The sequence below is a fragment of the Microbispora oryzae genome, from assembly GCF_017896165.1.
In the GTDB taxonomy this organism is placed as follows: domain Bacteria; phylum Actinomycetota; class Actinomycetes; order Streptosporangiales; family Streptosporangiaceae; genus Microbispora; species Microbispora oryzae.
The window spans coordinates 1-115,343 of the sequence record NZ_JAFCNB010000017.1; the positions used below are offsets into that span (position 1 = coordinate 1).

Below are 115,343 nucleotides of genomic sequence, written 5' to 3' on the forward strand. Positions count from 1 at the left end.
CGCCCACAGCATGACCGACCTACTCCGCTGGTCGTGGTGGCGGCGACGCCATCAAGCCCGCGCCCGAGTCAGCCATTACCGGCGGCAAGCTGTTTACGAGCCCTGATCAGGAACTACGGCTGGAGTACTAGGTCATCGCGCGCGTCGAGCCGTTGGATGGACGCGGACGCTCACCGGAAGCCCCGCCGCCCGTGTTCGTCTACCTGGCTCTGTCCTGCGAGCCGGTCGCGTGCCATAGCCCAGCCTTCAGATCCGTTACGAAGGCGCACCAAGAGGGCACCTTGGCGATGGGGCCATCGGGATCTATGCGCTCCAGGAGGAGCCGTCGGTTCTGCGGGAACCTCTGATTGAATTTCTGCAGCTTCCTACCGGTGAGGCCGGAAGCGAGCGCGAGCTTCTCTTTCAGCAGTGATTTGGGGTCGGGGATGGACTCGACCCTGGATACAGCGGGAAGGTCGATCTTGACTTTCCCGTTCGGGTTGCCGGCCACGACTCGAATTTCTGCTTCGTCGACGAGCAACCAGGCTTCTGTCATACGAACCGGGATGATGGCGGTGTGCGGTGTGCCTGGTGCGTTCCTGTCTACCGCGTCGAAGATCTCAGCGATACGCGCGTCCCGGCCGTCGCGATCGGCGTCTCGGTGGATAAGAAGGAGGTCATAGGAGCCGTCTATCTCAAGGACGGCCCGCAGTTTGGCCGCCACGCCGGGGCCTGGAGGTTTTGGAAGCCGGGCCAGGTCCGGATGCGTGACCGCTATATCCACGTGTGCCTCGACGGCGATCCTTTCGATCTGCCGAATGAGTCCGCTGTCGCTTGTTCCCTCTGCCAGGAAGAGCACACGCAGGGTCATGCGGTCTCCAGGCGTAGCTGCGCTCCCGGTGGCGTGGTGAGGTATGGGAGGATGTCCGCCCTGCTAACCGGCGTCGTGGGCCCTCGGCGGGCCCGCCATGTCTCTGCCAGCGGGCGGAGGCGCAGGGCGTGAGCCATGGTCCCGTCGGGCGACAGCGTCATCGCAGTATCGGCGAACAGCAGATCTTCCGGATCGACCAGCTGGACTATCGCCGGTGAATGAGTGTTGACGATCACCTGGCGAAGGGGGTTTTCGTCCCCCGGAGTATCCATGGGGTCGACGGCGAGATCTTCGACAAGGCTGACCATCGCGTCGAGGTTGCCGGGGTGAATTCCGTTCTCGGGTTCCTCCATGCAGATCAAGCCCGTCACGGAGGGGTCTTCGAGCAGTACGCACAGGGCGAGGAACCGCAGAGTCCCCTCCGACAGACTGCGCGCCGGCAAAGTCAGGCCGCTTGCCTCGTGAAGCCGTACCGACAGTTGTTCGCGAACGTCGTCCTGATCTACGGAAAGGCCCCGAACTCTCAGGCCACTCAGGTCGGCGAGCCTGTTGGCGACCCGCGTGTAGACCCGCTCGGGATCGAGATCACCGTCACGATGCGCGATTCGGAACAACGTGCCGGGGAGGTGTCGGCCCTTCGCGTCCATGGTTCTCGGGTCGACGTAACTGTCGGATGTCCTGAGCGCGGAGGGTTCCAGTGCCAGCCTGCGCCAGGACTGCATCTCACGCCGGGCCGCGAGAATTGTGGGCTCATCGTTACTGGTTACGGTGCTCACCGCTGTGGCCGGCGCCCTGAACGCGGCGGCCGGCTTCGGCTGACCACGGCCACCGCCATCCTGGTGTATGCGGATTATCTGCTGCCCGTCCTCGACGGAGGTGGAGATGAAGGCCGCACCACCGCGCCGTCCCCTCAATACCGCGGCGCGAAACTTGGTAGCACTGTGCGGAAAGCCCAGGCGTTTCGGCGCTTCGCCCAGACTGATGTGCCGTAGATTTTCCGCGAGCAAGGTCAGGCGGCCGATTTTCTCGATTCCCGTGGGGGGCGCGTAGCCAAGGACCAGTTCGTATCGCAGGTACGAGATCGTCGGCCGTGCCTCGCGACCGAAGTCGTCCTCGACCCGCAACGGAACGATCATTTCGGCGGCGAAGCGGATCCGGCGCTTATCGGAGTTGTATCCGTTCCAGAACAGGTCCCGTGGATCACCGAGGCGCTCACCATGGACTCCACGGACCTCCTGCGCGGCGTCCAGCAGGGATTTGTCCGCCAGCAGACTAAGGAATTGGATCGCGTCAAAGACGTTGGACTTGCCCGTGCCATTTTCGCCCGCGATACAGGTAAACGCCCCGAAATCAACCTCCAAGCCCATGAGGTTCTTGAAGCCGTCGACCTCCAGCCGCGTAAGCATGGTCCCTCCCTGCAGACAGCATCCCATATCCGGAGCCGCAATCCATCGTCCGCCGGTCTCCTTCAGGCCGTCGCTGATCGGGCTCTTGTTCTCGTCGTCTTGAGACATCGCAGCCCGGCTGGATTGATCGTTTGCAATCCGCATCGCGCCCGCTAGGGGACATGGCACGCGGCGGAGGCTTCTGGCGGCCGGCTGTCGGGGCGGCCCTTCTTGGCGGGGCCGTCCCTGGCAGGATGAGGGTCCATGACGGACAGCTTCCCTCGGTTGCAGGCACGGACCAGGCGTTTCACCCTCGGAGTGCCGCGCGGCTTCACCATCTCCCCCGACGGCGCCCGGGTGATCTTCCTCCGGGCCAGATCAGGGACGGATCCCGTCACCTGCCTCTGGGAGCTCGACGTGGCGACGGGCCGCGAGCGGCTGGTCGTCGACCCGATGGCGCTCGGCGCCGCCGACGAGGACCTGCCGCCGGAGGAGCGGGCCCGCCGCGAGCGGTCCAGGGAGTCCGCGGGCGGCGTGGTGTCCTACGCCACGGACAACGCGGTCCGGCGGGCCGTCTTCGCACTGTCCGGCGGGCTCTACCTGGCCGACCTGGCCTCCGGCGACGTCCGGGCGCTCGGGGCCGCGGGCCCGGCGATCGATCCCCGGCTCGCCCCCTCGGGCGAGACGGTGGCGTACGTGACGGGGGGCGCGCTGCACGTCCTCGACGTGGCGAGCGGCGCGGACCGCGTTCTCGCCGCCCCCGAGGACGAGCGGGTCACGTACGGCCTCGCCGAGTTCATCGCGGCGGAGGAGATGGAACGGATGCGCGGCTACTGGTGGTCTCCCTCGGGCGACCGCCTGCTGGCGGCCCGCGTCGACGAGTCTCCGGTGCCGCTGTGGCACATCGCCGATCCCGCCAACCCCGACCGGCCCGCGGTGCCGCAGCGCTACCCCGCCGCCGGCACGGCCAACGCCGTCGTCACGCTCTCGGTGTTCGGGCTCGACGGCTCGCGCGTGGCGGTGCCGTTCGAGCAGGAATATCTGGTGACGGCCTCGTGGGGCGCCCACGGGCCGATGATCGTCACGCTCTCGCGCGACCAGCGGACCATGCGCCTGCTCACGGTAGACCCGGAGTCGGGCGCGACCTCCCTCGTCCGCGAGGACAGCGACGCCGCCTGGGTCGACATCGTCACCGGCGTGCCGGCCCGCCTGTCCGACGGCACGCTCGTCTGGGCGGCCGACGCAGACGGGGGGCATCGCCTGGTCGTCGGCGCCGAGCCGGTGACGCCGCCGTCGTTGCAGGTCCGCGCCGTCCTCGACGTGGACGGCGACACCGTGCTGTTCCAGGCGTCGGGCGAGCCCGACGAGATTCACCTGTGGACCTACGCGGGAGGCGCCGTCACCCCTGTGACGACCGAGCCCGGCGTGCACGCGGGACGACGCACGGCGGGGCTGACCCTGATCACCCGCCAGAGCCTCGACACCGAGGGCACGTCGGTGACCGTGGTCCGCCCCGACGGCACGAGCGTGCCGATCGGCTCGCTGGCCGAACGCCCGGGCCTGGAGCCGCGGGTGTCCCTGCTGCGGGCCGGGGCGAGGGAGCTGCGGACCGCCCTGCTACTGCCGTCGTGGCACGTGCCCGGCTCGGCCCGGCTGCCCGTCCTGATGGACCCGTACGGCGGCCCGCACGCGCAGCGGGTGCTGTCGGCCCGGCGCGCCTTCCTGGAGCCGCAGTGGTGGGCCGAGCAGGGCTTCGCCGTGGTGGTGGCCGACGGCCGGGGCACGCCCGGACGGGGGCCGGCGTTCGAGCGGGAGATGTGGCACGACTTCACGCTCTCGCTGGAGGACCAGGTGGACGCCCTCCAGGCGGTGGCGGCGCTGCACCCGGACGACCTGGACCTCTCCCGGGTGGCCATCAGGGGCTGGTCGTTCGGCGGCTACCTGGCGGCGCTGGCGGTGCTGCGGCGGCCGGACGTGTTTCACGCGGCGGTCGCGGGCGCTCCGGTCACCGAGTGGCGGCTCTACGACACGTGCTACACGGAGCGCTACCTCGGCCACCCGGACGAGGGACACTACGAGGCGTCGTCGCTGCTCGCCGACGCGGCCAAGCTGGAGCGTCCGCTGCTGCTCGTGCACGGACTCGCGGACGACAACGTGGTGGCCGCCCACACGCTGCGGCTGTCGTCGGCGCTGCTCGCGGCCGGCCGGCCGCACACCGTGCTGCCGCTGTCGGGGGTCACGCACATGACCCCGCAGGAGGTCGTCGCGGAGAACCTGCTGCTGCTCCAGCTCCAGTTCCTCACGTCGGCTCTGGGCGCCGAGGGCTTCCGGCGCTGAACAGCCGGAAGCCACGGGCGTCCGGATGCGCCGGTCGTGGTGAAGAGGGGGTGGGCGTGGACCCGCCCACCCCCTCGCTCAGGTGGCGCCGCCGTGCCAGCTGCCCCACAGGGCCGCGTACGCACCTCCGGCGGCGACCAGTTCGTCGTGCGATCCCAGCTCGGTGACGCGGCCGTCCTCGACGACGGCGACGCGGTCGGCGTCGTGCGCGGTGTGCAGCCGGTGCGCGATCGCGATCACGGTACGGCCCGCCAGCACGGCGGCGAGCGACCGCTCCAGGTTCCGGGCGGCCCGGGGATCGATGAGCGAGGTCGCCTCGTCGAGGACCAGCGTGTGCGGGTCGGCCAGGACGAGCCGGGCGAGCGCGACCTGCTGCGCCTGGGCGGGCGAGAGGGTCGTCCCGCCTGAGCCGACGGCCGCGTCGAGCCCGCCGTCGAGGGCCGCGGCCCACTCCCACGCGTCGACGGCCTCCATGGCGTGGCGCACGTCGGCGTCGGAGGCGTCCGGCCGGGCGATGAGCAGGTTGTCCCGCAGGCTGCCGCGGAACACGTGGTGCTCCTGCGTGACGAGCGCGACATGACCGCGCAGCTCACCGAGGGGCAGCTCCACCAGCGGGACCCCGCCGACGGTGACCGCGCCGGACCGAGGGCCGTGCACCCCGGCCAGCAGCCGGCCGAGCGTCGACTTGCCCGCACCGGACGGCCCGACCATCGCGAGCCGCTCGCCGGGGCGCACGTCGAGGTCGATGCCGTGCAGCACGTCGTGGCCCTCCCGGTAGGCGTACCGCACGTGGGACGCGCGCAGCTCCTCCCCGTCCGGCCGCGCGCTGCCCGCCGCCCGGTCATCGGGCACCTGGGCCACGCCGAGCAGCCGGGCCAGCGACGCCCCGCCGACCTGGAGCTCGTCCACCCACGACAGCAGGCGGTCGAGCGGGTCGACGAGCTGCTGGATGTACAACGTGGCGGTGGTGACCTGCCAGATCTCCACCCAGCCCGCGGCGTGCATGAACCCGCCGGTCAGCAGGGTCGCCACGACGGGCATCACGTAGCCGAACTCGACGAGGGGAAACCAGACCATCCGCAGGCCCAGCGTGTACCGCTCCGCCGCGAACGACCGGGTGATGTCGGCGTCGGTCCGGTCACGGCGGCGGCGCTCAAGGCCCAGCGCCTCCACGGTGCGGGCGCCCTCGACCGTCTCGGCCAGCCCCTCGGTCAGCTCCGCGTACGCCGCGTTCTCCCGCAGGTAGCCGTCCCTGGCCCGGTTCAGATACCACCGGGTGGAGCCCCACAGCACGGGGACGGCCACCAGCGAGGGCACGGCCAGCAGCGGGCCGACGATGACGACCGCCACCAGGATGAACACTCCGGTGACGATCGCGATGAGCGTCTCCGGCACGGCCTGCCGCACGGTCCGCGAGAGCGCGTCGACGTCCCGGGAGGTCCGGGTGATCAGATCGCCCGACCCGGCCCGTTCGACGGTGGACAGCGGCAGGGCGAGGACCCGGTCGACGAAGTCCTCCCGCAGCTCGGCGAGCACCTTCTCGCCCAGCCGCGACGACGCGTAGACGGCGAACCTGACCAGCACGGCCTGCGCGACCACGAACCCCGCGATGGCGAGAGCGACCCCGCCGACGTCCACGTCGTGGGAACGGTGTGCCACGGCCTGCACGAGCCCGCCGAGCAGCCGCGGCGCCACCAGGCCCGACAGCGCGGCGAGCGCGTGCAGCAGCAGCGCGGCGGAGAGCTCGCGCGGATATCTCAGCGTCAGCCGCCGGGCGTAGGCGCGCACCTGGGCCCGGTCGGCGACCGGAAGGATCTGCCGGGACACGCTCAGCCCTCCCCTCGGGTGACGGTCGATCGGTATCCGGGCTCGGTGCGGAGCAGTTCCCGGTGGGTGCCCTCGGCCCTGACCCGGCCGTTCTCGACGTACAGCACCAGGTCGGCGCGGTCGAGAACGAGCGGGCTCGTCGTGCAGACGAGCGTCGCGCGCCCGGCGCGGGCCTTGACCAGCCGCTCGGCGACGCGTGCCTCGGTGTGCGCGTCGACGGCGCTGGTCGGCTCCACGAGGATCAGGACCTCGGGGTCGGCGGCCAGGGCGCGGGCCAGCCGCAGGCGCTGCCGCTGGCCGCCGGAGAACTCCCGGCCCGAGTCGGCCACCTGGGCGTCGAGTCCCTCGGGCAGCGCCTCGACGACGTCCTCCGCGCAGGCGGCGAACAGGGCCTGCCTCACCTCGCCGTCCGTCGCCGTTCCGCGTACGTCGAGCTCGTCGCGGAGCCGGCCGGTGAACAGGCGGGCCGTGTCGCCGGCGACCAGCACGCGGCGCCGCACCTCGGGCACCGGCAGGTCCGCCAGCGGCACGCCGCCGAGCGTCACCTCGCCCGGCGCGTATCGGCCGAGCCGGTCGGCGATGACGGCGGCCTCCTCCGGGACGGCGGCCGCGAGGGCGGTGAGGCGTCCCGGCTGGAGCGTGACCCCGGACTCCGCGTCACGCAGCGCCGCCTCCCCCTCGGAGGGCGCGGCCCGCCGTCCGTCGCCACCGGAGATCTCGGGCTCCAGCGACAGGATCCGGCAGACCCGGCGGGCGGCGACGTGACCCTTGGTGATCTTGTCGGCGGCCTCGGTCACCGTCCTGAGCGGGGCGACCAGGAACACGGCGTAACCGTAGAAGGCGACCAGCTGGCCGGGGCTGATCCGCCCGTCCAGCGCGTACCGCGCGCCCACCCAGACGACGGCGGCGGTGAGCAGGCCCGGCAGCAGGACCTGCGCGCCCTCCAGCGCCGACTCGACGGCGGCGACCCGCACCCCGGCCCGCCGCACGCCCTGCGACTCCTCGCGGTAGCGCTCCGCGAAGACCTCCTCGCCGCCGACGCCGCGCAGCACCCGCAGGCCCGACACGATGTCGGAGGCCCGGGTGGCCAGGTCGCCCTGCAGGTCGCGCTGCCGGTGCTGGCGCCGGTGCAGCGGGCGGAGCAGCGGGCCCACGGCCGCCACCATGAGCGGCACGCCGACGAGCACCATCAGCCCGAGCGACGGCGAGGTGGTGAGCAGGATCACGGTCACCGCGCCGATGGCGACCACCGCGCCGCTCCCGCGCAGCATGATCTCCATCGCGTTGCCGATGTGCGCGATGTCGGAGTTGCCGACGCTGACGACCTCGCCGGTCGACAGCCGTTTGGGCAGCGTCGCGCCCAGGCGGGTCGCCTGGCGCACCGTCACCTGCACCGTCCGGTAGGCCGCGGACAGCCAGAGCAGGACCGCCAGGCGGTGCCTGAGCACCCCGGCGGCGGCCTGCACCGCCCCGAGGCCCAGCACCACGGCCGTCCATCGGACGAGCAGGCCGGTGTCGAGGGCGGTGAACGCGTCGATCGCCTTGCCGATGGCGGCCGGGACGAGGGCCTGGCCCAGCCACCACACGCTCGCCAGCCCGATCCCGCCGAGCAACGGCGTCCTGTGCTCGCGTGCCATCCACCAGAGGTACCGGAAGGCGCCACGGGCGTCGGGTGTGCCGGGATCGGCGGCGGGAATGGAGTGCATGATTACTCCAGGCTCGCAAGATCGCAGCTCAGGGGGCAAACGGTTTTCGGCCGGGCGCCGGCCGCGCACGCGCGGCTCTCGGGGCCGGGCGCGACGGTTCCGCCGCCACGTGGGCCCCGTGATACTCAGGGGTGTAACTTCTCTGTAGATCCTCGGGACGAGGCGGAGATGACCACCAGACTTGCCGTACGGGTCGGCCGGGAGGCGACACACACCGTCGTGGTCCTGACGGGCGAACTCGACGTGATCTCGGCCGACGACCTGCGCGCCTCCCTCGCGAAGGTGCTGCAGGACGGACACACCGACGTGATCGTGGACGCGGGCGGCCTGACCTTCTGCGACTCCATGGGGCTGCGCCTGCTGCTGGAATATCTCGACCTGTTCACCGAGGCGGGCGGCTTCCTCCGGCTCGCCGGCGTCCACGGGGCGGTCCTGCGGATCCTCACCGTCACCGGTCTGCGCTCGGCCTTCCCGATCTACGACACGGTCGCCGACGCGGCCCGCGGCTGAACCGCGCTCCGGGGGCCGGGCTCCCCGGGCCTGACGTCAGCGGTCGCCGGCGGCCTCGAACAGTCCGTCGGCGTCGCCATCCCGTCCACCCGCGCCGCCCGCGGCGCCCGTGTCAGCCGGGCCGCCCGCGGCGGCGGGCCCGCGGACGCTCTCCAGCGCGGCCGCCACCGTCGGATGCCGCTCGAAGACGTTGCGCAGGCCGGTGATCGTGAGCACCCGGCGAAGCACTCCGTGCACGCCGGCCAGCAGGAACGGGACGTCGGACGCCTGGCCGCGCTGCATGGCCGTGATCAGCTCGCTGAGGCCGCGGGAGTCGCAGAACTCCACCCGGGCCGCGTCGACGACGATGACGGCCAGGCCCGGCGTCTCCCAGACCCGGCGCAGCTCCTCGCCCAGCAGATGGACGGTGCCCGCGTCGATCTCCCCGGCGAGGCGGACGACCACGGCGTCCCGGTCGGACGCGGACTCCACGGTCAACCTCGCTCGCGGCCCGGACACGTACATCTCCACTCCTCGCCTGCGGGTTCACGGCAGACGCGACGGCGTGCATCGACCATACCCAGGAGGAGGTTCTGTCATGTCCCCGTCGAGAGGAACGGTCGTCCTTAATCCGGACCGGTGTCGGGGAGACCGGATGTCAACGGGTGGCGCTTCTGAGGTAGTCGGCGTTCATCCGGGCGATGGCGTCCAGCGGGATGCCCTTGGGGCAGACCGCGGTGCACTCGCCGGTGTTGGTGCAGCCGCCGAAGCCCTCGGCGTCCATCTGCTCGACCATCGCCCTGGCCCGGGAGTCGCGCTCCGGCTGACCCTGGGGCAGCAGACCCAGGTGGGTGATCTTGGCGGCGGCGAACAGCGAGGCCGAGCCGTTCGGGCAGGCCGCGACGCACGCCCCGCAGCCGATGCAGGTGGCCGCGTCGAAGGCCGCGTCCGCGTCCTCCTTGGGCACGGGCACGGCGTGGGCGTCCGGAGCCGATCCGGCCGGCACGGAGACGAAGCCGCCGGCCTGGATGATCCGGTCGAACGCCGACCTGTCCACGACCAGGTCCTTCACCACCGGGAACGGCGCGGCCCGCCACGGCTCGATCGTGACCGTGGCGCCGTCCTCGAAGTGGCGCATGTGGAGCTGGCAGGTCGTGGTGGCGCGCTGCTCGCCGTGCGCGACGCCGTTGATGACCATGCCGCACATGCCGCAGATGCCCTCGCGGCAGTCGTGGTCGAAGGCGACCGGGTCGTCGCCCTCCAGGATGAGCCGCTCGTTGAGGACGTCGAGCATCTCCAGGAACGACATGTCCGGCGAGACGTCCTCGACCCGGTAGGTCACCATCCGCCCCTTGTCCGAGGGGCCGTTCTGCCGCCAGACCTTCAGGGTCAGGTTCACTTGTAGCTCCGCTGGCTCATCTTCACGTACTCGTACTCGAGTTCTTCCTTGTGCAGGACGGGGCCCCGCGGGCTCCACTCCCAGGCGGCGACGTAGGCGAAGTTGTCGTCGTCGCGCAGCGCCTCACCGTCCGCGTCCTGCGACTCGGCCCGGAAGTGACCGCCGCACGACTCGTCGCGGTGCAGGGCGTCGACGCACATCAGCTCGGCCAGCTCGAAGAAGTCGGCCACCCGGCCGGCCCGCTCCAGCGCCTGGTTGAGCCCGTCGGGGTCGCCGGGCACCTTCACGTTGTTCCAGAACTCCTCGCGCAGCTCGGGGATCCGCTCCAGCGCCTTGCGCAGCGACTCCTCGGTGCGCTCCATGCCGCACAGGTCCCACATCAGGCGGCCCAGCTCGCGGTGGAACGAGTCCGCGGTGCGGGTGCCGTTCACCGAGAGCAGCTTCTCGATCCTGCCGGTGACGGACGCGCGCGCCTCGGCCACGTCGGCGTCGTCCACCGGCCCGAACGAGCCGGCGCCCGCGAGGTAGTCGCCGATCGTGGTGGGCAGCACGAAGTAGCCGTCGGCGAGGCCCTGCATCAGCGCCGACGCGCCGAGCCGGTTGGCCCCGTGATCGGAGAAGTTGGCCTCTCCGATCACGAACAGACCCGGGATGGTCGACTGGAGGTCGTAGTCGACCCACAGCCCGCCCATCGTGTAGTGAACGGCGGGGTAGATGCGCATCGGCACGTCGTACGGGTTCTCGCCGGTGATGCGCTCGTACATCTCGAAGAGGTTGCCGTACTTCTTCTCGACGGCCTCCCGGCCCAGCCTGGCGATGGCGTCGGCGAAGTCGAGGTACACGCCGAGCCCGCCGGGGCCGACGCCGCGGCCCTCGTCGCAGACGTTCTTCGCGGCCCGGCTGGCGATGTCGCGCGGCACGAGGTTGCCGAACGCCGGATAGATGCGCTCCAGGTAGTAGTCGCGCTCGTCCTCGGGGATGTCACCGGGCGCGCGGTCGTCGCCCTTGCGCAGCGGCACCCAGACGCGGCCGTCGTTGCGCAGCGACTCCGACATCAGCGTCAGCTTCGACTGGTACTCGCCGCTGACCGGGATGCAGGTCGGGTGGATCTGGGTGAAGCACGGGTTACCGAAGTAGGCGCCCCGCTTGTGCGCCCGCCAGATCGCCGTGGTGTTGCAGCCCTTGGCGTTGGTGGACAGGAAGAAGACGTTGCCGTAGCCGCCGGTGGCGAGCACGACCGCGTCGGCGAGGTGGGTCTCGATCTCGCCGGTGACCATGTCGCGGACCACGACGCCGCGGGCCCGCCCGCCGCTGACGATCAGTTCGAGCATCTCGTGGCGGGTGTGCATCTCGACCGTCCCGGCCGCGATCTGCCGCTCCAGGGCCTGGTACGCCCCGAGGAGCAGCTGCTGGCCCGTCTGGCCCCGGGCGTAGAACGTGCGGGACACCTGGGCGCCGCCGAAGGACCGGGTGTCGAGCAGCCCGCCGTACTCACGGGCGAACGGCACGCCCTGGGCCACGGCCTGGTCGATGATGTTCACGCTGACCTGGGCGAGGCGGTAGACGTTCGACTCGCGGGCGCGGAAGTCGCCGCCCTTCACCGTGTCGTAGAAGAGGCGGTAGACGCTGTCGCCGTCGCCGCGGTAGTTCTTGGCCGCGTTGATCCCGCCCTGCGCCGCGATGGAGTGCGCCCGGCGCGGCGAGTCCTGGTAGCAGAACGACTTGACGTTGTAGCCCAGCTCGCCCAGGGTCGCGGCTGCGGAGCCCCCGGCGAGGCCGGTGCCGACGACGATGACCGTCAGCTTGCGCTTGTTGGCCGGGTTGACCAGCTTCGCCTGGAAGCGCCGGGTGTCCCAGCGCTCCTCGATCGGCCCATCGGGAGCCTTGGTGTCGCGGATGGGCTCACCAACGGTGTAACTCACTTGACCACTCCGATCATGATGGCGACGGGCGCGGCGACGAACCCGAGCACGAGCACCGCCGAGACCACGGCGGCGCCCGCCTTGAGCGCCCGGCGGCGGCGCGCCAGGCCGAGGGTCTGGAAGGCGCTCCACAGGCCGTGCCGCAGGTGAAGACCCACCATCACCAGTGCGACCAGGTAGAACAGGGTGATCCACCAGCGTGACGGCTGGAACCCGGCCACCATCCGGGCGTACGGCGTCGCGTCGCCGCCCTCGGGGTTCACCACCCCGAAGGTCATGTCGAGCAGGTGCCAGATCACGAACAGCACGATGATCACACCGCCGTACCGCATGGTGCGGGTGGCGTAGCCGGACGCCTGCGACCTGCGCCGGGCGGCGTACTTGACCGGCCGCGCCCTGACCGCGCGCCGCGCCAGGGAGATCGCCGACCACATGTGCAGCGCGACCGACACGACGAGCACGATCTCCGTGATCGTCAGCAGCGTCCGGCCCGGCACGGCGGGGGCGCCGACGGTGCGCAGCCACTCCGCGTAGTCGTTGAACTCCTCGGCCCCCAGGAAGATCTTCAGGTTGCCCAGCATGTGGCCGACGAGGAAGAGCACGAGAACGGCGCCGGTGACGGCCATGACGGCCTTCTTGCCGTTCGACGAGGCGAACAGGCCGCGCCGCGGGCGGCGTCCCGGCGTGGCGGCGGGACCGGGTGCGGGCCGCGCGGACCGGGTGGGCGCGGGCACCGGCGTGGTGGCCTGCCCACGACCGGCGGAGCCCTGGTCAACGGGGTGGTCAACAGTGGCTGTCACGTCTGCTCACGCTAGGTTCGTCCGATTCAGGCGTCCAAGTCATGGCGGATCTGGTTTCGATAGCCCCCGGCTATGCGCTCTGCCCGGCACGGCCGGCGCTCTCCGGCCGTGCCGCCCGGATGCGAGGAAACTCACAACACCCGGCCCCACGGGAACCGACCTTCGGCCCTGGCCGTACGGTTGGGAGACGTGCAGCTCCAGCAACTCGCGTACTTCGTGGCGGTGGCCGAGACCCGGCACTTCACGCAGGCCGCGGAGGCGGTGCGGGTCGCCCAGCCGTCGCTCAGCAAGCAGATCAGGGCGCTGGAGACGGAGCTCGGCGCGCCGCTGTTCAGCCGTGCCCGGGGCAACGTCACGCTGACCGCCGCGGGTGAGGCGCTGCTCCCGCTCGCCCGCCGGATCCTCGCCGACGCGGAGACCGCCCGCCGGGAGGTGGCGGAGCTGGCCGGGCTGCGACGCGGAAGAGTCCGCCTGGGCGCCACGCCGTCGCTGTGCGCGGGCCTGCTCGCCGACGTGCTGGCCCGCTACCACGGCGACTATCCCGGGGTGGAGCTGCGCGTCGAGGAGGGCGGCTCCCGCGACCTGGTCCGCGACCTCGCCCGCGGCCAGCTCGACCTGGCGCTCATCATCCTGCCGCTGCAGAGCAGCGATCCCGCCCTGGTGACCGAGGAGATCCTGCGGGAGAACCTGGTCGTCGCCTCGGTCTCCGACCGGGCACGCCGCTCCCACATGCGGATCGACGAGCTGCGCGGCCGCCCCATGGTGATGTTCCGCCGGGGCTACGACGTGCGCGAGGCGACGCTCGCCGCGTGCCGCCAGGCGGGGTTCGAGCCGCGCTTCGCGGTGGAGGGCGGCGAGATGGACGCCGTGCTGCGGTTCGTCGAGGCGGGGCTGGGGATCGCCGTGGTCCCGTCGATGGTGCTCGACAACAGGCCCCGGCTCATCGGGACGCCGCTGGTTCCCGGGCTCCGGCGGACCGTGGCGCTCGCCCATCGCAAGGACGTGGAGCCGACCAGGGCCGCCCAGGCGTTCCGGGCCACGCTGCTGACGTTCCTCACGGACGCCGCGCGCGACGGCACGCTCCCCGCAGGCATCGAGGCGCTCGCGACCTCCCGGATTCCGTCGGCGTAGCCCCTGGCGACGGTAAGTTTGTCCCGACCGTGACCCCCTTCCCCCGAGAGGCGTTCGTGACCCTCGCCTCACCCGGCCTGCCGGACCAGCTCGTGCTCCTGTTGATCGAGGACGACGCGGGAGACGCCTTCCTCGTCGAGGAACTGCTCGCAGGCGCCGAGAGGCCACCCAAGATCACTTGGGCCCGATCGCTCTCCGAGGCCCGCGAACGGCTGACGCCCGACGTCCGCTGCGTCCTGGTCGATCTGTCCCTCCCCGACGCCATGGGGCTGGAGGCGCTGGAACAGGTGCTGTCGATGGCGCCGGACACCGCCGTGCTCGTGCTCACCGGCCTGGACGACGCCCACGTCGGGATCGACGCCGTGGCGGCGGGCGCCCAGGACTTCCTGGTCAAGCAGGACGTGGACGCCCGGCTGCTGATCCGCGCGATCCGTTACGCGATCGAGCGCAAACGGGCCGACCTGGCCATGCGGGAGCTGCTCCAGGCGCGGATCCTGAGCAAGGAGAACTCCCGGCTCGAACGCGGTCTGCTCCCCGTCCCGCTGCTCGACGCCGCCGCGCTCGGCCACCAGGCCCGCTATCTGCCCGGCCGGACGGGCGGTCTGCTGGCGGGCGACTTCTGGGACACCGTCCAGACCCCCGACGGCGCGGTCCACGTCGTCATCGGCGACGTCTGCGGCCACGGGCCGGACGAGGCCGCCCTCGGCGCCGCCCTGCGCATCGCCTGGCGCACCCTGGTGCTGTCGGGGCGGACCGGCAACGCCATGCTCCGCACCCTCGACACGGTGCTCAGGCACGAGCGCAAGTCGCCCGAGATCTTCACCACGCTCTGCATCGCGACCATCGCGCCCGACCTCGCCGGCGCCCGGATGCACGTGGTGGGTCATCCCCCGCCGCTTCTGCTCCGGGACGGCGGCATCGACGTGGTCACCGACATGCCGTCCGGGCCCCCGCTCGGCATCTTCCCCGACGTCGAGTGGACGCCCCTCGACCTCGATCTGGGCGAGAGCTGGTCGCTGCTGCTCTACACCGACGGGCTGATCGAGGCGACCGTCGGCGACAGCCGCGACCTGCTCGGCACCGACGGGCTGCTCCAGCTCATCCGCGACCACGCCCGCATCGACCTCGACCGGATCATCTCCAGCCTGGGAGACGCCGTCCACGACGACGTGGCGGCGGTCCTCGTCTCCCGCGGCCCGGCCGGGCCGGACCCGGATCGCCCGGAGACCCGGCGGGACGCGGGATGACAGGGCTCGAACCGCTTCCCCCGCTGGCGGCGGACGCGGGGCGCGGGCGCCTGACCGTCGGCCGCTGGTTCCTGCTCGCCGGGACGGCCGTCGCGCTCGTCTTCACCGTCGCCGTGGCCGCGATCCTGATCGCGCTGGCCCGCACCAGCGACGCGCGGGACACCCTGGTGGACGTCATCGGCCCGGCCGCGCTCAACACCCTGCAGATCACCACCGCTCTGCAGGCGCAGGGCAGCGCCATCCGGGCGTACGGGCTCACCGGCGACGCGCAGTATCTCGGGGCGTACCGGGAGGGGATGGCCGACGAGGCGGCCGCGTTCCGCACCGTCCGGGCGCTGCTCCCCCGGCTGCCGCGAGCCGACCGGGTCCGGGCGAGCCTCGACCGCCTGTCGGCCGCCACCGCCGCCTGGCGTGACGGCTACACCGAGCGGGTGGCCTCGGCCGTGCCCACGGCGGGCAAGGCCACGATAACTCCGGAGCTCGCGGCGGCCAACGTGTCGCTCTTCACGCCCGTACGGGCCGAACTGGCCACCCAGCAGGCCCTGCTCGACGAGCTGCATGCCTACGGGAAGGCCCAGCTCCATGCCGGTTGGGACACCCTCTACCGGGCGGTCCTGCTGCTCATCGGCGCGCTGGTGATCGCGGTGGCGGGCTGCGCGATGATCGTCCGCCGGGCGATCGTCGGCCCGGTGGCCCGGCTCGCCGGGCAGGTGCGTTCGGTCGCCTCCGGCGACTTCGGCCACGAGATCGGCGTCGAGCGCCCGGCCGAGCTCTGGGAGCTGTCCGGCCACATCGACGGGATGCGCCGCCGGATCATGGCCGAGTGGGAGTCCGCCTCGCAGGCCCGCCAGCGGCTGGCCGAGCAGGCCGAGGAGCTCAGCCGGTCGAACGCCGAGCTGGAGCAGTTCGCCTACGTGGCCAGCCACGACCTGCAGGAGCCGCTGCGCAAGGTGGCGAGCTTCACCCAGATGCTTGAGCAGCGTTACGGCGACCGCCTCGACGACCGGGCCAAGCAGTACATCGCGTACGCCGTGGACGGCGCCCGGCGCATGCAGGCCCTCATCAACGATCTCCTCGACCTGTCGCGGGTCGGCCGGGTCGGCGGCGACCGCGTCCCGATGGACTCCGGTGAGGCGCTGACCGGGGCCCTGCGCGTCCTGGACACGCTTGTGGCGGAGACCGGCGCGGAGATCACCCACGACCCGCTGCCCAGGGTCGTGGGCAACGCCGGACTGCTGACGCAGGTGTTCCAGAACCTGATCGGCAACGCCCTGAAGTTCCGTTCGGAGGAACCGCCGCGCGTCCACATCGGCGCACGGCGCGACGGCGACATGTGGGAGTTCAGCTGCGCCGACAACGGGATCGGGGTGGATCCGAGATATGCCGAACGGATCTTTCTGATCTTCCAGCGGCTGCATCCGCGCGACGTCTATCCGGGGACCGGCATCGGCCTGTCGCTCTGCCGGAAGATCATCGATTACCATGGCGGCCGGATCTGGCTCGATGCGGACGCACGGCCAGGCTCGACGTTCCGCTGGACGCTGCCCCCCGCGGGAGATTCCGATGCATGAGTTCGGTCCGATCGACGTCCTTCTGGTGGAGGACGACCCCGCCGACGTGCTTCTCACGCAGGAGGCGTTCTCCCAGAACACCGCCAACATCCTGCGGGTCGTGAACGACGGCGAGGACGCGCTGGCCTACCTGCGCGCGCAGGGCAGGCACGAGGGGGTGGCCCGGCCCGATCTCGTGCTGCTCGACCTCAACCTGCCGCGGATGAACGGCTTCGAGGTGCTCGACGAGATCAAGCAGGACCCGGCGCTGCGGGTCATCCCGGTAGTGATCCTCACCACATCGGAGGCGGAGCAGGATATCCTGCAGGGATACAACCTGCACGCGAACGCGTACATCACCAAGCCCGTGGATTTCGACCGGTTCACTCATGTGGTGCGGCAGATCGATGAGTTCTTCGTCGGCGTGGTGAAACTGCCGGGGAAGTGACGGGAATCACAGTGGGTGGGCGTGACCCTCCTCACAGTTCGTGATGTGCTCGTCGTAATCTTTCCCCCACCAAATACGCGCGGCCAGAGGCGTTCGGCGCGAGCGTCCCGGCGTGCGCGGCGTCAGCGACGGTGGAAGGTCTCCGATGACCCAGACAACGGCCGAGAGCCCGGCCAGGAAACAACGCGCACAGTTGAGGGTGCGGACGCTCCGCACCGACCGATGGTGGCTCGCTCCGGCGCTGACATTCGCCGGACTCTTGGCATTCCTGATTTATGGATTTTGGGCGATCTTCGACAAGAGCTACTTCGCCGATCCGTACATCGCGCCGTTCGCGTCGCCCTGCCTGGCGACATCCTGCCCCGAGGGGGCGCGGTTCCTCGGGCTCGCGCCGTTCGGCGCCTGGTACGCGCTGCCGCCCGGCCTGCTGATCCTCGGCCTGCCCGGCGGGTTCCGGCTCACGTGCTACTACTACCGCAAGGCCTACTACCGGTCGTTCTGGCTGTCGCCGCCCGCGTGCTCCGTGGCCGAGCCGCACGGGAAGTACACCGGTGAGACGCGTCTGCCGCTCATCCTGCAGAACATCCACCGCTACTTCTTCTATCTGGCCATCGTCATCGGCCTGATCCTTTCGTACGACGCGGTGCTCGCGGTGGTGCACAACCCCGCGGGGCTGGGCAGCTGGATCCTCGTCGCGAACGCGGTCCTGATCCTCTGCTACACGTTCGGCTGCCACTCGTGCCGCCACATCACCGCCGGGCGCCTGAACCACTTCTCCAGGCATCCGCTGCGCTACAAGGCCTGGACGCTGGTCTCGAAGCTCAACGCCAGGCACCAGCAGTTCGCCTGGGCCTCGCTGTTCTCGGTCATGATCGCCGACCTTTACGTCCGGCTCGTCGCCAAGGGCGTCATCAACTTCCCGTTCGCTTAAGGATCTTCAAGTGGAGCGTCACGAATACGACGTCGTCGTCATCGGGGCCGGCGGAGCCGGTCTCCGCGCGGCGATCGAGGCGCGGCAGCAGGGCAAGCGGACGGCCATCGTCTGCAAGTCCCTCTTCGGCAAGGCCCACACGGTCATGGCCGAGGGCGGCGCCGCGGCCGCGATGGGCAACGTCAACCCCGACGACAACTGGATGGTGCACTTCCGTGACACCATGCGCGGGGGCAAGTTCCTCAACAACTGGCGGATGGCCGAGTTGCACGCCAAGGAGGCCCCGGACCGCGTCTGGGAGCTGGAGGCGTGGGGTGCGCTGTTCGACCGCACCAAGGACGGCAAGATCAGCCAGCGCAACTTCGGCGGGCACGAGTATCCCCGTCTCGCCCACGTCGGCGACCGGACCGGCCTGGAGCTGATCCGCACGCTGCAGCAGCGGGTGGTCGCGCTGCAGCAGGAGGACGAGAAGCTGCACGGCGACCCCGAGGCGTACATCAAGGTCTTCGCCGAGTGCACGGTCACCCGGCTGCTCAAGGACGGCGACGCGATCTCCGGGGCGTTCGCCTACTGGCGCGAGACGGGCGAGTTCATCGTCTTCGACGCGCCGGCCGTGGTGCTTGCGACCGGCGGCATCGGCAAGTCGTTCGTCGTCACCTCGAACTCCTGGGAGTACACGGGCGACGGCCACGCGCTTGCCCTGCTCGCGGGCGCCAAGCTGATCAACATGGAGTTCATCCAGTTCCACCCGACGGGCATGGTCTGGCCCCCGTCGGTGCGGGGCATCCTGGTGACCGAGTCGGTCCGCGGCGACGGCGGCGTGCTGCGCAACAGCGAGGGCCGCCGGTTCATGTTCGACTACATCCCGGACGTGTTCAAGGACAAGTACGCCACGACGGAGGAGGAGGGCGACCGCTGGTACAACGACCAGGCCAACAACCGCCGCCCGCCGGAGCTGCTGCCGCGTGACGAGGTCGCCCGGGCCATCAACGCCGAGGTGAAGGCGGGACGCGGGTCACCGCAGGGCGGCGTGTTCCTCGACGTGTCCTCCCGGCTGCCCGCCGCGGAGATCATCAGGCGGCTCCCGTCGATGCACCACCAGTTCAAGGAGCTGGCCGACGTCGACATCACCAAGGAGCCGATGCAGGTCGGGCCGACCTGCCACTACATCATGGGCGGCGTCGAGGTCGACGCCGACACCGGCTCGTCGTCGGTGCCCGGCCTGTTCGCGGCCGGTGAGGTCTCCGGCGGCATGCACGGCTCCAACCGCCTGGGCGGCAACTCGCTGTCCGACCTGCTGGTCTTCGGCCGGCGGGCGGGCGCGGGCGCGGCGGCGTACGTGGACGGCCTGGCGAAGCGCCCCGCGGTGACCGGCCTGGAGGAGGCCAGGGCCGAGGCCCTCGCGCCCCTGGAGCGGACCGGCGGCGAGAACCCGTACGAGGTCCACCACGAGCTGCAGCGCACGATGAACGACCTGGTCGGCATCATCCGCAAGGCGGAGGAGGTCTCCGAGGCGCTCCAGGTCATCGAGAAGCTCAAGGAGCGGGCCAAGAACACCGCGTCGGCCGGCAGCCGGATCTACAACCCGGGCTGGCACCTCGCCATCGACCTGCGCAACATGCTGCTGGTGAGCGAGTGCGTGGCGCGGGCCGCGCTGCTGCGCGAGGAGAGCCGCGGCGGCCACACCCGCGACGACCACCCGGGCATGTCCCCCGAGTGGCGGCGCAGGCTCCTGGTCTGCGCGGCCCAGGCGGACGGCTCCGCCGTCACCGTGGAGGAGCAGGTCCAGCCCGGCATGCGGGCCGACCTGATCAGCCTGTTCGAGCGGTCGGAGCTGGAGAAGTACCTCACCGAGGACGAGCTGGCGGACTACGACGCCGCGGTCAAGGAGTCGTGATGGGTTACAAGGCGAAGTTCCGCGTCTGGCGCGGCGAGGGCGGCGAGGGCCGCCTGGAGGACTTCACGGTCGAGGTGAACGAGGGCGAGGTCGTCCTCGACGTCATCCACCGACTGCAGGCCACCCAGGCTCCCGACCTCGCGGTCCGCTGGAACTGCAAGGCCGGCAAGTGCGGGTCGTGCTCGATGGAGATCAACGGCAGGCCGCGGCTCGGCTGCATGACCCGGATGTCGACGTTCGAGGAGAGCGAGACCATCACGGTCACGCCGATGCGGACCTTCCCGGTCATCAAGGACCTCGTCACCGACGTGTCGTTCAACTACAAGAAGGCACGCGAGATCCCCTCGTTCACGCCGCCGAGCGACGTCAAGCCGGGCGAGTACCGGATGCAGCAGATCGACGTCGAGCGGTCGCAGGAGTTCCGCAAGTGCATCGAGTGCTTCATGTGCCAGAACGTCTGTCACGTGATCCGCGATCACGAGGAGAACAAGCAGTCCTTCGCCGGGCCCCGCTTCCTCATGCGGATCGCCGAGCTCGACATGCACCCGTACGACGTGGCGGACCGCAAGGAGAGCGCGCAGGAGGAGCACGGCCTCGGCTACTGCAACATCACCAAGTGCTGCACCGAGGTCTGCCCCGAACACATCAAGATCACTGACAACGCGCTGATCCCGATGAAGGAGCGCGTCGTCGACCGGAAGTACGACCCGCTGGTCTGGCTCGGCTCCAAGATCTTCAAGCGGTCGAGCTGACCGTCGTCCGAGGGCGCCGGCCGGGACCTTCCGGCCGGCGCTTCTTCATGTCGGGATGATTGGCCCGGAACCGCCCCGGACAGCGCGTCCGGGGACGGGTCTCAGGACTGGCCGGTGGCCGGCGGGTCGCCGGGCAGCGGATAGGGAAGCGTGCGGTCGGACGCGGGCGGCTGGGGAGCCGCCGCCTCACTCCAGGCGCCGGGCTGCGGCTCGCCGACCGCGGGGCCCCACACGTCCGGCCCGGCGTCCCCGCCCTGGGGAGCGGCCTCCGCCGGAGGAACGCCCGGCATCTGGGCCTGAGGCATCTGAACGTGCATCTGGCTCGGGTCCATCATCGGGTAGCCGGGCTGGCCGTACGCCACCGGATATCCGTACGGAGCCGCGGGGTACCCGTACGGCTGGGGCGGGTAGCCCACGGCGTACGGCTGGACCGGCATGAGACCGACCATGTGCCCGTAGCCGGGCGCCGGGTAGCCGGCGGGAACCGCCTCAGGAGTCCCGGGAGCACCGGGGACGGCGCCCGGGGCCGCCGGGGCCGAACGCGGTCCGGCCCGCCCGACGGCGGCGGCGTGGGCCATGCGACGCAGCCGGCCTTCGAGGATGAACCAGGCCAGCAGCGCGATCCCGACGAACAGGGCGGCCGGGATCGCGAGCTTCTGGCTCAGCCCCGCCTTGTCGAACTCGGCGGCACTGCGGATCTCGATCGGCGCGGATCCGGGATCCGGCTCCTCGAACGACGGGGTCGGCGACGGCCCCGCCGGAGCCGGGGTCGGGTCGACGGGGGCCAGGGACACGCCGCCGTCCGCGTCCGGCGTCGTGCCGCCGGGCGAGAGGTCGACGTTCGGGACGGTCGCCTGGGTCGTCGGCAGCGTCTGCGTCGGCTGGTTGTTCGTGTTGTTCGCGCCGTTCGTGCCGCTCGTGTCCGCCGGAGGATTCTCGACGGCCTTCGACGGCGTCTTGGAGGCGGACGCGTGCGGCGAGGCGGTCCGGGACGGGGTCGGGGTGACCGTGACGGTCTTCGTCACCACGGGGTCGCTCGTCGGAGTGGGCGTCTGGGTGACCGTCACCGTGACCACGGGATCGCAGTCCTGCCCCAGCGCCGGATCACACGGATCGACGGGATCGGCGTTCGCGCCGATGATCGGGCTCACGACCACCAGGGCCAGCGTCGCTATCGCCACCGAGGCCGCCGCGGAGGACGCGGCTCGTAGATACGCCCGTCGCATCAACGCTGCCTCCACCGTACGCATGCCATCGAGGGTCAGACTAAAGTCTAGTAGTGGTCGATAACTAGCAAAGACCGATATCGCCCCGTCTTAGCCGTTATTCCGTAGGATCTTCTCGATCGCGGCGACCACCGGCAGGTCGGCGGACAGCCAGGGCACGTCGTAGAGCTCGTCCGGGGCCAGCCAGCGCAGCGCGAGGTGCTCGACCGGCTCGGGAATCCCCGCGCGAACGGCCGCCAGCCAGACCCTCATCACGTAGCCGTTGTCGAGCGGCCAGTCTCCGCCGACCCGCTCCCCCGGCGCGATCCGCACACCGAGCTCCTCCACGCACTCGCGGACGAGCGCGTCGCGCTCGGTCTCGCCCGGCTCGACCTTGCCGCCGGGGAACTCCCAGCGGCCCCTCAGCTCCGCGGGCCGCGACCGCTGCGCCGCCAGCAGGCGGCCGTCCTCGACGATCGCCGCCCCAACCACCAACCGCACCGGCTCCATGGTGGTCTACGTTAGGGCGCGCTTGAGCTGGGCGAGCACGGCCTCGTTCTCCAGCGGCCGGGTGAATCCGACGATGTTGGGCCGGTCGCGATACGTCGAGATCTTGATGGGCCCGCACCGGGTGCACCGCGCCTCGATCATCTTGCCCGGCGACACGATCATGCCGACGTGCCCGGGATGGCCGGCCGACGTGCCCGGCCCTGCGTTGAAGAAGACCAGGTCGCCCGGCTGCTCGCTGCCCTGGGCGACCACGACGCCGAAGGGGAACTGGCCGAACGTCGTCCGCGGGATCGACAGCCCCGCGTTCCGGTAGGCCATGTAGATGATGCCCGAGCAGTCGAAGGCGTCGGGGCCGGTCCCACCCCACCGGTACGGCTTGCCGCGCTGCGCCAGCGCGTATTCGAGGATCTTACGGACCACGTCGTCCGGCGCCGACGCCACGTACGCGGAGTCGCAGGCCGGGTCGGCCTCGGCCGGCAGCGCGATCTGGCCGGAGCCCGCGTAGCGGCGGGCGATGTCGAGGACCTGGTCGACGTACCAGGTGGCCCGGTTGTAGACGAAGATCGCCCTGGAGAGGTCGTCCGGGGCGCCGTTGCGCTTGAGCATCTTCGCCGCGCCGAGGATCGCGTCGGCCGGGTCGTAGATGTCGCCGTAGCCGTCGCCGTCGCCGTCGGAGGCGTAGCCGTTGATCCCCGGCTCGATCTTGATCTTGGTGCTGCCGCCCCACGTGCTCACGAGGAACTGCATCGGACCGGCCGCGCCCGCGTAGTTGGTGCCGCTCCGCACGCCCGGCAGCGAGGAACGGCCGTGGTCGGTCTCCCGCTTGCCGATCGCGGCCAGGACGTTCCACTGCACGCCGATCTGCGCGCCGAACTTCTGATAGAGCCGCAGGTAGTCGTCCGGGATGTCGGTGCGCGCCGTCTCCGACGCGCCCGTCACGGTCGCCGCCTCCGCGCAGTCCTGCGCGGAGCCGCCGCCCAGCAGGAGCGACGGCGGCGGGCTCATCAGGATGATCGAACCGAGCAACGTCATCGGCACGAGGACGGCGAGGGCGATGGCCAGGCCCCGCCAGGATCGGCCGCCCGCGGCGGCCCCGCGCGGCGGTGCGGTCACGGCTCGGTGTCCCCGTCCTGCCCGTCGGCGGCGAGTTGCAGGTCGTAGACCCGCCAGTCGGAGCCCATCTTGATCACGGTCACGGCGTACTGCTCGTTCTTGTCCTGCTCGCCGTTCCGGCTGGTGACGTGCCTGACCGAGTCGACGACGAAGATCACCTGACTGGCGCTGACGTCGCGGATCGTCGCCACCTTCGCCGTGGCACGCGAGACCACCTGGTCGGTGCGGTTCTGGTTGACCGTGGCCGGGTCCGTCATCGCTCGGGTGAGCTGCGCGCCGAACTCGTCGGTCGCGAACCCCTTCAGCCGGTTCGCGACCGCCGCGGGATCCTCGCCGTACTGGAAGGTCCCGTACGACGCGGTGAACCGGCGGGCCAGATCGGCCGCCGCGCCGAGCTCCTCCCGTGACAGCGGGAGGTACGCGTAGACGTCGAACGTCGCCGGGGTGGTGGCCACCTGGCTCGGCACCGGGGCGGCCGCCTGCGCCGCCGCGGGCGACGACGTCTCGGCCGGCTGCCCCGCCTGGTCGTCGCCGCTGGACGGGCTCATGGTGAGATACAGGCCCACGACGGCGAGCACCACGACGGCGCCCGCGAAGGCGAGTGCCTTCCCCCGGTCTCCACTGCCGCCGCTCATGATGTGGTCATCCCGCCGTCACTCCAGAAACTCCGGGGAACTCAGAACCGATCAGTCGCCGTCGCGGTCGGACGGCCGGGCCCAGAAGGGCGCGCCGGAGCCGCCGCCGCGTCCGCCGTCCCCGCGGCTGGGCAGCCACAGCGGAGGAGCCTCAGATCGCGGCCGGCTGGACGAGCCGCCGTCCCGCGCCGGAGCCGGCCGGGACCGGCCGGAGCCCTCCTGCCGCCGCGACGAGCCGCCGGACGAGCCCCGTGAGGAGCCGCCTGACGAGCCGCCGGAGGAGCGGGAGCCGCCGCCGAACAGACCGCCGCCGGAGGAACCGGACGAGCCCGAGGAACCCGCTGAGCCGCGCGAGCCGAAGAACCCGCCGGACGAGCCCCCTGACGAACCGCCTGACGAGCCCCCGGACCGGCGCGAGCCGCCGCCGAAGAAGCCGCCGCCCGACCCGGACGAGGACGGCCGGGAGGCCCAGCCGCCGGAACGACCGCTGAACCAGCCACCGCCGGGCGCCGGGGCGGCCCCGCCGGAGGACGGGCGCGGCTGCGGCGGGGCCGCGGCCGGGCCGGACCGGACAGCGGGAGCGGCCTGCGCGGCCGGGGCGCCGGCACCGACGCGCGGAGCGGGCCCGGACGGCACGGCGGGCGTGGCGCCGGAGGCGCGCACGGCACCGGCGGGCGCGGCGGGAACGCGGGCACCGGCAGCCGGACGGGGAGCGGGCACCGGCCGCACCCCGGAGAGCTTCAACGGGGGCGCCGACCCGGGACGCGGGGCGGCCACCCCGGCCTTGCGGCGACCGGCCGACTGTCCGTCGGTCTCCAGCGGCACCGGCTGGGCACCGCCGCGGGCTCCCGCCGCCCCCGCGGCGGCCGGCGAGCCTTCCTCCCCCCTGACCCGGCCCTGGGCGACGGTCGAGGCCGCCGCGGCGGCCGCGCCTCCGGAGGCCGCGAGGGCGGCCGCGCCGAGGACGGGTTCCGCCTTGCGCAGCCCCCAACGGGCGGCCCTCGCCGCCGCGACCGGCGGCAGCGCGTTGGCCGCGCGCGAGAGTGTGGGCGCGGTGGCGGCCTCACCCAGCATCCGGGTGGCGAGCGTGTGACCGTCCATCGAGGCGAACAGGTGCTGGAACGGCCGCCGGTAGAAGAAGACGGCGATCGTGAGCAGGGCCATGAACAGGATCTGCATGCCCCACGGCAGGGCCGTCGAGATGATCAGGGCGTAGCCATACACCAGGATGCCGAGCACGAGGGCGAGCACGGCCTGGCGGAGCAGGGTGCCGACCAGCATCTCCACCCAGCGCAGGGCGATGATGCGGCCGGAGCCGGGATGCACGCCGATCAGCAGGAAGACCGGGCCCAGCATCAGCAGCAGCAGGAAACCGACCTTGAGCACGAGCAGCGACACGGCGACCAGGAAGATCAATAAGCCGGCCACCATGGCGGCGATGAACGCGCCGATCGCGATGCCGAGACGGCTGGTCCAGTCCTTGCCCTGGAGGAGATAGAAGATCGAGGTGTTCTGCAGCGGCTTGACGATCTGGTCCTCGAACTGCGTCTGGTGACTGTTCCCGTTCGGCACCTGCCCGGCGGCCTGCTCGGTCACGTCGATGGCCTGGAGCCCGAGCAGCTTGGCCCCGAAGTCGCGGACGACCGGGGCGTTCGGGTCGGCCGTGGCGAACTCCCCCATCAGCCACGGCTTGCAGACGAGGGTCGACCACAGGGCGTCGGCGTTCTGGTCGACTCCCGGGATGCCGGTCCTGCCGTATCCGCCCGCCTTGACCTTGGGGCTCGCGTCGTCCTTGAGAGGCAGGCACGAGGCGCCGCCGGCGCCGGGCAGGCCGGAGAACGCGGAGTTGACGACCTCGCCCGTCTTGTCGGTGACCAGCTTGCCCAGCCCGGTGAAGTCGCCGGGACGGCTGAAGAACCAGGTGGCCACGGTGACCGCCAGCACCATCCAGATGATGCCCTCGGTCGTGGTCGTGGCCCGCTTGCGGATCAACCCGAACCAGGCCAGCCAGATCGCGCCCAGGATGACGATCGGCCGCAGGTAGGGCCAGTACATCGCGTTGGCCAGGTTGGTCACGACGTCGTCGGCCACGTCCTTGATCGGCTGGATCGGCCCCTCGGTGGCCGCCGCCTGGTACGTGCTGATCGTGAGCCGGTCGACCGCCTTGGCCCAGGAGAAGACCGTGTTGGCCCACGCGTTCCCGAGCACCGCCGTGACGTCCGAGCAGCCCAGGTCGTACGTGTGCCAGAACTGGCCCGCCATGCCATAGCGGTCGTAGTTGGTGAGCGGCTCCGTGCGCGGCGCCGCCGCGCCGTTGCCGGGGGCGGCCACGGCCGTCGCGCCGTCCGCGGGCGGCGGCTGGACCAGGCCGTCGACCCCGCCGCCCACCACCTCGGGGGCGAGATCGGACGACAGATCGCATGGCCCCACCGCGTTGGCGGACCCGGACGGGAAGACCAGGGGCAGCGTCGCGAACGCCGCGAACGCCACGAGCAGCAGGGCGACCCTGCGCCACACCCTCCCAGGCCTCCTCCGGATCTCACTTCCGGCGGGAACGCTCCTGCGCACGCTCACGACCGCACCTCCTGCGCGACCCCCGACCGAGTGGAGCCCCCATCAAGAAGATCATGCACGTTCTCGCCCGGCTTGTCGTGGGTCGGATTCGTGTCGAGCCAACGCAGCAGCTCCTCCGAAATCAGGTCCACCCCGATACGGCCCGCACGGCCGTCCAGATCCCGGAACACGCACTCCCCGTTGCCCAGGGAGCGCAGCACGGCCTTGTGTTCCTCGGACGGATCCACGCCGAGCAGTTCCATGACGTGCTCCACCTCGACCCGCTCGGTGGAGCGGAACGCGAAGACCGACGACAGACAGTTGGTCACCTGCTCGTTCAGCAGGTCGCCGGCGTTCTGGGAGACCAGCACGAGCGCCGTGTTGCGCGACCGGCCCATCCGGGACACCTCGGGCACGAGCTTGGCCCCCTCCGGGGTCGACGTGATCGCCCACGCCTCGTCCAGGAAGATCGCCTTGGGGGTGCGCCGGTCGAGCTCGTTCATCAACCGGCGGGCGAACTGCGAGACCAGATAGAGCAGCGCCACCGACAGCCGCTGCTCGTACGAGTAGTCGTCCCTGGCGGTCATCACGTCCGGCAGGGTGAGCCCGCCCAGCGTGAAGACCGTGGTCCAGCCCGCCGAGTCGATCTGCTCGCCGCCGGAGGGATCGAAGCAGAGCCGCGCCAGGTGCATCTCCGACATCGACCGCAGCACGGCCCCGAGGTTTTTCGACGCCGCGTCGGGCGACTGCTCCAGATGGTCGACGACCTTCCCGAGCGACGGATCGGGCTCGTTCGACACCGCGGCCACCGCCTGGATCATGGCGGACTCGCGCTCCTCCGACATCCGCGGCAGCAGCAGCCGCAGCGTCTCGGTCGCCATGGTCTTCTTCGCCGCGATGTCGTCGCCGAACGAGAAGGGGTCGAGCAGGCCGGGCGCGGCCGACCCGAGCGGGATGACCCGCGCCCTCCGGCCGCGCCGCTCCAGCAGCCGCACCAGCGACTCGGCGTCCCCCTTCGGGTCGATAACAGCGATCGTCACCCCGCGCAGGGCCATCTGGTAGATCAGCAGCAGCGCCAGGGTGGTCTTGCCGCCGCCGGGCTCACCGGTGATCGCGATGGCGGTGGGCCGGTTGCGGGTCGCGGCCACCAGCGGATCGAAGTGCACGATGCTGCGCGCCCGCCCCAGCGTCTCCCCGACGTACGGGCCGATCCAGCCGGCGTTCGACTCGTCGACCCGGTCGCCGAGCTCCACTGTCGCCGTCGCCATGCCCCCCGCGATCGTGCGGAGCGGCTGCCGCTGGGCGTACGCGTCCACCCGGACCCGCTCGCCCGGAAGCGCCTCGCAGAACAGCGAGAACTGGTCGCCGGTGGAGTTAACGACGTCGATGCCGAGGTCGCGGTAGTGCTCCACCACCGCCTCGACCCGCTGGACGCAGATCTCCTCGGTCGGCGCGCTCACGCTCAGCCGATGCCAGCCGTACACGAAGGGGAGCCGTTCCTTGGTGATGCCGTGTTCGAGCATCCGGGCCGCGTCGATCTGCTCGGCCAGCGCGAGCGGCGCCTCCGCGCCCGCCTCGCGGATGTGGATGTCCATGTCGCGGGCGTGCGCCAGCTTGCGGGCCACGTCCTTGCTCGCCCGCACCGGCGAGATCAGCCGCATCCGGCTGGAGACCTCCACCGGGAACGGAAGCTGGTCGGAGAAGTGCAGCCACGGCTCGCCGTCCGGGAACGGCATCAGATCGGGGAAGCGGGCGAACGACAGATGGGCCGTGTACGAGTCTCCCGACGGCTGCTCGATCCGCAGCAGCGACCTGCCGTTGTGGATCTGCCCCTCGACCAGCGCCTCGATCTCACCCCGGCCCCACTTACGCCGCGGGGTGGCGGACGCCGGAGGCTCCCCGAGCGCCCCGGCCGCGGCGTGCTGGAACAGCCAGGCGATCTCGGTGGAGGTGGCGTGGCGGGCGTAGAGGGCGCTCGACGCCAGCGCCCGCCCGAGCCGTTCGGCCGCCTCGGTCCACCGGGCGATCTCCCGCTCGGGCACGTGGTCGTCCTCCAGGCCGAGCGCCTTCTCCCCACGCTGGTAGAACCCGAACAGCTGGGCGAACACGCCGGTGCCGAGCTGGGCCCCCCTCGGCCCGAGCCGCACACCGAGGTAGACCTCCTTGCTCCAGAAGTCCTTCGCCCAGACGTGCCGGTACATCTCCTCCAGATACTCCCGCCAGCCCGGCCCCTCGTCGGAGGTCGCGTTCAGCGCCATCGCCCACTCCGCGGCCGGGTACGCCCGATGCGCGACGCGCAGGTGGACCTCGGCGTCGGGCATCCGGATCGCGGCGAGCGCGATCGTGATGTTGGTGGCGAGCGCCTCGCGCTCCTCCGGGGTGAGGAACTCGTAACTGACGGTCGGCAGCCGGAAGTAGGCCCACGCCGCCGAGTCGGCGAGGAGGATGCGATCGTCGAAGTACCGCACCGCCAGGCGACTGCGCGCCCTGCTCATCTGGCCACCTCCTGCTTCGCCTGGAGCGCGGCCAGGCCACTGACGATCACACCCGCCATGGCGACATACGCCCGGCGGCCTCCGGCCCGCAGATGGGTGACGTCGACCGGTCCCGGGCGCCCCGGTGCCAGCTCGTCCTCCCAGGGCACGCGGACGATCGCGCGGCACCGGCCGCTCGCGACCGCCTCGGCCTGTTCCACGTCCGGCAGGCTGCGACGGCTCACCCCGTTGATCACCATGACGGCCCGCCGCCGCAGGTCGGAGCAGCCGTGCCCGTCGAGCCACTCGTACGTCATGGCGACGGCGTCGGGCGCGTCCTCGCTGGCCGGGGCCACCAGCACCAGCTGGTCGGCGTACGGCAGGAGCCGGGCCGCCAGCGCGGCCGCGGGGTCGATCACGGTCAGCCGGTAGTGCCGGTCGAGGGCGGCCAGCGTCCTGCGCCAGTCGGGCAGGAACGCCCGGTCGGCGAGGCGCAGCGCCGTCTGGTCGTCGCCGTCCGCGCCGACCACCTCCAGGCCCGACTCACACCGCGTGGTGTACGCCCGCATGCCCAGGTAGCCGGTGACCGTCTCCGAGTCCTCCAGCAGCGAGGCGAGGGTCTCCGGCGAGTCGGCCGCGATCCGCGTGGTCAGCGTGCTGTCACCGGTGCTCGCGTCGACCGCCAGCACCCGGTCGTCGCGGTAGCGGGCCAGCGTGTGGCCCAGCATGAGCGCCGTCGTCGTCTGCCCGGCCCCGCCGGTGCAGCCCAGCACCATGATCCGCCTGCTCGTGGTGAGCGGCGTGCGGGTCCGCGCCTCGTCGATCTCCATTCCGTCGGTACGGCTGCCGCCCACGACCACCTGAGCGAGGCGCCGCCAGCCGCCGGAGGGGTCGCGCCCCACCACGGCCTCCACCCGGCGCAACCGGGGGGGCTCCTCCCCGCCGGGCCGTGCGGCCGCGGCCGGAGGCGCCGCCGGGCCCCGGGGAGCCCTCAGCGCCGGGCCGGACGGCACCGCGCGAATCGACACGTTCTGCCCGGATCCCTGGCCCGCCCCCTGCGCTGAGCCGGGCGCCGAGCTGGGCGCAGTGCCGGGCGCAGTGCCGGACGTGGATCCCTGCACTGTGCCCTGGCCGGACGCGCCGGGGCCGCGCAGGCCGGTGAGCCGGGGCGGCTGCCCCTTCTTGTGCTGCTCGTGGGCGGCCTGCCGCCAACGCTCCGCGTCGTCTCCCTGGCGCTCCAGTCCTTGGCGCTCCTGGAGGGGCTCTTCCACCGGCTCTTCCCGGCGCTCCGCGAGGAGCGCCTCACCGAGCGCGAATGCGTCACCACGCGCTTCACCGCGCGCATCCACGCTGTCGCCCGCACCGGCACCGGCGGACGCCGCGACCTCCTGGGCGGACTCCTCGCCAGGCTCCTCGACGGACCTCGCGACGGGCTCCACCACGGGCGTGGGCGGCCGGGGCTCTTCTGCCCTGACCGGCCGGGGCTCGGCCGACGCCGCGAGTCGGCGGAGGCGGCGCAGTGCCTCGGGACCGATGGGCGGGGCCTGTACGGCGCCCGTATCCACGGACTCGGACTCGGACTCGGCGGAACGGGAGCCCGTGGAGCCCGTGGAGCCCGAGTCAGTGGAGCCCGTGTCGCCGGGCTCGGCCGGACCGGAGTCGACGAGGCCCGTGGGCCCGGATTCAGCAGGGCCAGTGGGATTCAAGGGCCTAGTGGGATGGGCGGGGTCGGTGCGGAACTGCGGGGAGGCGTCCCGATGCTCCGTGGTCGGCCGGGCCTCCTCGGGCGCGCCCGGCTCCGCCGCAGGGGACGCTGCGGGGGGCGGCGACGGCACCGGCACGTAGACGACGTGCTCGCCCGTGGCCTGGGGGGCCGCGGGAGTTCGGCCGACGGCGACCGGGGCGTCGGCGACGGGGGCCGCCGCGGCCGCGGCGGCGGCGACCGCGGGCCGGACGACCCCCGGCGAAGCCGCGGACGCCGGGGGCTCGGCCTGGAGCGGTGCCGGCAGGCGTGCGGGCAACAGGCGTTCCGGCTTCGGCCGTCCCACGCCACGGGCGACGCGCGCGGGCCGTCCGCCCGCTCCGGACCGCGTGGCCGACTCAGATCGCGTGGCCGACTCCGACCGCACCGCCGACTCGGACTGCACGGGCGCCTCCGACCGCGCACCCGACGCTGACCGCGTAGCCGACTGCGACCGCACCGCCGCCCTCGCCCGCATGGGTGCCGCGCCTCTCGCCTTGCGCGCGGACCGCGCGGCCTCCCTCGGGGCGGCGGGGGCGGCCCGCCAGACCCGAGCGGTGAAGGTGATCTCGTCGGGCTCGTTCGCCGGCGACATGCGGCACCAGGTGCGCGGCTCGGTCATGTACCGCAGCTGCGACTGCAGGAGCTCGGTGAGCCGCTTGTTCTCGATGACGGGACGCGTCGACAGCCAGGTGAGGACCCCGGGCGGCACCAGATAGACGACATGCCAGGGCGCCTCAAGCGGCAGGCCGATCAGATAGAGGAGGAAGCACCACGGGACGAGGACGCCCACGAACACGCCGATCCAGACGACCGGAAGCGGCATCGGCAGCCGTAGGTCGTACAGCTTGTACAGCCGTTTCTCAATTCGCCATATGGCGGTATATGTGGGCAGATCCACCCCGAACCTCCTCTCCGCCCGTCACTTGATACCGAGCGCGCCCGCGATCGCCTTCGCCGTCACCTCGATGATGTTGGGAACGTAAAAGATCACACCGATCGCGATGGCCAGGATGATGAACTGCACGAACCTGGTGATCTCGCGAGTGAAGAGAAAGAAGATCGCCACGACGGACACCACGGCGAGGAACAAGGGGGCGAAGAACCGGCGGAGGAACTCGGCCAGACCTTCGGTGTTGATGCCCGTGGTCGGCGTCGGCGACGACGGCGTGGCCAGATCAAGTGTGTGGCTCACGATGCTCTGCAGAATCAACTCTCGCCCTCCCGGGGGTATGGATCAGCGATGTCATGATCGGGCATGCGCTACCCCACGGACCGATTCGCACCCTGAACATCTTTGACGAACCATTTGCCGCCCTGCTTCTCCACGGTGAGCTGGTACGCCTGCTCCAGCCCGGCGGGCTGCGCGCCCGGATCGGGTGACGGGGTGGCCACGGCGGCCTCGGCGCCCGACGACACGGCCCACACCACCACGGCGGTGACCTGCCTGCTGTCCGGATCGCCGGGCGGCACGACCACGTCCTTGAGCTCCGCGAGGGTGAACTGGCCGCTGAACCCGGCGACGGTGACCCCGTTGGCGACGTACCGCTGCAGGTCCACCTGGTTGCCCGCGGCGTACGCCTTGAAGAAGCCCTCCAGCTGCGGACGCAGCTCCGCCTCGGCGGCCGAGTCGCGGTCGGGGTCGGGGAGCTGCGGCAGGCCGGCCGGCCCGGGGGCGGGCAGCAGGGCCGGCTGCGCCGCGACCACGAACGTGCCGGCGTTGTAGTAGACGGGGACGGAGAGCAGCCCGCGGGTGCCCCCGGACTGGTAGCTCACGACCACGCGCGCCTGATGCTCGTCGATGACGGTGATGCCGGAGAACTGGAAGGCGCCCGCGGACATCCGGCCGTACCCGTTCCAGCCGAACTGCTCGTCGAGACCCTCCGGGCGGAATGCCTTGAGACGCTCCGCCCGCTGCTGTGGGTTCGAGGCGTCGTAGTTGAGGTAGACCGCGGCGAACTGACTGGCGAAAGCGGCGGCCTGCGTCACAGGGAAGGCCGTGCCGGTCGGCTCCGCCGGGGTCCGCGCGCCCTCGTCGCCCTGTCCCAGCCGTTCGAGCGGCGCCCGGATGCCGTTGACCAGGATCACGATGATCAGTGCCCAAAGAATGATCCTGCCGGTCCAGACGAGCCAGCGCCCACCGCCGCCGCCCCACGCGCCCTTCCGCGGCGCCATACGCCCTGCGGCGCCCACCCGATCAGAGTCCTCCGGAGGGTATGACTCTGGGTCGCCAGCGATCCGCGGATCCTGCTGGACGGTTGACCTGCGAGCCATCACGCCTCCGCTCGCGCCGATCCCCCCGGCTGGCGCGGTTTCGTCTTACTCTCGATCCGGTTAGCCGCATTGAAGTATTCACCCTAGCGGTCACGCCAATTCTTCCAGGTAAGCCACGCCCATGGTGCAAGCATCGCCGTGACCGAGCAAACCGTGTCTGGATCCCCGCTTGGAACGCCCTCCTCCATCCACTCGGCGGAAAAGCACGTTACGCCTGGTCAGCGACGACATCGATTACCTAACCGCCAGGTATTGCTGTCTCCGCAGCTCACAGAGGTATCGGACTTGCCCTCGCGGAACGTGCCCGCGACGCGCACCACGGGCACGACGGGCGCGCGACGGCCCCGCGCCCCCCACGGGGACACGGGGCCGTACGGCGCGGCGCCGTCAGCCCTGGTACGTCCGGGTGTGGATCGAGCGCACCCGCTCCTGGACTCTCGGAACGATCCGCTCGGTGCGGTAGGTGACCCGCTCACGCGGGTAGCTCATCCGCTCACCCCGAGGAATGATCCGCTCACTACTCGGAACGATCCGCTCGGTCCGGTACGTGACCCGCTCACGCGGGTAGCCCATCCGCTCACCCCGAGGGATGATCCGCTCACTACTCGGAACGATCCGCTCGGTCCGGTACGTGACCCGCTCACGCGGAACGATCCGCTCGGTCCGGTACGTGACCCGCTCGCGCGGGTAGGCGATCTCCTCGCTGCGCAGCCTGGGCGAGGTGCGGTACGTCACGATCCTCTCCTCGCTGACGACCGAACCGGGTGCGCGCCCGGCCCGCCGCTCCTCCGTCGCGATGCTCCGGCGGGACTGGGCCTGGCTGAGGCTCAGCTGCTCGTTCGCGAGCCGCTGCTGGCGGTTGAACTCCTCCTGCGCGAACCGCTGCTGCGCCCGGAACTCCTCCTTCTGGTAGCGCTGGGCGAGGGCGAGCTGGGCGGTCTGCTCCCGCATGGCGCGCTCCGACAGCTGCGGCATCGCCTGCGGCGCGAGGGTCGACACGACGACCTGCGACGTGGTCGGGAGGCCGGTGGGAAGGCCGGTCACCACGGTGCCCGGGGTGATGACCCGCGGGACCGTCATCGTGGGCGTGACGACCTGGGTGATGCCCATGCTGGGAGTGATGACCTGGGGCACGAAGGCCGGCGTGCCCATCTGCGGCATCATGACCGTGGTCATGGGCATGCCGGTCATGGGCATTCCGACCGTGGTCATAGTCGGGATCCCCGTGGTCGGGAGCCCCGCCTCGGTGTAGACGGTCTCGGACACGCCCGGTACGCCTGGCTGGACCTGAGCGAAGGCCGCGCCGCTCGTGAGCGCGACACCGCCCGCCGTCAGGGTCGCCGAGAAGAGGGCCGCGAGGGCCAGGCGCCTGGATTTGTCGTGCATGATCCCTCCTGTGGCCGATCAGGCCAGGTAGGTTTCAGGCCGCGATATCCCGAATTGGCAGAGAGTGGAACAGCCGAATAACGGCGAAAGAAATGAGAATTTCGCCGTTCCGCGCGGTCGATTCACCCGCATCACACCGGGACGGCCATATTTCGATCCTGGTTGGTGCTCTTCGAAGGCGTCTAGGGCGCTTGATGTAAGCATTCCCGCGAATCGGCGAGGAACTGAACCAATCCCGGCCGGGACCTGGAGGAGGTCGGCGCGGGTTTCTCACCGCTTGGCCTTGATGCGGGTCTCGGGTTGCCCCGCCGCCCGCGACGGAGCGAGAGCGGGGGCGAGGCGGGCACACAGGCCCGCCCTGGCCGCCGCACGATCGGCCCGGGCCCCCGCCCGGCACGAGCCGCTCGCGGTCCGGCTACACGTTGAACCGGAACTCGACCACGTCGCCGTCGCGCATGACGTAGTCCTTGCCCTCGATCCTCGCCTTGCCCGCCGACCGGGCCGCGGCCACGGATCCGGCGTCCATGAGATCGTCGAAGGAGACGACCTCGGCCTTGATGAATCCGCGCTGGAAGTCGGTGTGGATCACCCCGGCGGCCTCGGGCGCGGTGGCCCCCTTGCGGATGGTCCAGGCGCGGGTCTCCTTCGGCCCGGCCGTCAGGTACGTCTGGAGCCCCAGCGTCTCGAACCCGACCCGGGCCAGTTGCGCCAGGCCGGACTCCTGCTGCCCGACCGACTGCAACAGCTCCAGCGCCTCGTCGTCGGGCAGCTCCACCAGCTCCGACTCGATCTTCGCGTCGAGGAACACGGCCTCCGCCGGGGCCACCAGCGCGGACAACCGGGCACGCAGATCGTCGTCGACCAGTTCGTCCGCGTCGAGATTGAAGACGTACAGGAACGGCTTGGCCGTGAGGAGGTGGAGCTCACGCAGGTCGGCGAGGTCGATCCCGGCCCCCTTGGCCCCCGCGTACAGCGTCGTACCGGTGTCGAGGAGCTTGGCGGCGGCCTCGGCGGCCTCCAGGAGGACCTTGCGGTCCTTGTTGTTCCTGGCCTCCTTCTGCAGGCGGGGCAGCGCCTTCTCGATCGTCTGCAGGTCGGCCAGGATCAGCTCGGTGTTGATCGTCTCGATGTCGCGCTCCGGGACGACGTCGCCGTCGACGTGCGTGACGTCGGGGTCGGTGAAGACGCGGATGACCTGGCAGATGGCGTCGGTCTCACGGATGTTGGCGAGGAACTGGTTGCCCCGTCCCTGCCCCTCGGACGCGCCCTTCACCAGACCGGCGATGTCGACGAACTCGACCTTCGCCGGCAGGATCCGCGCCGAGCCGTAGATCTCGGCGAGCCTGGCCAGCCGGGCGTCCGGAACGCCGACGATGCCCACGTTCGGCTCGATCGTGGCGAACGGATAATTCGCGGCGAGCGCGTTGCCGCTCTTGGTCAGGGCGTTGAAAAGCGTGGACTTGCCGACGTTGGGCAGACCCACGATGCCGATGCTCAGGCTCACGTACGTGGAGTTTACGGGCCTGCGGGGGTGGGCCGGACATCGAAAGGCCGCGAACCGGCCGCCAATCCGCACGATGCGACACGGCGCCGCACGGGCCGGCCTGGGGCGCCATGGGGGGCGGCCTTGGGAACGGTGGTGCGCGCGCCTCCCCCTCCAGGAGGGGAATGCCTGAAATGATCCGGACGTGGATGTCGTCGCTCTCGCCCTGTGGTTCGCCGTGGGTCTCGCGGTCGGCGTCGTCGTCGGTTTCGCCCTTGCCCGGGCACGGGCTGCGGGCGAGAGCGCACAGGCGACGGTCGGGCTCGAGGTCAGGCTCGCCGAGGCCGAGGCGCGGGCGCGCGCCGCCGAGGACAAGGTCGCCTACGTCGAGAACCAGCTGTCCGAGCGCTTCCAGGCGATCTCCGCGCATGCCCTGGACGTCAACAACCTGCGTTTCCTCGAACTGGCCGAGAACCGGCTCAACACCACGAGGGCAGAGGCCGCCGGCGACCTCGACCAGCGCAGGCAGGCCGTGGAGAACCTGGTCGTCCCCCTCAGAGAGACGCTCGCCGAGATCGAGAGCCGCCTGAGGGAGAGCGAGTCCGCCGCCCGGGCCGCCCGGGCCGAGCTGAACACGCAGATGGAGTTCGTCCGGCAGAGCTCGGAACAGCTGAGGGCGCAGACGACGGCCCTGGTCCGGGCGCTGCAGCGACCCGAAGCCCGGGGACGCTGGGGCGAGTTGCAGCTGCGCCGTGTAGCCGAGATCGCCGGCATGGCACACCACTGCGACTTCGACGAGCAGGTCACAGCCCGCGGCCCGGCCGGTGTGATCCGCCCCGACATGATCGTCCGGCTCAGCGGCGGCAAGAGCATCGTCGTCGACTCGAAGGTGTCGCTGGCCGCCTACCTCGACGCGGCCGAGGCCGACGACCCCGATTTCGCGTCCGCCCGGCTCGACGCGCACTCCCGCCATCTGCGTGAGCACGTCGACCGGTTAGCGGCGAAGACCTACTGGCAGGCGTTCAGCTCGGCGCCGGAGTTCGTGGTGCTCTTCATCCCCGGCGAGGCCTTCCTCGCCCCGGCGCTTGAGCGCGATCCGGGGCTGCTGGAGTACGCGATGCGGCGGCGGGTGCACATCGCCACCCCCACCACCCTGATCACGATGCTGCGCACCGCGCAGTACGCCTGGCAGCAGGCCGCCCTCGGTGAGAACGCCAAGGCGGTGTTCGAACTCGGCAAGGAACTGTACGACCGGCTGGGCGGCCTCGGCCGCCACCTGGACGGCCTCGGCAAGGCCCTGACCAGGGCGGTCGGAGCGTACAACCAGACGATCGGATCGCTCGAGAGCAGGGTCCTGGTCAGCGCGCGCCGGATGAACGACCTCGGTCTGGTCGACGGACCGCTTGACAAGCCGGACGCCGTCGAGGAGGTCCCTCGGCTGCTCTCCATGCCCGAACTCGAAGGTGAAGAGCAGGTAAGCCCCCCTCCCTCCCATCGTCAGAACGGTAAATTGACGCGAGACTTGTCGTAAGGGGGCTCGATGACAGGCGCCGATCGAGCACGTATCAGGCTGACCGCCCGAGGAGCGATCGTCCTGCTCTTCGCCGTCGCGCTGCTGGGTCAGCTCATCCACCTGCCCGGCCTGGCCTTCGCCGCCGGGTGCCTGGCCGCGGTGATGCTTGTCAACCCCCGCGACCTCCTGCCGCTCGTGGTGACCCCGCCGCTGGTCTTCTTCGGCGCGACGCTGCTGGCGGAGTTGGTCCGGTCGCTCGGATCCGGCTCGCCGCTCCAGACGCTGGGGCTCGGGTTGTTCACCACGCTTTCGGGCGGGGCGCCGCTGCTGTTCGCAGGGTCGGCGGCGACACTCGCGATCGCATGGTTCCGTGGGCTGCCGGACAACGTCCGCGCGCTACGCGCCGGCCCGGGTGGACCCGCCCTCGCCACGCCCGGAACCCCACCGATGGCCACGTCTGGCGCCGTACCAGTTCCCTCAACCAGTGCCGCGCCAGATGCCTCACCCGGTGCCGTACCGGGCCCCGTGCCAGGCGCCGCACCAGGCCCCGCACCAGGCCCCGCACCAGGCCCCGCACCAGGCGCGAAGGCCACGCCGCGCGGCCGGCGGCGGCGCGGCGGGTTCGATCCTGAGCCGGAGGGCTACTTCGAGCCCCGCGTGTACGGCAAGCCCGCCGACGACTGAGGCCGTGTCCCGGCCGGCTGCATCGGCGGGGGCTTGCCGGGCCGCATCGGCAGATCCCAGCAGCTACGGCGGCGCGCCTCCCCTTTGCGTCCTATTGCTCTTGGCGTCCTCTTGGCAGCACGCCGGTTACGGGCGCAGGCCGTCTCACTGAGCCCCATCTCACTGAGCCCCATCTCACTGAGCCGGTCGAACGCGTCCGGCGGCGTGGCATTTTTGACGCACGTCGCCGACTGGGCTCCTCGTCGCGGCCGATGGATGTGGGCCTCCAGCTTCCTGGGGAACGCTTGGCGGTCTCCCGCTTTTCTGTCAGTCGCGGTCTGTAGTGTTTCGAACACAGGATCGGACTGGTGGTGGGGAGGAGGCGTTCCGGTGTCGGCTGTTCGTGACTCTGGCATTACCGGCTCCACGGATGCGGACGGCGGCGCGCGGGTGTCCGCGCGCCCCCGCGCGGGGTGTGATGGCGCCTCTTCTGGACCGGCTGGCCGTGTTCCGGTGGATGGGGTACCGGCAGATGGAGCGCCCCTGGGCGGGGTGTCGGCGGTTCGTGGAGTGCCGGTGGGTGGGGTGCCGCCGCTGCTTGCGGGGACGTGTCTGGATCCTCGCTTTTCCTCTCGTGGGCGGCCGGCGGGCCAGCCGGGCGACGGGGCGGAGCGGGCGGTGAGCACGTCGGTGCCGGAGCTTGACCCTTCGGGCGGCGCTTTGAGTGGTGCTTCGGGTGGCGGTGCCGATGCCCCTGCGGGCTGCGCGGACGGTGGCGTGGGCGGCTTTGTCGGCGACGCTACCGGTGAGTCGGCCAGCGCTGCGGCCGGTGACACGGGTGGTGACGCGGCCGGTGATACGGCTGGTGATACGGCTGGTGATACGGCTGGTGATACGGCTGGTGATACGGCTGGCGATGTGGACATTGTGCTGGAGTTGGCCGCTCGGATGGCGCGTCGGCAACCGCAAGACAGCGTGGCGATGTGTTTGCCGTCGGTTGAGAAGCTGATTCAAGCGATAGATCTGTTGAGTTCGGTGTTCGTGGCGCAGTTGCATCAGGTGCATGTCACCGGTGAGGCGAAGGCGTATGGGCATGCCTCGACCGTTTCGTGGCTGCGTTCAACCAGATCGAGCATTCCTGATCTGAGCACGCCCGCACCGGCCGCGTCTTCGCTGGGCACTCCCGCACCGGGTGCGCCTGCACAGGGCGCTGCTGCGCCAGAGGCGGCGGAGGTCGGCGCTGGGGTGCCGGGCGTTCCTGGGCCGCTGGCAGGTGCGGTGGAGGTCGGCGCAGAGACGCCAGGAACGCCGGGCGCGCCGGGAACGCCTGGCGTGCAGGGGGTGCCGGTGGTGGTGCGGCGTGGTCCGGGGATGACGGGTGCGCAGGCGTCGCGGTGGTTGCGGATCTCCGGTGAGGTGCCCCGGCTTCCTCTGGTGAAGGGCCGTTATGCGGATGGGTCCTTGTCCGGCGGGGCGGTGGATGCGATCACGACGGTGACGGCGAAGCTGACCGACAAGCATGCGGAGGAGGCCGAGCCGATCCTGGTGCAGTTGTCCGACAGCGCCTCCTGTGCGGAGGTCGCCAAAGCCGGCCGCTACATCCGCGAAATCCTGGACCCCGGCACCCTCGTCGAAGAGTGCGAGGACGATTACGCGTCCCGGTTCCTGCTGGTCCGCCCCTCCAGCACCGGCGGGATGGAGGGTGAGTTCCGCCTACCGCGGGAGGCGGCGGCTCGGCTGCGGTCGTTCCTGACCTCCTACGCCCGGCCGAAGGACAAGGACGACGACCGGCCGCTACGCGTCCGCCAGGCCGACGCCTTCGCCGCACTGCTGAGCGAGAAGGTCTCCACCGAACTCATCGTCCAGGTCCGCGCCGAATCCCTGCCCGACGACATCCTCGCCCCCACCGGCACACAGAGCCCCGGTCCGGACACGTCACCAGACGCAAGCGACATGCCCGGCATGGCAGGTGGGCGCGCCGGCGAGGCAGGTGGCGTGGCCGGCGCGGGCCGAGACGGTCCCGGGCAAGACGGTCCCGGGCAAGACAGTCTGGACGACGAGGTCGATCCTGACGAAGCCGCAGAGCTCGGCCATGCCGCGGGCTCCGGCCATGCTGCGGACTCCCACGACGCAGACCGTCAGGACGGCGTCAACGGTGAGGGCGACGGCGTGCGTATGGACGCGTGCCGGACATGTGGGCATGCTCCGGACCGGTTGGCGCCTGGGTTGCTGGTGGCGACCGGGCAGTTGCTGCCGGTCAGCGACGTTCACCGGTTGGCGCGGACCTCGCGGTTGACCCGGATGGTGATGGACGCCAAGGGTCAGGTCCTGGACATGGGCCGTTCGGTGCGGCTGGCGACCCCGGCTCAGCGGAAGGCACTGCTCGCGCAGTACGCCACCTGCTACTGCCAGGGCTGCCCGATCCCCGCCACCATGGCCGAAGTCGACCACGTCCAGGGCTGGATCGACGACGGCGTCACCAACCTCGACCTCCTCGCTCCAGCCTGCACCTTCCACAATCGCGACAAGTTCACCCACCCTGACCGCTACACCGTTCGCCGCAACCCCAACAACACCTGGACCCTCCTCCACCACCCCAACCGCCGCGGCTACGAGCGCAGCACCCGCCAACGCCCGGGATAAACACCGGACGAGCCACCCGGGGACCGGGGAAAGGCGCGGAGATAGGCGCCCGGCGATAGAAGCCTGGGATAGGGGGAAGCCCGGAGATAGGAGCCGGGAACAAGACACCCAGGATGGACGGCCGCCCGCGCGCAGACAGGGCCGCAGGCAGGGCGCGACACCGGGCGCAACACCGGGCGCGGGCAGTGCAGACGCTGGGCCGCGAAGAACGCTCACTTCGCGGCCCGCTGAGACACACCCCTAACAGACCCGCCGGAGCAGGGCCGACAAGAAGGACCGACACGAGGGGGGCTACAAGGCCGACAGCTGAGGCGGGCCGGCAAGACGGCCCGCTGAAGCAGCGGCCTAGCCGGCGCGCAGGTCGCGGCGGAGCTCGTGGGGCAGCGCGAAGCGCATGCTCTCCGGAACCGTCTCGACCTCGTGCACGTCGGTGAAGCCGAGCCCGGCCAGGCGCTCCAGCACGCCCTGGACCAGTTCCTCGGGCACGGAGGCGCCGCTCGTCACACCGACCGTGGTGACGTCCTCCAGCCACTCGTCCCGGACGAAGGAGGCGTCGTCCACCAGGTAGGACGCGTCGGCGCCGTAGTCTTTTGCGACTTCCACGAGCCGCTTGGAGTTGGAGGAGTTACCCGAGCCGACCACGATGACCAGTTCCGACTCGGCCGCGATCTGCTTGACGGCTGCCTGCCGGTTGGAGGTGGCGTAGCAGATGTCGTCGCTCGGCGGATCGATCAGGTTCGGGAAGCGGTCACGCAGGCGGGAGACCGTCTCGGTGGTCTCGTCGACCGACAGTGTGGTCTGGGACAGCCAGACAACCCTCTCCGGGTCGCGAACCGTCACTCCGTCGACGCCGTCGAGCCCGTCCACGAGCTGAATGTGCGCCGGGGCCTCCCCCGCCGTGCCCTCGACCTCCTCATGACCCTCGTGGCCGATCAGGAGGATGTCGTAGTCCTTCGCGGCGAATCGCTTGGCCTCGTTGTGAACCTTGGTTACCAGCGGGCAGGTGGCGTCGATGGTCTTGAGCCCACGACCGGCCGCCTCCTCGTGAACGCTGGGGGCCACACCGTGTGCGGAGAAGACTACGATGGCCCCCTCGGGGACCTCCTCCGTCTCCTCCACGAAAATCGCGCCCCGTTCCTCCAGGCGCTTCACGACATGGGTGTTGTGCACAATCTGCTTGCGCACGTAGATGGGCGCGCCGTAGCGGTCCAGCGCCCGTTCGACCGTTTCCACGGCCCGGTCGACTCCGGCGCAGTAGCCGCGCGGCTTTGCTACCAGGACACGCCGAGGCGTCTGGGTATGCACATCCATGTTCCTATGCTATGTGGAACGCCAGCTGCGCCTTGACGCCGGTCCGCATGACCGGATCTTCGAGCACACCACCTCCTCAGGAGTCACGATGTCCGTCCTTCGAGCCATGACCAAACCCCTACGCGATGTGCTGGGTAACCACGATCGGCTACGCGACAAGGCCAAGGACCTCCCCGTCGCCGCGTTCCAGGCGGCCCTCGCCGGAGTCGGCCAGGCACTGTTGCTCGGTGACCGCCTGCGTGGCGTGATCAAGCGCCTGACCGGAGCGGAAGAGCAGGAGGAGGCGCCCTCCGGCGCCACAACCGTCACGCGCCCCCCGATGGGAGAGGACGAGCAGGCAGCCGAGAGCCGGCCCGCGCGCCGTGAGCCCGTCATCTTCGCGCCTCGCCCGGCCGCGGAGAAGGCGGAGAAGGCGGAGAAGAGCCCCGAAGCCCCCACCGACGGAACCGCTCCCGCGGAAGCCCCCGCCGCGGAAGGCTCGACCACAGAGAGCAACACCACAGAGAGCAACACCACAGAAGGCCCTGCTGCGGAAGTCCCGGCCGCCGGCACGACCGCTGAAACCACCGCCGAAGCCCCGTCAATCGAAACCCCGGTGGCCGAAACTCCGGCAGCAGCGACCGCGACCGCGACCGCATCCAAGCCCACCAAGCCCACCAAGGCTCCGGCCGCCGAGCCTGCCGGGACTCCGGCGGCGGAGGCCGCCGCGGCACCCGAGCCCGCGCAGGCCACCCCCGCCAAGACCAAGCAGGCATCTGAGCCCGAGACCGAGACTGAGACTGAGACTGAGCAGGCCGCAGCGACCGCGCCCGCTGCGAGCACCGCCGCAGCTCCGAGCACCCGTAGCACCCCGGTCAGTCCGGTCAGTCCGGTCAGTCCGGTCAGTCCCAGCGCCCCGGCCGGAAACGGCCAGGCCGAGCCGCTGCCGGGGTATGCCGACCTCACCCTGGCGTCGCTCCGCGCCAGGCTGCGGGGCAAGTCAATCGATCAGGTGCGCGGCCTGCTCGACTACGAGAAGTCGCACCAGAACCGCCCGGAGATCGTCCGTCTCTTCCAGAACCGGCTGACGAAGCTGCAGAGCGAATCCTGACGAAAGCGTGCCGCCTCCGCCGCTTCCATCGGTGAGTGTCGGTGGGTGCGGCTAGCCTGCGACTGGGTACGGAAGACGGGCCGCGTCTCCGGTCCCGGGCGACGAGGGCGAAGGGGGCATGGTGAGCGCGAAGACGTCACCTGAGGCGCCGCTGCCGATCCGGTCGGTGCTCCAGATGGTCGCGCAGTGGATCGGCAAGCTGGGCACCGTATGGGTCGAGGGGCAGATCACCGAGCTGACCGCCCGGGGCGGCACGGTGTTCCTGACCCTGCGCGATCCGGTGGCCAACGTCTCCGCCCGGATCACCTGCGCCCGCGGGGTCTACGAGGCGAGCGTGCCGCGGCCCGTGGACGGCGCGCGGGTGGTCATGCACGTCAAGCCCGACTTCTGGGTCAACAAGGGTTCCTTCGCCTTCACCGCCCTGGAGATCAGGCCGGTCGGGATCGGGGAGTTGCTGGCCCGGCTCGAGCGGCTCCGGCAGGTGCTCGCAGGTGAGGGCCTGTTCAACGTCGACCGCAAGAGGCGGCTGCCGTTCCTGCCGGGCACTGTGGGATTGATCTGCGGCCGCGACTCGGCCGCGGAGCGCGATGTGCTGGAGAACGCCCGGCGCCGCTGGCCTGCCGTGCGGTTCCGGGTCGAGCAGGTGGCGGTCCAGGGTTCGTACGCGGTGGGCGAGGTGACCGAGGCGCTGCGCCGGCTCGACGCGGACGGCGAGGTCGACGTCATCATCGTCGCAAGGGGCGGGGGCTCGCTGGAAGACCTGCTCCCGTTCTCGGACGAGGCCCTGGTGCGTGCCGTGGCCGCCTGCCGCACGCCCGTCGTGAGCGCCATCGGCCACGAGCAGGACACCCCTCTGCTCGACCTGGTCGCCGACGTACGCGCCTCGACGCCGACGGACGCGGCGAAGAAGGTCGTGCCGGACGTCGGCGAGCAGTTGACGCTGGTGCGCCAGCTCAGAGACCGGGGCCGGCGGGTGCTGCGCGGCTGGGTGGAGCGCGAGTTGTCCTGGCTGGAGTCGGTCCGGTCCCGGCCGTCGCTGGCCGATCCCGTGCGGGAGCTCGACCGGCGGGCGGAGCAGATCGACGCGCTGCGCGACCGGTCACGGCGCTGTCTCGACTCGTCCCTCGACCGGTCCGCGGACTCGCTGGAACACCTGCGCGCCCGGCTCGTGGCGCTCTCCCCCGCCGCCACGCTGGAGCGGGGCTACGCCATCGCCCAGCGTCCGTCGGGAGAAGTGGTCAGGCTCGCCGCCGACGTGAAGCCGGGCGACGAGCTGACCATCCGTTTCAGCGACGACCGGATCGGCGTCACCGTCCTCCCGGACGAGTGACCAGGCCGGTCGCGAAACCAGCGGAGAGCGGGACCAGCGGAGAGCGGGACCACAGCGAGCGTGACCAGAGGCGTGCGGATCACAGCGAGCGTGACCGGAGGCGTGCCGGATCGGCGGAGATCAGAGGGCGAGGCGGGCGCCGTAGTCCTCCAGCCACCGTTCGAGCTGCAGCAGCCCCTCGAGTGAGGCGCGGGCGCCCTGCAGGCTGACCCCGTTCACCGGCTCGTCGAGCGCCTGGCGGACCTTGGCGGTGTCCACGAGCGGAGCGACGGCGAGATCCGTCCGCTCCAGCATGGCGGTCACCTCGGCCCGCAGGGCCCGCTCGTACGCGGGGTCCTGTGTCGAGGGGTACGGCACCTTGCGGCGCTCGATGACCGAGCGGGGCAGGACGTCGGCGGCGGCGGCGCGCAACAGGCTCTTCTCGTGCCCGTCGAAGGTCTTCATGGCCCAGGGCGCGTTGAAGACGTACTCGACCAGCCGGTGGTCGCAGAACGGCACCCGCACCTCAAGGCCGACCGCCATGCTCATCCGGTCCTTGCGATCGAGGAGGACCTGGACGAAACGGGTGAGGTGCAGGTAGCTGATCTCCCGCATCCGCCGTTCGAGACCGGTCTCCCCGGGCAGCCGGGGCACCTCGGCGATCGCCCGCTGGTAGCTGTCGGCGCGGTAGGCGGGCAGGTCGAGCTTCCGCAGCAGGTTCTCCTCCAGGAACTCGCCGCGGGTGCGGAGGTTCAACGCGCCGCTGAACACCAGCCACGGGAAGGTGTCGGCTCGCACGGCATCGGGGTCGTGGAACCAGCGGTAACCGCCGAACACCTCGTCGGCCGACTCGCCGGACAGGGCCACCGTGGAATGCCCGCGGATGGCCTTGAAGAGGAGGTAGAGGGAGGTGTCCATGTCGCCGATGCCGAGCGGCAGGTCGCGTGCCCGCAGCACCGCGGCCCGTACGCCCGGGTCCATCAGGTCGGCCGAGTCGAGGACGATGTCGGTGTGATCGGAGCCCACGTGCCGCACGAGGTCGTGGACGAACGGCGCGTCGGGCGTGTCACGCATGTCGTCCGGCTGGAAGTTCTCCTCGTAACCCGCGAAGTCGACCGAGAACGACCGGACCCGCCCCTGCCCGCGCAGCGCCTTCGCGGCCAGCGCGGTGACGGAGCTGGAGTCCAGCCCGCCGGACAGCAAGGTGCACAGGGGCACGTCGGAGATGAGCTGGCGCGTGACGATGTCATCGAGCAGCTCGCGGACCGTCCTGATGGTGGTGGGGAGGTCGTCGGTGTGCTCGCGCGCCTCCAGCCCCCAGTAGCGCCGCTTGCTCACGCCCTCGCGCCGTACGCGGACAACGTGGCCGGGACGCACCTCGTACATGCCGCGGAAGACGGCGCACTCCGGCGTCTTGACGAAAGAGAGGATCTCGCGCAGGCCGTCGGCGTCGATCACGCGCTCGGCCAGCGGGTTGGCGAGGATCGCCTTGGGTTCGGAGCCGAACAGGACGCCGTCGGGGGTCGGGTAGTAGTAGAGGGGCTTGATCCCCATGCGGTCGCGGACGAGCAGCAGTTCCTCGGTCCGGGAGTCCCAGATGCCGAAGGCGTACATGCCGTTCAGGCGCGTGACGAAGTCCTCGCCCCACTCGAGGTAGGCCTCAACGACGACCTCGGTGTCGCTCTGGGTGCGGAAACGATGACCACGCTGGACGAGTTCCTCGCGCAGCTCCCGGAAGTTGTAGACCTCGCCGCTGTAAGTGAGAACGACGGACCCGCCGGCCCCGGCCTCCGCCGTCATGGGCTGGCGTCCGCCCTCGATGTCAATGATGGCCAGACGCCGATGGCCGAACGCGACGTGCGGGGCGACCCACGTGCCTTCGGCGTCGGGTCCGCGGCACGCCATCGTGTCGGTCATGGCCCGCAGGATTTCCCTCTCCTGCCGGAGGTCGCGCTGATAGTCCACCCAACCGGTGATGCCGCACATGAAGATCCCTCCTGTGTTCGTCCTCCCGACCGTTCCGATCTGCAGTTGTGAAAACGTTTGATTAGCTACATATATGCCCTTATCGCAAACCTATCTTCACTCTCCGTGAGGGAAGCCTGCGGTACCTGGCCGACAAGGGCGAGAACGTCGGTCGCGGACTCTAAGGTGGGACCGTGCCGGAGGAGAAGCAGACACCGTCGTACGAGCAGGCTCGCGAGGAGCTGACCGAAGTCGTGCGCCGCCTGGAGACAGGCGGGCTGACGCTGGAGCAGTCGATCGAGCTGTGGGAGCGCGGCGAGCGACTGGCCGCCGTGTGCGAGGAGTGGCTGCAGGGGGCCCGCGCCAAACTGGCGGCTGCCATGGCTCAGCGTCAGGAGCCCCAGCCGAACGGCTCCGACGATGCTCCCTTCTGACGATTCCGAGCCCGGCGAGCCCCGAAAGCCGCCGGGCCGGAGCTTGACGGGCCAGAACTTGACAGGCCGAAACTTGGCGTGCCAGGGGCCGAGCCGACGAGGCCGTGGCGACCTGTTGGGGCTACCGGATTGGGGGCTGGGCGACGAGAGCGCCGGCGAGCGCGGTCAGGTCGTCCCAGTCCGCGGTGCCCGTCACGACGATCGCGTGATCGGGGAGGACGCGCACCAGCGACCGCTGGTCCTTGTCGGGCCGGACTCGCTCCTCCCATGAGACGCCGCCGATGACCCGGCTGCCGCTCACTCTCTCGGTGTTGGCCATGCGGTCGGCGAAGCCGGCGGGCGGCCGCTCGTCGCTCTGCGCCACCAGAGCGTGGGTCCGCGCGCGGGTCGCGAAACCCAGCCGCCAGGTGACCGCGCCGCCGTCCCGGGTCAGGATCGAACTTTCGGGCGTCCAGCCGGGCGGGACCTCGCGCGGGGCGACCACGGGGTACGGCGCCGTTCCGGCCGCGCCGGCCCGGTCGGCGGAGTAGTCGACCGGCGGGGCCGCCGCGACCCGGCCATGAGGCGTGACGAGCGCGAAAAGGGCCAGGCCGACGAGGCAGACAACGAGCACATACCCGTAGCCGGCGGCCCCCTGGGTGAAACGTCCCACGTGAGGCGAGCCTAGTGCCCCTCCCACCGGCCCTCACCCCATCACGCCGCGCTGCCACACCGGGCTGTCGCACCGCGCTGCCACACCGCGGTGGGCGCGTCGCCCGAGAGCGGATCCCCGGGAGAGCCGGGGCGCTTCTACGGGCGCCGGATCCCGCCGATGATCGCGAGGGCGTCCGCGCTGATCCGCCGCGCCGCCTCGGGGTCCTCCGAAAGCGTGACCTCCTGGACGACGGCCGCCAGGGCGCCGGTGACCACGACCACCAGGGCGTCCTCGTGCTCGAAGAGGGCCGCCGTCCGCCTCGCCCACTGCCGCAGCCGGTCGCGCATGATGACCTCGAACCCGGGCGGGCCGTCCCCGCGCAGGAACAGCGCCGCGAGGTCGCGCTCGGCGAGGCACCCGTCCAGGTACGCGCGGGCACCCGCGAGGAACTGCGGCATGGGCTCGGTCTCCCCCGCCGCCCTGGCCGCCTGGACGGCCTGCCTGGTCCGCTGGGTCTGCCGCTCCTGGAACTCCTCGAAGAGGGTCAGGTAGAGGTCCGCCTTGCCCGAGAAGTGGTGGTAGAGACTGCCGACACTGGCTCCGGCCCTGGCCACGACCCCGGTCACCCCGGCCTCGGCGAACCCGCTGGTGATGAAGACGTCCTTGGCCGCCTCGAGGAGCGCCCCGCGGGTGGCGGCGCCGCGGTCGGACGTGCGTACCGTCACCGTTCGCCCGGTGTCGCTGCTCGTCTCGGTGTCGCTGCTCATGACGGCGACGATATCCCGGTCCGCCCCCGTCGGCGGGCCGCCGGGCGAAATGCCCCACCACCAGGCAAGACAGGTTCCGACCAATCAGATAAGTACGAAATGGGAAGTTACGACCAGGAAGACCGGGAACCTCGACCTAAGGGGATCGATGTCCGATCACGTACCGGCCGTTCTGGCCACGGGGGAGCACGCGCCGGACCGCAACCTGGCCCTCGAACTGGTCAGGGTCACGGAGGCCGCCGCGATGGCCGCGGCACGCTGGGTGGGCCGGGGCGACAAGAACGGCGCGGACGGCGCGGCCGTGAACGCCATGCGGCAGTTGATCAACACGGTGTCCATGCGCGGAGTGGTGGTGATCGGTGAGGGCGAGAAGGACAACGCCCCGATGCTCTACAACGGGGAGGACGTCGGCGACGGCACCGGCCCCCAGTGCGACGTGGCGGTCGACCCGATCGACGGCACCCGCCTGTGCGCGCTCGGCATGAACAACGCGGTGTCTGTGATCGCGGTGAGCGAGCGCGGCTCGATGTACGACCCGTCCGCCGTTTTCTACATGGAGAAGCTGGTCACCGGGCCACAGGCAGCCGACCATGTCGACATCGACGCGCCGGTGGCCGACAACATCAGGGCCGTGGCCAGGGCGAAGGGTGCCAAGCCATCGGACGTCACCGTGGTGATCCTCGACCGTCCGCGGCACGAGCGGATCGTCCGGGAGATCAGGGAGACCGGGGCCCGCATCCGCTTCATCACGGACGGCGACGTCGCCGGCGCGATCATGGCCGCCCGTGCCGGCACCGGCGTCGACCTGATGCTCGGCGTGGGCGGCACCCCGGAGGGCATCGTCGCCGCCTGCGCGATGAAGTGCCTCGGTGGCGTCATCCAGGGCAAACTATGGCCGCGCGACGACGACGAACGCCGTAAGGCCCTCGATGCGGGCCTCGACCTCGGCCGGGTGCTGACCACCGATGATCTCGTCCGGTCGGACGACGTGTTCTTCGCCGCCACGGGGATCACCGACGGCGAGCTCATGTACGGCGTGCGTTTCCAGGGCGGGGCCGCGGTCACGCACTCCCTGGTGATGCGGGGTCGATCCGGGACTATCCGGAAGATCGAGAGTGAGCACCAGCTGTGGAAGCTGGGGGCCTACAGCGCCATCAACTTCGACACCGCGGTGTGAGAACACCCCCGCCTGAACAAACCCGCCTGAACAAACCCGCCTGAGCACACCGGCCTGAGCACCCCGGGGTGGCCAGACGCGTCTGATCATCACGGCCGGTCAGCGGCGGAACAGGCCCTTCCGGGGACGCTTGGGAGAGACCGCCACGACCTTGCCACCGATGACGAATCCCGCCAGCTCGATCACGGGTGCGTCCGGCGCGTGGCCGGTCGCGCCCGGCGGGAGCCGTACCTCGTTCCGGACCGAGCGCACCCGCGCGGTGGGGTCCGTGACGATCTTGACGCCCTCGGGAACGACCAGCGTCACGGTGCCTGCCATGACGGCGAGCTGAACGACGACACGGCGTGACTGGAGCAGTGCCTCGCACAGGTTCATGGTCACCTTGCCGCCGAGCGAGGTGACGGGGACCCGGGACGGCACGACCCAGCGGCCGGAGCGGCTCTCCGAGCGGAAGAAGGCCGTGACCGGGCCGGGGTCCATCCGGAACGGCTGGCTCTCCGGCGGCAGCAGGTCGGCCGTCAGCGCCGCGAGCTCGCCCAGGGTGCGGGCGCGGCACGCCTGATCGAGACGCTCCTCGTGTTCAGGCGGGGACAGCCGCCCGTCGGCGACCGCGTCCGTGAGGACGGCGACCACCCGCTCCCTGTCGGCGTCCGAGGCCCGGAGCTCCGTGGGGTGCAGAGGGTCCGGCGAGTCCGGAACGCGTGACGCGAGGAACGACGAGATCCACTTGTTCGCCGAAGACTCGATGCTCACACAATCGAGGGTAAGCGCTCCCACGGGCCCCGGCGATCCCCGTCCGCGCCGGCCTCGCCCACCCTCGGCCCGACAACCGGACATCCCACGTTTGACCAGGGACTTTATCCCGCCTAGCTTGGAGAGATGGCTCGGACGGCGTGTCTACGCCAAGTCGGCAACCTGCCCGCCGACCTGACGAGCTTCGTGGGGCGCAGGCGGGAGCTCACGGAGATTCGACGCATGCTGTCGGTGTCGCGTCTCGTGACGCTCACCGGCGTCGGCGGCGTGGGCAAGACCCGGCTGGCCCTCAGAGCCGCCGCCGAGCAGCACCGGGCGTTCGACAAGGTGGTGCTGGCCGATCTCACCGGCCTGACCGACCCCGAGCTCGTGGTGGAGACGGTCGCGGCCGCCGCGGGGCTGCGCGACCAGTCGACGCGGCCGCTGGACGCCCTCTCCCACTTCCTGGCGGCGCAGCGGACGCTGCTCGTGCTGGACAACTGCGAACACCTGCGGGACGCGTGCGCCCGGCTCGCGGATCACCTGCTGCGGATCGCCCCGGAGCTGAGGATCATCGCGACGAGCCGGCAGTCGCTCGGCGTCACCTGTGAGCACCAGATGCCGATCGCGCCGCTTTCCGTGCCGGAGCCGGACGCGCCGTTCACGGCCACGCTGCCGCAGGCCTACGACGCCGTCGGGCTGCTGGTGGAGCGTGCCAGGGCCGTACTGCCGGACTTCGCGCTGAGTCAGGACAACAAGACGGCGGTGGTGGAGCTGTGCCGCCGGCTGGACGGCATCCCCCTGGCGATCGAGCTCGCGGCGGTCCGCCTGCGAGCGCTGTCGGTGCACGCGCTGGTCGAGCGTCTCGGCGACCGGTACACCTGCCTGACGAACGGCGGGCTCGGCCTCACCCCGCGCCAGCGGACCCTCCACTCGCTGATCGACTGGAGCTTCCGCCTGCTCTCCACCCAGGAACGGACGATCTGGACCCGCATGTCGGTCTTCCCCGCCGACTTCGACCTGGATGCCGTGGAGGTGATCTGCACCGGCGACGGTGTCGACTCCGCGGACACGCTCGACCTGGTCGACACGCTGCTGGACAAGTCCCTGCTCGTACGGGAGGAGCACGGGGGCGAGGTCCGCTACCGCATGCTCGACACGCTGCGGCAGTTCGCCCGGGGGCGGCTGAGCGGCCCCGACGAGTGGGCGGCGCTGCGGCAGGGGCACCGCGACTATTACTTCCGGCTGGTCGACCGGGCGGCCGACGAGTGGATCGGCCCGCGACAGACGTACTGGTTCGCCCGGCTCGGGCTGGAGCGGGCCCACCTGCGCGCGGCGATGGAGCACTGCCTGGGCCAGGAGGGCGGGGCCGCGGGTGTCACGGTTGCCACGGGGGCCAGGGGTGTCACGGAAGCCACGGGGGCCACAGGGGCCATGGCTGTCACGGCTGTCACGGCCGGGCTGCGGGTCGCGACCGCCCTCGCCGTCCTCTACTGGCAGCCCAACTCCTACTTCAACGAGGGACGCCACTGGATCGACCGGCTGCTGGCCGCGTCGCCCGAGCCCTCGGCCCTCCGCGCCCAGGCGTTCTGTTACGGAGCCGAGATGGCGCACGTGCAGTCCGACGAGGCCGCGGCCGATCTGATGACCAAGGAGGGACTGGCGCTGGCGGAGCGGCTGGGCGACCGGCGGGCCGTGGCCCACGCCTCCCGGGTCGCCGGTCTGCGCGTCCTGACCGCGGGCGACTGGACGACCGCGATCTCGCTTCTCGAACGGTCCATCGCCGGATACGAGGGCCTCCGCGACACGCCGAGCCGGATCGGCATCGTGATCGCCATGATCATCCGCGCGACGGCCGCCACCTACCTCGGCGACGCCCAGGAGGCCGACCGGCTCTTCGCGCGGACTCTCGACCTCACCGAGGGGAACGGCTCCTGCAGGGTCTGGGCGCTCACGATCGGCGCCTCCAACCTGTGGATCCGCGGCGACCTCGACCGGGCCACGTCAATCGCCCTGCAGAGCCTTCTGCTCTCCCGGAAGCACCACGACCCGCACAATGTGGCCACCAGCCTGGAACTGCTCGCCTGGGTTCACGCCGCCCGGGGCCGCCACCGGGAGGCGGCTCACCTGCTCGGCGTGGTGGAGCAGGCGGGCGATGTGTTCGGCGCCTCTCCGCAGCGCCTCGGGCGCCAGGTCGAGTTCCACGAGCAGTGCGTCGCCGTCCTCAAGGAGAAGCTGGGCGCCGAGGGGTTCGCCCGCGCCGTACGGCAGGGCAGGCGGTGCTCCGTCGCGCAGGCCGTCGCGCGGGCGCTCGGCGACGACGCTCAGGACCAGGGGGATCAGGGCGACCGGCGACATCGGCGCGACCGGGGCGGCGAGCACGCGGCGCACCGCGAGCCCGAGGACGACTCCTCGCCGCTGACCGCCAGGGAACAGGAGATCGCGGAACTGATCGCACAGGGGCTGAGCAACAAGGAGATCTCATCCACGCTCGTGATCGCCCAGCGCACCACGGAAGGCCACGTCGAACACATTCTCGCCAAGCTCGGCTTCAGCTCGCGTACCCAGATCGCCGCCTGGACAACCGCGAGGAAGGCAGGCAGACGGGACTAGGCGCGGGATACACCTCACCGCGGGTACCCGCCGGCCTGGTGAAACACGCCGTCCCCCGGCCCGGGGCGAGCGGGAGGCACACGACGAACCGGGAGCCCGGCTCGGCGTCCTCCACGGTGATCCGCCCGTCGAAGGCGGTCACCACCTCCCTGACGATGGCCAGGCCGAGCCCGGAGCCGCCCTCGTTCCTGCTCCGCGCCGGGTCTCTGCGGTAGAAGCGATCGAAGATCCGTTCCCGCTCCGGCAGGGGAATCGTCTCGCCGTCGTTGGACACCTCGAGCAGGGCCTCCCGCCCTTCCCGGCGGACGGTCACCCGGATCGTCGTGGCCGCGTGCCGCTCGGCGTTGTCCACGAGGGCGGCGACCACCCGGGAGAGCAACGGCCGCACCCCTCGCACGACCACGCCCTCGGCCAGTTCGGCGATCGGCTTCGGCGAGCCCCGGTGCCGGTGCAGTTCGTCCGCGGCCAACCGGCCCAGGTCGATCCTCTCCCCGCCATTCCGGCAGGCGGACCCGATGTCCGCCAGAAGCAGCAGATCCGCGACGATGCGCTCCAGCCTGGATGTGACGGTAAGCGCGCCGTCAATCGCCTCGCGGAGGTCCTCCGGGTAGAGCCGGGCCGCCTCAAGATGGGCCCGGATGCCGGCGATCGGGGTGAGCAGTTCGTGAGACGCGTCGGCGACGAACTGGCGCTGGAGGCTGAGCACCTGCCGGAGCATCTGCTCGGCCTGTTCTGTGGTCTTCGGAACGCTCATCATCGTTCCCGTCATCCTCGATACGTCACGACTCGGGCCGGACACCCGTCTTCAACCAGCATCCGAACCGGTTCGCCTCCCGGGGAACGGGGGAAACCGAGGTTCCATACCCGGCTTCGGCGGAACCGGGTAGGTAGTGCCGGGCCGGCGACCATTGACCCCCAGTGGCGGCGCTCCTAGTCTTGCGGAAACTTGAACCCTCCTCATGTTCTTGGAGGCCGCGGTGCCCACCCCCCGTGATCGGCAGGCGCGGCTCGCCGCCTTCGCCGTGTTCGCCGTCCAGGGCCTGACCTTCGCCACGCTGCTCAGCCAGGTGGCGGCGCTGCAGAACAAGCACGGACTGACCGACGGCCAGCTCACCGTCCTGCTCCTCGTCGTGCCCGTCATCGCGGGCGCCGGCAGCGTCCTTTCGGGTACGGCCGCCGCCCGCTTCGGCAGCCGGCGCGTCCTGCGGCTGGTCCAGCCGCTGGCCTGCGTCGCCGTCGTGCTCGCCGGCCTCGCGCCCGGCGTGCCCGCGCTCGTCGCGGCCAACGTGCTCTTCGGCCTCGGCCTGGGCGGGGTGGACGCCGGGATGAACATGCAGGGCGTCGCGGTCGAGCGGAGGTACGGGCGGCCGGTGCTGACCGGCTTCCACGCGCTGTGGAGTGCGGCGGCGGTCGCCGGGGCGCTGTGGGCCTCCGCCGGCGCGGGCCTCGGCCTCGCCCTGCCCGCCACGTTCGCGATCGCCCTCGTCCCCGCCGTCGCCGTGTCGGTCACGGCGTCCCTCTGGCTCTACCGGCCCGCCGAGGAGCACGCGAGCGAGGCCCAGGCCGCCCGCCCAACGGGTGAGCACCCCACAGGCGGGGTCACCGGCGTGGCGTGGCGGCCGCTGATACCGCTCTGCCTGGCGATGGCCTTCCTCTATGTCGGCGACTCGTCGATCTCCAACTTCGGCTCGGTCTTCATGGACAAGGTCGTGCACGCCTCGGCGGCCGTCGTCCCGCTCGCGCTCGGCGCGTACCAGGCGACGACGTTCCTCGTCCGGGTCGCCGGCGATCTCGCCGTCCGCAGGTTCGGCCCGGCCGCCATCGTCCGCGCCGGAGCCGTGGTGGCGACGGCCGGATTCGCCGCGGTCGTGGCGGCACCCGGCGAGCCGATGGCGATCGCGGGCTTCGCCCTGACCGGCATCGGCCTCTCCGTCGTCGCCCCGCAGTCCTTCTCCGCCGCCGGACGGCTCGACCCGGCGCACACCGGCGTCGCGATCGCCCGTGTCAACATGTTCAATTACGTCGGTTTCATCGTGGGAGCGGCCCTCGTGGGCGGCATCGCGGACGCCTCCGGCTATCGGATCGCGTTCGCCGCGCCCCTCGTGCTGGTCGCCGTGATCATCCTGCTCGCGCGCGGGTTCCAGCCCCGGACGGCCGCCACCTCACCGGCCCCGGCCACGTCGTGAGCGAGGCGGACGGGTGAGGCTTGCCATGTCCCTTGCCATGTCCCTTGCCATGTCCCGCACGGCCGCCGCGACACGGTGCGCGGGGAGCCGGGCGAACCCGATCACCAGGGCGTTCCGGCCCGGTGCGGAGACCGGCTCGACGGACAGCCCGGCCCGCCCGGCGGCCACGGCCAGCTCCTCCGCGTCCACGTTTCCGCCGCACTCGGCGTAGAGGTGCAGGCCCGCCGAGATGCCGCGGACCTCGACCCCGGGGAGGTGCTCGGCCAGCGCCAGCGCCAGGGCGTCCCTTCGGATCCGATACTCACGGCGCATCCGCCGCAGGTGCCGGTCATAGCCCCCGGTCCCGATCAGGTGGGCGAGCGCGTACTGGTCGACCACGGGTGAGCCGAGGTCCAGCTCGGCCCGCGCCGTACGCACGGCCACGGCGAGCGGGGGCGGCGCGACGATCCAGCCGAGCCGCAGGCCGGGTGCCATCGCCTTGCTGACGCTGCCCGCCAGCACGACACGATCAGGGGCGAGCCCCTGGAGGCAGCCCACCGGATCGCGGTCGAACCGGAACTCGGCGTCGTAATCGTCCTCCACCACGACCGCCCCGGTCCGGGTCGCCCAGTCGATCAGCTCGGCCCGGCGGCCGGGCGACAGCACCACCCCGGTCGGGTACTGGTGAGCGGGCGTCACCAGGACGGCCTGGGCGCCTGACCCGGCCAGGGCGGCCACGACGATCCCCTCCTCGTCGACCGGGACGGGGACGATCCGCGCCCCCGTCCGGCGGAGCAGGGGAAGCTGGCGGACACTGGACGGGTTCTCGACCGCGAGCACGACCGGGCCGCCCCGCGCCGCCGCCAGGGCGTGCATGACCAGGCTGACCCCCTGCGCGACCCCCGCGACGATCACGACCTCGTCCGGCGTGGCGTCGGCCGCCCGGACCCGGCGCAGGTAGGCGGCCAGCTCCTCGCGGAGCGCGGGCACGCCGCCGGGGTCGCCGTAGTCGAATGCCTCGTGGGGCAGCGTCGTCAGAACGTGCCGGAGCGCGCCCAGCCACGCCTGCCGGGGGAACGCGCCGAGGTCCGGCGTCGTGGGCCGGGGCCCGTCGTCGGTCATTTGCTCAGGCCCGCGGTCAGGCCCCTCGTCAGGCTCCTCTTCCCGGGACGGCGGACGGCGCGGGACGACCGCGACACGGGTGCCCACGCCTGTCCTGGCCTCCAGCAGCCCCTCGGCCACCAGTTGCTCGTACGCCTCGACCACGACCCCACGCGACAGTCCCAGGTCTCTGGCCAGCTCACGGGTGGCGGGGAGCCGGGTGGCCTGGGCGAGCCGCCCCGAGCGGATCGCCTCCCTGAGCTCCCGGCGGATCTGGGCGGCCAGCCCCCCGGCGCTCCGGTCGAGGTTGAGATGGAGATCGGCCATTGGTCCACGATACGTGCGGCAGATTGGACCTCTCCAGCGAACCATTCCGTTTCTACGATCTCGTGCCGTGAACGCCGAAACACGAACACGATCCCCTATGAGGCCAGATGGCCCCGGCTCCGCCCGTACGGCCGTCCGCGACGTCGCGGGGGCCGCGACGGCCATGTTCATGGTCGGCACACTGGCCGCGGTCTCCGGCGTCATCGGCGACTACCCCCTCTACGGCGGCCAGGCGGTCCGCTACGCCCTCGCCGGCGCCATCCTCTTCGCGGTGGCCCGGCTCCGCGGCCTCGGCCCGGTACGGCTCGCCCGGTCGTCCCGGATCTCCCGGCGCGGAGAGGCGGTCGGCGGCGCGGTCGGCGGCGCGGTCGGCGGCGCCGCCGGGAACCCGGACGGCGTCGTACGGCTGCGGGCCCGCGACCTGGGGCTGCTCGCGGCGCTGTCGCTGACCGGGCTGGTGCTCTTCAACGTGGCCGTCATCGAGGCGACGCGGGCGGCCGGGCCGGCGCAGGTGGGGATCGTCCTCGGCGGTGTGCCGCTGGCGCTGGCGCTCCTCGGTCCGCTGACGGGCACGGGCCCGCGGCCCTCTCCGCGCCTGCTCGTGGCCGCGCTCGTGGTCGTGGCGGGCACGACGCTCGCCACCGGGCTGGGCAGCGGCAATCTGCCCGCCCTGCTGTGGTCGCTGGTGGCGCTGGCCGGGGAAGTGTGCTTCTCGCTCCTGGCACTGCCTCTGCTGCCCGCCCTCGGGCCGATCCGGCTGTCGGCCTGCGTGGATCTGCTCGCGGTGCCGTTCCTGCTGGTGATCGGACTGATCGCGGACGGCGCGGACATCCTGCGCGTGCCCACGCCGGCGGAGGCGCTCGGCTTCGCCTATCTGATCACGATCGTGACGACGGTCGCGTTCTTCCTCTGGTACCGGTCGCTGCCGCGTCTGGGGCCGGGCCGGGCGGGACTGTTCGCCGGGATGATCCCGGTCGGGGCGATGACGGCGGCCGCCGCCTTCGGCCTCGGCGCGCCGTCGGCCGCGGACGTCGCGGGCGCCGTCATCGTCGTCGCGGGCATCGCACTCGGCCTGACCTCACGCCACCGGCCCCGCGCCGTCACCGGTTCTTCCAGCGCATCTCGTCGTCGCGCACCTGGTGCAGCACGATCGTCAGAAGCGAGATGATCAGGGCCACCAGGATGCCGATCCCGAACAAGATGATCACCAGGACTCCGCCGTTCATGAGTCCTCCTTCGCCGGCCCAGTCATTCGGCCCATTCAACCTAGTCGTCCCCGTTTATGCCGATATGAAGCAGATAATCCTGATCGGCTTGCCGACCGGCGGACGCCGGGCCCGCCGGCGCCTGGCCGTACGCTTTGGGAGGACCGCGGGGCGCGCTTGGGAGTCCGTGAGACGACCGTCCGAGGCGGCCGGGCGGTCCGGCTGACACGACGAGGCAGACGCGCGAAGGATCGAGGACGATGCCGGAGTTCGACTACACCGACCTGCTGCCGCTTGGGCCGGACGAGACGGAGTACCGCCTGATCACCTCCGAGGGGGTGCGGGTGATCGAGGCGGCCGGGCGGCGATTCCTGGAGGTCGAGCCCGAGGCGCTGAGGCTGCTCACCGAGACGGCGATCCACGACATCTCGCACTATCTGCGCTCGTCGCACCTCGCCCAGCTCCGCAAGATCGTCGATGACCCCGAGTCGAGCGGCAACGACCGGTTCGTCGCGCTCGACCTGCTGAAGAACGCGAGTATCTCGGCCGGCGGCGTGCTGCCCATGTGCCAGGACACCGGCACCGCCATCGTGATGGGCAAGCGCGGCCGCCACGTGCTGACCGACGGTCGCGACGCCGAGCACGTCAGCAGGGGCGTGTACGACGCCTACACCCGGCTCAACCTGCGCTACTCGCAGATGGCCCCGCTGACGATGTGGGACGAGAAGAACACCGGCAGCAACCTGCCGGCCCAGGTCGAGCTGTACGCCGAGGACCCCGGCGGCCACCCGGACGAGTACAAACTGCTCTTCATGGCCAAGGGCGGCGGCTCGGCCAACAAGTCGTTCCTCTACCAGGAGACCAAGGCCGTCCTGAACGAGAAGCGGATGCTCCAGTTCCTGGAGGAGAAGATCCGCTCGCTCGGCACGGCCGCCTGCCCGCCGTACCATCTGGCGATCGTCGTGGGCGGCACCAGCGCCGAGTTCGCGCTCAAGACCGCGAAGTACGCCTCGGCCCGCTACCTCGACTCGATTCCGACGGAGGGCTCGGCCGCCGGGCACGGCTTCCGCGACCTGGAGATGGAGAAGAAGGTCTTCGAGCTGACCCAGAGGCTGGGCATCGGCGCCCAGTTCGGCGGCAAGTACTTCTGCCACGATGTCCGGGTGATCCGGCTGCCCCGGCACGGCGCGTCGTGTCCCGTCGCCATCGCGGTGAGCTGCAGCGCCGACCGGCAGGCGCTGGCCAAGATCACACCGGAGGGCGTCTTCCTGGAGCAGCTGGAGACCGACCCGGCGCGTTTCCTGCCCGACACCACCGACGAGCACCTCTCCGACGACGTCGTCGCCATCGACCTCAACCGTCCGATGCCGGAGATCCTCGCCGAGCTCACGAGATATCCGGTCAAGACCCGCCTGTCGCTGACCGGCCCGCTCGTCGTGGCCCGCGACATCGCCCACGCCAAGATCGCCGAACTGCTCGACAGCGGCGGCGAGATGCCGGGCTATCTCAAGGATCACGCCGTCTACTACGCCGGCCCGGCCAAGACGCCCGAAGGGTACGCGTCCGGCTCGTTCGGCCCCACCACGGCCGGCCGGATGGACTCCTACGTCGAGCGTTTCCAGGCGGCCGGAGGCTCTATGATCATGCTCGCCAAGGGCAACCGCTCCAAGCAGGTGACCGATGCCTGCCAGAAGCACGGCGGCTTCTACCTGGGCTCCATCGGCGGCCCGGCGGCCCGCCTGGCGCAGGACTGCATCAAGAAGGTCGAGGTCCTCGAATATCCCGAGCTGGGCATGGAGGCCGTCTGGAAGATCGAGGTGGAGGACTTCCCCGCCTTCATCGTGGTCGACGACAAGGGCGGAGACTTCTTCCAGGACAGCACGGGCCCCGTCCTTACCATCGGCCGCCGCTAGGTCTACGGTCGTGTTGTCAAATGATTTGACAGAAGATCTCAACAATTTCCCGGCATGGTCTCTACAGGTCGCTCCGTACAAATCGGTAAGCTGCCACCCATGCGTGCGCCGCCCGGATACCTGCTAGCCGCGCGGTACCGGCTTGTCGAGCCGGTCGGGCGCGGCGGGATGGGCACTGTTTGGCGCGCCCGCGACGAGTTGCTCGATCGCGACGTCGCTGTCAAGGAGGTGCGGCTTCCCCTGGTCCTCGACGAGGAACTGCGGGCGGAGCTGTGCGCGCGGACCGAGCGCGAGGGCAGGGCGACCGCGATGGTCGCCCATCCCTCAGTCATCACGGTGTTCGACGTCATCACCGAGGACGACCGGCCGTGGATCGTGATGGAGCTCCTCAAGGCGAGGTCGCTTGAGGAGCTCATCAAGCAGGAGGGCCCGCTGCCGCCCAGGCAGGCCGCCGAGATCGGCCGCCAGGTGCTGGGCGCGCTGCGTGCCGTCCACGCGAAGGGGATCCTGCACCGCGACGTGAAGCCCAGCAACGTGCTGGTGACCGAGGACCGGGCGGTCCTCACCGACTTCGGCCTGGCCGCTCTCGAAGGCGACGCCTCGATCACCCAGGCCGGCATCGTGCTGGGCTCGGCGGGCTACATCGCGCCCGAGCGCGTGCTGGGCGACAAGGCCAGCCCGGCCGCCGACCTGTGGTCGCTCGGAGCCACGCTCTACACGGCGGTCGAGGGGCGCGGGCTGCACGGCCGCCGCACGGCCGCGGCCGCGCTCGCCGCCCTGACCAGTGGCGCGCCCATCCCCATGGAGAAGGCCGGCCCGCTCGCCCCCGTGCTGCGGGGGCTGCTCCAGATCGACCCCGCCACCCGGCTCGACGGAGTCCGTGCGGCCCTGGCCCTCGCCAGGATCGCCGCCGGGGGCACCGCGGACGACCTGATGGCCCCGCCGCACCGGCCCGCCCGTCCGGCTCCGCCGCCCGCGGCGCCGCCTGTGACGACGCGCAAGCCGCCGCACCGCGGGCAGCACCGCGCCGAGTCACGGCCCACGCCGAAGGTCATGCCGCACGCCCATCCCCGGGACGGCGCCAGCGGCCCGCACGCCCAGTTCGGTCACCAGCACGGCAACCAGTTCGGAAGTCAATACGGGAACCAGTACGGCAGCCAGTACGGCAGCCAGTACGGTCACCTCGGGCCGTTCGGCTCCCCCAGCTCGCCCAGCGGCCCGTACGGGCAGGCACCCGGCCAGCCGCCCCAGGGCCAGCCGGGCCGCCCCGGGCAGCAGGCGTACCCGGGGCAGTCGGGCCAGCACGCGCAGCCCGGCCAGCACAGCCAGTCTGGGCCGTACGGACAGTCCGGGCAGTACAGCCCGTTCGGACAGTACGGCCAACATGGCCAGAGTGGCCCATACGGCCAGTACGGGCAGACGGGTTCGTTCGAGCCGTCGGGGCCTCACCCGTTCGGTCCGGGTCACAGCGGGCCAAACGGACATCTCGGCCACGGCCCGTCGTACGGACACTCCGGCCCGCACCGCCGTCTCACCCGGGATCCGCGGAACGGCCCGGAGTACTCACCCGTGCCACCGCAGCGCAGGCGACCGGCCGAGGGAATGCATCGCAAGCCTTCGGAGCCCGGCCTGCATCAGGTGGTCGCGGCACCGGTGATGCGGCGGCTGGCCTCGATGATCAAGATGGTCCTGCCCCGGCGCTACTGGCCCCGCATTTTTCTCAAGTAACAGGAAAGCGGTCTTCAACCCAGAATCGCTATCTTTCTTCTCATGCCGGAACAGCGACCTCGGCTGCTCGCCGATCGGTACGAGCTGCGCGTCCGCCTCGGACGAGGAACGATGGGGACCGTCTGGCGCGCCTTCGACCGGGCGCTCGGGCGAGAGGTGGCGGTGAAGGAGATCCGGCAGGACCCCTCCCTCAGCGCCTTCCAACGCCAGGAGCTGCGTGAACGCATGATCCGCGAAGGCCGGATGGCGGCCAGGGTCAGCCATCCCTCCGTCGCCACGATCCACGACGCGATCGAGGTCGACGGCAGCCCCTGGATCATCATGGAGCTCGTCGAGGGGCGGTCGCTCGCGCAGGTCGTCGACCGGGAGGGCCCGCTGCCGCCCCGCCTCGTCGCCGAGATCGGCTGGGAACTGCTCGGGGCGCTGCGCGCCGCCCACGCCCAGGGCATCCTGCACCGCGACGTGAAGCCGGGCAACGTGCTGGTGACGGACACGGGCCGGGTCGTGCTGACCGACTTCGGCATCGCCAAGTCGCTGGAGGACAGTCCCCTGACCCAGACCGGCATGGTGATCGGCTCCCCCGGTTACACGGCGCCGGAACGGGCTCGGGGGGAGCACACCGGTCCGGAGTCCGACCTGTGGTCGCTCGGCGCGACGCTCTACTTCGCCGTGGAGGGACGGCCCGCCTACGAGCGCGCGACCATCGGCGACACGCTGGCGGCGCTGATGCGCGACAACGCCGACCCTCCGGTGCACGCCGGGCCGCTGCGCCCCGTCCTGGACGGCCTGCTGGTCAAGGACCACCGGGCCCGGCTCACCGCCGAGAAGGCGGCGGCGATGCTCCGCCGCGTCGCCGACACCCCCGTCTCCCGGGCGCAGACGCCGCCGTCCCCCTCCCCCGCGCCGGAACGGCGCGACGCGCCCCCGGGGCCGGCCGTGCACCCGGAGCCGGCAGTGCTCCCGCGCCCCGCAGCGCCCCTTCAACCCGCAGCGCCTCAACCCCCAGCGCCTGAACCCGCAGCGCCACCGCGACTCGCACAGCCACCACAGCCACCACAGCACCCACAGGTCGCGCGGCCTTCACAGCCCCCGGAGTACGACTCCAACGCCACCATGCTGGTCAGGAGACCGCCCGGCGCGCTCCGCCCCCCGCCCTCCGGACCGCCCGTACCTCCCGCGCCGCCGGTTGCCCCGGTCGCCCCCGCTCCCCGGCCCCGGCCGACCGGCTCCGACGACGAGATCACCGCCCCGCGGCGGCTGCCCCCGCGACCGGCTCCGGAAGATCCGCCGATCGGCCCGGACGCGCCCGCTCCGCCGGGCGGCCTGGGCACCGACCTGTTCGCCATGCGGCCGCCGGAGCCGCCGGACGTGGCGACCCGGGCGCGGGCGCTCGTCCTGATGGTCGTGGCGCTCGTCGCCGTCCTCCTTTTGATCGCCGTGGCCGTCTGGGTCTTCACCTGAGCGCGTCAGTCCGAAGGCGAACGGCCCCCGGCTCCCGGCCGGACGGCTCTTGATAGGACTGGTCCATGGACGATTTCCGCATCGAGCACGATTCCATGGGCGAGGTGCGGGTGCCCGCCCGTGCCAAGTGGCGGGCGCAGACCCAGCGGGCGGTGGAGAACTTCCCGGTGTCGGGCCGCGGCCTCGAACCGTCCCACATCGCCGCGCTCGCCCGGATCAAGGCGGCCTGCGCCACGGTCAACGCCGGCCGGGGTGTGATCGACACGGACATGGCGCGGGCCATCGCCGACGCCGCGGCCGAGGTCGCCGAGGGACGCTGGGACGGCGAGTTCCCCGTCGACGTCTTCCAGACCGGGTCGGGCACCTCGTCCAACATGAACATGAACGAGGTCCTCGCCACCCTCGCCGAGGAGCGGCTGGGCCGCCCGGTCCACCCGAACGACCACGTCAACGCGGCGCAGTCGTCGAACGACGTCTTCCCCTCCTCCATCCACGTCGCCGCGACGCACGCGGTGGCCCACGACCTCACCCCCGCCCTCGAACACCTGTCGACGGCGCTGGAGGAGAAGGCGACCGAGTTCGCCGACGTGGTGAAGTCGGGCCGGACCCACCTGATGGACGCGACGCCCGTCACCCTGGGCCAGGAGTTCGGCGGCTACGCCACGCAGATCGAGCTGGGCATCGAACGGCTGCAGTCGGCCCTGCCCCGGGTGGCGGAGCTCCCGCTCGGCGGCACGGCCGTGGGCACCGGGGTCAACGTGCCCGACGCCGCGTGGGCGGGCGACGTGATCGCCGAGCTGGGCCGCCTGACCGGCCTGCCCTTCACCGAGGCGCGTGACCACTTCGAGGCCCAGGGCGCCCGGGACGCCCTGGTCGAGCTGTCGGGTGTGCTCAAGGTGCTGGCCGTCTCACTCAACAAGATCGTGAACGATCTCCGCTGGATGGGATCGGGGCCCCGGGCGGGGCTCGGTGAGATCAACCTGCCCGACCTGCAGCCCGGCTCGTCCATCATGCCGGGCAAGGTCAACCCGGTGATCCCGGAGGCGGTGACCATGGTCGCCGCCCAGGTGATCGGCAACGACGCCACGATCACGATGGCCGGGGCGTCCGGCGCGTTCGAGCTCAACGTGATGCTGCCGGTGATCGCCCGCAACGTGCTTGAGTCGGTCCGGCTGCTGTCGAACGTCGCGCGGTTGCTGGCCGACCGGTGCGTCCGCGGGATCACCGCAAACGTGGAGCGCCTCCGCGAGTACGCCGAGTCGTCGCCCTCCATCGTCACCCCGCTCAACCGTTACGTGGGCTACGAGGAGGCCGCGAAGATCGCCAAGCAGGCCCTCGCGGAGCGGAAGACGATCAGGGAGGTGGTCGTCGAACGCGGCCACGTCGCCGAGGGCCGCCTGACGGAGCGGCAGCTCGACGAGCTCCTCGACGTCCTTTCGATGACCCGGCCCACATAGGGAGGGAGCGATCTGTGTCGGTGTACCCCATGTGCCGGGCGACCTCCGCTCCCTATGGTGAGGCGTCATGAGCATGGTGAGGCGTCATGAGCCTTGACGGCCGTACGGCCCTGGTCACCGGTGCGGGAAGCGGCATCGGCCGGGCGTGCGCCCGCCGCCTCGCGGCGGAGGGGGCGCACGTCGTGGTCGCCGACGTGAACGCGGCGGCCGCCGAGAAGGTGGCCGCCGAGATCGGCGGGACCCCGGTGGTCGTCGATCTGTCGGATCCGGAATTCGTGACGGTGTTGCGCGACCGGCTGCCGACCTCGCCCGACAGCCGGCTGACCGCCGGTGTCACGGGCGGCATCACGGGCGGCATCACGGGCGCCACCACAGCCGACATCACAGCCGACATCGTGGTCAACAACGCCGGCTTCCAGCACGTCGCGCCCATCGAGGACTTCCCCCCGAAAATCTTCGCCAAGATCCTCCGGGTGATGGTGGAGGCGCCGTTCCTGCTGGCCAGGGCCGTCCTGCCGGGGATGTACGAGCGGCGATGGGGCCGCATCGTCAACATCTCGTCGGTCCACGGCCTGCGGGCCTCGCCGTACAAGTCGGCGTACGTGACGGCCAAGCACGGGCTCGAAGGGCTGTCGAAGGTGATCGCACTGGAGGGGGCGGCGCACGGGGTGACGTCCAACTGCGTCAATCCCGCGTACGTGCGCACCCCCCTGGTGGAGAACCAGATCGCCGACCAGGCCCGCACCCACGGCATCGGCCCGGACGAGGTCGTCGAGCAGATCATGCTGGCGCCCGCCGCCATCAAACGGCTGATCGAGCCGGACGAGGTCGCCGAGATGGTGGCGTACCTCTGCGGCCCGCAGGGATCGTTCGTCACGGGGGCGTCCATCCCGATCGACGGAGGCTGGAGCGCGCGCTGACATGAACGTCTTCCTCGAACTGCTGGCCAGAGAGGCGTCGGCCGTGGAGTTCGAGGGCCCCGTCCTGCAGGCCAGGGCGGCCGGGGCCGACTCGGCGACGCTGGAGGAGCTGGAGCAGGCGAAGGTCGCCGCGCTCAGGGTCAGGGCCATGCTGCGCCGTCGGGCCAAGCGCGAGGCGGAGCTGTCCGCCCTTTTCGACACGGCCAGCGATCTGGCGGGGTTACGCGACCTCGACGCCGTCCTCAAGGCGATCGTACGGCGGGCGCGGCGGCTGCTCGGCACCGACATCGCGTACATGACCCTGAACGACGCCGAGCGCGGCGACACGTTCATGCGGGTCACCGACGGCTCGATCTCTCCCCACTTCCGCAGGGTGCGGCTGGCCATGGGGGCCGGCCTCGGCGGTTTGGTGGCCCAGACGGGCACGCCGTACAACACGGCGGACTACTTCGCCGACGCGCGCTTCCGGCACACCATGACGATCGACGAGGCCGTCAAGGAGGAGGGCCTGGTGGCCATCCTCGGGGTGCCGCTGCGCCTCGGCGCCCAGGTCATCGGGGTGCTGTTCGCGGCCAACCGGAGCGCACGGCCGTTCGCGCAGGAGGAGGTGGCGCTGCTGATCTCGCTCGCCGCCCACGCGGCCGTCGCCATCGACACGGCCCGGCTGCTTGAGGAGACGCGGGCCGCGCTCACCGAGCTGAGCCAGGCCAACAAGGTGATCAGCGCGCACAGCGAGGCGATCGAACGGGCGGCGGACGCCCACGACCGGATGACCGGGCTGGTGCTGCGCGGCGGCGGGGTGGAGGACGTGGCCGCCGTGGTGACCGAAGTGCTCGGCGGCAGCCTGACCGTGCTGGACGACGAGGGCCGTCCCCTGGTCGGGGACACCGGCGACCTGGATGCCGGGGTGTTCGACGCGGCCCAGTCGTCGCGGGCGCTGGGCCGCACCGTCCGGCGGGGCGACGCGTACGTGGCCTCGGTCGACGTCGGTGCGGCGGCGCTGTGCACGCTGGTGCTCCGCACCGGCGGCGACGTCTCCGACACCGACCAGCGCATCCTGGAGCGGGCGGCCCTGGTGACGGCCCTGCTCCTGCTGTTCCGGCGCAGCGTGGCGGAGGCGGAGGGGCGGGTGCGGGGCGAGCTGCTCGACGACCTGGTCTTCCGCCCGGAGGTCGCCGGCCTGTCCGACCGGGCGCGCCGGCTCGGCGTCGACCTGGAGTCGCCGCACGTGCTGGTGGTGGCGCGGCATCAGGGCGGCAGGGAGCGGGCCGCGTTCTGGGCGTCGTCGCAGGCGACGCTCGCCCACGGGCTGGCCTCGGCCCGCGGCGACGAGGTCGTGCTGCTGCTCCCCGGCGACCGGCCAGGCGTCACCGCGCGTCGCGTGGCCGCCGACTTCGGCCTGTCCCTCGGCCGCCCGGCCACGGCCGGAGCCGCGGTCTCCGGCGGACCGGCCGGGGTGGCCGCCGCCTACCGGGAGGCGCACCGCTGCGCCGGAGCGCTGCTCGCGCTGGGCCGCGCCGGCGACGGCGCGAGCGCGGAGGAGCTGGGCTTCGTCGGCCTGCTGATCGGCGAACGGCACGAGGTGCCCGCCTTCCTCGACTCGGCCCTCGGCCCGGTGCTCGACTACGACGCCAGGCGCGGCAGCGCCCTTGTCCGGACGCTGGAGACGTACTTCGCGTGTGGCGGCTCGCTGTCCCGTACGGCGGAGGCGCTGCACATCCACGTCAACACCGTCACCCAGCGGCTCGACCGGGTGAGCCGGCTTCTCGGCCCCGGCTGGCAGGAGCCCGACCGGGCCCTGGAGATCCAGCTCGCGCTGCGGCTGCACCGGCTGCGGACCCACATGCCCGGCTCCTGAGGTATGTGGGGGCGCCCCATAGGAGTGACCTCGGTCACTGCGTACCGTGACGGCACCCCCCAACGAGGAGCACACGATGGTCAACACCCCACCCACAAGGATCGGAAAGGTCGTCGGGGCCAGCCTGGTCGGCACCACGATCGAGTGGTACGACTTCTTCCTCTACGGCTCCGCCGCGGCGCTGGTTTTCAACAAACTCTTCTTCCCGACCGAGGACGAGCTGACCGGCACGCTCCTCGCGTTCCTCACCTACGCCATCGGGTTCGTCGCCCGGCCCATCGGCGGCCTGGTCTTCGGCCACTACGGCGACCGGTTCGGCCGCAAGCGGCTGCTCGTGGTCAGCCTGCTGATGATGGGCGGCGCGACCTTCCTGATCGGCCTGCTGCCGACCTACGCCACCCTGGGCGTGGGAGCCCCGCTGCTGCTGACGCTGCTGCGGCTGGTGCAGGGCTTCGCCCTGGGCGGCGAGTGGGGCGGCGCCGTCCTGCTCGTCTCCGAGCACGGGCACGCCCGACACCGCGGCTTCTGGGCGTCCTGGCCGCAGGCCGGCGCCCCGGGCGGCAACCTGCTCGCCACCGGCGTGCTGGCGCTGCTCGCCGCCGTGCAGCCCGAGGACGCCTTCCTCGCCTGGGGCTGGCGGATCTCGTTCCTGCTGTCCGGCGTTCTCGTGCTCATCGGCCTGTGGATCCGCCTCACGGTGACCGAGTCGCCCGTGTTCGCCGAGGCCCTGGCCAGGCAGGAGGCGGCGCCGAAGGCGCCCATCCTCGACGTCCTGCGGCACCACTGGCGTGACGTGCTCGTCGCCATCGGGGCCCGCCTCGCGGAGAACGTCTCCTATTACGTGATCACGGCGTTCATCCTGGTGTACGGCACGACGGCGGCCGGGCTGCCGAAGGGAACGGTGCTCAACGCCGTGCTGATCGCGTCCGCGGTCCACTTCGTGACCATCCCCCTGTGGGGCGCGCTGTCCGACCGGCTCGGCCGCCGCCCCGTCTACCTCCTCGGCGCCGCCGGGGCGGGCGCCTGGTCGTTCGCCTTCTTCCCGCTCGTCGACACCGCGTCGTTCGGCCTGGTCACCCTCGCCGCCACCGTCGGCCTGCTCTTCCACGGCGCGATGTACGGCCCGCAGGCGGCGTTCTTCTCCGAGCTGTTCGCCACCCGTATGCGCTACTCCGGCGTCTCGATCGGCTACCAGCTCGCCTCGATCGTGGCCGGCGCTCTCGCACCGATCATCGCCGTCGCCCTGCTCGACGCCTACGACGCCAGCCTGCCCATCTCGCTCTACGTGGCGGCCTCCGCCGTGCTCACCCTGATCGCGGTGGCGTTCGCCAGGGAGACCCGTGATCGCGACCTGACCGCGGTCGCACCGACGACATCCCGCCCGTCACAGACACTGACAACCCAGTGACACTACAACCCACTGACACCGGCATCCGCATGACGCTGATGACATCCGCCCGATAGGAGTCGCTCGATGACCCCGCCAGCAACCCCGCCCGGCGACACAGCCGTCGTCGCCGAACGCGTCGGCACGCCGCGCCTCACCCTCAACGTCCTGTCCGTGCCCGGCTCGGCCGGCGACCCCGTGCTCTTCGTGCACGGCAACGTGTCGTCCAGCGCCTTCTGGCGGTCGACGATGACGGCCGTCGCCGGCGAGTTCCGGCCGTACGCGCTGGACCTGCGGGGATTCGGGGAGTCCGACCCGGCGCCGGTGGACGCCACCCGTGGCGTCCGCGACTACTCCGACGACGTGCTGGCCCTGCTCGACGTCATCGGCCCGGCGCACCTGGTCGGCTGGAGCCTCGGCGGCGGGGTGGTCATGCAGGCGCTGCGTGACCGGCCGGAGCGGGTGCGCGGCGCCACCCTGGTCAACCCGGTCTCGCCGTACGGCTTCGGCGGCACCCGCGACGTGGACGGCACGCTCACCCACCCGGACGGCGCCGGGTCCGGCGGCGGTACGGCCAACCCCGCCTTCGTGACGGCGCTGCGCGACGGCGACCGCTCGGACGCCGCCCCCGTCTCGCCGCGCACGGTCATGCGGGCGGCGTACGCCGCTCCGGGGGCGGACTTCGCGGACGAGGAGGACGCCTTCGTCGAGTCGATGCTGTCCACCCGGGTCGGCGACGACCACTACCCGGGCGACTCGGCGCCCAGCGACGCCTGGCCCGGGGTCGCCCCCGGCAAGCGCGGCGTGCTCAACACGATCGCGCCGATCCACTTCCGGATCGACGACCTGCATCTCGTCGACCCGAAGCCGCCGATCCTGTGGATCAGGGGCGCCGACGACGTGATCGTCTCGGACACGTCGCTGTTCGACCTGGCCCATCTGGGCGCCATCGGGGCCGTGCCCGGCTGGGACGGCACCCCGGCCCAGCCCATGATCGCCCAGACGCGGGCCGTCCTGGACCGGTACGGCGCCTACCGCGAGGTCGTCGTCGCGGGCTGCGGCCACAGCCCGCACGTCGAGAAGCCGGCCGAGTTCCGTGCCGCCCTGATCGAGCACCTGCGCGGGAGCCGGTGACGAGAGGGCCGGGGCGAGAGTGAGGGCGAGGCGGGCCGGGCGGGCCTACACCCGCGAGCCCCGCACCGCGCGGGCGAGCCGCACCGCGCCCCCGTCGCCGAGCACCCGGACGGCGACCCGCCTGAGCAGCGGCGGCGCGGACGGCGAGCCGGCCGGCCGGACCGCGACGCGCCCGCCGCGGCCCACGGTGAGCCCGAACCGCAGCTCCACGTCCTTCTGGTCGATGCGGAGCGCGGCCCGCCACGAGCCGGGGCCGAGGCACTCCTCGCCACCGATCCGGCTCAGCGGCACCCGGGCGACGAGCTGCCCGGCGACCCGTCCCGGCACGCCGGGCTCGACCAGGGCCGGCACGATCATCGACCGGCCGCGGCCGTCCTGCTCGCGGAGCATCAGCTCGGCCGCCGGGCCCCCGCTCGGCGGCACGTACGGCACGGGCATCACCACGAACACGTGTCCCTCCTGGCGGGCCACCGTGGTGCGGGAGGAGACGAGCGCGACGGACTCGGCGAACGACCTGGGCTCCACGCAGACGCCGAACTCGTCGCGCTCCGACCAGCAGGGGACCACCAGCCGCGGCGGCTCGCCGACCAGGGTGCCCGCGCAGTTGGTGGCCACGTCGGGCGGGAAGACCCGGGCCCGGCCGGGCCGCACCCCTCGCATCCGCACGTGGACCTCCCACAACCCGGCCGCCAGCGGGCTCCCCAGGGCGGCGGAGGCGACGTCGATCGTCGTCTGAGCGGTCGCCCACACCCGCACCCGGCCGCCCACGGCCGCCCGCCCCACGGCCGACACCGCGGGCAGGGCGTACGTCACGCCCGTGCGCGCCTCGCGCAGGAACACCTCGACCCTGGCCCGGCGGACGGCGTCGGTCACGTCGGTCATCTCCTGCGGCAGCAGGCCGGGGATGTGCGCGGGAGGGCTCCACAGCAGCCGGCCGTCCTCCTCCCGCAGCCACATGGGGCCGCCGTCCGGCTGCAGGATCTCGACCCCGAGATCGAGGGCGAGCACGCCGTCGTCCCAGCGCACGTCGCGCAGCTCGGCGCTCAGCCGGGTGCCGCGAGAGGCCTCCGCCAGCTCCAGGAGCGCCTCGGGCCGGTCCTGCCGCAGCAGCGCGGCCCGCGCCCGCAGGTGCACCGGGAGGTGGACGTCCAGGCTCTCGGGGACGCGGTCCAGGGTGAGCCGCCGCAGGAACGAGAACAGGAGGGCCCGTTCGTCCGCGCTCGACGCGAGGAAGCGGCCCCCGCCCAGCCGGCGCAGGCCGAGCGTCCGATACCAGTGGGCGAGGACGCGCTCGCGCCGCGTCCCGGGCGCCGTGAGCGCCTCCACGACGTCGAAGACGCCGTTGATCCCCTCGAAGAGGGCCTCGGGGTCGAGGCACTCGTCGTCGGCGGGACCCAGGTGGCAGCAGATGCGGTCGGCCACCACCGCGATCGCCCTGGCCGAGAGGTACGCCCTGGTGGCGAACGCCTGCTCCGACAGCGGCCGGTCGGGGAAGCGGAGCTGGGCGGCCTCGACGAGCTCCCGGCTGATCAGCTTGTGTCCGGTGGACAGTCCGAGCAGGTGGTCGCGCACGATGTCGGCGCGGCCACGGGTGCGGGCGAAGGCGGGCTGCGGCGGTCCGCCGTCGGCCAGCCTGCCGACCACGATGTCCGCCCCCTCCCCGGCCGCCACTCCGTACATGCGCTGCAGGGCGTCCGGCTCCAGCCGGTCGTACTGGTTCAGCAGGTAGACGTACTCACCCCGGGCGACGGACAGGCCGACGTTGCGGCCCCGGACCGGCGACTCGCTGCGGTCGAGGTGCAGCACCCGGACGTTCGAGCGCTGTGCGGCAATGGCGTCCAGCCGCCTGCGCGTCCCGTCGGTCGATCCGTCGTCCGCGAAGACGATCTCGTACTCCTCGGGGGGCAGCGACTGCTCCAGCACCGAGCGCACGGAGGCGCCGAACGCGTCGTTCGTCAACCCGGGATTGGACACCGGCATGACGACGCTGACCTTCACACCCATGACGCCCAGGGTGCAGCGCGGATCTCCGGCGGCCGGTCAGGCTTGCCGAAAGGTCGACCAAACCTGACCAGAGTTTCTCCGGCGGGAGATCAGTACCAGCCGGTGGCCTGGGAGTGCGCCCACGCGCCGCACGGGGACTTGTACCGGCCGGCGATGTACCCGAGACCCCACTTGATCTGCGTCGCCGCGCTGCTCTGCCAGTCGGAGCCCGCGGAGGCCATCTTGCTGCCAGGAAGGGCCTGCGGGATGCCGTAGGCGCCGCTGTAGCGGTTCATCGCCCGCTCGTTCCAGTGGCTCTCCCGGTCCCAGAGCTTCTCCAGGCAGCCCCACTCGTCGCTCCACCCACGAGCCGCGGCCATCTCCTTGCCCAGCGCCTTGTTGCTCCCCGGGTTGGGAGTGGATCCGGGAGGGAAGGCGGCGGGATTGAACCCGTTACCGCCCGGGGCCGTCTTGACGATCTTTACGGGGTCGAGCTTCTTGAGCCCGTGGCGGGTGTCCTTGATCTTGTCCGCCCGGTACGCCTGCACGGCGTGCGCCTTGAGTGCGTCCTCTTCCGGGTTGGGCACGCTCGGATCGAGCGCGAGCAGGTCGTTGAGCTCGATCGGCTTCCGGGGTTCCTGACCGTTCTGGATGGCGGTGCGCACCACGAAGGCCGTGCCCGCGGAGAGGACCGCCAGGGTCACCCCGATGCCGGCCACCCGCTTGGGGGTCAGCCACCCGCGCTTGCGCGGCGGCTCCTCGCCCCAGCCGGACGGCGGCTCGTCGCCGCCGCGCCGGGGCGGCCGGTCGTCGCCACGGCGCGAACGCGACCGGGAGCGGGACGAAGAGGCGCGATCCCTCAGCTGCTGACCAGAGCTCACGGCTCATGAGCTTGCCGTGACTTGGGGGGTGGTACGCAAGCCATTCGTGAAGGTCGGTTGGCCATTACTTGACCAAACGGCCAACCACGAGCGGTTTCTTGGTGGATGTGACGTTGGTCACACTTAGTCCGGCGATGTGGCCCGGTATGCCGCAGAGCTCGCACCGTTCGGCGCTCGTGTATACGGACTTAGCCGTAAACGACCCATAATGACCAGATGGCAGGGATCCTCCTGGTCGAAGACGACCCCTCGGTACGGGCCGGGCTTGAGCTCGCCCTCACCCGGCAGGGCCATGCCGTCACCTCGTACGCCACCGGCGAGGAGGCGCTCGACCACGTCAGGTCACGACGTCCCGAGATCGTCATCCTGGACGTCATGCTCCCGGGCATCGACGGCGTGGAGGTGTGCCGCCGCATCCGCAGGATGGACCCGCTGCCGATCATCCTGCTCACCGCCAGAGGCGACGACCTCGACGTGGTGGTGGGCCTGGAGGCCGGCGCCGACGACTACGTGGTCAAGCCCGTCGAGCCCCGCGTGCTCGACGCCCGCATCCGCGCGGTACTGCGCCGGCTGGAGTCGGCCCCGCCGGACCGCCTCTCCTTCGGCGAGCTGGTGATCGACCGCGGCGCGCTCAAGGTCACCCTGGCCGGGCGGGAGGTCCATCTCACGCCCACGGAGCTGCGGCTGCTGCTCGAGCTGATCCGCCACCCGGGGCAGGTGCTCAACCGGCGCCAGTTGCTGCGCGCCGTCTGGGACCACACCCACGTGTCCGACTCGCGGCTGGTGGACACCTGTGTGCAGCGGATCCGCGCCAAGATCGAGCCGGTGCCCGCCGACCCCGTCTACATCCACACCGTGCGCGGCTTCGGATACCGCTTCAACCCGCCATGACCTGGGTGCCCACCGGGCTCCGTGCCCGGCTGGTGGTCGCCTTCACCCTGGTGGCCGTCACCGCCTCCGCGATGGTCGCCGTACTCGGATACCAGCTGGTGCGCCGCGAGCTCCTCGACCGGGTCGAGCGCGGGGCGGTCACCGACGTGCGCGAGACGCTGTCGAAGATCACGCTGCCGGTCGGCGTGGGCGACGTGGTCTGGCCCAGCGACACGACCGTGACCGACGAGGACCTGGGCGCGCTTGTGGGCGCCCTCGAAGCGCCGGAGCGAGCGGTGATCGTCACGTACGGCGATCTGCGGGAGACCAGCTTCGGAGCCCGGTTCACCATGTCGGACGTGCCCGACCAGCTCCGCTGGCAGGCCGCGCAGCGGCTCGTCTACCAGCGGCTGCGGTTCAAGGATCAGCCCTGGCTGCTCATCGCCGCGCAGATCCAGCGGACCGGCTACGAGGGGGTCCCCCGGCCCACCGGGCTGACGGCATACGTGTTCCTCCCCCTCCGCGACGAGGAGAGGGTGCTGTCACGGCTGCTGACCGCCCTGCTCCAGGCGGGTGTCATCACCCTGACGATCGCCCTCACGGTGGCCCTGCTGTCGGCCCGGCGGGTGCTGCTGCCCGTACGCAGACTGGGGGCGGCCGCCCGCGCGCTCGGCTCCGGCGACCTGAACGTGCGGCTGCCCGTACGGGGACGCGACGAGCTGGCCGAGCTGACCGCCACCTTCAACGAGACCGCCGCGGCGCTGGAGGACACGGTCGGCGAGCTCAGGACGCTGGAGTCGATGTCACGGCGGTTCGTCGCCGACGTCTCCCACGAGCTGCGCACCCCGCTGACCGCGATGACCGCGGTGACCGACATGCTCGCGGAGGACGCCGAGAAGCTGCCCGACGACGCCGGGCAGGCGATGCGGATCGTGGTGCGGGAGATCGACCGGCTGCGCGTCCTGGTGGAGCACCTGATCGAGATCAGCCGCTTCGACGCCGGAGCCGCCCTGCTCCGCCGGGAGACGGTCGATGTCGGCGACACCCTGGCCGACTCGCTGCAGGTGCGCGGCTGGGCCGACCAGGTCAAGCTGACCGTGCCCGTCGGGCTCGCGTTCTCCCTCGACCCGCGCCGGTTCGACGTGGTGGTCGCCAACCTCGTCGGCAACGCGCTCAGCCACGGAGCCCCGCCGGTGCTGGTGACGGCGGCGCCCACCGCCGACGGGCTGGAGGTGATGGTGCGGGACCACGGGACCGGCATCCCCGGTCACTCCCTGCCGTACATCTTCGACCGCTTCTACAAGGCGGGCTCCGATCGCGCCCGCAGCATGGGCAGCGGCCTGGGGCTGGCGATCGCGCGGGCCAACGCGGAGCTGCACGGCGGCAGGCTCACGGCCGAGCGCTGCGACCCCGGGACCCTCTTCCGTCTCCGGATCCCCCGCCCATGACCCGCCGCGAGACGATCACCGCACGCCGCCGGGCGGCTCCACCCACAGCGCTGCCCACAGCGCTCCCCGCGGCGCTCCCCACAGCGCTGGCCGCGACCCTGGTCGTGACGCTGCTCGCGGCGCTGCTCGTCGCGTGCGGGGTCACGCCGACCCCCGTGCGCGACGGCGGGCCCGCGCCCCTCGTGACGGGGACGCCGACGATCGTGCGGGTCTATCTCCTGCGCGACGGACGGCTCCAGCCGACCACGGTCGCCGCGCAGTCGCCTCACGTCAACGACGTCATGGCGGCGCTGTTCAAGGCGCGCGCCCGGCCGGGCAGCGGCATGTCGACGGCACTGGCCGGGCTCACCCCGAGCCAGGTGCAGCTCGTCCGGTACGCGCCGGGGGCGGGCACCCGCAACGACCCGGACAACACGCTCAGCCTGCGCATGCGCCTGTTCGTGAGCGGGTGGCGGCTCACCCGCCTGGCGATGGCCCAGATCACCTGTACGGCCCGGCTCCGGCCGGAGGTGTGGGCCGTGGAGATCGCGGACGCCACTCCCGGCAGGACCGGACCCCTGAAGATCCACACCTGCCGGGAGTTCTGGGACCTCGCGCCCAAGGACGGGCATCTGCCGCCGTGAGCGAGGGGGTCAGACGGCGATGTCCTCCAGCAACTCGGTCACCAGGGCGGCGATCGGCGACCGCTCCGACCTGGTCAGCGTGATGTGCGCGAACAGCGGGTGGCCCTTGAGCTTCTCGACGACCGCCACCACGCCGTCGTGCCGGCCGACCCGCAGGTTGTCGCGCTGGGCGACGTCGTGGGTGAGCACGACCCGGGAGTTGGCGCCGATCCGGGACAGCACGGTGAGCAGCACCCCGCGCTCAAGCGACTGGGCCTCGTCCACGATCACGAAGGCGTCGTGCAGCGAACGGCCGCGGATGTGCGTGAGCGGGAGCACCTCCAGCATGCCGCGGTCGAGCACCTCCTCGATCACCTCGGGAGTCGTGACCGCGCCGAGCGTGTCGTAGACCGCCTGGGCCCACGGGCCCATCTTGTCGTTCTCCGAGCCGGGCAGATAGCCCAGCTCCTGGCCGCCCACGGCGTACAGGGGCCGGAACACGATGATCTTGCGGTGCTGACGGCGCTCGAGCACGGCCTCCAGCCCGGCGCAGAGCGCCAGAGCCGACTTGCCCGTGCCGGCCCGGCCGCCCATCGACACGATGCCGACGTCCGGGTCCATCAGCAGGTCGAGGGCGATCCGCTGCTCCGCCGAGCGGCCGTGCAGGCCGAACACCTCGCGGTCGCCGCGGACCAGCCGCACCGACTTGTCGGGCAGCACGCGGCCGAGAGCCGAGCCCCGGGCCGACAGCAGGCGCAGCCCGGTGTGGCAGGGCAGGTCGCGAGCCTCGTCGAGATCGGCCGAGCCGGCCTCGAACAGCGTCTCCATCTCCTCCGTGGTGACCTGAAGCTCCGCCATCCCGGTCCAGCCCGACTCCACGACCATGCCGGCGCGGTACTCCTCCGCGGCCAGCCCGATGGAGGCCGCCTTGACCCGCATCGGGAGGTCCTTCGACACGAGCACCACGTCATGCCCCTCGGCGGCGAGGTTCTGCGCGACCGTGAGGATGCGAGTGTCGTTGTCGCCCAGCCGGAAACCCGCTGGAAGGACGGATGGATCACTATGGTTGAGCTCCACCCGGACGGTCCCGTCGCCGATCGGCAGCGGGTCGTCCAGCCGCCCGTACCGCACCCGCATGTCGTCGAGGAAGCGGAGTGCCTCGCGGGCGAAGTAGCCCAGCTCCGGGTGGTGCCGCTTGGCCTCCAACTCGGTGACGACGACGATCGGGATGACGACCTCGTGCTCCGCGAAGCGGCTCATGGCCGCTGGGTCTGCCAGCAGAACCGAGGTGTCGAGAACATAGGTGCGGTTAGCGGACGGGTTACTCGAGGACACTGCCACGCGTTCTCCCCCGGGCGCCTGAGGTGGGCGCCCTGCCTTGACTGGTGGTGAACGGACCGGGCCCGAGACTCGCCGAGGCGGACCGGGGTGCCGGCCCTCCTCGCATGGTCGTGACGCAAGGGCGGGCCCTCTCCCGAGGTAAGAGCCATCGATCCCCTCGATGGCCGCTTACTTAACACGGTACGTAACGAATCCCCCGGGCCCAATACCCGAACGATGGCCGAAAGAGGCTGTTCACGAACCGTTTCAGGAGCCGTACCGGCGGTGACGTGCGGCGTAGGAGCGGAGTGCCCGCAGGAAGTCGACTCTGCGGAAGTCCGGCCAGTAGGCCTCGCAGAAGTAGAATTCCGAGTGGGCGCTCTGCCAGAGCAGGAATCCGGAGAGCCGCTGCTCTCCCGAGGTTCGGATGACGAGATCCGGGTCGGGCAGGCCGCGCGTGTAGAGATGCTCGGCGATGTGCTCCACATCGAGGACCTCGACAAGGTCTTCGATGCTCGCGCCCTTGCTGGCGTGCTCCTGGAGGAGGGAGCGCACCGCATCAGCGATCTCACGCCTTCCTCCATACCCAACCGCAACGTTCACAATCAGCCCTGGACGATGCGATGTGGTTTCTTTTGCGTGTTTGAGGACACGGGCCGTGTGATCGGGCAGGAGATCGAGCGAGCCCATCGGTTTGACGTGCCACCCCTGGTCGACCAGATCCTGCACCAGACCCTCGATGACCTGCAGCAACGGATCCAGCTCGGCCTTGTCCCTGGAGAGGTTGTCGGTGGAGAGCAGCCACAGCGTCACGTAGCCGACCCCCGCCTCGCGGCACCACACCAGCAGCTCGGAGATCTTGTCGGCGCCCTTCTGGTGTCCCCGGCTGACGTCCCGCAGGCCCATGGCTCTGGCCCACCGGCGGTTGCCGTCGACGATCACCCCGACGTGCCGGGGGATCTGGTCGGAGGACAGTTTGCGCTCAAGCCTGCGCTCGTACAGCTTGTACACGAGGTCGCGCACGCTCATGCTGCCCTCTTCTCAACGACCGGTGGTGCTCGATCCAGCCAATTATCGCGGCCCCGGCGGCCTGCCCGGCGCGTCACCGGACTTTTCCGCCCTGGCACGACAAGAGGAAGTGGTCGTCCGGAATGCGGGGGTCACAGCCTGGACGTCACCTGAGGCCCCGGTCGTCCAGCCAGCGGGCGAACGCCTCCGCGTCGGCCCGCGACCCTCCCTCCGGCCGGGGCCGGCCCTCGCCGTACGCGGCGAACGTCCGGCCGAAGGCGGCCCCGAGCTCCCGGGCCAGGCCCGGCATGACGCGGGCGACGGACCCGGCCCGCTTGGCCAGCAGGCTCCTGGCCTCGATCGCGATCCGGCCGGCGTCGAACCCGGCCGGGACGGGGCCCCCGGCGAGCAGGGCGGCGAGCAGCCCCCTCTGCGCGGCCGCGAGAGCCTCCCTGGCCGCCTCCGGCCCCTGGGAGGGCACTGTGACCGGCTCCCGGCCCGCGAGCGCGTCAGGCACGCGCCATCGCCTCCCTGATCCGGCCCAGCTCCCCGTCGAGCGCGCGGTCGCTCGGGTAGGCGTCGTCCCATTCGAGCAGCACGCCCGGCGGCGCGGCGCGGGCGCACAGCTCCGCCAGGAGGTCGAGCACGTCGTCCGGTGGGGACGCCGTGTGGGTGTCGTGCCAGATCCCGTCGTGGGCGTGTCCGCCCGCCACGTGGACGTACGCGACCCGGTCGAGCGGCAGGGCGTCGAGCGCGGCCCGCGCGTCGAGCCCCAGATTGACCTGGTTCGTGTAGAGGTTGGCGACGTCGATCAGCAGCCCGACCCCGGTGCGCTCCACCAGCTCGGCGAGAAATTGGGCCTCGGTCAGCTCGTCGTCCGGCCAGCCGAACAGCGCGGCGACGTTCTCCAGCGCGAGCGGCACGGGGAGCGACTCCTGCGCGATCCGGACGTTCTCCACGATGACCTCCAGGGCGTCGCGGGTGCGCGGGACGGGCAGCAGATGGCCGGACTCCATGCCCCCGCCCCGCACGAACGCCAGGTGCTCGCTGACGAGCGGGGCGCCGAGAGCCTCCGCGCAGCCGGCCAGGTGACCGAGACGCCGCGTGTCGGGCCGGTCGGCGCCGCCGACGCCGAGACCCACGCCGTGGGGCACCACGGGCACTCCGCGCCCGCGCAGCACGGACAGCGACTCGGGCAGCCGGGCGGGCGTCACGTTCTCCGCGATCACCTCCACGAAGCCCACGCCGGGGAGCCGTTCCACCGTGAGGTCGATCTCCGGCCGCCAGCCGATGCCGACCCCGAGCTCAGCCGCCACCGCAGCCTCCACCGCAGCCACCTCCACCACAGCCGCTCGACCCGCAACTACTTGAGCCGCAACTACTCGACCCGCAACTGCTTGAACCGCAGCTCGAATGACCGCCCGAGTGGCCGCCGGAGTCTCCGTGGTGAGACGACCCGTGCGACGACCCGTGATCGCTGTGGCCGCCGCCGATCGGAGCGCCGCCGCACGATCCGGAGGCGCACGACGAATGCGACCCGTGCCGCCGCATGTCCTCGTGGGCGATCTCCGCGGCCACACTCCTGTCACCGAACTGGTCGAGGCCGTAGAGGGCCACCGCGCCGGTCATCGCGGCGAAGGCGGCGTCGTCCGCGGCGACGGCGCCGGCGACGCGGGGCTGCCTGATCCGGGCCTGCCGCAGCGCGCCCAGCCCCGTCCGGGTGAGCGGGTCGCGCAGCGCGAGCGCGTGGCGCGAGCGGGTGATCAGGCCGTACAGACCGGCGACGGCGGCGATCACCGGCGCCAGTATGGACGCGGCGCTCCACGGGACGGCTCCCGCCGCCGGGATCACGATGGCGGCGGCCTCGATCACGAAGCAGAGCACCAGATGGCCGCTCAGCCGCGTCACGAGCCGCCGGGGCATCTCCAGCGAGCCGTCGGGCAGCAGGAATCCCTGCCCGACGAGCCGGTTCTTCAGCCCGGCCAGCGCGATGCCGTCCCCGATCTCGTGCCTGATCTCACCGGACGTCCGCCCGCCGGGCACGGCCACCAGATCGAGGACGGCCTGCTCGACCGAGTAGTGGGAGGATGCGGGCGCGCCCGCGACGGCGGTCACCCGCCCCCCGCGGGAGACCCGGATCCAGTCGCGCGCGGCCAGCGCGGCGATGGCCGTGTTGACCACCCGGCGCGGACCGCCCGCGAGATAGGCCAGCTCGTAGTGATCGAGATCACCCCGGGCGACGGACGGCGCCAAGCGGATCCTGCGGTCCTCCCGGTTGAGCGCGGACGCCGTCGCACCGACCAGCACGGCCGCGACCAGCGCGGCGAAGAGCAGCGCGAACTCCATGTGATCCCTCCTGGGGGGAAGGAGGGGGGCGCCCCGCTGCCGGCCGGTGTCGTACGGCTCGCGCCCCGTCTATCCGCTAGACGAAGCAACCGGGGAGAAAGTTCACACCGTCAGATCACACCCTGATCTCACAGCGCCGGCTCACAGCGCCGGCTCACAGCGCCGGGTCACAGCGCCGGGGCGTTGGCCTGCTCACATGATCAGCCGAGTCGTTCGACGAGCGCCTGGTATTCGTCCCACAGTCCCCGCGGCAGGTGGTCGCCGAAGGTCGCGAAGTGAGCCGGGATCAGCGCGGCCTCCTCGCGCCACACCTCCCGGTCCACGCCGAGCAGGGTCTCCAGGTCACTCGGCGGGATGTCGAGGCCGTCGACGTCGAGATCGGCCGGCAGGTTGCCGATCGGGGACGGCACGGCGGCGGCGGTGCCGTTCAGCCGCCCGGTGATCCACTTGAGCACCCGGCTGTTCTCCCCGAAGCCGGGCCACAGGAAGCGGCCGTCCGCGCCCTTGCGGAACCAGTTGACGTAGTAGATCCGCGGCAGCTTCGCCGGGTCGGCGGTCTCGCCGATCTCCAGCCAGTGGGCGAAGTAGTCGCCCATGTTGTAGCCGCAGAACGGCAGCATGGCGAACGGGTCACGGCGCAGCTCGCCGACCCGGCCCTCGGCCGCCGCCGTCTTCTCCGAGGCCACGTTGGCGCCCAGGAACACCCCGTGCCGCCAGCTCAGCGACTCGGTGACGAGGGGCACGGCGGTGGCCCTGCGCCCGCCGAACAGGATGGCGGAGATCGGCACGCCGTCCGGGTCCTGCCACTCGGGGGCGATCGTGGGGCACTGCTCCGCCGGCGTGGTGAAGCGGGCGTTGGGGTGCGCCGCGGGCTCGGGCGACTCCGGCGTCCAGGACCGGCCGCGCCAGTCGGTGAGGTGGGCCGGAGGCTCGTCGGTGAGCCCCTCCCACCACACGTCGCCGTCGTCGGTGAGCGCGACGTTGGTGAAGATGCTGTTGCCCCACAGCGTCTCGACGGCGTTGGCGTTGGTGGCCCCGCCGGTGCCGGGCGCCACGCCGAAGAACCCGGCTTCCGGGTTGATCGCGTACAGGCGGCCGTCGCGGCCGAAGCGCATCCAGGCGATGTCGTCGCCGATCGTCTCGACCGTCCAGCCGGGCAGCGTGGACCTGAGCATCGCGAGATTGGTCTTGCCGCACGCCGACGGGAAGGCCGCCGCGACGTAACGGGCCTCGCCCTCGGGGGGCGTGACCTTGAGGATCAGCATGTGCTCGGCCAGCCAGCCCTCGTCCCTGGCCATCACGCTGGCGATGCGCAGGGCGTAGCACTTCTTGCCCAGCAGGGCGTTGCCGCCGTACCCGGATCCGTACGACCAGATCTCCCGGGTCTCCGGGAAGTGGCTGATGTACTTGGTCGGGCTGCACGGCCACGGCACGTCGGCCTGGCCCGGCGCCAGCGGCGCGCCGACGGAGTGGACGGCGCGCACGAAGTCGCCGCGCCGCTCGATGAGGCGCAGCGCCCGGTCGCCCATCCTCGTCATGATCCGCATCGACACCACGACGTACGGCGAGTCGGTGATCTCGACGCCGAGCTGCGAGATCTCCCCGCCCAGGGGGCCCATGCAGAAGGGCACCACGTACATCGTGCGGCCGCGCATGCAGCCGCGGAACAGGGTGGCGAAGGTGCGGCGCATCTCGTCCGGCGCGATCCAGTTGTTGGTCGGCCCGGCGTTCTCCTCCCGCTCGGAGCAGATGAACGTCCGGTCCTCGACCCGGGCCACGTCACTCGGGTCGGAGGCCGCGTGGAAGCTGTTGGGCCGCTTGGCCAGCCGTGTGAAGGTGCCCCGTTCGACGAGCAGGTTGGTCAGCCGAGTCCACTCGGCCTCGGAACCGTCGCACCATTCGATCCGGTCGGGCCGGGTGAGCGCCGCGATCTCACTCACCCAGGCGGCGAGATCACGATGATCGGTGGGAAGCGGTACCGCTACTGAAACAGACACGGGGGCGGCTCCTTTATCTCTCACGGCCAGAGAATCATCGGCGACGGACCGCCTGCAGATCCAATTGGCGTAGACCAACGGAGATTCCTCCCGCGAATTCGGCGATATTCGTCGATCCCGTGGACCATCACATACCCCCTGGCAGAGGCGGTGATGGTGCGTGGGAGCCTACCCAATCCGGCCGCGTCCAAAAAACCATCCCGTTTTCCTTACCCGCCTCCCCGCTCCTACACATTGGTATAGGCCAGTTGAATTGGTCCAGACCATGCCGGGATTGATTCAGCCCCCGAGCCCGGGCCCCTCCGCGCGCACCCGGTCGACGTGCTGGAGGGCGTCGCGCAGATCGGCCAGCCAGGTGTCGGTGTGCCGGCCCACGAGCCGTACGCACCAGGCGAGCGCGTCGCTGCGGCTGCGCGCGACCCCGGCGGCGACGAGTGTGTCGAGGACCTGACGTTCGGGTTGCCGCAGCCGGGTCATCACGGGGACCGACACCGTGGTGAACATCAGGGTCCGGTCGCCCGCGACGACTCCCCAGGAGACCTTGCGGCGGAACCGGTGCTCCGCCTCCCTCGCGATGTCGATCCGGCGCTCGCGGGTCTCCTCCCTGAACCTCTCGACGTACCCCTCCAGCGCCGCCTCGCGTTCGACATCGGGGAGGCCTTCGGCGACGGTCAGCGCGGGGAGGGTCCCGATGACGGTGATCTCCTCGCGGTCGGTCACGATCCGCGGCCTGCCGGTGAACCACTCCTCGGGGAGACGACCGGCGAACCATCCAGTGAGCTGCTCTGCTGCATCCATGTAATCAAGATTACAGCGATTCATCGGGTCGGCAACGAGGGCAGGCCAGTTGACATAGGCTCCATTTTGCGAGCTACTTTCATTCTGTGGCTACTTCCACTTCTCGATGGTGGGCGCTCGGCGCCCTCGTGCTCAGCGTGCTGGTCATCGGCATGGACGCGACGATCCTCAACGTCGCGCTGCCCACCCTCGCGGCCGATCTCCACGCGACGACCCGCGACCTGCAGTGGATCGTCGACGCGTACATGGTTCCGTTCGCCGCGCTCATGCTCCCGGCCGGCGCGTTCGGCGACCGGTTCGGCCGCAGACGGCTCCTGCTCGCCGGCCTCGCGGCCTTCGCCGTCGCCTCCGTCGTGGCGACGGCCGCGGGGGGCACCGGGCAACTGATCGCGGCTCGCGCGCTGATGGGCGCGGGCGGCGCGCTGATCATGCCGCTGTCCACGTCGATCCTCCCGGTGATCTTCCCTCCGGCCGAGCGGGGACGGGCGATCGCGGCATGGACGGCCGCGGTGGCCCTGGGCCTGCCGCTCGGCCCGATCGTCGGCGGCTACCTGCTCGACCACTTCCGGTGGGGGTCGATCTTCTTGATCAACATTCCGGTCGTCGTCGTCGCGGCGCTGGTCACGGCGGTGTTCGTGCCGGAGTCCCGCGACCCGTCCGCGTCTCGGCTCGACTCGCCGGGCGCCCTGCTGTCGGTCGCCGGTCTGGCCGCGCTGGTCTTCGGGATCATCGAAGCCCCCTCCAAGGGATGGGGCGACCCAGCGGTGCTCGCCGGTCTCGGCGCGGGCGTGGTGCTGTTGACGGCGTTCGCGCTGGTGGAGGCGCGCGGTCCGGCGGCGATGGTCGACCTCCGCCTGTTCCGCAGCCGGGTGTTCGTCTGGGGTGCGGTCGGGGCCACGTTCGTCAGCCTCGGCATGGCGGGCGTGTTGTTCGTCGTACCGCAGCACCTGCAGGCCGTCCTCGGGTACGACGCCCTCGGCACCGGGATCCGGGTGATCCCCATGGTCGCCGGGCTCATGGCCGGGGGCCTCGCGGGCGAACGGCTGACCGCACGCCTCGGACTGCGAGCCCTGATGACCGCCGGGCTCGTGATCCTCGCCGCCGGGTTCCTGCTCGGCGCCACGACCGGTCCCGCCTCGGGCTACGGCCTCACCGCGGCCTGGCTCGCCGTCGCGGGGGCGGGAACCGGCCTGGCCATGGTGCCCGCGATGGACGGCGTGCTCGCCACGCTTCCCGAGGAACGGACGGGATCCGGCTCGGCCACCCTGCAGACCGTGCGCCAGGTCGGGGCCACGATGGGCGTTGCGGTGCTGGGCAGCCTGCTGTCGGCGGTCTACGTGGCCCGGCTCCCGGAGGGCGTCCCCGCCCCCGCCGGCGACTCGGTGACCGCGGCGGTGGAGGTGGCGGCCCGGACCGGGAACGCGGACCTGCTCCGCGCGGCCAGGGAGGCGTTCGTGGGCGCCATGGACCAGGTCCTGCTGGTGTGCGGGGTGGCGTCCGTGCTGGCCGCCGTCCTCGTGGTCGTCTTCCTCACCCGCGCCACGGGCACCGCTGCGGTCCCGGCCGTCCAGACGGCACAATCAGGGCATGACCACACCGCAGCGCCTCGGCCGCACTCCCCCCTCCCCTGAGCATGCGGTGACGAGCCTGCGCGAACGCAAGAAGGCAAGGACCCGCCGCACCATCCAGGAGGAGGCCCTCCGGCTGTTCTCCGAGCAGGGATACGAGGCCACCACGGTCGAGCAGATCGCCGAGGCGGCCGAGGTGTCGCCGAGCACCTTCTTCCGCTATTTCCCCACCAAGGAGGACGTGGTCACGCAGGACGACTACGACCCCCTCCTCCTGTCGGCGATCATGGCGCAGCCGGCCGGTGTGCCTCCGCTTACGGCCATCAGGGCCGCGTTCCGCTCCGCGTTCGCCTCGATCCCCCCGCGCGAGATGGACCAGCTCCTCTTCCGTACCAGGCTGTCGACCACGGTCCCCGCGCTGCGCGCGCGGACCGTGGACAACCTGTTCTCGACGATGGACGCGCTCGCCGGAGCGGTCGCCGAGCGGGCGGGCCGCGACCCGCGCGGCCCCGCCGTACAGGCCCTCGCGGGGGCCGTCCTCGGCGTCATGCTGCCGGTCCTGTCCACCTGGGTCGAACGGGACGGCACGACGCCGCTCCCGGACCTCATCGACGAGGCCATGGGCTACCTGGAGGCGGGCCTGCCGCTGTGAACGCCCGCGAACGGGCCGCTCAGCGCACCCGGGCGGAGGTCTCGGGGCTCACCCGCACCACCCCGGCGAGGTTCCTGGTGTAGATCTTCGCGATCCGCACGACGTCGCCGGTGTGCGGGGCGTGCAGCATCTTCCCGTCGCCCCAGTAGATCGCCACGTGGGAGATGTAGCCGGGATTGGTGGGATCGTTGCGCCAGAACAGCAGGTCGCCGGGCTGGGCCTGGGAGAGCGGCACGTGCGGCCCGGCCGCCCACTGCTGGGCGGCCACCCTGGGCATCCGCACCCCCGCCTGCCGGTACGCCCACTGGACCAGCCCGGAGCAGTCGAAGCTGTCAGGCCCCTCGGCCCCCCAGACGTACGGGCGGCCAAGCTTGCTCACGGCGGCCTGCAGCGCCCTCGTGAGCTGATCGCCCGACATGAACGCCGACGACGGCCACGTCGTGCGGCCGCCCTCGGGCGCGACCACCACCGGGTTGATCCCGGCGACCTGGGTGCCCTTGGGCAGGATCTTGAGGAGCTTCGCGCGGAGCTTGGCCGAGTCGACCTTGGGGGCGCTCACCACCAGCGCGTTGCCCTCCGGGATGCCGAGCCCCCGCGCCGTCGGCCGGGACACGATCGCGGCGATCGACCCCATGCCCACCGTGGCGTACGCGCCGATGCGCAGCCTGAGGCCGCCGCCGTCCACCGTGGAGCCCAGTTTCACGCCGCCGTCGTGGCCCAGTTCGAACGACACCGCCATGTCGCCCGCGGCGACGTCGCGCCAGAGGTCGTCGGATCCTGCGGTGATCTTGGGGGTGTACGAGCGGAAGGTCGACGGGTCGACACCCATCGTGGGCACGCGCTTGCCGTCCACGAGTACGCCGGCGGCGTCCGTGACCTCGGCCGACTCGACGCCCGCCTGCCGCCGTACGCGGTCGACGACCTCCGCGGGCAGCGGGTCCTTGGCCACGACGAAAAGATGCGGCCGGATCAGCTTGGTCAGCGGGGCCACGGCCGAGGGCGCGGGGCCGGTCCCGGCGTTCCGGTCGCCCCCGCCGTCCTGCCGGGGGCCGGGCTCGCGTTCGCCCGCGCGGTGGGTGGCCGTCCGGCCGTCGTCCAGGCGCCGGTCGTCGCCGGTGGCCGTGAAGCGGGTGGCGTCCGGCGAGACGACCCCGCCGAGGATGAGGATGTCGACGGACAGGACCGCGACGAGCAGGGCGGCCACGAAGGGGAAGACGCGCCGCGGGAGGGTCGAACGGCGGCTGGGGGCCCGCCGGAGCGGGCGCGGCCCGTAGGCCAGGTCCTGGCGGGCCTCTAAGACGATCCTGGCGACGTTGCGGCGGATCCGGGTGGAGACGCGCGCTCGACGATCGAGCACGATCTCACCCCTTTCCCCGGCCATGGTCCGTTCCAGGGATGAGCCTGCCCGACGGCGGAGAATCCCGCAATCCGTTACGGAATTCCCGCCGTGGGGTTTTCGTCCGGATCAGTTGCCGATGTACGGCACTGCCTCAAGGATCTCCACCGAGCTCTGCCGGCCGTTGGGCATCGTGTAGGTGGCGGTCTCGCCGACCTTCTTGCCGTTGATGGCGGCCCCGAGCGGGGAGTTCGGCGAGTAGACGTCGATGGGGGCGCCGCTCTCCTCGCGGGAGGCGAGCAGGAAGGTGACCTCCTCGTCGTCGCCCCGGAAGCGGACCGTCACGGTCATGCCGGGGCCGACGACCCCTTCGGCCCGGGGAGCCTCGCCGACTCTCGCGCTGTCGAGGATCTGGCGGAGGTGGAAGATGCGGGCCTCCATCTTGCCCTGCTCGTCCTTGGCGGCGTGGTAGCCGCCGTTCTCCCTGAGGTCGCCCTCTTCACGGGCGGCTTCGATCTTCTTGGCGATGTCCGTGCGTCCCGGGCCGGAAAGGTACTCGTACTCCTCCTTGAGGCGGTCGTACGCCTCCTGCGTCAGCCAGGTGACGTTTTCGTTCTGGGAGACGGCCACGGGCTCTCCTTGTTTCCGTAAGTGACTCGATAGGCGTTGAGAAGTTAACGCCGTCGAACGCTTCCCCAAAGATTCCACTATACGAGATCGCAGTAGTCGACCTGAACCGTCGTGGCCTGCGCACTTGTCCGTACACGCTCGTCGAGCCGCACGTCGGAGCCGGCGGCCGGCACGGCGATGTCGCGGCTGCCGACCTCCAGGTGCCGCGTGTCGAGGGCCCGCAGCCGGCAGGTGGCCGCGCGCCCCGAGGGCTTGTGGACGGTGAACGTCACGTCGGCGTGGTCGGCCGCCGCGGCGTCGTAAGTGATCACCTGGCCGTTGACGACGGGATTCCCGTTGGCCGCGAGCATCACGTAGCCCCAGCCGCCGCCCATCAGCGCGACGAGGAGGCCGATGACGACGTACGCCACGCGAGTGCCGCGGCCCGCCGGGCGCTCGGCGAAGTCGTCCGGCGTGCCGAGGACGGGGGTCTGCCCCCCCTCAGACGCCTGATCGCTGGCCATCGCGGAATCCTTTCGGAAACTGTCGGTGTTGTGCGAGACGATTGCCCACACGGGTTTGGCCGTGCCGTGCGGGCGCGAACGGGTCGCTACGAAGCACCTACGAAGCACACGGCCAATTAGAAGCTAACCTCTTCTGGGGTTAGAGGACACCACGAGGAGAGCCGTGAGTGCATCGTTGAGACTGATGGCCGTTCACGCGCACCCCGACGACGAGTCGAGCAAGGGTGCGGCCACGATGGCGCGTTACGCAGCCGAAGGGGTGAGCGTGCTCGTCGTGACGTGTACCGGCGGTGAACGCGGCTCGATCCTCAACCCGAAGATGGACCGGCCCGACATCCTGGAGAACATGGGCGAGGTCCGCCGCCTGGAGATGGAGAAGGCGCGCCAGATCCTCGGGGTCGATCAGCGGTTCCTCGGCTTCGTCGACTCCGGGCTGCCGGAGGACGAGAACGAGCCGCTGCCCGAGGGGTGCTTCGGGCTCCAGCCGCTGGAGACGGCCTCCGCGCCGCTCGTCGCCGCGATCCGCGACTTCCGGCCGCACGTGATCCTGACGTACGACGACGACGGCGGCTACCCCCACCCCGACCACGTGATGACCAACCGGATCTCGATCGAGGCGTTCGAGGCGGCCGGCGACCCCGACCGCTACCCCGGCACCGGGGAGCCCTGGCAGCCGCTCAAGCTCTACTACCACATGGGCTTCACCAAGGAGCGGTTCGAGGCGCTGCACGAGGCGATGACCGCCCGCGACATCGGCTCGCCGTACGCCGACTGGATCTCCCGGTGGGAGGACCGGCCGCAGAAGTGGGCCGTCACCACCCGGGTGCCGTGCGGCGACTACTTCGAGGTGCGCGACCAGGCGCTGCTGGCCCACGCGACGCAGGTCGACCCCGACGGGTTCTGGTTCGTCTGCCCGCGGGAGATCCAGCAGGAGGTCTGGCCCACCGAGGACTACCACCTCGCGCGGTCCCTGGTCGACACCGAGTTCCCCGAGGACGACCTGTTCGCCGGGATCCACGCGGGGGTCTCCCCTGCCTGCTCGTAAGCTGGAGGCGTGGACTACACGACGTACGGCCCGGGCATCCTGGCGTTCCTCATCGTCGCCGCGATCGGCGTGGCCCTGTTCTTCCTGCTCAAGTCGATGAACAGGCAGTTCGGCAAGATCCAGGTGCCGGACGACGAGCACGCGAAGCGCGGCGGCGAGAACGGGCACGGCGCATGACCGAGGTCGCAGACAACACCGAGGCGCATCGTTACGAGATCACGGTGGACGGCGTCGTCGCCGGCTTCGCCGAGTACCGGCTGCGCCCGGGGAAGATCGTCTTCACCCACACCGAGGTCCGCGACGAGTTCGAGGGCCGAGGCCTGGGCAGCACACTGATCCGGGGCGCGCTCGACGCCGTCAGGCCCTCGGGGCTGGCCGTTGTGCCGCTGTGCCCGTTCGTGGCGCGCTACATCAGGCGGCACCCCGAGTACCGCGACCTGGTCGATCCCGAACACCTCGACCTGGTGACCACCACCGACTGAGCGCCCGGCCTCACTCGGGCGGCATCGAGCCGGCCGACCAGGCGCGTTCGAGCGCCTTCGGCAGGCCCCACCAGCCGAGCGGGGTCAGCACCTCCGAGCGGTCCACGATGCCCAGATGCGCCCAGAGCGGGGTGACCGCGGTGAACAGCATCTCCGTGGCCTCCAGGTCCTCCGGCTCGTCGGGCTCGACGTCGACGTCCTCGGAGTCGGCGATGAACCGGGCGATCCGCTCGGGTGAGGCGAGGACGCCGGGGCCGTACCGGACCAGGGTGGTCACCGCGGCCAGCCAGTCGGCGTGGTGGATGGCGCACAGCGAGGCCAGGATGGAGTCCTCGTGGCTGAGCTCGCCGTCCATGTCGAAGAAGCGGGCGGCGTCCTCCTCGTCGGGCAGGTCCGAGATGGGCGAGGCGATCCCGGCGGCGACGGTGAGCCACAGCTCCTCGTCGCTCTCCGGCAGCGAGTCCTCCTCCAGGCCGGCGCACGCGCGCAGGATGGTGCCCGGATAGCCGGTGCGGGTCAGCGTGACCCGGAGCCGCAGCGCGGCGGACCGCAGGTCGGCGGCGGGAAACGGCGGCTCCGGCAGATCTTCGAGCACCCGCTGCAGCTCGCTGAGCGCGTAGGCCTCCTCTTCGTCCCAGGTCGCGTAGAGCTCCTGGTCCTGTTCGTCGTTGACCACGACGTTGGGCACCCGGCCGTCCGGCAGCGGCGTGCCGAGCCACCGCTCCTGGAGTTCCTCGTAGGCGTGCCTGGCCTCCACGTCGCCCGAGGTCAGCGCGTCCGGGTCGATCTCGCCGCGGGCCAGCCGCTCCTCCAGGAACTCCACCAGCCGCTCGTACATCTCGACGGCCACCGGACCGCGCTCCCCCTCCTCGGGCCACAGGAAGTAGCTCCGGGTGAGCATGATCGGCTCGGTCCCGCTTGACTCCAGCCACCGCTGGACGTCGCCGACCGTGGCGACCCCCGACTCGATCCTGGCCAGGATGGTCTTCGCCGACGTCCAGAAGACGACGGAGAGGGGGTTGCCCGCGGCGAGCATCTCGCGCCGCAGATCGGGCAGGGCGACCAGGGCCTGCCCTGAGGGGACGGCCAGCAGTGCCCGCGCCACGTCGCGCCGCGTCAACGCCGCGGCCGGGCGGCCGGCGTACCTGACCGCGAAGTCCAGATCCAAGCCCACGTCCTGTGAGCCTACGCCCGGCGGCCCCGCCGCACACCCCCACGGCCCCCGCGGACATGCCTCGCCGTCGTAACGGAATGATCAGTTTCCGGCCATGTCCGGTCCGTCCGCGCGGCGGTCGGCGTCGCGCGGCCGGTGTGAGAGGCTGTGCGCATGAATCGGCTGGGTAGTGAGACCTCTCCCTACCTCCTCCAGCACGCCGCCAATCCCGTGGATTGGTGGCCATGGGGAGAGGAGGCGATGCGAGAAGCGAGTAGGCGGGACGTACCCCTTTTGATTTCGATCGGGTACTCATCCTGCCATTGGTTACCCGCTTCTTGACATCCACCGGTGCCACGTGATGGCGCACGAGTCGTTCGAGGACGAGGCGACCGCGCGGCTGATGAACGAGATGTTCGTCAACGTCAAGGTCGACCGTGAGGAACGGCCCGACGTCGACGCGGTCTACATGAGCGCCACGCAGGCGATGACGGGGCACGGCGGCTGGCCGATGACGGTCTTCGCCACCCCCGAGGGACATCCCTTCTACACCGGGACCTACTTTCCCCGGGCCCAGTTCCAGCGGCTCCTGCTCGGCGTGTCGCAGGCCTGGCGCGACGATCGCGACGCGGTGGTCGCCCAGGGCGCCACCGTCGTCGGCGCGCTGAGCGAGCGCGGCGGCGTGCCCTCCGGCCCCATGCCGACCGCGGGCACCCTGGAGACGGCCGTACGCGACCTGGCGCGGACCTTCGACGAGCGGCACGGCGGCTTCGGGGGCGCGCCCAAGTTCCCGCCGTCCATGGTGCTGGAGTTCCTGCTGCGGCACGGGACGCCCGACGCGCTGCGCATGGCCTCCGCCACCATGGAGGCGATGGCCAGGGGCGGCCTGTACGACCAGCTCGGTGGCGGCTTCGCCCGCTACTCGGTGGACGCCGCCTGGGTCGTGCCCCACTTCGAGAAGATGCTCTACGACAACGCCCTGCTGCTGCGGACGTACACGCACTGGTGGCGGTCGACCGGCTCGGTTCTCGCCCGGCGGGTGGCGCTGGAGACCGCGGAGTGGCTGCTGCGGGAGATGCGCACGCCCGAGGGCGGCTTCGCCTCCGCCCTCGACGCCGACAGCGAGGGCGAGGACGGCACACACGGCGAGGGCCTCTTCTATGTCTGGACGCCGGACGCGATCAGAGAGGTGCTCGGCCCGGACGACGGCGACTGGGCCGTGGCGCTCTTCGAGGTGACCGGCACCTTCGAACACGGCACGTCGGTGCTCCAGCTCCTGCGCGACCCCGGCGACCCGGACCGGTACGAGCGGGTCAGGAGCGCCCTGTTCTCGGCGCGCGAACGGCGGCCGCGGCCGGGCCGGGACGACAAGGTGGTGGCGTCCTGGAACGGCCTCGCCGTCGCCGCCCTCGCCGAGACGGGCGCCCTGCTCGAGCGCCCCGACCTGGTGGACGCGGCGCGGGACGCGGCCGAGCTGCTGATCGGCCGGCACCTGAGCGGGCAGCCGTCCGCGCGGCTGCTACGCACCTCCAGGGACGGCCGTGCGGGCACGCACGCCGGCGTCCTGGAAGACTACGCCGACGTCGCCGAGGGCCTGCTCGCCCTGTACGGCGTGACCGGCGAGACCCGGTGGTTCCGCGTCGCGGAGAGCCTGCTGGAGACGCTGCTGGCCCGTTTTCCCGACGGCTCGGGCGGCTTCTTCGACGCGGCCGACGACGCCGAGCGCCTCTTCCAGCGGCCCCAGGACCCCACCGACAACGCCACCCCGTCCGGCCAGTTCGCCGCGGCGGGCGCCCTGCTGTCGTACGCCGCCCTGACGGGTTCGGCCCGCCACCGGGAGGCCGCCGAGGCGGCGCTCGGCCCGCTCTCCGCTCTCGCCGACGGGTACGCCAGGTTCGCCGGCTGGGGACTGGCCGTGGCTGAGGCGGCCCTGCACGGGCCCGCCGAGGTCGCGATCGTCGGCCCGCCAGAAGACCCGCGCACCCGGGCCCTGCACCGGGCGGCCCTGCTGTCGCCCGCGCCGGGCCTCGTCGTCGCCCTGGGTGACGGAACGGCCGATGGAACAGCCGAGGGAACGGCCGGCGTGCCGCTGCTGGAGGGGCGTGGCCCGGTCGGCGGCGCGCCCGCCGCGTACGTCTGCCGGCGTTTCACCTGCCGGGCCCCCGTCACCACGCCCGGCGAGCTCAGGGCCGAGCTGGCCACCTGATCTCACCCCGCCCCGGCAGCCACCCCCGACACACCCCAGCCGCAGCCGGGCCGCATTTGGGCCACATCTGGGCAGCGTTCGGGGGGCGCGGCGCGGAGGCTCAGCCGGTGGGCGCGCCGCCGGGGTCGGGGTTCGGGATCACAACGGGACCGCCGTCGCCACCACCAGTGCCACCACCGCCGTCGCCCCCGCCGATGCCGGTGCCGCTCCCGCCGCCGGTGCGGCCGTTGCCGCCGGGAGGCTCGGCGCCGCCCGGCTGATCACCGGGCTGATCACCGGGCTGGTCGCCCTGCTGGCCACCGGGCTGGCCCTCGGAGCCGTCGCCGGGCCGGCCTGTCCCACCGCCGGTGCCGTTCCCGTCCTGCGGAGGCGTCTGCGGGCGGCCGGACCCGCCGGGAGGCGTGACCGGCACGCCGTCCGTCGGGAAGGGAGTCGCGCCGTTCGCCCCATCCGGGCGCGCCTGGGTGTAGCCCTCCCAGTAGTTGTACGGATCCCAGCTGACCGGGTCGGGGAACTGCTTGACCGGCTTGTCCTCCATGGCCGCGCTCATGAAGTGTTTCCAGATCTGGGCGGGCAGCGAGCCCCCGAACAACTCTCCGTAGCCCGGGATCGTCACGGGCTTGTTGTCGTCGCGGAACATGTCGACCGCCACGGCGAGCTGGGGGACGAACCCGGAGAACCAGACGGCCGCCGACTCGTCGGTGGTGCCGGTCTTCCCGGCGGCCGGGCGGTCCCACAGGCGGGCGGCCGTGCCCGTGCCGCCCCGGATGACCTGCTCCATGGCGTAGGTGGCGTCGGCGGCGGTCGACTCGCGGAAGGCCCGCTTCCCCGGCGGGGCGAACCGGCGGGTGATCCCGCGCGCGTCGGTGACCGAGCGGATCACGTGGGCGTCGTGGTGGACGCCGAGGGCGGCGAACGTGCCGAAGCCCGACGCCTGCTGGACGGCGCTCACCGACGCCACGCCCAGCGGGAACGTCGCGGCCGACTCGTGCGGGGTGAGCTGCGCCGCGGGGATGCCGGCCGCCTCCGCCGCCGCCGCGACCTTGTCCAGGCCGACCTTCTGCCCGAGGTCGACGAACGCCGTGTTGACCGAGTTGCGGGTGGCGTCGACCAGGTTGATCTCCGGGCCGTACGAGGCGCCGCCCGCGTTGGGGATGTCCGCGGTGCCCACCCGGATCGGGGACATGCCGTCCACCAGCGTGTCGAGGCCGTACCCCGCCTCCAGCGCGGCGGCCAGCGTGTACGGCTTGAACGTCGATCCGGCCTGGACCTTCGCGGAGAACGCGTTGTCGTACTGGTTGGCCTCGTAGCGACCGCCGTAGAACGCGAGCACCTCGCCGGTGGCCGGGTCGACCGCGGCCAGGCCGGTGCGCACCTTCTTGGGGGTGTCTTCCGGCAGCTCCGACGTCACCGCCTCCTGGGCCAGCGACATCAGCTTCTTGTCGAAGGTCGTGGTGACCTTCAGACCGCCCTTGTTGATGTCCTCGTCGGTGAAGCCCAGCCGGTTCAGCTCGGCGTTGACCTGGGCGAGCATGTAACCGTTCTGGCCGCCGAGCGAGAGCGGCGCCTTCTGCTTGGCGAAGGTGGGGAAGACCAGCGCGGCGGCCTGCTCCCGGGTGAGCGCGTGGATCTCGACCATGCCGTCCAGGACCGACCGCCACCGCGCTCGCGCGGCCTCCAGATCGGCGCCCTTCGGGTCGGCGAAGCGGCTCGGCTGCTGGATCACCGCGGCCAGGTAGACCCCCTGCGCCGTCGACAGCTTGGAGACGTCGACGCCGAAGTATGCCTTGGCCGCGGCCTGGATGCCGTACGCGCCCCGGCCGAAGTAGATCGTGTTGAGGTAGCGCTCAAGCACCCAGTCCTTGGACTGCGAGCCGTCCACCTTCAACGCGATCATGATCTCCTTCAGCTTGCGCCCGACGGAGCGTTCCTGGCCGAGGCCGCTGTAGTAGTTGCGGACCATCTGCTGGGTGATCGTGGAGCCGCCCTGGAGCTGGTGGCCGCTGACGGTGGACCACATCGCCCGGAACGTTCCAGACAGCGACACGCCCTTGTCGCGGTAGAACGTGCGGTTCTCGGCGGCGATGACGGCGTCCCGCACGGGCGTCGGGACCCGGCTGAGCGGCACGGTGGTCCGGTCGACTCCGACCCTCGCCAGCACGGTCTTGGCGTCGCGGTAGTAGATGACCGAGCCCTGTGCGGTCGCGGACTCCTGCGCGCTGCCCGGGATGGGCGTGAGGAGCCAGACGACGCCGAGGAACGCGACCAGCCCGAGGACCAGACCGCCCACGCCGAGAAGGAGGATCCGCGGAAGCCGGCGCCGCCGGCGCCCCGGCGTCGGCGCGGCCCCGCCGCCGGGCGGGCCCGCCGCCTCGGCGGGACGTTCGTCGCCGCTGTCCACGCATTACCCCCAGATGTCCGCCGCCGCCCGTGAGCTGGGCGGTTCTTCCACGGTAAACGATGGGCCACGATGCCCGGCGCGTTCCGCGAGGGCTGTGGACAACCGCGTACGACGAGGAGCGTCAGGCGCCGGCCGCGGACACGAGCGGCATCGTCCGGTACGGCACCGGGGTGTCGAGGGCGATCACGGACGAGGTCCGCATGACGCCCTGGACGTCCACGATCAGATCGATGACCCGCTGCAGGTCGGCGTTGCTGCGGGCCACCACCCGGCAGAGCATGTCGTCGCCCCCCGTGATCGTGTGCGCCTCCAGGACCTCCGGGATGAGCGCGAGCCGGTCGGCGACCGGCACGTGCCCGCCGACCTGCCGGATCTGCAGGGTCACGAACGCGGTCACGTCGTAGCCCAGCGCCGACGGGTCGATGTCGGGGCCGTACCCGGTGATGACGCCGCGGGCGGCGAGCCGGTCGAGCCGCGCCTGGACGGTGCCCCGGGCGACGGCCAGGCGACGGGAGCACTCCAGCACGCCGATCCTCGGCTCCGCGGCCAGCAGCGAGATGAGCCGGGCGTCGAGCTGATCAATCGTCACAACGTCCTCCGGACGAGCAGGCCCACGACTGGGCAGATTGTCCAATGATTCAGCTCACTGTTGCACAATTTGGGCACGTCGACGGACAGTTGTGCCATGAACGATGTCTTTCCCGTGCACGGCATGGACGCTGTGGTCTTCGCCGTCGGCAACGCCAAGCAGGCCGCGCACTACTACTCGACCGCCTTCGGCATGCGCCTGGTCGCCTACCGCGGGCCGGAGACGGGCAGCCCCGACGAGGTGGCGTACGTGCTGGTGTCGGGCTCGGCGCGGTTCGAGCTGCGCGGCTCGGTCCGGCCGGGCACCTTCGTCGCCCGGCACGTGGCCGACCACGGGGACGGCGTCATCGACCTGGCCCTCGACGTCCCGGACGTGGAGGCGGCCTACCGGCACGCCTTGGCGCAGGGCGCGACCGGCCTCGTGGAGCCGCACATCGTGGAGGACGACCACGGCAAGGTCGTGACGGCGGCCATCGCGGCGTACGGCGAGACCCGGCACACCCTGATCGACCGCTCCGCCTACGCCGGCGCCTACCTGCCGGGCTACGTCGCGGCCGACCCGATCGTGGCCGCGCCCGACGTCAGGAACGGCCGGGTGTTCCAGGCGGTCGACCACTGCGTGGGCAACGTCGAGCGCATGGACGAGTGGGTCGAGTTCTACGAGAGGGTGATGGGCTTCTCCAAGATGGCGGAGTTCATCGGCGACGACATCGCGACCGAGTATTCGGCGCTCATGTCGAAGGTGGTCGCCGACGGCACCCGCAAGGTCAAGTTCCCGCTCAACGAGCCGGCGGTGGGCAAGCGGAAGTCGCAGATCGAGGAGTATCTGGAGTTCTACGGCGGCCCCGGCGTGCAGCACATCGCCCTGGCGACCAACGACATCCTGGCCACCGTCGACCACATGACGCGGGCGGGAGTGGAGTTCCTGGACACGCCCGACTCCTACTACGACGACCCGGCGCTGCGGGCGCGGATCGGCGAGGTCCGGGTGCCGGTCGAGGAGCTGAAGAAGCGCAAGATCCTGGTCGACCGCGACGAGGACGGCTACCTCCTGCAGATCTTCACCAAGCCGGTGGTCGACCGGCCGACCGTGTTCTTCGAGCTCATCGAGCGGCACGGCTCCCTGGGCTTCGGCAAGGGCAACTTCAAGGCGCTCTTCGAGGCGATCGAGCGGGAACAGGCCCGCCGAGGCACGCTCTGACACGCCCATAGGCGGTCCCCGCCGGCCGCGGGGTGACCGTCACGGAGGGCGATTTCACCCCATAGGGGATGTTTTGCGGTTTTCCGGCTTTGTCCCGGCGGCGGCCTGGTGACCAACCAACCATGGGAGCAGCGCCGCCGCCTCCGGGCGGGCCGTACGAGGAACCCCGGGTCCCCTGGACCGCTCCCCCGCTCGGCACGGCGGGCCCGCCGCTGGCGGGCCGGTGGCGCCGGCTGTTCGCGGGGATCGTGGACGCCATCATCGTGGGGCTCATCTCGTCGCCGTTCGCGTGGAGCGGCTGGATGGTGCTCGGCAGCCGCGCCGGCGCGACCGGCGGCGTCGACGTCTCGCAGGCCTTCCTCGCCGGTGTGATCGGCTTCCTCTACTACTGGCTGCTCCAGTCGTTCTGGAACGGCTGGACCGTGGGCAAGCGGCTCTTCGGCATGCGGGTCGTGCGGGACGACGGGTCGCCCGCGGGGCCGGGGACCATCGCCGTCCGCCAGCTGGTGGAGGTGCTGCTGGGCTGGCTCTGCATCCTCGGCCTGGTCGACCTGGCGTGGATCCTCTTCGACCGGAGGAAGCAGGCCCTCCACGACAAGGCGGCCGGAACGCTCGTCGTCGACTCCTGACGCGTCCGCCCGGCCCTCTTGCCGGCCCCTCGCCGCCACTCGGCCACCGGCGGCCCCAGGGGTCGCGCCACGGCTCGCAATCCCCGGCTAACCGCGCGACCTCGCGTAATGTGGCTGGCCCTATGGCTGTTCACCGTTTCCCGGTCACCGTGTCCCTGACCGCCGTCCTGTGCGCCGCGCCTCTCGCCGTCTCGTCGGCCTGCACCGCGTCCGAGGGCGCGGTCGCCCCGCCGTCGCCCGCTCCCATCCTCGCCGGAGCGGGCACCGCGGGCATCGCCACCGCGGGCGTCGGCACCGCCGGCGCGCCCGGCATCGGCGACCCCGACTTCCCGAGGGACGGCAACGGCGGATACGACGTCGAGCACTATGGCCTGACGCTGGCGTACGACCCCGCCACCAGGCAGCTCACGGGCAACGCGGCGATCCGGGCGACCGCCGTACAGGACCTCACGTCGTTCGACCTCGACCTGTCCGGGCTGACGGTGAGCCGGGTGACGGTGGGCGGCACTCCCGCGGGCTTCAGCCGCCAGGGCGACGAGCTGGTGATCAGCCCCGCCGCCCCGATCTCCAAGGGCGGCGCCTTCGACGTGGTGGTCGACTACGGGGGCGTGCCCCAGCCGATCCGCGGTTACAGCGGCCTCGGCACGTACGGGTTCACGGCGACGGCCGACGGGGCGTTCGTGGCCTGCGAGCCGAACGGCGCCAAGACGTGGTTCCCGTCCAACGACCACCCGGCCGACAAGGCGACCTACGACTTCCGCCTCACCGTGCCGGGAGGGCTGACCGCCATCGCGAACGGCGAGCTCGACGGCGCTCCGGTCACCACCGGCGGCCGGACGACCTTCGTCTGGCGGGAGCGGCACCCCATGGCGTCCTACCTGGCCACGATGACGGTGGGCCGGTTCGACGTCCGCACCGGCCGGAGCGCGGGGGGCCTGCCGGTCTACGCCGCCGTCGACCCGGCCTTCCGCGACTCCCTCGACGACCTCTACACGCGCAGCGCGGAGATCACCGACTACTGGTCCACGGTGTTCGGGCCGTACCCGTTCTCCTCCACGGGCGGGGTGATCGACGACTTCGCGGCGGGCTACGCGCTGGAGAACCAGACGAAGCCGCTCTACGGCGGATTCCGGCCGCAGCAGAGCATCATCGCCCACGAGCTTGCCCACCAGTGGTTCGGCGACAGCGTGAGCATCACCCGATGGAAGGACCTGTGGCTCAACGAGGGCTTCGCCACGTACGCCGAATGGCTGTGGTCGGAGCACCGGGGCGGCGAGAGCGCGGACGCGTTCTTCCGCCACTACTACGCGAACGCCACCGATCCGATGTGGGACTATCCGCCCGGCGCCGCCCGGCCCGCCGACCTGTTCAACGCCTCCGTCTACGTCCGGGGGGCCATGGCCCTGCACGCGCTGCGCCTGGACATCGGCGACGCCCGCTTCTTCGCCCTGCTCCGGGCGTGGACCGGCGAGCACCGGTTCGGGAACGCCACGACCGCGCAGTTCGTCGAGCTGGCCGAGCGGACGTCGGGCCGGAAGCTCGGCCCCCTGTTCGACGCCTGGCTCACGCGTCCCGGCCGCCCCTCCGTGGCCTCAGGCCCGCCGCAGCCCGCCGGAGCTTGACCCGGGCCGCCCGAGCACGGGCTCAGGAGAAGAACAGCTTGTAGCCCTCCCGCCGCAGGGCGCCGAGCACCTCGTCGCAGTGCGCGGGCCCCCGGGTCTCCAGTTGCAGGAGCACCTCGGCCTCCTCCAGGTGCAGCCGCGCGCCGACCCGCTCGTGCACCACGTCGAGCACGTTGGCGCCGAGCTCGGCCAGCCTGGTCAGGAGCGCCGCCAGGGCCCCCGGCCGATCGGTCAGCCGGATGCGGAAGGCCAGGTAGCGCCCGGCGGCCGCGAGGCCGTGCCGCAGCAGCCGGGCCAGGAGGAGGGGATCGATGTTGCCGCCGGACAGCACCGCCACCACCGGCGGGTCGAACGCGCGCGGCCGGTCGAGCAGGGCCGCGACCCCGGCCACCCCGGCCGGCTCGACCACCAGCTTCGACCGCTCCAGGCACAGCAGCAGCGCCTTCGACAGCGCCTCCTCCGACACTGTGACCACACTGTCGACCAGATAGTGGATCAGCTCGAACGGCAGCTCACCCGGGCGGCCGACCGCGATGCCGTCGGCCATCGTGGACGTGGGCTCGACCATGACCGGATGCCCGGCCGCCAGCGACTCCGGATAGGCCGCCGCGCGGTCGGCCTGCACGCCGACGACCCGGATCCCCGGACGCAGCGACTTCACCGCCAGCGCGACCCCGGCCGCCAGCCCGCCGCCGCCGATGGGGAGCACGATCGTGCCCGTGTCGGGGAGCTGTTCCATGATCTCCAGGCCGACGGTGCCCTGCCCGGCCACCACGTCCGGGTGGTCGAACGGGTGGATGAACACCGCGCCGGTCCGGTCGGCGTCCTCACGGGCCGCCTGCAGCGCCGCGTCGACCGTGTGCCCGGCGAAGACCACGTCGGCGCCGTACGCCCTGGTCGCCTCGACCTTGGGCAGCGGCGCGCCCTGCGGCATGTAGACGGTCGACTTGGCCCCGAGCAGCGACGAGCCCAGGGCCACCCCCTGCGCGTGGTTGCCCGCGCTCGCGGCCACGACGCCCCGCGCCCGCTCCTCCTCGCTCAGCCGGGCGATGCGCACGTAGGCGCCCCTGATCTTGAACGACCCGGCCCGCTGGAGGTTCTCGCACTTCAGATGGACCGGTCCGCCGATCGTCTCCGACAGCACCCGGGAGTGGAGCACCGGCGTCTGGGCGGCCACCCCCGCCAGCAGCTCGCGTGCGGCGACGACGTCGTCGTACGTCACCTGTGGAACACCCATGCCCGCAGTCTCCCATTCATCCGCGGGACGGCGTCCGCCCGCCGGGGCCGTGCCCTCCCGGGCTCTCGCCCGGTCTCCGTGGCCGCTATGACGCGTGGACGACGGCGGGCGGCCGGTCGACCGCGAGCTTCAGCGCGAAGGCGCCGAGCATGGTGCCCATGACGTAGCGCTGGAGGCGCAGCCAGCGCGGCCGGGTGGCCAGGAACGCGGCGAGGCCGGCCGCGGCAACGATGATCACCGTGTTGACGCCCATGCTGATCAGAATCTGCACGGCGCCGAGCGCGAAGCTCTGCTCCATCACGTGCCCGGCCGACGGGTCGATGAACTGGGGCAGCAGCGACAGGTAGAGGACGGCGGCCTTGGGGTTGAGCACGTTCGTCACCAGCCCCATGGTGAACAGCCTGCCCGTCGAGTCGGGCCGCAGGTCCCTCGGCTGGAAGACCGACACCCCGCCCGGCCGCAGCGTCTTCCAGGCCAGGTAGAGCAGGTACGCCGCGCCCGCGAGCTTGATCACCACGTACGCGGCGGGGACCAGCGCGAACACCGCCGTGAGTCCGAGGCAGGTGGCGCCGAGGTAGACGAGGAAGCCGACGGCGACTCCCGAGAGCGACACGAGCCCGGCCCGCCGTCCCTGGCTGATCGAGCGGGAGACGAGATAGATCATGTTGGGCCCCGGTGTGAGGACCATCCCCAGGGCGACGATCGCGATTCCGGTCAGAGCTGCGACATGCACGGAAAGATCCCCCTTCGTCTCGGCAAGCCTAAGGATCCTTTCCCGTTCGGTCCACGGCAGGGCGGCAGATCTTCGGTACGGCTGCGGTCAGCGGCGCTCGCTCGGGGGTGAGCGGGCGGGCTGATCGCGGGGTGGGCACCGGAGTCATCCGGCGGACCAGTAGCTGCCGGGGGCGACGACGAGGGCGGCCGCGCCGACCAGGCCGGCCTCCTGGCCCAGGGCCGCGGGCACGACCCGGATCCGCCGGGCGAACGTGATCCTGGCGTGCTCGCGCAGCGCCTCCTCCAGCGGCCCGAACAGCAGCGGACCCGCCTGCGAGAGCCCGCCGCCGATCGTGACGAGGTCGAGGTCGCACAGGGCGGCGGCCGACGCGATGGCCGTCCCGAGCGCGCGGCCCGCCCGCGTCATCGCCTCCAGCGCGATCGGGTGACCGGCCGCCGCGTCCGCCGCGAGCCGGCGCGCCGAGGCGGCGGTCGCCTCCAGGTAACGGGCTTTAGGCCCGTCCGCGCCGCCCGGCGCGGGGCCGGTGTCTGGCCCGGTGTCTGGCCCGGTGTCCGTCGCGGTCGCGGGCTCGCGCGGCTCCTCCGCCGGAGACCAGCCCCGTTCCACGGCCCACGCGGCCAGGCCCGGGCCGCGGGCGATCGCCTCCAGGCAGCCGCGCCCGCCGCAGCCGCACGGCTGCCCGGCGGGATCGACGACCACGTGGCCGATGTGCCCGGCGTTTCCGGTGCCGCCGTCGACCAGCCGGCCGCCCAGGATCAGCCCGCCGCCCACGCCCGTGGAGACGACCATGCCGAGCATGTTGGGCACGCCGCGGCCCGCGCCCCGCCAGTGCTCCGCCACGGCGAGACAGACGGCGTCGTTGTGGATCCGCACCGGGACTCCGGGGAAGCGCGCGGCGAGCCGCTCCCGCAGCGGGAAACCCCGCCAGCCCGGCATGTTGAGCGGCGACACCGCCCCATCCGGCCAGGTCATCGGGCCGCCGCAGCCGATCCCCACGCCCGCGACGGCGTCCGGGACGTCCAGGTCGTCGAGCAGCGCGGTCAGCGTCTCCCACAGCGCCCGAGCGTCGCCCCCCGGCGGAGTCGCGGCCACCCGGGATTCGGCGACGCCGCCGCCGGCGTCGACCAGGCCGACGGCGAACTTCGTCCCGCCGATGTCCACGGCCAGGGTCAGATCGCCCATGTCACGCGTTCGGAGCGGCGGGGGCCGCGGGCGAGGAGAAGACCAGCAGCGAGGCCGTGAAGCCGTGCACGTGGTTGTGGCCGCTCACCGGACCCATCTCGCCCGCCGCGAAGAACCCGGCGAGCCCGATCGGCCCCAGCCGATCGCGTACGGCCAGGGCGTCGTGGTCGGCGGACCCGAACATCGCCGACCCGCGGCCGTTGCAGGAGAACAGCAGGGCGCCGTCGATCCCGTCGGCCCGCCGCCGGTAGCCCTCGAGAAGCTCGTGCAGGTCTTCGGCGGCCGTCTCCGCGTCGCGCACCTGGAAGCGCACGGTCTGGCCGATCTCCACCACGTCGCCGATGGCCACCGCCTCGCGCTCGGGGTCGATGCCGATCACGCCGCGGATCAGGAAGTCGCCCCGCTCGTGCCGCTCGGCGTACTCGTCCATCGCGACGCCGATCTGTAAGCCGGAGGCCACAAGCTCGCGGTCGTCCTCGTCGAGCGCGCTCACGATGTCTTCCAGGCGCGCCAGGGCGGGCTGTCCGGCGAGCTCGAGTAGCAGGTTGTCCTCGGCGCCCGTCACGACCATCGACGGCCCGATCGGGCGGCAGCCCTGGCTGACGACCGTGTCGATCCGCACCGGCCCGCCGAGGATCACGCCGATGGCTCCGCCCTCGTGGACCTCTCCCTCCGCGAACAGCCGGACCGATCCCCGCCCGTGCATGCCGTTCGCCATGCCTCCGACGATGGGCAGGCCGTCGAGGACCTCGCCGGAATGCTCGACGAAGGCGTCGGTGGGGAAGCTGTACGGGTCGGCCAGCATGATCGCGACCTGGTCGTCCGGCTCGCGCTCGGGCAGGCCGATGACCACGAACCGGTCCTCGGTGCGGAGCGTCTCCAGGGTGAACGGGGTGATCCTCGCGCCGCCGAGGGAGGCCGCCCAGGCGCTCACGGACGGCTCAAGCTCGATCCCCTGTCCCGCGCCGATCACACCGGTCGCGCTGCAGCCGATCACCTGCGCGCCCGGAGCCAGCGCCATCGCCCGATGGCCCGCCCGGCCCACCTCGTCGGGATCGTCTCCGCAGATGAAGAAGCACACCAGGTCGGCCGGACCGCTGAGGCCGTCCAGCGCCCGGCGCACTGCCGACTCCGCGGTCTCCACCAGGTCAGCGCCCACGGCGAGACCGTCGGCGAAGCGGCTCGTCATCACCGCCATCGTCTCGCCTCCTCCTGTCGGGACCTCATCTCGTCCTTCGCGCATTCTCCCCACTGCGCGGGCTTCGACGCACGCGAGGCCGTACGCGATTGGCGTAACCGCCGGGCACACGACGCCGGCGGCCCGGCGAGCAGGACGGATTCCGGGACGGCCGGCCGCCGGTACGGTCAATCGGGCTGCCGGATCCCCTGATGGCGACGTAGTCTCGACTGGTGCACAAATCGCCCACGCCCGCCTCCAGCACTCTTCGCGAACTGCGTGAGAGCGGCCACCGATACCGCACGGTCAAGGCTGAGATCAGGGAGAACCTCCTGGCCAGGCTGCGGGCCGGGGAGCCGCGTTTCCCCGGCATCGTCGGATTCGACGACACCGTCCTGCCCCACCTGGAACGCGCTCTGATCGCCGGCCACGACCTGGTCCTGCTCGGCGAACGCGGCCAGGGCAAGACCCGCCTCATCCGGACCGTCGCCGGTCTGCTCGACGAGTGGACCCCGGTCGTCGCCGGGTGCGAGATCAACGATCATCCGTACGCGCCGGCCTGCGTGCGGTGCGTCAGGCTCGCCGCCGACAAGGGCGACGACCTGCCGGTCGCCTGGAAGCACCGAGACGAGCGGTACGGCGAGAAGCTCGCCACCCCCGACACCTCGGTCGGCGACCTGATCGGCGACGTCGACCCCATCAAGATCGCAGAGGGCCGGACGCTCGGCGACCCGGAGACCGTCCACTACGGCCTGGTGCCCCGGACCAACCGCGGCGTCTTCTCCGTCAACGAGCTGCCCGACCTGGCCGAGCGGATCCAGGTGTCCCTGCTCAACGTCCTGGAGGAACGCGACATCCAGGTCCGCGGCTACAACCTGCGGCTCCCGCTCGACCTCCTGCTGATCGCCAGCGCCAACCCCGAGGACTACACCAACCGGGGCCGGATCATCACGCCGCTGAAGGACCGCTTCGGCGCCGAGATCCGCACGCACTATCCGCGCGGCGTCGAGGACGAACTGGTGCTCATCCGCCAGGAGGCCGAGCTCGACGACCTCGGCGCCGACCTGCCGGACCACCTGGTCGAGATCATCGCGAGGTTCACCCGGCTGGTGCGCGAGTCGACGGCGGTGGACGCCCGCTCCGGCGTCTCCGCCCGCTTCTCCATCGCCGCGGCCGAGACCGCCGCCGCCTCCGCCGTACGGCGGGCCGCGCTGACTGGGGAGGAGCGGCCGGTCACCCGGATCTGCGATCTCCCGGGCATCGTCCACACGCTGCGCGGCAAGGTCGAGTTCGAGGTCAGCGAGGAGGGCCGCGAGGTCGACGTGCTGGCTCACCTGCTCCGCCGGGCCACCGCGGAGACCTTCCGCGGCACCCTCGGCGGTACCGACCTCACCTCGCTCGTCGACCGGTTCACCCAAGGCGTCCAGGTCGAGTCGGGCGAGCTGGTCGCCGCCAACGAGCTGCTGCGGCGGGTGGGCCGGATCGAGGGCCTGTCCAGGATCATGGCCGGGCTCGGCATGGGCGAGGGCGACGAGTCCCCCGGCCACGCCGCAGCGGCCCTGGAGTTCGCCCTTGAGGGCCTCTACCTGATGCGCCGTCTGTCGAAGGACGAGGTCGCGGGCGGAGCGGTGTACCGCACGTGATCCTCACGAGGGATCTTCATACGTCCCGAAAGGGGGCATAACGGCGTGAGCTTCCTGTACCGGGAATATCACGACGGGCCGGACCCGCTGGCTCCGCCGTACGACGTGCGCTCGGCCCTCGACGAGATGGGCGACGCCATCCTGTCCGGCTCGACGCCCCTCGACGCGCTGCGCGACCTGCTGCGGCGGGGGCTGCCCGGCGCCCCTGACCGCCGGGGGCTGGACGACCTGCTCCGCCAGGTGCGCAGGCGCCGCCGCGAGCTGCGGGACAACACCCGGCTGGACGGCACGCTGGAGCAGGCCCGCGCGCTGCTCGACAAGGCGATCGGGCAGGAGCGCGCCGAGCTCTTCCCCGACCCGTCCGACGACGCACGCTTCCGCGAGTCGGCGCTCGACGCGCTGCCGTCCGACACCGCAAGGGCCATCCAGGAGCTGTCCGAGTACGACTGGCGGTCGGGGGCGGCCCGGCGGACCTTCGAGGAACTGCGTGACCTGCTGCGCCGGGAGGTGCTCGACAGCCGGTTCCGCGGCATGCGGGAGGCGCTCGCCAACCCCGATCCGGCGGCGATGGAGCGGGTCCGGCAGATGATGTCGGACCTCAACGAGATGCTCGACCGGGACGCCCGGGGTCAGCACACCGAAGACGACTTTGCCGAGTTCATGCGGAAATACGGGGACATGTTCCCGGAGAACCCGCGGAACCTCGAAGAGCTGGTCGACCAGCTCGCCCGGCGCGCCGCGGCTGCCCAGCGGCTGATGGCGTCGCTGACCCCCGCCCAGCGCGAGGAACTGGCCGCGCTGATGGAGCAGACCCTGGAGCAGGCCGGCCTCGCCGAGCAGATGCGCCGCCTGGGCGACTCCCTCCACGCCCGCCGTCCCGACCTGGCCTGGGGCACGCCGGAGCGGGTCTCCGGCGACGACCCGACGGGCATGGGCGACGCCGTCACCGCGCTGGAGGAGCTCGCCGACCTCAGTGACCTGGAGAGCGCCCTGCGGCAGGACTATCCCGGCGCCGGGCTCGACGACGTCGACGAGGACGCCGTACGGAGGGCGCTCGGCCGCTCCGCCGTGGACGACCTGGAGGCCCTGCGGCGGATCGAGCGGGAGCTGGAGGCCCAGGGCTACCTCCGGCGCAACCGCGGCAAGCTGGAGCTCACCCCCAAGGCCGTACGGCGGCTGGGCGAGACCGCGCTGCGCCGGGTCTTCGCCCATCTCGACGCGGGCCGCCGGGGCGACCACGACCAGCGCGACGCGGGCACCGCCGGGGAGCTCACCGGCAGCAGCAGGCCGTGGCGCTTCGGCGACGAGCAGCCGATCGACGTGGTCCGGACCGTGATCAACGGAGTGCGGCGGACCGGCCGGGCCTCCTCGGGAGCGGTGCGGCTCACCGTCGACGACTTCGAGGTGGCGGAGACCGAGCGCCGCTCGGCCGCCGCCGTGTGCCTGCTCGTCGACCTGTCCTACTCGATGGCGCTGCGGGGCACCTGGGCGTCGGCCAAGCAGACCGCGCTGGCGCTGCAGTCCCTGGTGGCGTCGAAGTTCCCGCAGGACGCCGTGCAGATCATCGGGTTCTCCAACTACGCGCGGGTGCTGCTCCCCGACGAGCTCGCCGGGCTGGAGTGGGACATGGTGCAGGGCACGAACCTGCACCACGCGCTGGTCATCGCCGGGCGCCACCTCGACCGGCATCCCGACTTCGAGCCCGTCGTCCTCGTGGTCACCGACGGCGAGCCGACCGCGCACCTCATGCGCAACGGCGTGCCCCGGTTCGAGTGGCCGCCCTCGGCCGAGACGCTGTCGCTGACCCTCGCCGAGGTCGACAAGATGACCAGGCGGAAGGCGACGATCAACGTCTTCATGCTGGCCGCCGACGACCGCCTGCGCGAGTTCGTCGACGAGGTCGCCCGGCGCAACGGCGGGCGCGTCTTCTCCCCCAGCGCCGATCGTCTCGGCGAGTACGTCGTCAGCGACTTCCTCCACACCCGCAGGGCCCGCTGACGACCCATCGTCGACCGATCGTCGGCCGATCGGCGGTGGATCGCGACAGTTCGGCGACAGATCGGCAACGGTAGATCACGGAGCGCGATAATCGATTGCCGATCCGGTTGCGATCGGCGGACGATAGTCAGGAGTTCCCCGGTATTCGCGCTGATCGTTCCACGGCCCCGGTGGAAGGACCCCCCGATGATCGTCGCATTGGGCCTGGTCACACTCATGGTGATCACGGTCGTTCTCTACGAGCTCTGTCTCGGCGCCCGCAGCCGGCGTCGCAAGTGAGACGCCACCCGTCCCGGGCCGCGCGGCCCCGGGACGGGAAACGGCGGGACGCGCCGCGCGGGGTGACGGTGCCGATGCGATCACCGAGACGATAGCCTCGACCCCATGTCGTTCCTCGACAATCTGCTGCTGTGGCTGCACATCGGCTTCGCGATCTTCGCCATCGGCCCCCTCACGGCCGTGACCAGCGTCACGCCGCGCTACATCCGGGCGCGCGACCTGAACGTGCTGCGCTATCTGCACCGCACGACCCGGCTGTTCGGCCTGCTGACGCTCGGGGTGTTCCTGTTCGGACTGCTCCTGGGCCGCGGCTCGCTGGGGCTGCCGTACCTGTCGGCCTCGATGACGCTCTTCGTCGTCGCGGCGGTCCTGCTCGTGATCATCGAGCGTGACCAGCGGACCGCGATCCAGGCGCTTTCGACCGAGTCGCCGGAGGACGACGCGAAGGTGCAGACAGGACGGATCGCCGCGCTCTCCGGCATCACCGCCCTGATCTGGCTCGTGATCCTCTTCTTGATGGTCTTCTTCAGCGGCAGCTGAGAGGGCCGGCTGACAGCGCCGGCTGACCGGCCGCCTAGCTCAGGGCCTCGGTGAGGTCCGCCAGGATGTCGTCGACCGTCTCGATGCCGACCGACAGCCGTACGAGGTCGGCGGGGACCTCGAGCGGCGAGCCGGCGGCCGAGGCGTGGGTCATCCGGCCCGGGTGCTCGATCAGCGACTCGACGCCGCCCAGAGACTCGCCCAGCGTGAACAGCCGGGCGCGGGCGCAGACCTCGACGGCGGCCTCCTCGCCGCCGGCCACGCGGAACGAGACCATCCCGCCGAAGCGGCGCATCTGCTTGGCCGCCACCTCGTGGCCCGGGTGCTCCGGCAGGCCCGGATAGAACACCTGGGTCACCCTGGGGTGCGACACCAGCAGGTCGACCACGCGCTCGGCGTTGTCGCAGTGCCGCTCCATCCGCACGCCGAGCGTCTTGAGCCCGCGCAGCGTCAGCCAGGCGTCGAACGGCCCGGCGACCGGGCCCATCGCGTTCTGGTGGTAGGCGAGCCGCTCGCCGAGGTCGGCCGACCCGGTCACCAGGGCGCCGCCCACGACGTCCGAGTGGCCGCCGACGTACTTGGTCGTCGAGTGGACCACGACGTCGGCGCCCAGCGCGAGCGGCTGCTGCAGGTACGGCGAGGCGAACGTGTTGTCCACCACGAGCAGGGCGCCCTCGTCGTGCGCGATCTGCGCGAGCCCGGCGATGTCGGCCACGTTCAGCAGCGGATTGGTGGGCGTCTCCACCCAGATCACCCGGGTGCTCCCGGAGCGGACGGCCGCGCGGACCGCGTCGAGGTCGCCCAGCGGGACGGGATCGAACGACACCCCCCACGGCCCGAGCACCCGGGCGAACAGCCGGTAGGTCCCGCCGTACGCGTCGTCGGGGATCAGGACGTGGTCGCCGGGACGGCAGACCGCGCGCAGCAGCGTGTCCTCGGCCGCTAGTCCCGACGCGAACGCCAGGCCGCGCGTGCCGCCCTCGACGGCCGCCAGCGCCTCCTCGAGGGCGGTCCTGGTGGGGTTGGCCGACCGGCTGTACTCATAGCCTCCGGCGCGCAGGCCGCCCACGCCGTCCTGCTTGTACGTCGAGACGGCGTAGATGGGCGGCACCACGGCGCCTGTATGTGGATCTGCCTCCTGGCCCGCGTGGACGGCCAGGGTCTCGAAGCCTTGGTTCATGGGGTCGAGACTATCCGCAGGTTCCTCCGGCACCTGGCGGCGCGAGCACCTCAGGCGTCCTTTTTGCCGTAGATCGTCCCGGCAAAGATCATCGGATTTATCAGGACTTGTCCAAAGAGTCCGATCACCGCTAGTGGTTGGCCAGGAAGGCCAGGAGGTCCTGCCGGGTGACCATGCCGACGGGCTTGCCGTCGTCAAGCACCACGGCGGCGTCGGCCTTCTCCAGCGCCTCCACCGCGCGGGCGACCGGCTCGCCGATGCCGATGATCGGAAGCGGCGCCGACATGTGCCCGCCGATCCGGTCCTCCGAGCGCACCCGCCCGCGATAGAGGCCGTCGAGCAGGTCGCGCTCCACGATCGAGCCGACGACCTCGGCCGCCATGACCGGCGGCTCCTCCTTCATCACCGGCAACTGCGAGACGTTGTACTCACGCATGATCGAGATGGCCGTGCCGACCGACTCGTGCGGGTGGACGTGGACGAACTGCGGCAGCCCGGCCGACTTGCGGCCGAGCACGTCGCCGACCAGGCCCTCGTCGCTCGACGTGGTGAGGAACCCGTAGTCGGCCATCCAGTCGTCGTTGAAGATCTTCGAGAGGTAGCCGCGCCCGCCGTCCGGCAGCAGCACCACCACGACGTCGTCCGGGCCGGCGGCCTGCGCCACCCGGAGCGCGGCGACCACAGCCATCCCGCAGGAGCCCCCGACCAGCAGGGCCTCCTCCCGGGCGAGCCTGCGGGTCATGCCGAAGGAGTCCTTGTCGGAGACGGCGATGACCTCGTCGCAGATCGTGGTGTCGTAGGTGGCGGGCCAGATGTCCTCGCCGACGCCCTCGACCAGGTACGGCCGGCCGTCGCCGCCCGAGTAGACCGAGCCCTCGGGGTCCGCTCCGATGATCTTCACCCGGCCGCCGGAGACCTCCTTGAGGTAGCGGCCGGTGCCGCTGATCGTCCCGCCGGTGCCGATGCCCGCCACGAAGTGGGTGATCCTGCCCTCCGTCTGCGCCCAGATCTCGGGGCCGGTGGAGTGATAGTGGCTGGCGGGATTGTCCGGGTTGGAATACTGGTCCGGCTTCCAGGCGTTCGGGGTCTCACGGGCGAGCCGATCGGAGACGGAGTAGTAGGAGTCAGGGTGATCCGGGGACACCGCGGTGGGGCAGACGACGACCTCGGCGCCGTACGCGCGGAGGACAGCGATCTTGTCCTGTGCGACCTTGTCGGGGCAGACGAACAGGCAGCGGTAGCCCTTCTCCTGCGCGACGATGGCCAGGCCGACGCCGGTGTTGCCCGAGGTCGGCTCGACGATGGTGCCGCCGGGCCGCAGCGCGCCGCTCCGCTCCGCGGCCTCCACCATCCGCAGCGCGATCCGGTCCTTCACCGATCCGCCGGGGTTGAAATACTCCACCTTGGCCAGCACCTGGGCGGGAGCGCCCGCCGCCACCTTGCGGAGCCGGACGAGCGGGGTGTTGCCCATCAGCTCGATCAGCGAGTCGTGTACGCGCACCGCGAAGACCACCTTGGTTTGCCTAAGCTTTGTCGGCTTGTCCGCTGCCGTGGTCCCGAAGGGGTGGCGGGGACTCGGCTAATTTCTTCTTGCAACCGTACCGCGAGGTGAGGAGGGCGCGTGATCTGGACATCCGGCGTGGCGCGCGCCGCCCGCCGCATCGCGACGGCGGCCGCTCTGGGCGGTGGCGGCCTCACCGCCCTGGGGGTCGTCACCTACGGTCTGCTGATGGCCGAGGCCACGCTCGCCCGCAGGCTCGTCGGCCAGCCGCACGGCCTGGACGGGCCGCCGTCCGACGGCGTCTACGGAGACTTCCCCGGTGAGCCCATCCGGATGACGGTGCTGGGCGACTCCACGTCCGTGGGGCTGGGGATGACCCGCCCGGAGGAGACCCCGGCGGTGATCATCGCGCGCGGCCTGGCCGCCGTCGCCGAGCGGCCGGTGCGGCTGACCGTCCTGGGGCAGTCGGGCGCGGAGTCGGCCCACCTGGAATCACAGGTTGACCGGGCGCTGGCCGAGCGGCCGGAGATCGCCGTCGTCTTCGTCGGGGCCAACGACGTCACCACCGCCACCCTGCCCGCCCGGGCCGTCCGTCACCTCCAGAAGGCCGTGGGCCGGCTGTGCGACGCGGGCGCGGAGGTGGTCGTCGGCACCTGCCCCGACCTGGGGACGGTCCGCCCCATCGCCCAGCCGCTCCGCTGGGTCACCCGGCGCTGGTCGCGCCAGCTCGCCGCCGCGCAGACCGTCGCCGTCATCGAGGCGGGCGGGCGCACGGTGGCCTTCGCCGATCTCCTCGGACCGGAGTTCGACGCGAACCCGGCAGAGATGTTCGGACCCGATCGTTTTCATCCATCTGCCCGAGGTTACCTACAAGCCGCGTACGCAGTGCTACCGTCTGTATGCGCTGCGTTGGAGTTGTGGCCCGAGCCGGAACCCGCGCGCGTCGAAGGATCGCAATACCTTTTGGCGGCGATGGCCGTGGAGGAACCCGGCACCGAGGTCACCGCGACCCGGGTCGCCGGCCGGGCGGCCGGCCCTCATGGACGATGGGCGGCGCTGCTCCGCCGGGGACCGGGGCCGCTTCCGAACGCCTAGAGTCGGTCACCTTTCGCGGCCAGGCCATCACCCCCTGTAGGAGTGAAATGATCCGGCCCCACGCGAAACCGACCATGACGCTCGCCGCGACCGCCCTTCTCGCGGGCGGCGCCCTGGCAGGCTGCTCCGGCGGCGACGACGCCGGCACCGACTACCCCGCCTGGCAGAACACGCGGGTCAACGCCGTCAGCCGGGCCACCGTCGGCGGCGGCGTCGCGGCGGCCACATCGATGAAGCCCGACGGCGCGCTGGAGACGGTCGCCCTCGACCTGGCCACCGGACGGACCCTGTGGTCCCACCCCGCCACCATGATCGGCCGGCTCCCCGGGATGGGCGTGCAGGCGCCCGCCACCGTGGAGATCGGCGGGGGCCACGCGGTCGTGGTCGCGCTCGACCCCGCCTCCCGGCCCCGGGAGAAGGCCACGCTGGTCGCGCGGGACGCCCGCACCGGACGGCAGCTGTGGACCCGGCCGGTCCACTCGACCTTCGGGCCGCAGGGCTGCGGGCCCTACGTGTGCCTGTCGGAGAACACCGCCCTGGCGAGCGCCCGCATGGTCGTCCTCGACCCGCGCGACGGGCGCCAGCTGTGGCGCCTGCCCGGAATCTCCGAGGTCGAGTGGGCGGGCCCGGACAAGGTCGTCGTGCTGCGCCTCGCGTCCCACCCCGTGCTTGAGGCGTACGCGCTGAAGACCGGGAAGGTCTCCTGGCAGCTGCCGATCGAGCAGGCCCTCGGGGACGGCGTCGACCTGTCCGGCGGCTGGGCGTTCGGCGCCACCGAGGACAAGATCGTCGGGTACGTCGCCCCCTTCACCGATCCGCAGACCAAGCGGACTTCGACGTTCGGCCTGTTCTCCGCCCGCCTCTCCGACGGCGCGGTGGACTGGATGCGCCCGAACGTGGTCCGGGTCTACCCGAGCGGCAACCCCGCCTACGCCCCCGTCGTCCGGCCCGTCGACGAGCAGGGGCAGTACGGCGGCTTCGCCAGGCTCGACGCGGAGACCGGCCGGGTCCTCGGCCAGATCACCCCGACCCAGGTCCCGGGCACGGGCTGGTGGCTCGCGTTCCCGCCGTCCATGGACAAGCTGGGGTTCCTCAAACGCGACGCGCCCGGCTCGGTCTACGACCTCAGCACCGGCGAGCCGACCCCTCTCAAGGGCGCGAACGGCTGGTCGTTCTGCGTCACCGACCCCAAGCCGCTCTCCCTGCGGGACATGACCCCCGGCTTCTACTCCATCGCCGCGCTGTGCGAGTTCGACCTCGCCACGGGCAAGCGGATCACCTCCTCCTCCGCGCCGCCGTCGTGGTTCACCGGAAGCCAGGCGGGGTGGCGGCTGTGGCGTGACGAGAAGGGCGCCCTGCACGCCGTCAAGGACGCCGCGGGCTCGACCCCCGGCATGTACGGCTGAGCGCTCCGGGAGAAAGTTCCATCCGGGCGGCCCCCGGGGGCCCGGTGAACGACCTACTGAGGGGTAACCTCGCGGAAGGGCCGCCCGGACCCCGAGCGGGCGGCACGCGAGCAGGCAGGAGAGTCACATGCCCGAGGCAGTCATCGTGGCGACCGCGCGATCCCCGATCGGCCGCGCCTTCAAGGGATCGCTGACGGACATCCGTCCCGACGACCTGACCGTCCAGATGATCGGGGCGGCGCTGGCGAAGGTGCCGGAGCTCGACCCGCACGACATCGACGACGTCATGCTCGGCTGCGGGCTACCCGGCGGCGAGCAGGGCTTCAACATGGCCCGTGTCGTCTCCGTGCTCCTCGGCCTCGACGACGTGCCGGGGACGACGGTGAACCGCTACTGCGCGTCCTCCCTGCAGACCACCCGCATGGCGTTCCATGCGATCAAGGCGGGCGAGGGCGACGTGTTCGTCTCGGCCGGGGTCGAGACCGTCTCCCGCTTCGTGAAGGGCAGCTCCGACTCGCTGCCCGACACCATGAACCCGCTCTTCCTGGACGCCAAGGGCCGTACGGACCGGGCGGCCGAGGGCGGCGGACCGGTGTGGCACGACCCCCGCGAGGACGGCGCGCTGCCCGACGTCTACATCGCGATGGGCCAGACCGCGGAGAACGTGGCCGCGCTGCGCGGAGTCTCCCGGCGGGCGCAGGACGAGTTCGGCGTGCGGTCGCAGAACCTCGCGGAGAAGGCCGTCGCGAACGGCTTCTGGGAGAGCGACATCACGCCGGTGACGCTGCCCGACGGCCGGATCGTGCGCCGGGACGACGGCCCGCGGCCCGGCACGACCTATGAGGCGGTGGCCCAGCTCAAGCCGGCCTTCCGGCCCGACGGCACCGTCACGGCCGGCAACTGCTGCCCGTTGAACGACGGCGCCGCCGCGGTGGTCGTCATGAGCGACGTGAAGGCCGCCGAGCTGGGGATCACCCCGCTGGCCAGGATCGTCTCCACCGGCGTCACCGGCCTGTCCCCCGAGATCATGGGTCTCGGCCCCGTCGAGGCGTCCCGGCAGGCGCTGACCCGCGCGGGGATGGCCGTCGGCGACGTCGACCTGGTGGAGATCAACGAGGCGTTCGCGGCCCAGGTCATCCCGTCCTATCAGGAGCTCGGGATCGACCTCGACCGGCTCAACGTGAACGGCGGGGCGATCGCGCTGGGGCACCCCTTCGGCATGACCGGGGCCCGGATCACCTCCACCCTGATCAACAGCCTCCGGTTCCACGACCGGACGATCGGGCTGGAGACCATGTGCGTGGGCGGAGGCCAGGGCATGGCTATGGTGCTGGAGCGGCTGTCCTGACCTCCGCGACGAACCTCCGCGACGGGCGTCGTCAGCCCTTGAAGTCGGGACCCGCGCGGGTGGGCTCCACCCGGATGATCACTCGCTTGTCCCGGATCATGGCGGCCCGGTACTCGTCCCAGTCGGGGTGCTCGCCGTTGAGGTCACGGTAGTAGCGGACGAGGTGGTCCATGGCGTCCGGGAGCGAGACGACCTGCGCCCGGCCCTCGATCTGGGCCCAGGGCCCGACGAACGCGTCCGGGACGACGGTGAGGAACACCTGCGGATTCTTGTAGAGGTTCTTCGTCTTGATCGCCGTCTCCCGGCTGCTGATCACCAGGTAGCCCTCGGGGTCGACGCCGACGAAGACCGGGGACATCTGCAGGCGGCCGTCCTCGTGAAAGGTCGCCATGACGGCGTGGTGGTTGTGCCTGACGAACTCGCGTGCCTTGTCGAGATCCATAAGGTCCATCATGCCGACCGGCCGGCCCGCCGTATGACATGCCCCACGACCCGGCCGTACGAACCCGGCCGTACGAACCCCGTTAACGACAAGGCGCCCGCACCGGGAAGGCGGTGCGGGCGACCGGGTGCCGGGACGACCGGCTTCAGAAGCGGCGGCGCCGCTCGTGCTCGAGGACGATGGCGGCGGCGTAGCCGTGGCTCAGCCCGTGCTCTTCGGCGAGCCAGTGGGCCCGCTCTTCACATCGCAGGAACGACGGGCCGTTGTCGATGGCTTCGAACCACTCGGGGAGGTCACGCCCGGTTATGGACGGGACTCGGGCGATCAGCTTGGTCTGTGTCTCCGGTGAGTGGTTCAACGACATGGGCACCTCCACGGAAAAGGCTGCTTTGTGTCACAGTGCATCACCCGCCGTCGCTTGACAACCCCCCATCGGACATCGATTTGTTACGGGATGTTGATCGAATGTTACGCCGCGCATGGCGATGTCCTGATATAGCACACGAAGGGCGCCCCTCCGAAGAGAGGCGCCCTGGCGAGAATCGGTCGTCCGCTAATCGTTGTTCGTGAAGTAGCTGATGAAGCGGAGGATCTCCAGGTAGAGCCAGACGAGGCTCAGCGTCAGGCCGAAGGCCATGAGCCACGAGTAGCGCTCGGGCACCCCGGCCCGCACGCTCTGGTCGATCTGGTCGAAGTCGAGGAGGAGGAAGAAGCAGCCGAGTAGGATCATCGCGACGCTGAAGATCCAGCCGATGGCG

Annotated in this window: 94 protein-coding genes and 1 pseudogene (1 of these 95 running past the window's edge); 45 read left to right on the forward strand and 50 right to left on the reverse strand. The window is 71.6% G+C overall.

Annotation, left to right across the window (positions count from 1 at the left end):
• Positions 1-199: 199 nt before the first annotated feature.
• Together JOL79_RS25185 and JOL79_RS25190 are read right to left on the reverse strand one after the other, a co-directional pair.
• A complete protein-coding gene (locus JOL79_RS25185; protein WP_210158367.1) occupies positions 200-850 on the reverse strand; it encodes a hypothetical protein in 651 nt (216 codons plus the stop codon).
• Positions 847-2,256, reverse strand: a complete 1,410-nt coding sequence (locus JOL79_RS25190) for an AAA family ATPase (RefSeq protein ID WP_210158368.1) — start codon at positions 2,254-2,256, stop codon at positions 847-849. The genes JOL79_RS25185 and JOL79_RS25190 overlap by 4 nt, the downstream gene beginning before the upstream one ends.
• A gap of 243 nt (positions 2,257-2,499) precedes the next feature.
• Here JOL79_RS25190 and JOL79_RS25195 point away from each other — a divergent pair, with 243 nt between their 5' ends.
• Entirely contained in the window at positions 2,500-4,572 is a 2,073-nt protein-coding gene (locus JOL79_RS25195) for a prolyl oligopeptidase family serine peptidase (protein WP_210158369.1), read from the forward strand.
• A gap of 78 nt (positions 4,573-4,650) precedes the next feature.
• Here JOL79_RS25195 and JOL79_RS25200 read toward each other — a convergent pair whose 3' ends face one another.
• Both JOL79_RS25200 and JOL79_RS25205 read right to left on the reverse strand, forming a co-directional pair.
• Positions 4,651-6,399, reverse strand: a complete 1,749-nt coding sequence (locus tag JOL79_RS25200) for an ABC transporter ATP-binding protein (protein ID WP_210158370.1) — start codon at positions 6,397-6,399, stop codon at positions 4,651-4,653.
• A gap of 2 nt (positions 6,400-6,401) precedes the next feature.
• Entirely contained in the window at positions 6,402-8,105 is a 1,704-nt protein-coding gene (locus JOL79_RS25205; RefSeq protein ID WP_210158371.1) for an ABC transporter ATP-binding protein, read from the reverse strand.
• A 168-nt stretch (positions 8,106-8,273) separates the two neighbouring features.
• Here JOL79_RS25205 and JOL79_RS25210 point away from each other — a divergent pair, with 168 nt between their 5' ends.
• Positions 8,274-8,615 (forward strand): STAS domain-containing protein, encoded by a 342-nt coding sequence (locus JOL79_RS25210; protein WP_210158372.1) that lies wholly within the window; start codon positions 8,274-8,276, stop codon positions 8,613-8,615.
• Positions 8,616-8,651: 36 nt separating this feature from the next.
• Here the strand turns inward: JOL79_RS25210 and JOL79_RS25215 are convergent, their stop codons facing one another.
• The 4 genes from JOL79_RS25215 to JOL79_RS25230 all read right to left on the reverse strand — a co-directional run bounded on the left by JOL79_RS25215 (position 8,652) and on the right by JOL79_RS25230 (position 12,715).
• Entirely contained in the window at positions 8,652-9,119 is a 468-nt protein-coding gene (locus tag JOL79_RS25215; RefSeq protein WP_210158373.1) for an STAS domain-containing protein, read from the reverse strand.
• Positions 9,120-9,252: 133 nt separating this feature from the next.
• On the reverse strand, positions 9,253-9,993 hold the full coding sequence (locus tag JOL79_RS25220; RefSeq protein ID WP_210158374.1) for a succinate dehydrogenase/fumarate reductase iron-sulfur subunit: 741 nt from the start codon (positions 9,991-9,993) through the stop codon (positions 9,253-9,255).
• Positions 9,990-11,915: a fumarate reductase/succinate dehydrogenase flavoprotein subunit gene (locus tag JOL79_RS25225; RefSeq protein ID WP_210158375.1), complete on the reverse strand. Its 1,926-nt coding sequence runs from the start codon at positions 11,913-11,915 to the stop codon at positions 9,990-9,992. The genes JOL79_RS25220 and JOL79_RS25225 overlap by 4 nt, the downstream gene beginning before the upstream one ends.
• Entirely contained in the window at positions 11,912-12,715 is an 804-nt protein-coding gene (locus tag JOL79_RS25230) for a succinate dehydrogenase cytochrome b subunit (RefSeq protein ID WP_307848716.1), read from the reverse strand. Before JOL79_RS25230 ends, JOL79_RS25225 begins: the two co-directional genes overlap by 4 nt.
• Before the next feature lie 189 nt (positions 12,716-12,904).
• Between JOL79_RS25230 and JOL79_RS25235 the strand changes: the two genes are divergently transcribed.
• The 7 genes from JOL79_RS25235 (at position 12,905) to JOL79_RS25265 (ending at position 20,671) form a co-directional block, all read left to right on the forward strand.
• On the forward strand, positions 12,905-13,846 hold the full coding sequence (locus JOL79_RS25235; RefSeq protein ID WP_210158376.1) for a LysR family transcriptional regulator: 942 nt from the start codon (positions 12,905-12,907) through the stop codon (positions 13,844-13,846).
• 29 nt (positions 13,847-13,875) lie between these two features.
• Complete coding sequence (locus JOL79_RS25240) at positions 13,876-15,093, forward strand: PP2C family protein-serine/threonine phosphatase (protein ID WP_307848717.1); 1,218 nt, start codon at positions 13,876-13,878, stop codon at positions 15,091-15,093.
• A complete protein-coding gene (locus tag JOL79_RS25245) occupies positions 15,090-16,664 on the forward strand; it encodes a sensor histidine kinase (protein WP_210158377.1) in 1,575 nt (524 codons plus the stop codon). Before JOL79_RS25240 ends, JOL79_RS25245 begins: the two co-directional genes overlap by 4 nt.
• Entirely contained in the window at positions 16,657-17,091 is a 435-nt protein-coding gene (locus JOL79_RS25250) for a response regulator (protein ID WP_210158378.1), read from the forward strand. Before JOL79_RS25245 ends, JOL79_RS25250 begins: the two co-directional genes overlap by 8 nt.
• Before the next feature lie 145 nt (positions 17,092-17,236).
• Entirely contained in the window at positions 17,237-18,022 is a 786-nt protein-coding gene (gene sdhC / locus JOL79_RS25255; protein ID WP_210158379.1) for a succinate dehydrogenase subunit SdhC, read from the forward strand.
• Positions 18,023-18,032: 10 nt separating this feature from the next.
• Positions 18,033-19,919: a fumarate reductase/succinate dehydrogenase flavoprotein subunit gene (locus JOL79_RS25260; RefSeq protein ID WP_210158380.1), complete on the forward strand. Its 1,887-nt coding sequence runs from the start codon at positions 18,033-18,035 to the stop codon at positions 19,917-19,919.
• Positions 19,919-20,671, forward strand: a complete 753-nt coding sequence (locus JOL79_RS25265; protein WP_210158381.1) for a succinate dehydrogenase/fumarate reductase iron-sulfur subunit — start codon at positions 19,919-19,921, stop codon at positions 20,669-20,671. The genes JOL79_RS25260 and JOL79_RS25265 overlap by 1 nt, the downstream gene beginning before the upstream one ends.
• Positions 20,672-20,772: 101 nt before the next feature.
• Here JOL79_RS25265 and JOL79_RS25270 read toward each other — a convergent pair whose 3' ends face one another.
• The 11 genes from JOL79_RS25270 to ychF form a co-directional block, all read right to left on the reverse strand.
• Positions 20,773-21,921, reverse strand: a complete 1,149-nt coding sequence (locus JOL79_RS25270; RefSeq protein WP_210158382.1) for a chromosomal replication initiator protein DnaA — start codon at positions 21,919-21,921, stop codon at positions 20,773-20,775.
• A 66-nt stretch (positions 21,922-21,987) separates the two neighbouring features.
• Positions 21,988-22,386 carry a (deoxy)nucleoside triphosphate pyrophosphohydrolase gene (locus JOL79_RS25275; RefSeq protein WP_210158383.1) on the reverse strand — a complete coding sequence of 133 codons (399 nt, stop codon included), beginning with the start codon at positions 22,384-22,386 and terminating at the stop codon, positions 21,988-21,990.
• 6 nt (positions 22,387-22,392) lie between these two features.
• A complete protein-coding gene (locus tag JOL79_RS25280) occupies positions 22,393-23,499 on the reverse strand; it encodes a C40 family peptidase (protein ID WP_307848718.1) in 1,107 nt (368 codons plus the stop codon).
• Complete coding sequence (locus JOL79_RS25285; RefSeq protein ID WP_210158384.1) at positions 23,496-24,134, reverse strand: hypothetical protein; 639 nt, start codon at positions 24,132-24,134, stop codon at positions 23,496-23,498. Before JOL79_RS25285 ends, JOL79_RS25280 begins: the two co-directional genes overlap by 4 nt.
• A 51-nt stretch (positions 24,135-24,185) precedes the next feature.
• Entirely contained in the window at positions 24,186-26,651 is a 2,466-nt protein-coding gene (locus JOL79_RS25290; RefSeq protein ID WP_307848719.1) for a type IV secretion system protein, read from the reverse strand.
• A gap of 53 nt (positions 26,652-26,704) precedes the next feature.
• Positions 26,705-29,182, reverse strand: coding sequence for an ATP-binding protein (locus JOL79_RS25295; RefSeq protein WP_210158385.1), 2,478 nt, complete (start codon positions 29,180-29,182; stop codon positions 26,705-26,707).
• Complete coding sequence (locus JOL79_RS25300; protein WP_210158386.1) at positions 29,179-31,803, reverse strand: TcpE family conjugal transfer membrane protein; 2,625 nt, start codon at positions 31,801-31,803, stop codon at positions 29,179-29,181. The genes JOL79_RS25295 and JOL79_RS25300 overlap by 4 nt, the downstream gene beginning before the upstream one ends.
• A gap of 21 nt (positions 31,804-31,824) precedes the next feature.
• On the reverse strand, positions 31,825-32,097 hold the full coding sequence (locus JOL79_RS25305) for a hypothetical protein (protein WP_372446811.1): 273 nt from the start codon (positions 32,095-32,097) through the stop codon (positions 31,825-31,827).
• 68 nt (positions 32,098-32,165) lie between these two features.
• The gene (locus tag JOL79_RS25310; RefSeq protein WP_230985439.1) at positions 32,166-33,077 is read right to left on the reverse strand and encodes a conjugal transfer protein; all 912 of its coding nucleotides are present in this window, start codon (positions 33,075-33,077) and stop codon (positions 32,166-32,168) included.
• A 486-nt stretch (positions 33,078-33,563) separates the two neighbouring features.
• On the reverse strand, positions 33,564-34,562 hold the full coding sequence (locus JOL79_RS25315) for a hypothetical protein (protein ID WP_210158389.1): 999 nt from the start codon (positions 34,560-34,562) through the stop codon (positions 33,564-33,566).
• A 415-nt stretch (positions 34,563-34,977) separates the two neighbouring features.
• Positions 34,978-36,066 carry a redox-regulated ATPase YchF gene (gene ychF, locus JOL79_RS25320; protein WP_210158390.1) on the reverse strand — a complete coding sequence of 363 codons (1,089 nt, stop codon included), beginning with the start codon at positions 36,064-36,066 and terminating at the stop codon, positions 34,978-34,980.
• Positions 36,067-36,250: 184 nt separating this feature from the next.
• Here ychF and JOL79_RS25325 point away from each other — a divergent pair, with 184 nt between their 5' ends.
• From JOL79_RS25325 to JOL79_RS34470, 3 genes are all read left to right on the forward strand, one after another.
• Complete coding sequence (locus JOL79_RS25325) at positions 36,251-37,576, forward strand: DNA recombination protein RmuC (RefSeq protein ID WP_210158391.1); 1,326 nt, start codon at positions 36,251-36,253, stop codon at positions 37,574-37,576.
• A gap of 9 nt (positions 37,577-37,585) precedes the next feature.
• Positions 37,586-38,242 (forward strand): DUF6542 domain-containing protein, encoded by a 657-nt coding sequence (locus tag JOL79_RS25330; protein ID WP_210158392.1) that lies wholly within the window; start codon positions 37,586-37,588, stop codon positions 38,240-38,242.
• Between the two features lie 657 nt (positions 38,243-38,899).
• The gene (locus tag JOL79_RS34470; protein WP_210158393.1) at positions 38,900-40,864 is read left to right on the forward strand and encodes an HNH endonuclease signature motif containing protein; all 1,965 of its coding nucleotides are present in this window, start codon (positions 38,900-38,902) and stop codon (positions 40,862-40,864) included.
• A 345-nt stretch (positions 40,865-41,209) separates the two neighbouring features.
• Here the strand turns inward: JOL79_RS34470 and JOL79_RS25340 are convergent, their stop codons facing one another.
• Positions 41,210-42,175: a 4-hydroxy-3-methylbut-2-enyl diphosphate reductase gene (locus JOL79_RS25340; protein WP_210158394.1), complete on the reverse strand. Its 966-nt coding sequence runs from the start codon at positions 42,173-42,175 to the stop codon at positions 41,210-41,212.
• Positions 42,176-42,188: 13 nt separating this feature from the next.
• Here JOL79_RS25340 and JOL79_RS25345 point away from each other — a divergent pair, with 13 nt between their 5' ends.
• Positions 42,189-43,265 carry a DUF8129 domain-containing protein gene (locus tag JOL79_RS25345; RefSeq protein ID WP_210158395.1) on the forward strand — a complete coding sequence of 359 codons (1,077 nt, stop codon included), beginning with the start codon at positions 42,189-42,191 and terminating at the stop codon, positions 43,263-43,265.
• 121 nt (positions 43,266-43,386) lie between these two features.
• Positions 43,387-44,595 (forward strand): exodeoxyribonuclease VII large subunit, encoded by a 1,209-nt coding sequence (xseA, locus tag JOL79_RS25350; protein ID WP_210158396.1) that lies wholly within the window; start codon positions 43,387-43,389, stop codon positions 44,593-44,595.
• Positions 44,596-44,715: 120 nt separating this feature from the next.
• Here the strand turns inward: xseA and asnB are convergent, their stop codons facing one another.
• Positions 44,716-46,560 (reverse strand): asparagine synthase (glutamine-hydrolyzing), encoded by a 1,845-nt coding sequence (gene asnB / locus JOL79_RS25355; RefSeq protein ID WP_210158397.1) that lies wholly within the window; start codon positions 46,558-46,560, stop codon positions 44,716-44,718.
• A gap of 173 nt (positions 46,561-46,733) precedes the next feature.
• Between asnB and JOL79_RS25360 the strand changes: the two genes are divergently transcribed.
• Positions 46,734-46,973, forward strand: a complete 240-nt coding sequence (locus tag JOL79_RS25360; protein ID WP_210158398.1) for an exodeoxyribonuclease VII small subunit — start codon at positions 46,734-46,736, stop codon at positions 46,971-46,973.
• A gap of 121 nt (positions 46,974-47,094) precedes the next feature.
• Here the strand turns inward: JOL79_RS25360 and JOL79_RS25365 are convergent, their stop codons facing one another.
• Entirely contained in the window at positions 47,095-47,625 is a 531-nt protein-coding gene (locus tag JOL79_RS25365) for a DUF4245 domain-containing protein (protein WP_210158399.1), read from the reverse strand.
• Between the two features lie 137 nt (positions 47,626-47,762).
• Positions 47,763-48,374: a TetR/AcrR family transcriptional regulator gene (locus tag JOL79_RS25370; protein WP_210158400.1), complete on the reverse strand. Its 612-nt coding sequence runs from the start codon at positions 48,372-48,374 to the stop codon at positions 47,763-47,765.
• 148 nt (positions 48,375-48,522) lie between these two features.
• Between JOL79_RS25370 and glpX the strand changes: the two genes are divergently transcribed.
• Positions 48,523-49,551: a class II fructose-bisphosphatase gene (gene glpX / locus JOL79_RS25375; RefSeq protein WP_210158401.1), complete on the forward strand. Its 1,029-nt coding sequence runs from the start codon at positions 48,523-48,525 to the stop codon at positions 49,549-49,551.
• Positions 49,552-49,650: 99 nt separating this feature from the next.
• Here glpX and JOL79_RS25380 read toward each other — a convergent pair whose 3' ends face one another.
• Positions 49,651-50,304 carry a DUF1707 SHOCT-like domain-containing protein gene (locus JOL79_RS25380; RefSeq protein ID WP_307848720.1) on the reverse strand — a complete coding sequence of 218 codons (654 nt, stop codon included), beginning with the start codon at positions 50,302-50,304 and terminating at the stop codon, positions 49,651-49,653.
• A 126-nt stretch (positions 50,305-50,430) separates the two neighbouring features.
• On the opposite strand from JOL79_RS25380, the gene JOL79_RS25385 reads away from it, so the two are divergent.
• Positions 50,431-52,896, forward strand: coding sequence for a LuxR C-terminal-related transcriptional regulator (locus JOL79_RS25385; RefSeq protein WP_210158403.1), 2,466 nt, complete (start codon positions 50,431-50,433; stop codon positions 52,894-52,896).
• On the opposite strand, the gene JOL79_RS25390 is transcribed toward JOL79_RS25385, so the two are convergent.
• Entirely contained in the window at positions 52,835-53,650 is an 816-nt protein-coding gene (locus tag JOL79_RS25390) for a sensor histidine kinase (protein ID WP_210158404.1), read from the reverse strand. The genes JOL79_RS25385 and JOL79_RS25390 overlap by 62 nt on opposite strands.
• A gap of 223 nt (positions 53,651-53,873) precedes the next feature.
• Here JOL79_RS25390 and JOL79_RS25395 point away from each other — a divergent pair, with 223 nt between their 5' ends.
• Positions 53,874-55,082: an MFS transporter gene (locus JOL79_RS25395; RefSeq protein WP_210158405.1), complete on the forward strand. Its 1,209-nt coding sequence runs from the start codon at positions 53,874-53,876 to the stop codon at positions 55,080-55,082.
• Here the strand turns inward: JOL79_RS25395 and pdxR are convergent.
• Positions 55,059-56,489 (reverse strand): MocR-like pyridoxine biosynthesis transcription factor PdxR, encoded by a 1,431-nt coding sequence (gene pdxR, locus JOL79_RS25400; protein WP_210158406.1) that lies wholly within the window; start codon positions 56,487-56,489, stop codon positions 55,059-55,061. The two genes, JOL79_RS25395 and pdxR, sit on opposite strands and share 24 nt — an antisense overlap.
• Before the next feature lie 97 nt (positions 56,490-56,586).
• Here pdxR and JOL79_RS25405 point away from each other — a divergent pair, with 97 nt between their 5' ends.
• The 9 genes from JOL79_RS25405 (at position 56,587) to JOL79_RS25445 (ending at position 69,552) form a co-directional block, all read left to right on the forward strand.
• Complete coding sequence (locus JOL79_RS25405; RefSeq protein WP_230985440.1) at positions 56,587-57,657, forward strand: EamA family transporter; 1,071 nt, start codon at positions 56,587-56,589, stop codon at positions 57,655-57,657.
• Positions 57,658-57,954: 297 nt separating this feature from the next.
• Positions 57,955-59,607: a fumarate hydratase gene (locus JOL79_RS25410; protein WP_210158407.1), complete on the forward strand. Its 1,653-nt coding sequence runs from the start codon at positions 57,955-57,957 to the stop codon at positions 59,605-59,607.
• Between the two features lie 99 nt (positions 59,608-59,706).
• The gene (locus JOL79_RS34475) at positions 59,707-61,335 is read left to right on the forward strand and encodes a serine/threonine-protein kinase (protein ID WP_230985441.1); all 1,629 of its coding nucleotides are present in this window, start codon (positions 59,707-59,709) and stop codon (positions 61,333-61,335) included.
• A gap of 42 nt (positions 61,336-61,377) precedes the next feature.
• Positions 61,378-62,796: a serine/threonine-protein kinase gene (locus tag JOL79_RS25420; RefSeq protein WP_210158408.1), complete on the forward strand. Its 1,419-nt coding sequence runs from the start codon at positions 61,378-61,380 to the stop codon at positions 62,794-62,796.
• 65 nt (positions 62,797-62,861) lie between these two features.
• Entirely contained in the window at positions 62,862-64,253 is a 1,392-nt protein-coding gene (locus tag JOL79_RS25425; RefSeq protein WP_210158409.1) for a class II fumarate hydratase, read from the forward strand.
• A gap of 86 nt (positions 64,254-64,339) precedes the next feature.
• Positions 64,340-65,173, forward strand: coding sequence for an SDR family oxidoreductase (locus JOL79_RS25430; RefSeq protein ID WP_210158410.1), 834 nt, complete (start codon positions 64,340-64,342; stop codon positions 65,171-65,173).
• A 1-nt stretch (position 65,174) separates the two neighbouring features.
• On the forward strand, positions 65,175-67,031 hold the full coding sequence (locus JOL79_RS25435) for a helix-turn-helix domain-containing protein (protein WP_210158411.1): 1,857 nt from the start codon (positions 65,175-65,177) through the stop codon (positions 67,029-67,031).
• Between the two features lie 76 nt (positions 67,032-67,107).
• The gene (locus JOL79_RS25440) at positions 67,108-68,439 is read left to right on the forward strand and encodes an MFS transporter (RefSeq protein ID WP_210158488.1); all 1,332 of its coding nucleotides are present in this window, start codon (positions 67,108-67,110) and stop codon (positions 68,437-68,439) included.
• Positions 68,440-68,505: 66 nt separating this feature from the next.
• Positions 68,506-69,552 (forward strand): alpha/beta hydrolase, encoded by a 1,047-nt coding sequence (locus JOL79_RS25445; RefSeq protein ID WP_210158412.1) that lies wholly within the window; start codon positions 68,506-68,508, stop codon positions 69,550-69,552.
• Positions 69,553-69,597: 45 nt separating this feature from the next.
• Here JOL79_RS25445 and JOL79_RS25450 read toward each other — a convergent pair whose 3' ends face one another.
• Both JOL79_RS25450 and JOL79_RS25455 read right to left on the reverse strand, forming a co-directional pair.
• Positions 69,598-71,556 carry a glycosyltransferase family 2 protein gene (locus JOL79_RS25450; protein ID WP_210158413.1) on the reverse strand — a complete coding sequence of 653 codons (1,959 nt, stop codon included), beginning with the start codon at positions 71,554-71,556 and terminating at the stop codon, positions 69,598-69,600.
• A gap of 89 nt (positions 71,557-71,645) precedes the next feature.
• Positions 71,646-72,416, reverse strand: coding sequence for an aggregation-promoting factor C-terminal-like domain-containing protein (locus JOL79_RS25455; protein WP_210158414.1), 771 nt, complete (start codon positions 72,414-72,416; stop codon positions 71,646-71,648).
• Between the two features lie 216 nt (positions 72,417-72,632).
• Here JOL79_RS25455 and JOL79_RS25460 point away from each other — a divergent pair, with 216 nt between their 5' ends.
• From JOL79_RS25460 to JOL79_RS25470, 3 genes are read left to right on the forward strand one after another with little or no spacing between them, the layout of a single operon-like run.
• Positions 72,633-73,307, forward strand: a complete 675-nt coding sequence (locus JOL79_RS25460; RefSeq protein ID WP_210158415.1) for a response regulator — start codon at positions 72,633-72,635, stop codon at positions 73,305-73,307.
• Positions 73,304-74,734, forward strand: a complete 1,431-nt coding sequence (locus JOL79_RS25465; RefSeq protein ID WP_210158416.1) for an ATP-binding protein — start codon at positions 73,304-73,306, stop codon at positions 74,732-74,734. Before JOL79_RS25460 ends, JOL79_RS25465 begins: the two co-directional genes overlap by 4 nt.
• Positions 74,731-75,357: a hypothetical protein gene (locus tag JOL79_RS25470; protein ID WP_210158417.1), complete on the forward strand. Its 627-nt coding sequence runs from the start codon at positions 74,731-74,733 to the stop codon at positions 75,355-75,357. The genes JOL79_RS25465 and JOL79_RS25470 overlap by 4 nt, the downstream gene beginning before the upstream one ends.
• Positions 75,358-75,366: 9 nt before the next feature.
• On the opposite strand, the gene phoH2 is transcribed toward JOL79_RS25470, so the two are convergent.
• From phoH2 to abmR, 7 genes are all read right to left on the reverse strand, one after another.
• Positions 75,367-76,677 (reverse strand): RNA 5'-3' helicase PhoH2, encoded by a 1,311-nt coding sequence (gene phoH2 / locus JOL79_RS25475; RefSeq protein ID WP_210158418.1) that lies wholly within the window; start codon positions 76,675-76,677, stop codon positions 75,367-75,369.
• Between the two features lie 246 nt (positions 76,678-76,923).
• On the reverse strand, positions 76,924-77,685 hold the full coding sequence (locus JOL79_RS25480) for an isoprenyl transferase (protein ID WP_210158419.1): 762 nt from the start codon (positions 77,683-77,685) through the stop codon (positions 76,924-76,926).
• Positions 77,686-77,830: 145 nt separating this feature from the next.
• Positions 77,831-78,181: an SCO6045 C-terminal-like domain-containing protein gene (locus JOL79_RS25485; protein ID WP_210158420.1), complete on the reverse strand. Its 351-nt coding sequence runs from the start codon at positions 78,179-78,181 to the stop codon at positions 77,831-77,833.
• Positions 78,174-78,980: an MbnB/TglH/ChrH family RiPP precursor modification enzyme gene (locus JOL79_RS25490; protein ID WP_307848721.1), complete on the reverse strand. Its 807-nt coding sequence runs from the start codon at positions 78,978-78,980 to the stop codon at positions 78,174-78,176. Before JOL79_RS25490 ends, JOL79_RS25485 begins: the two co-directional genes overlap by 8 nt.
• Positions 78,970-80,010, reverse strand: coding sequence for a TIGR04222 domain-containing membrane protein (locus JOL79_RS25495; protein ID WP_210158422.1), 1,041 nt, complete (start codon positions 80,008-80,010; stop codon positions 78,970-78,972). The genes JOL79_RS25490 and JOL79_RS25495 overlap by 11 nt, the downstream gene beginning before the upstream one ends.
• A gap of 200 nt (positions 80,011-80,210) precedes the next feature.
• Positions 80,211-82,007 (reverse strand): phosphoenolpyruvate carboxykinase (GTP), encoded by a 1,797-nt coding sequence (locus tag JOL79_RS25500; protein WP_210158423.1) that lies wholly within the window; start codon positions 82,005-82,007, stop codon positions 80,211-80,213.
• 279 nt (positions 82,008-82,286) lie between these two features.
• Positions 82,287-82,805, reverse strand: coding sequence for an ATP-binding transcription factor AbmR (gene abmR / locus JOL79_RS25505; protein ID WP_210158424.1), 519 nt, complete (start codon positions 82,803-82,805; stop codon positions 82,287-82,289).
• Positions 82,806-82,891: 86 nt separating this feature from the next.
• Between abmR and JOL79_RS25510 the strand changes: the two genes are divergently transcribed.
• Together JOL79_RS25510 and JOL79_RS25515 are read left to right on the forward strand one after the other, a co-directional pair.
• Positions 82,892-84,436, forward strand: coding sequence for an MFS transporter (locus tag JOL79_RS25510; protein ID WP_210158425.1), 1,545 nt, complete (start codon positions 82,892-82,894; stop codon positions 84,434-84,436).
• Positions 84,393-85,025, forward strand: a complete 633-nt coding sequence (locus JOL79_RS25515) for an acyl-CoA-like ligand-binding transcription factor (protein WP_210158426.1) — start codon at positions 84,393-84,395, stop codon at positions 85,023-85,025. The genes JOL79_RS25510 and JOL79_RS25515 overlap by 44 nt, the downstream gene beginning before the upstream one ends.
• A 19-nt stretch (positions 85,026-85,044) precedes the next feature.
• On the opposite strand, the gene JOL79_RS25520 is transcribed toward JOL79_RS25515, so the two are convergent.
• From JOL79_RS25520 to JOL79_RS25530, 3 genes are all read right to left on the reverse strand, one after another.
• The gene (locus JOL79_RS25520; RefSeq protein WP_307848722.1) at positions 85,045-86,382 is read right to left on the reverse strand and encodes a C40 family peptidase; all 1,338 of its coding nucleotides are present in this window, start codon (positions 86,380-86,382) and stop codon (positions 85,045-85,047) included.
• Between the two features lie 108 nt (positions 86,383-86,490).
• Positions 86,491-86,991 carry a transcription elongation factor GreA gene (gene greA / locus JOL79_RS25525; RefSeq protein ID WP_210158428.1) on the reverse strand — a complete coding sequence of 167 codons (501 nt, stop codon included), beginning with the start codon at positions 86,989-86,991 and terminating at the stop codon, positions 86,491-86,493.
• A gap of 77 nt (positions 86,992-87,068) precedes the next feature.
• Positions 87,069-87,494: a DUF4307 domain-containing protein gene (locus JOL79_RS25530; RefSeq protein ID WP_210158429.1), complete on the reverse strand. Its 426-nt coding sequence runs from the start codon at positions 87,492-87,494 to the stop codon at positions 87,069-87,071.
• Between the two features lie 163 nt (positions 87,495-87,657).
• Here JOL79_RS25530 and mca point away from each other — a divergent pair, with 163 nt between their 5' ends.
• The 3 genes from mca to JOL79_RS25545 are packed head-to-tail and all read left to right on the forward strand — an operon-like array spanning position 87,658 to position 89,021.
• Positions 87,658-88,539: a mycothiol conjugate amidase Mca gene (gene mca / locus JOL79_RS25535; RefSeq protein ID WP_307848723.1), complete on the forward strand. Its 882-nt coding sequence runs from the start codon at positions 87,658-87,660 to the stop codon at positions 88,537-88,539.
• A gap of 9 nt (positions 88,540-88,548) precedes the next feature.
• Complete coding sequence (locus tag JOL79_RS25540) at positions 88,549-88,716, forward strand: hypothetical protein (RefSeq protein WP_210158430.1); 168 nt, start codon at positions 88,549-88,551, stop codon at positions 88,714-88,716.
• Positions 88,713-89,021 carry a GNAT family N-acetyltransferase gene (locus tag JOL79_RS25545; RefSeq protein ID WP_210158431.1) on the forward strand — a complete coding sequence of 103 codons (309 nt, stop codon included), beginning with the start codon at positions 88,713-88,715 and terminating at the stop codon, positions 89,019-89,021. The genes JOL79_RS25540 and JOL79_RS25545 overlap by 4 nt, the downstream gene beginning before the upstream one ends.
• 10 nt (positions 89,022-89,031) lie before the next feature.
• On the opposite strand, the gene JOL79_RS25550 is transcribed toward JOL79_RS25545, so the two are convergent.
• Positions 89,032-90,195 (reverse strand): hypothetical protein, encoded by a 1,164-nt coding sequence (locus tag JOL79_RS25550; protein ID WP_210158432.1) that lies wholly within the window; start codon positions 90,193-90,195, stop codon positions 89,032-89,034.
• A gap of 153 nt (positions 90,196-90,348) precedes the next feature.
• Here JOL79_RS25550 and JOL79_RS25555 point away from each other — a divergent pair.
• Positions 90,349-92,380 (forward strand): annotated as a pseudogene (locus JOL79_RS25555) (thioredoxin domain-containing protein).
• 100 nt (positions 92,381-92,480) lie between these two features.
• On the opposite strand, the gene JOL79_RS25560 reads toward JOL79_RS25555, so the two are convergent.
• Positions 92,481-94,781, reverse strand: coding sequence for a transglycosylase domain-containing protein (locus JOL79_RS25560; RefSeq protein ID WP_307848724.1), 2,301 nt, complete (start codon positions 94,779-94,781; stop codon positions 92,481-92,483).
• A gap of 121 nt (positions 94,782-94,902) precedes the next feature.
• Positions 94,903-95,370: an Lrp/AsnC family transcriptional regulator gene (locus JOL79_RS25565; RefSeq protein ID WP_210158433.1), complete on the reverse strand. Its 468-nt coding sequence runs from the start codon at positions 95,368-95,370 to the stop codon at positions 94,903-94,905.
• A 96-nt stretch (positions 95,371-95,466) separates the two neighbouring features.
• Here JOL79_RS25565 and hppD point away from each other — a divergent pair, with 96 nt between their 5' ends.
• From hppD to JOL79_RS25580, 3 genes are all read left to right on the forward strand, one after another.
• Positions 95,467-96,570 carry a 4-hydroxyphenylpyruvate dioxygenase gene (hppD, locus tag JOL79_RS25570; protein WP_230985443.1) on the forward strand — a complete coding sequence of 368 codons (1,104 nt, stop codon included), beginning with the start codon at positions 95,467-95,469 and terminating at the stop codon, positions 96,568-96,570.
• Between the two features lie 122 nt (positions 96,571-96,692).
• The gene (locus JOL79_RS25575; protein ID WP_210158434.1) at positions 96,693-97,199 is read left to right on the forward strand and encodes an RDD family protein; all 507 of its coding nucleotides are present in this window, start codon (positions 96,693-96,695) and stop codon (positions 97,197-97,199) included.
• Positions 97,200-97,321: 122 nt separating this feature from the next.
• On the forward strand, positions 97,322-98,821 hold the full coding sequence (locus JOL79_RS25580) for a M1 family metallopeptidase (RefSeq protein ID WP_210158435.1): 1,500 nt from the start codon (positions 97,322-97,324) through the stop codon (positions 98,819-98,821).
• Positions 98,822-98,843: 22 nt separating this feature from the next.
• On the opposite strand, the gene ilvA is transcribed toward JOL79_RS25580, so the two are convergent.
• From ilvA to JOL79_RS25600, 4 genes are all read right to left on the reverse strand, one after another.
• Positions 98,844-100,058: a threonine ammonia-lyase gene (gene ilvA, locus JOL79_RS25585; RefSeq protein WP_210158436.1), complete on the reverse strand. Its 1,215-nt coding sequence runs from the start codon at positions 100,056-100,058 to the stop codon at positions 98,844-98,846.
• Between the two features lie 85 nt (positions 100,059-100,143).
• Positions 100,144-100,791 (reverse strand): LysE family translocator, encoded by a 648-nt coding sequence (locus tag JOL79_RS25590; RefSeq protein WP_307848725.1) that lies wholly within the window; start codon positions 100,789-100,791, stop codon positions 100,144-100,146.
• Positions 100,792-100,935: 144 nt separating this feature from the next.
• Complete coding sequence (locus JOL79_RS25595) at positions 100,936-101,976, reverse strand: ROK family protein (RefSeq protein WP_210158437.1); 1,041 nt, start codon at positions 101,974-101,976, stop codon at positions 100,936-100,938.
• A gap of 1 nt (position 101,977) precedes the next feature.
• Positions 101,978-103,174, reverse strand: a complete 1,197-nt coding sequence (locus JOL79_RS25600) for an FIST signal transduction protein (protein WP_230985444.1) — start codon at positions 103,172-103,174, stop codon at positions 101,978-101,980.
• A gap of 212 nt (positions 103,175-103,386) precedes the next feature.
• On the opposite strand from JOL79_RS25600, the gene JOL79_RS25605 reads away from it, so the two are divergent.
• The 3 genes from JOL79_RS25605 to JOL79_RS25615 all read left to right on the forward strand — a co-directional run bounded on the left by JOL79_RS25605 (position 103,387) and on the right by JOL79_RS25615 (position 107,613).
• On the forward strand, positions 103,387-104,796 hold the full coding sequence (locus tag JOL79_RS25605) for a sigma 54-interacting transcriptional regulator (RefSeq protein WP_210158438.1): 1,410 nt from the start codon (positions 103,387-103,389) through the stop codon (positions 104,794-104,796).
• Between the two features lie 45 nt (positions 104,797-104,841).
• Positions 104,842-106,794 (forward strand): vWA domain-containing protein, encoded by a 1,953-nt coding sequence (locus JOL79_RS25610; RefSeq protein WP_210158439.1) that lies wholly within the window; start codon positions 104,842-104,844, stop codon positions 106,792-106,794.
• A 384-nt stretch (positions 106,795-107,178) separates the two neighbouring features.
• The gene (locus JOL79_RS25615) at positions 107,179-107,613 is read left to right on the forward strand and encodes a hypothetical protein (protein WP_210158440.1); all 435 of its coding nucleotides are present in this window, start codon (positions 107,179-107,181) and stop codon (positions 107,611-107,613) included.
• Positions 107,614-107,647: 34 nt separating this feature from the next.
• Here the strand turns inward: JOL79_RS25615 and JOL79_RS25620 are convergent, their stop codons facing one another.
• Both JOL79_RS25620 and JOL79_RS25625 read right to left on the reverse strand, forming a co-directional pair.
• Positions 107,648-108,793, reverse strand: a complete 1,146-nt coding sequence (locus JOL79_RS25620) for a cystathionine gamma-synthase (protein ID WP_210158441.1) — start codon at positions 108,791-108,793, stop codon at positions 107,648-107,650.
• A 130-nt stretch (positions 108,794-108,923) separates the two neighbouring features.
• A complete protein-coding gene (locus JOL79_RS25625) occupies positions 108,924-110,294 on the reverse strand; it encodes a cystathionine beta-synthase (RefSeq protein ID WP_210158442.1) in 1,371 nt (456 codons plus the stop codon).
• Positions 110,295-110,414: 120 nt separating this feature from the next.
• Between JOL79_RS25625 and JOL79_RS25630 the strand changes: the two genes are divergently transcribed.
• The 3 genes from JOL79_RS25630 (at position 110,415) to JOL79_RS25640 (ending at position 114,143) form a co-directional block, all read left to right on the forward strand.
• Entirely contained in the window at positions 110,415-111,389 is a 975-nt protein-coding gene (locus tag JOL79_RS25630; RefSeq protein ID WP_307848726.1) for an SGNH/GDSL hydrolase family protein, read from the forward strand.
• A gap of 47 nt (positions 111,390-111,436) precedes the next feature.
• On the forward strand, positions 111,437-112,795 hold the full coding sequence (locus tag JOL79_RS25635; RefSeq protein ID WP_210158443.1) for an outer membrane protein assembly factor BamB family protein: 1,359 nt from the start codon (positions 111,437-111,439) through the stop codon (positions 112,793-112,795).
• A 127-nt stretch (positions 112,796-112,922) separates the two neighbouring features.
• Positions 112,923-114,143, forward strand: coding sequence for an acetyl-CoA C-acetyltransferase (locus JOL79_RS25640; RefSeq protein ID WP_210158444.1), 1,221 nt, complete (start codon positions 112,923-112,925; stop codon positions 114,141-114,143).
• A 31-nt stretch (positions 114,144-114,174) separates the two neighbouring features.
• On the opposite strand, the gene JOL79_RS25645 is transcribed toward JOL79_RS25640, so the two are convergent.
• The 3 genes from JOL79_RS25645 to JOL79_RS25655 form a co-directional block, all read right to left on the reverse strand.
• A complete protein-coding gene (locus JOL79_RS25645; RefSeq protein WP_210158445.1) occupies positions 114,175-114,585 on the reverse strand; it encodes a PPOX class F420-dependent oxidoreductase in 411 nt (136 codons plus the stop codon).
• A gap of 145 nt (positions 114,586-114,730) precedes the next feature.
• A complete protein-coding gene (locus tag JOL79_RS25650; RefSeq protein ID WP_210158446.1) occupies positions 114,731-114,949 on the reverse strand; it encodes a DUF4287 domain-containing protein in 219 nt (72 codons plus the stop codon).
• A gap of 189 nt (positions 114,950-115,138) precedes the next feature.
• Positions 115,139-115,343, reverse strand: partial view of a Bax inhibitor-1/YccA family protein gene (locus JOL79_RS25655; protein WP_210158447.1) — the final stretch only. 581 nt of this gene lie beyond the right edge of the window; the window shows 205 of its 786 coding nt (coding positions 582-786); its start codon lies beyond the right edge, outside the window; the stop codon is at positions 115,139-115,141.

What these genes read in the sequence shown, in the direction of transcription:
- JOL79_RS25185 (WP_210158367.1), bottom strand. Translation starts at nt 850, where the DNA reads ATGACCCTGCGTGTGCTCTTCCTGGCAGAGGGAACAAGCGACAGCGGA.
- JOL79_RS25190 (WP_210158368.1), bottom strand. Translation starts at nt 2,256, where the DNA reads ATGCTTACGCGGCTGGAGGTCGACGGCTTCAAGAACCTCATGGGCTTG.
- JOL79_RS25195 (WP_210158369.1), top strand. Translation starts at nt 2,500, where the DNA reads ATGACGGACAGCTTCCCTCGGTTGCAGGCACGGACCAGGCGTTTCACC.
- JOL79_RS25205 (WP_210158371.1), bottom strand. Translation starts at nt 8,105, where the DNA reads ATGCACTCCATTCCCGCCGCCGATCCCGGCACACCCGACGCCCGTGGC.
- JOL79_RS25210 (WP_210158372.1), top strand. Translation starts at nt 8,274, where the DNA reads ATGACCACCAGACTTGCCGTACGGGTCGGCCGGGAGGCGACACACACC.
- JOL79_RS25215 (WP_210158373.1), bottom strand. Translation starts at nt 9,119, where the DNA reads ATGTACGTGTCCGGGCCGCGAGCGAGGTTGACCGTGGAGTCCGCGTCC.
- JOL79_RS25245 (WP_210158377.1), top strand. Translation starts at nt 15,090, where the DNA reads ATGACAGGGCTCGAACCGCTTCCCCCGCTGGCGGCGGACGCGGGGCGC.
- JOL79_RS25250 (WP_210158378.1), top strand. Translation starts at nt 16,657, where the DNA reads ATGCATGAGTTCGGTCCGATCGACGTCCTTCTGGTGGAGGACGACCCC.
- sdhC (WP_210158379.1), top strand. Translation starts at nt 17,237, where the DNA reads ATGACCCAGACAACGGCCGAGAGCCCGGCCAGGAAACAACGCGCACAG.
- JOL79_RS25265 (WP_210158381.1), top strand. Translation starts at nt 19,919, where the DNA reads ATGGGTTACAAGGCGAAGTTCCGCGTCTGGCGCGGCGAGGGCGGCGAG.
- JOL79_RS25270 (WP_210158382.1), bottom strand. Translation starts at nt 21,921, where the DNA reads ATGCGTACGGTGGAGGCAGCGTTGATGCGACGGGCGTATCTACGAGCC.
- JOL79_RS25275 (WP_210158383.1), bottom strand. Translation starts at nt 22,386, where the DNA reads ATGGAGCCGGTGCGGTTGGTGGTTGGGGCGGCGATCGTCGAGGACGGC.
- JOL79_RS25285 (WP_210158384.1), bottom strand. Translation starts at nt 24,134, where the DNA reads ATGAGCGGCGGCAGTGGAGACCGGGGGAAGGCACTCGCCTTCGCGGGC.
- JOL79_RS25295 (WP_210158385.1), bottom strand. Translation starts at nt 29,182, where the DNA reads ATGAGCAGGGCGCGCAGTCGCCTGGCGGTGCGGTACTTCGACGATCGC.
- JOL79_RS25310 (WP_230985439.1), bottom strand. Translation starts at nt 33,077, where the DNA reads ATGGCGCCGCGGAAGGGCGCGTGGGGCGGCGGCGGTGGGCGCTGGCTC.
- JOL79_RS25315 (WP_210158389.1), bottom strand. Translation starts at nt 34,562, where the DNA reads ATGCACGACAAATCCAGGCGCCTGGCCCTCGCGGCCCTCTTCTCGGCG.
- JOL79_RS25330 (WP_210158392.1), top strand. Translation starts at nt 37,586, where the DNA reads ATGACAGGCGCCGATCGAGCACGTATCAGGCTGACCGCCCGAGGAGCG.
- JOL79_RS25340 (WP_210158394.1), bottom strand. Translation starts at nt 42,175, where the DNA reads ATGGATGTGCATACCCAGACGCCTCGGCGTGTCCTGGTAGCAAAGCCG.
- asnB (WP_210158397.1), bottom strand. Translation starts at nt 46,560, where the DNA reads ATGTGCGGCATCACCGGTTGGGTGGACTATCAGCGCGACCTCCGGCAG.
- JOL79_RS25370 (WP_210158400.1), bottom strand. Translation starts at nt 48,374, where the DNA reads ATGAGCAGCGACACCGAGACGAGCAGCGACACCGGGCGAACGGTGACG.
- glpX (WP_210158401.1), top strand. Translation starts at nt 48,523, where the DNA reads ATGTCCGATCACGTACCGGCCGTTCTGGCCACGGGGGAGCACGCGCCG.
- JOL79_RS25385 (WP_210158403.1), top strand. Translation starts at nt 50,431, where the DNA reads ATGGCTCGGACGGCGTGTCTACGCCAAGTCGGCAACCTGCCCGCCGAC.
- JOL79_RS25390 (WP_210158404.1), bottom strand. Translation starts at nt 53,650, where the DNA reads ATGAGCGTTCCGAAGACCACAGAACAGGCCGAGCAGATGCTCCGGCAG.
- pdxR (WP_210158406.1), bottom strand. Translation starts at nt 56,489, where the DNA reads ATGGCCGATCTCCATCTCAACCTCGACCGGAGCGCCGGGGGGCTGGCC.
- JOL79_RS25405 (WP_230985440.1), top strand. Translation starts at nt 56,587, where the DNA reads ATGAGGCCAGATGGCCCCGGCTCCGCCCGTACGGCCGTCCGCGACGTC.
- JOL79_RS25410 (WP_210158407.1), top strand. Translation starts at nt 57,955, where the DNA reads ATGCCGGAGTTCGACTACACCGACCTGCTGCCGCTTGGGCCGGACGAG.
- JOL79_RS34475 (WP_230985441.1), top strand. Translation starts at nt 59,707, where the DNA reads ATGCGTGCGCCGCCCGGATACCTGCTAGCCGCGCGGTACCGGCTTGTC.
- JOL79_RS25420 (WP_210158408.1), top strand. Translation starts at nt 61,378, where the DNA reads ATGCCGGAACAGCGACCTCGGCTGCTCGCCGATCGGTACGAGCTGCGC.
- JOL79_RS25425 (WP_210158409.1), top strand. Translation starts at nt 62,862, where the DNA reads ATGGACGATTTCCGCATCGAGCACGATTCCATGGGCGAGGTGCGGGTG.
- JOL79_RS25430 (WP_210158410.1), top strand. Translation starts at nt 64,340, where the DNA reads ATGAGCCTTGACGGCCGTACGGCCCTGGTCACCGGTGCGGGAAGCGGC.
- JOL79_RS25435 (WP_210158411.1), top strand. Translation starts at nt 65,175, where the DNA reads ATGAACGTCTTCCTCGAACTGCTGGCCAGAGAGGCGTCGGCCGTGGAG.
- JOL79_RS25440 (WP_210158488.1), top strand. Translation starts at nt 67,108, where the DNA reads ATGGTCAACACCCCACCCACAAGGATCGGAAAGGTCGTCGGGGCCAGC.
- JOL79_RS25445 (WP_210158412.1), top strand. Translation starts at nt 68,506, where the DNA reads ATGACCCCGCCAGCAACCCCGCCCGGCGACACAGCCGTCGTCGCCGAA.
- JOL79_RS25450 (WP_210158413.1), bottom strand. Translation starts at nt 71,556, where the DNA reads ATGGGTGTGAAGGTCAGCGTCGTCATGCCGGTGTCCAATCCCGGGTTG.
- JOL79_RS25460 (WP_210158415.1), top strand. Translation starts at nt 72,633, where the DNA reads ATGGCAGGGATCCTCCTGGTCGAAGACGACCCCTCGGTACGGGCCGGG.
- JOL79_RS25465 (WP_210158416.1), top strand. Translation starts at nt 73,304, where the DNA reads ATGACCTGGGTGCCCACCGGGCTCCGTGCCCGGCTGGTGGTCGCCTTC.
- JOL79_RS25470 (WP_210158417.1), top strand. Translation starts at nt 74,731, where the DNA reads ATGACCCGCCGCGAGACGATCACCGCACGCCGCCGGGCGGCTCCACCC.
- JOL79_RS25480 (WP_210158419.1), bottom strand. Translation starts at nt 77,685, where the DNA reads ATGAGCGTGCGCGACCTCGTGTACAAGCTGTACGAGCGCAGGCTTGAG.
- JOL79_RS25495 (WP_210158422.1), bottom strand. Translation starts at nt 80,010, where the DNA reads ATGGAGTTCGCGCTGCTCTTCGCCGCGCTGGTCGCGGCCGTGCTGGTC.
- abmR (WP_210158424.1), bottom strand. Translation starts at nt 82,805, where the DNA reads ATGGATGCAGCAGAGCAGCTCACTGGATGGTTCGCCGGTCGTCTCCCC.
- JOL79_RS25515 (WP_210158426.1), top strand. Translation starts at nt 84,393, where the DNA reads ATGACCACACCGCAGCGCCTCGGCCGCACTCCCCCCTCCCCTGAGCAT.
- JOL79_RS25530 (WP_210158429.1), bottom strand. Translation starts at nt 87,494, where the DNA reads ATGGCCAGCGATCAGGCGTCTGAGGGGGGGCAGACCCCCGTCCTCGGC.
- JOL79_RS25545 (WP_210158431.1), top strand. Translation starts at nt 88,713, where the DNA reads ATGACCGAGGTCGCAGACAACACCGAGGCGCATCGTTACGAGATCACG.
- hppD (WP_230985443.1), top strand. Translation starts at nt 95,467, where the DNA reads ATGAACGATGTCTTTCCCGTGCACGGCATGGACGCTGTGGTCTTCGCC.
- JOL79_RS25575 (WP_210158434.1), top strand. Translation starts at nt 96,693, where the DNA reads ATGGGAGCAGCGCCGCCGCCTCCGGGCGGGCCGTACGAGGAACCCCGG.
- JOL79_RS25580 (WP_210158435.1), top strand. Translation starts at nt 97,322, where the DNA reads ATGGCTGTTCACCGTTTCCCGGTCACCGTGTCCCTGACCGCCGTCCTG.
- ilvA (WP_210158436.1), bottom strand. Translation starts at nt 100,058, where the DNA reads ATGGGTGTTCCACAGGTGACGTACGACGACGTCGTCGCCGCACGCGAG.
- JOL79_RS25595 (WP_210158437.1), bottom strand. Translation starts at nt 101,976, where the DNA reads ATGGGCGATCTGACCCTGGCCGTGGACATCGGCGGGACGAAGTTCGCC.
- JOL79_RS25600 (WP_230985444.1), bottom strand. Translation starts at nt 103,174, where the DNA reads ATGGCGGTGATGACGAGCCGCTTCGCCGACGGTCTCGCCGTGGGCGCT.
- JOL79_RS25615 (WP_210158440.1), top strand. Translation starts at nt 107,179, where the DNA reads ATGTCGTTCCTCGACAATCTGCTGCTGTGGCTGCACATCGGCTTCGCG.
- JOL79_RS25620 (WP_210158441.1), bottom strand. Translation starts at nt 108,793, where the DNA reads ATGAACCAAGGCTTCGAGACCCTGGCCGTCCACGCGGGCCAGGAGGCA.
- JOL79_RS25635 (WP_210158443.1), top strand. Translation starts at nt 111,437, where the DNA reads ATGATCCGGCCCCACGCGAAACCGACCATGACGCTCGCCGCGACCGCC.
- JOL79_RS25640 (WP_210158444.1), top strand. Translation starts at nt 112,923, where the DNA reads ATGCCCGAGGCAGTCATCGTGGCGACCGCGCGATCCCCGATCGGCCGC.
- JOL79_RS25645 (WP_210158445.1), bottom strand. Translation starts at nt 114,585, where the DNA reads ATGGATCTCGACAAGGCACGCGAGTTCGTCAGGCACAACCACCACGCC.
- JOL79_RS25650 (WP_210158446.1), bottom strand. Translation starts at nt 114,949, where the DNA reads ATGTCGTTGAACCACTCACCGGAGACACAGACCAAGCTGATCGCCCGA.